The sequence below is a fragment of the Polaribacter sp. IC073 genome, from assembly GCF_007997075.1.
Lineage (GTDB): Bacteria > Bacteroidota > Bacteroidia > Flavobacteriales > Flavobacteriaceae > Polaribacter.
Window position 1 is genome coordinate 1 of the sequence record NZ_VORS01000006.1, and the last position, 115,343, is coordinate 115,343.

Below are 115,343 nucleotides of genomic sequence, written 5' to 3' on the forward strand. Positions count from 1 at the left end.
CATGGTTTCATTCTTTAATTCTTTTTTTAGTGCTTTGAGTTTTTGAGCTTCAAGAGGTATTTCTTTCTTTTTGAAAAATCTCCAGATTTCAACTTGTATTCGCGTTTCCAGCGACCAACCATACTTAGACTTAAGTCATAATCCTCACTCACTTGTTTGGTTTTAACAACGGAATTTAATAGTTCGATTATCATAACTTTAAATTCATTGTCATACTTTTTTGCCATAAGTCAAATATAAAATTTATAACCTCATAAAAACGTCACATCAAAGGTAGACACTCCAATAATATTTTTGTCTCCATTGTTTATTTTTGAAAAGAATGATGATTCGCTATTCTTTCGGCAAACTCCTCTTTCCCTATTTATATATATGTCAAAAAACTTTTTTCTGTTTTATGACCAGATAATTGCATTATTGCTAAACTATCCATTCTATATTTATAAGCATTAGAGCAGAATGATATTCTTCCTGAATGTGAGCTAGTTAAATCACACTTAGGTTTATTATCCTTTTCATTAATTAAATCGATAATCTTTGCTTCCGCTACAATGAGTTTTATATTTAGATTAATGTCTTGCTCGTTTAAAAACTTAGGAGCGTTGCCATCCCTTTTTGATAATATATTTTCTGTGATTGGGTGAATTGGTATAATTACTTCTGTTTTTGTATTAATGTAAAACTTCTGTTATTTTTAAAACCTTAGTATTTCCTTTAACCAACTTCTTCCAATTCGAAATACGCTGTCCAGTGAATGAACCCATTAAAAATAAATCTCTTACTATATCTTTTATAGAATCCAATTCAAGTTCTAAGTTTTCTATTTTTTTTTTAATTCCTCTAGCATAAGATAAACTTGAAAATTTCCTCTCTAATAACCTTAAAATGTTTCTGTCTATGGCCTATGCAATCGGTAACGGCATCTTCAACAGCAGAATTCATAAACATCTTAATATTCTTTAGATGCTTACCAATTGTATTCGGACTCAATTCACAATCCTCCTGTAAATATTCTATAAATCCTCAGTAAAAATCAATATTGATAGAATCGAAAGAAATTTTAAATTTTTTAGCTCTTTCAAAATCTTGAATAAGCGCTATTGTTCGATCACAAGACTGCCAAGTAACCTTTTTAACTTTTTTTTTAGATTTTTCAGTAAGTACATCAATATATTGATAAAAACCTGTGATAACAACTTCTGCTACTCTCCGCTTAAAATAAATATCTAATTTTTCTTTAATGTTCTAATTAGATAATTCGTTAATAAGTTTTAGTTTTAAATACTCATCTTCGGTATAGGATTTAATTTTAGCAAGCTCTAAGTTTAATAAATCCTTGATATCATAAACTTCAATTTTATTTCTACCTTTTTGGATACCTACCAAATAGAGATACATTGAAACAGTTATTAGCAAGAGGCCGATATTTACTTTACAAATATGATAGCTAATGGACTAAAATCAATATCAAAGAGCTAAAATACTTTTTGACAGATATCCTAACTTAGAAAAAGCATACAAACTATGTCAAAACTTATCATGGATTTATAATCAAACAGAAGACAACACTGCTTTAACTAGGCTTGCTAAATGAGATGAAAAAGTGAGACAATAAAAGTTAAACAATTTCAAGAGTATCGCTACAACAATGTCTATTCATTATCAAAATACACTCAACTATTTTGATAATAGAAGCACAAACTCATCAGCAGAATCTTTTAACGCAAAAATTAAAGTGTTTAGAGCACAATTTAGAGGTGTGAAAAATATAGAATTCTTCCTTTCTGGACTAACTAACATTTATGCTTAAAATCTAAATTCCACAACTTTTGGACTTGATCCAGAATCCTTCTTTATCATTTTTTAAAAATGCTATTTAATCCTAAAAAATTATCACTGAATATAAAATGCTATAAACCAAAAAAACACCTCATAAATGAGATGTTTCTTGCGGTCTGGACGGGACTCGAACCCGCGACCCCCTGCGTGACAGGCAGGTATTCTAACCAACTGAACTACCAGACCGTTGCTTTAAGCGACTGCAAATATAACATCTATTTTATTAAAAACATAGCGTTCTTACTCTTTAGATTCTATATTTTTAAGACTCAATACTAAAAGAACACAGCCTTAGCACTTTAACTTTTATTTTTTAGAACTCCAATAAAAAAAAGTTTATAACAAAAAAAAGCACCTCATAAATGAAGTGCTTTCGCGGTCTGGACGGGACTCGAACCCGCGACCCCCTGCGTGACAGGCAGGTATTCTAACCAACTGAACTACCAGACCGTTGCTTTAAGCGGTTGCAAATATAACATCTATTTTTAAATATGCAAACATAAAATGAATAAATTATTTATTTTTTTTTCTACTAATTAAATAGGCCGTTAGAACCTGGGTATATCCTTTATGTATGTCTACTGGAATATAATCGATTTTATACTGTAAACACTTATTTTTCAATTCTTTAAAATAATCACCAACTAATTTTTTGTATTTTTCGCGTACATTTTCTGCATAAATATGAATCTCTTCTCCAGTTTCAACATCCACAAATTTTTTCGGAGAATTGTCGAAATTGAAGTTAAATTCTGTTTTCCCATCGTATGTATGAAACAAAACAACCTCATGTTTGTTAAATTTAAGATGTTTTAGAGCTTCAAAAAGAGAATCATTTTCTTTATTTGGTTGAAACATGTCTGTAAAAACAAAAATTAAAGAGCGTCTGTGTATTTTTTCTGCAATTTCATGTAAATATTTATAAGTCTCTGTTGCTGCTTTCGATTCCGAGACCATTACTTGCTCTAATTGATGCAATAACATCTTTCGATGACGCTCACTTCCTTTCTCTGGCGCATAATATTCATACGTATCAGAATAAATACTTAAACCAACTGCATCTCTCTGTCTTTTTAAAATCTCCATTAGAGAAGCCGCTGCAACAGCAGAAAAACCTACTTTATTTAAGTTGTCTAAAGTCTGTTTTTTTACAACAGGATAATGCATCGAGGCAGAATTATCTATAATGATATGACAGCGCAAATTCGTTTCTTCTTCGTATTTTTTGGTATATAATTTCTCTGTCTTCGCAAACAGTTTCCAATCTATATGCCGTGTACTTTCGCCTTTGTTATACAATTTATGTTCAGAAAACTCTACAGAAAATCCGTGAAACGGACTTTTATGTATTCCTGTGATAAAACCTTCTACTACTTGTTTTGCTAGAATATCGAGGTTTTTAATTTCAGCTGTTTTTACTTCAGATACATTCATGCTATTTTTTAATTTTTTGAGCCCTTGTTAAGTTATCTGTTGTCTGCAATAATTTTTTTAGCAAAATAGGGCTGTAATCTGAATTATCTTCTAAAAACCGATTCAAAATAGCATCTGCTTCTTTTGAAGAATACAACCCAATAGAACTTGCCAACCATCCTTTAGGAAAGAAAATATCACCTGTTACTTGCACTTCTTCCAGCTTTTCTAAAACAGATTCTAAATGTTTTGTTGCTGTTTTTTGTCTTAGCGGATGATGTATGTTACTCAAAGCTGTTTGAACCCAAGATTCTTTCTCTCTGTTTTCTTTCTGTAAAAGTGATGTCATAAAATCATCTCTCACATTTTTAGCATTAGAAAGTGAAGGTAACAACCAATTAAAACGTTCTAATCTATCTTTGTTAGAAATTCTGGTTTGTTGTTCTGCAATGATTTCAACTTCTTTCGGATGCTTAAAAATAACCAATTTCATTGCCAAAGAAGTAAAATCATTTTCATTTAAAAAGAGATTTTTAATTTTCTTCTTTTCTTTCCATATTTCATATAAGTGTTCTTTTCCTTCAGCTGAAATTGCAATTGATTGATACAAACCAAATAATGTCTTTTTAATATTTGTAGGAAATTCATTTTTTAACAAATTAAAAACGTCATTTTCTGTTTTCTTTTGAATGTTATTTTGCTGTGTTTCCGTTAAGAAAGTCCAAAATATATTCTGAATCCTTCCTGATAAATAATTTGTAATCAACTCATTATTTTCAACTAAAATGGCATCCATATACACTTCATATGTTTCTAAAGGCGTTACTTCTCCGTTTAGCATATTTTCATACAAGTTTATAAATTGATATCCTCTAGAAACTTCGTCTTTAATATCTTTATAAGAATTTAATTCTTTTTTATAAATAGGAAAGACGCCATAACCAAATCCGTTTGTGTTGTATAAAACTTGTCCTGATTTAAAATCTTCTGTTGCAGAAGTAATGTCAAAAGATTTTCCCATATTTTTAATGTTGATATTTTTAACATATCCTCTTGCATCCTTTAATTGAATTTTAAAAGACTGCGTCCAAACTTTATCAGCACCGTCTTCTGCATTTTGATGAATGATAAATTTCTTTACATTTCCTTTTTCATTCAACTCAATTTCTTCTGTAAAAACGGGTCTTCCAGATGAATTTACCCAAACATCAGACCAGTTTTTAATATTTCCTTCTGATTTTTTATCCAGAATTGCAACCAATTCATTCCAATCTGCATTGGAGTTTGCATACGTTTTTATGTATTCTTGAATTCCTTGTTGAAAAGCTTCTTCACTTAATAAATATTCTAACTGACGCATCATAATTGGTGCTTTGTTATAAATAATTCGTCCGTATAAAGAACCTGCATTTTTTAGGTTTCCTAAATATTGACGAATGGCATTTGTGCCTTTTGTTCTATCTTCGGAATATGCACTTGGGTAATGCGACATCATAAAGTTTAAGTCGTGGTTTACTTCAGGAAAAACAGGATTCATGATTTTATCTGCCATAAAATTAGCAAATACTTCCTTCATCCAAACATCATTAAACCATTTCATGGTAACCAAGTCGCCAAACCACATGTGCGAAGTTTCGTGAGCAATTAGTTTTGCTCTACTCAATTTTCTACTTTGAGTGGCATTTTTATCTAAAAACAATGAAGATTGTCTGTATTGAATTGCGCCAACGTGTTCCATTCCTCCGTATTGAAAAGGCGGAATTGCAGCGAAGTCCATTTTTTGAAACGGAAATGCTACTTGCGTATATGCTTCTAAAAAGTCTATAGAATTTTGATGAATTTTAAATACTTCATCCACACTTTCTGCAATTTTTTCTTCGTTATTTTCTCTATATAAAAAGCGCATATCAAACGCTCCTGGGTTCTTCGTCTCTTCGGTAAACTTACCTGCAACAAAAGAGAATAAATACGTACTCATTAAATCTGTTTCTTCAAAAGTATGTGCTATAAAACCATCAACTTCTACACTACTTTCTTCAAAAGCACCACACAAAACTTTCCAGTCTTTTGGCGCAGTTATTCTTAATTTATAGTTTGCTTTCATATCTGGTTGATCAAAGCAAGGAAACAACGTACTTGCCCTATCTGGAACTAATAAGGTATATAAAAACTCAGTATTTCTATTGAGCGATTTCTCACCAGCATCAAAAATTATTTCTATAAAATTCTTACCTATATTTAATAATTTTTTATCAATAATTAGATGTTCTTTCTGGTGATTAATTACTGATACTTCTCCATTTACTTTTATTGATTTTAATTTTGAGGGTTCTTCATTAAAGTCTAAAAAAACAGTGTTTTTTAAATCGTTAATCGTAAAACTTAAAACCAATTTAGAAGAAATAACTGTTGTTTTTTCTTTCGGAATTTTAAAGTCTAATTGATAGGCTACATCAGAAATTTGCTGTTTTCTATATTTAGCTAATTCAAAGGAAATTCCTGTTTCTAGCGTCAACTTCTCTTCTTGTTTTTTATCACAAGAGATAAAAAATAATACACCTAAAAAAAATAAAATCTTCATCATTAACTTAAATTTATATTGAGTTTTAATTAAGAAACATCTCGATACAATTTCGATAAAAAACAGAAAATAAATTTCTATCGTTTGACAAAATAATACCTCAAGGTTTCACTAAAAAAAAAGGACTAGTTCTGCTAACAATTGTGCATTCATAGCTTCGCTATTTTAAAAATTGAGTTTTACTAAAATAAAAAAAGGTTCAGCGTTAGCCAAACCTTTTCTATACTATAAAATGTTAATTGTTACTACAATGCAGCATCAATTTTACCTGTATAAGTGTTTTTTGGTGCAACACCTACCTGCTTGTCAATAACTTCTCCGTTTTTAAAGATTAAAACAGTGGGTATATTTCTAACGCCGTATTTAGCTGCAAATTCTTGGTTAGCATCAACGTCTACTTTACCAACAACTGCTTTTCCTTCATACTCAGTATAAATTTCATCAACAATTGGTCCAACCATTCTACAAGGTCCACACCAAGCTGCCCAAAAATCTACTAATACTGGTTTGTCAGATTTTAATACTAATTCTTCAAAGTTTGCGTCTGTAATTTCTAATGCCATTTTTTATATTTTTAAAATTGTTATTTCAGTTTCGAACTACAAAAGTAATCATTTTATTTACTTTCTAGTTTTCAAAAAAATTACTTTTTCTTATTTGTCTATCAATACTACTTATGCTTGCAAGTACAGAATTCATTAAAAAAACGATGAACATCTATTTTTTTTTAATGAATTCTTATTGGAGCTCTTTTATTTTATGAAAAAGGCAGGTTGCTTAAACCTTTAAAATAATTCAGATGCTATTGCTTGCACATTATCACTTTTACCCATAGAATAATAATGTAAAACAGGCACTCCTGCGGCTAATAACTCTTTAGATTGCTGTATCGCAAACTCAACACCAACTTGCCTTACCGCCTTATTATCTTTACAAGCATCTACCGCATCTATTAAATCTTGCGGTAAATCTATTTTAAAAACTTGCGGTAAAACTTGTAAATGCCTTTGAACTGCTAAAGGTTTAATTCCTGGAATTATAGGTACGTTAATTCCTATTTCCTTGGCTGCTTTTACAAACTCAAAGTATTTATTATTATCAAAAAACATCTGTGTAACCACATAATCTGCACCAGCAGCTACTTTTTCTTTTAAACGTCTTAAATCAGAGACCAAAGATGGTGCTTCCATATGTTTTTCTGGATACCCTGCAACACCAATACAAAAATCTGAATGGTGTTCTACCTGCACATCATTATGTAAATATTTTCCACGATTTAAACTTGCAATCTGATCTACCAATTCACTCGCAAAAGCATTTCCTCCTTTTGCTGCATTAAAATAAGGTTCATCTTTCATAGAGTCTCCACGCAAAGCCATCACGTTATCCAATCCTAAATAATGGCAATCTACCAAAACATACTCCGTTTCTTCTTTGGTAAAACCTCCACACAATAAATGCGGAATCGCATCTATCTTATATTTATGCATAATAGACGCACAAATACCCACAGTTCCTGGGCGCATTCTGGTAATCCTTTTATCTAAAAGTCCGTTTCCTTTGTCTAAATAAACATACTCTTCTCTAGAAGTAGTTACGTCTATAAAAGGCGGATTAAATTCCATTAAAGGGTCTATATTATTATATAAATCTTGAATATTTTTTCCTTTTTGAGGCGGTATTACTTCAAAAGAAAATAACGTTTTACCGTTGGCATTGTTTATATGATCTGTAACTTTCATTAGCCTCCCTTTATCCCTTAAAAAAAAGGATATTGTTGCGGGTTATTTTGTGTTATTATTATATTCTATCTTTTTTGGGCGTTACCACAAGGGTCGCGCTTTACACTATATCTTTTTTGAAAAACAAAAAAGGATGCCGTTTCAATCGCTAACGCAAACTTAGATTTCACAGGTTTTTAAAACCTGTGAAATCTAAAAATTATTCTTCTGCTAAAGTTGGGTGCAACCACTTTCTCGCTTTCTCTTTTGTAATTCCTTTTCTGGTGGAATAATCTGTTACTTGATCATCGGTAATTTTACCTAAACCAAAGTATTTTGCTTCTCTGTTTGCAAAATAATAACCAGAAACTGCAGCGGCTGGCCACATTGCTAAGCTTTCAGTTAGTTTTACTCCTATTTGATTTTCTACATCTAACAACTCCCAAATAGTTTCTTTTTCTAAATGATCTGGGCACGCAGGATACCCTGGCGCAGGACGAATACCTTTATAACTTTCTTTAATTAAATCGTCATTTGTTAACCCTTCATCAGCATCATAACCCCAATGATTTGTTCTAATTTGCTTGTGCAAGTACTCTGCCATTGCTTCTGCAAAACGATCTGCAATTGCTTGTGCCATAATTCCGTTGTAATCGTCTTCTTTTTCTCTGTAACTTTCTGCTAATTCTTGTGCGCCATAAATAGCCACACAAAAAGCTCCCATATAATCGGTTCTATTGGTTTCTTTTGGTGCAATAAAATCGGATAAGGCAATATTAGGAATCCCTTCTCGCTTTTTTAATTGCTGACGTAAAGTTCTAAAAACAGCCACTTCTTTTCCTTTTTTCTGAATCGAAATATCATCCTCATTAATGGTATTTGCTTCGAACAACCCGAAAATTGCTTTTGGTTTTAACAACTGTTTTGCAATGATTTCTTTGATCATTTCCTGGGCTTCTTCATACATTATTGTGGCTTGCTCACCAACAACCTCATCAGTTAAAATAGCTGGAAACTTTCCATGCAAATCCCAACTTCTAAAAAACGGACTCCAATCTATAAATGGTAATAATTCTTTTAAACTTAATTGTTCAAAAGTCTGAATTCCCAAAGCTCTTGGCTTCACAATTTCTGAAGTTTTCCAATCAATTTTATATTTACGCTTCCGCGCTTCCTTTATAGAAATGTATGATTTTTCTTTCCCTCGTTTTAAAAACTTGGTTCTAAACTCATCATAATCTTTTTTCATTTTAGCAACATACTCATGAGACGTTCTTTTATTTAACAAATCTCCAACAACAGTTACTGCTCTAGATGCATCATTTACATGCACAACGGCATTTTTATATTGCGTATCTATCTTAACAGCAGTGTGTGCTTTAGAAGTTGTTGCTCCACCAATTAACAATGGTAAAACAAAATTCTGACGTTGCATTTCTTTTGCTAAATACACCATTTCATCTAAAGAAGGTGTAATTAAACCAGACAAACCAATCGCATCTACACGTTCGCTAATAGCCATTTGAATAATTTTTTCTGGCGGAACCATTACTCCTAAATCTACAATTTCGTAGTTATTACACGCCAAAACAACACTTACAATATTTTTACCAATATCATGCACATCCCCTTTTACAGTGGCCATTAATATTTTACCAACAGGTTCTTGTTTATCGCCTTTTTCTGCTTCAATAAACGGATTTAAATAACCTACCGCTTTTTTCATTACACGTGCAGATTTTACTACTTGTGGCAAAAACATTTTTCCTGCTCCAAATAAATCTCCAACCACATTCATACCCATCATTAAATTCCCTTCAATAACATCAATTGGTTTTTCTGCGGCTTGTCTTGCTTGTTCTATATCTTCAATAATAAAAGCATCAATTCCTTTTACCAAAGCGTGCGTAATTCTCTCTTGAATCGGATTTTCTCTCCAAGATAAATCAACTGTTTTTTCGGTTTTAGAACCTTTTACACTATCAGCAAAATCTAATAAACGTTCTGTCGCATCTTCTCTCTTATCAAGAATTACATCTTCTACACGTTCTAATAAATCTTTCGGAATATTATCATACACTTCTAACAACGCAGGGTTTACAATTCCTATATTCATACCTGCTTGAATGGCATGATACAAGAAAACAGAATGCATTGCTTCTCTAACCCCGTCATTACCTCTAAAAGAAAAAGACACGTTACTTACACCTCCACTTACACTTGCATTGGTTAAATTTTGTCTTACCCAGCGTGTCGCTTCAATAAAATCGATGGCATTTCTTCTGTGCTCATCCATCCCAGTAGCCACAGGAAATATGTTTAAATCGAAAATAATGTCTTCAGAAGCAAAACCAACTTTGTTCACTAAAACATCATAAGAACGTTTCGCTATTTCTATTCTACGATCATAATTATCTGCTTGTCCTTCTTCATCAAAAGCCATTACAATTACCGCAGCACCATAACGCTTTATTAGTTTCGCTTCGTTAATAAACTTTTCTTCTCCTTCTTTAAGTGATATTGAATTTACAACACATTTTCCTTGCACTACTTGTAAACCAGCTTCTATAATTTCCCACTTAGAGCTATCAATCATAATTGGGACTCTACAAATATCGGGTTCGGCAGCAATTAAATTTAGAAAACGAACCATTGCTTGTTTTCCATCAATTAAACCGTCATCAAAATTAATATCAATAATTTGCGCACCACCATCTACTTGATGTCTTGCAATATCTAAAGCTTCATCAAATTGCTCATTTTTAATCAATCTTAAAAACTTACGAGAACCCGCAACATTTGTTCGCTCACCAACATTGATAAAGTTGCTGTTTTCATTCAAAATTAGAGGTTCTAATCCTGATAAACGCATGTATTTTGTTTGTTTTATCTTCATCTTCTTTCTTTCCTTCTATTGAGCTTCTAAAATAATTTTAGAATGAACTCTTGGTTTATATTTGGCTGCAATATTTGCAATAACACGAATATGCTCTGGTGATGTTCCACAACATCCTCCAATAATATTAATTAAATCTTTCTTTAAGTATTCTTCAATTTGCTCTCCCATTTCTTCTGCAGTTTCATCATACTCGCCAAAAGCATTTGGCAAACCTGCATTTGGATGCGCAGAAATAGCAAAATCTGTTTTGTTCGCAATCGATTCTAAGTGAGGTTGTAACAAATTGGCTCCTAAAGCACAATTAAATCCTACCGATAATAATGGAATATGAGAAACAGAGATTAAGAAAGCTTCTGCTGTTTGCCCAGATAATGTTCTACCAGATGCATCTGTAATTGTGCCACTTAACATAATCGGGATATCGATATTTCTTTCTTCTTTTACTTCTTCAATAGCAAATAAAGCTGCTTTTGCGTTTAAAGTATCAAATACTGTTTCTACCAATAACAAATCTGCGCCACCATCTAATAATGCTTCTGTTTGTTGCTTGTAAGCAATTCTTAATTCATCGAAAGTAACGGCTCTGTAACCAGGATCATTTACATCTGGCGACATGCTTGCTGTTCTATTGGTTGGCCCAATTGAACCCGCTACAAAACGAGGTTTGTGTGGTTCTCTCGCCGTAAATTCATTTGCTACTTCTTTGGCAATTTTTGCAGATTGATAATTTAGTTCATAGACCAAATTTTCCATTTGATAATCTGCCATTGCTATCGTAGTTCCAGAAAATGTATTGGTTTCTATAATGTCTGCACCAGCCTCAAAGTATTTACCATGAATGGTTTTTATAGCTTCTGGTTGGGTAAGTGATAACAAGTCGTTATTTCCTTGAAGTGGTGACGGATAGTCTTTAAAGCGTTCTCCTCTAAAATCTTCTTCGGTGAATTTATAAGCTTGAAGCATGGTCCCCATGGCACCATCTAAAATTAAAATTCGTTCTTGTAAAGCTTTGTATATATTTGACATTTGTTGATTTTTCTATCAATATGTCATCAGGAAAGGTAATTTTTTCGCTGTTATCTGTCAAGAGATACCGAAATTAATTCAGCATTCACTTGTAGAATGTAGCACCTTTCTCAAAATGAGAGGTTGCCAAGGCTTCAATGGGTCTAATCCCTCTGCCTTTCGTGATAACGTAATCAATAAGTTTATGAACTGAACTGCAAATAAACGGATTATTTATTTATTTGTAGAATTATTATATTGAAACTTGAACACGAGTTTCACTGTTTTACATAAATCTTAGTTTAAGTAACGATTTAGTTTTAATTCACTAATAAAAATCTCACAGATTTTTTAATTCGTTTTAAATTGTGAAATTCGTGTCCTTTTTTTATTCTTTCTCAAAAAGAGATGAAGATAAATATCTATCTCCTCGATCGCAAATAATTGCAACAACAACACCTTTCTCTAATTTCTCTGCTACTTTTATAGCTGTTGCTACAGAACCTCCACTACTCATTCCTGCAAAAATACCTTCTTCGGAAGCCAATCTTTGTGTCATTGCTTTTGATTCTTCTTCACTTACTTCGATTACTTGATCTACTTTTGAGCGGTTAAAAATTGCCGGTAAATATTCTTCTGGCCATTTTCTAATCCCTGGTATTTTTGCACCATCTGTAGGTTGTGCTCCAATAATTTTTATCTCTTTATTTTGTTCTTTCAAAAAATCTGAAACTCCCATAATGGTTCCGGTTGTTCCCATTGCCGCCACAAAATGAGTTACTTCTCCTTCTGTATCCCTCCAAATTTCTGGTCCTGTAGTTTTGTAATGTGCTTTAGAATTATCTGGATTGTCAAACTGATTCAGTCTAAAATATCCTTTTTTATATTTTAATTTTAAAGCATAATCCCTAGAACCTTCAATTCCTAATTCTGACGACGTTAAAATGACCTTTGCGCCATAAGCACGCATAGTTTTCACTCTTTCTATAGTAGAATTTTCTGGCATTACCAACACCATATGTACACCTAAAACTTTCGCCATTAATGCCAAAGCAATTCCGGTATTTCCACTTGTAGCTTCCACTAAAGTATCTCCTTTTTTAATATTCTGTCTTCTTAGAGCTTCAGAAATCATATTGTAAGCAGCTCTATCTTTCACACTTCCACCAGGATTATTTCCTTCTAATTTTAGTAATAAAGTAACTCCTTCTTTTTTAAAGATATGTTGTGCTTCCACCAAAGGTGTATTTCCTACGAAATCGATAATATTTTTTGTCTTCATCTTTAACTTCTTTGAAAAATTTTATTTTCTGATTGTACTGTAACTACAGAGTTTTTTAATGTAGATTCTGTAATACAAACATTTGCGCCAATAACAGAGTTTGCGCCAATAACAACAGCTCCTCCTAAAATAGTAGCGTTTGCATAAATAATAACATTATTCTCTATTGTTGGATGTCTTTTGGTAGATGCCAAACTCTTCTTCACTTGAATTCCGCCTAAAGTTACCCCTTGAAAAATAGTCACATTATTTTTAATAATGGTGGTTTCTCCAATTACAATGCCGGTTGCGTGATCTATAAAAAAAGAATCACCAATTTCTGCTCCTGGATGAATATCTGTTCCTGTTGTGCTATGTGCAAATTCGCTCATCATTCTTGGTAAAACAGGAATTTCTTGTTTTAATAATTGATTGCTTAATCGATATACAGCAATGGCATAAAAACCAGGGTATGCTAAATAAATTTCTCTTAAACTTTTTGCTGCAGGATCACTATTTAAAGCAGCCAAAGCATCTAAATCTAATTTTCTTCTTATTGCTGTGAAAGAACTTTCAAAATTTAACCAAAAACAAGCTTCATTTTCAATTGATAAACGTTCTAAAATTCTAAAAAATTTATTTTTAGTAAGTCCGCCTTTTTCTTGCTGATATTGTTCATCAAACAAACAATTAATCAATTCTTTTGTAAAAACCTCTACAGCATCTCTTAAACACATGCTGTAATTTTTAACTATTATTTTTGGTGCTACTTCTTTCATATTTATGATTCTGGAGCCAATACTACTTCTAAACCATTAATTTCTGGTGTCATTTGTATTTGACATCCTAACCTGCTATTGTCTTCAACATGAAACGCTTCTGCTAACATTGCATCTTCATCATCTGACATTTCTGGTAATGTATGGTCTGATTTTACATAACATTGACAAGAAGCACACATTGCCATTCCGCCACAAATACCAATAGTCCCTTCTTCGGCTAACTCGTAAGAACGAACAACTTCCATTAAGTTCATTGCCATGTCTGTTGGTGCAACCACATCATGTGTTACGCCATTTCTGTCTGTAATTTTTATGTTTATATCTAAACTCATTTTAATTTTTTATCAGAAGTCAAAAGTAAGAAATTTGATTGATTAGACCTCACTGGTTATGAAAACCTGTGAGGTCTATTTCCTTATTATATTGTCTATAAAATTACACAAACCTAACAATTATTAAACGATAAGAATTTAATAGTTTAAAAAATAAGACCTGCGATGTTTTTAAACCATGTAAGAAAACTACTGAATCGCTTTTACTACTGCTTTTGGCGCTTCTTTTCGTGTACCGTCAAAACCATCTACACCGCCAACTGTTGTGTATTTCATTACATATTTTTTATCTGGAAAAATACGTTTGTATGCACTCTGACACATTAAAGTGGCTTCATGAAAACCACAAAGAATTAATTTTAATTTCCCAGGATAGGTATTTACATCACCAATTGCATACACACCCGGAATGTTGGTTTGATAATCTAAAGCATTATTTACTTTAATTGCATTCTTCTCAATTTCTAAACCCCAAGAACCAATTGGGCCTAATTTAGGAGACAAGCCAAATAACGGAATAAAGTGATCTGTATCTACAATAAAAGCATCTTCGTCTTTTTTCTGTACGGCAACTCCAGTAACTTTATTAGTTCCTAAAATTCCTTTTACCTCCGCAGGTGTAATTAATCTAATTTTTCCTAAATTTTTTAATTCTTGTACTTTTTCAACGGAATCTAAGGCTCCTCTAAATTCGTTTCTTCTGTGAATTAAAGTTACTTCTGAAGCTATAGTAGACAAGAAAATTGCCCAATCTAAAGCAGAATCTCCACCTCCAGAAATTACAACTTTTTTATCTCTATAAAATTCTGGTTCTTTTATAATATACTCAACACCTTTATCTTCAAAATCTGCAATGTTAGGAATCAATGGTTTTCTTGGCTCAAAAGAACCTAAACCACCAGCAATTGCAACTATTTTAGCATGATGTTTTGTGCCTTTATTTGTTGTTACTATAAAAGTACCATCTATTTGTTTGTCTATAGTTTCTGCTCTTTCTCCTAAAGTAAAACCAGGTTTAAATTGCTTGGTTTGCTCTATCAATTTATCCGTTAAATCTCCCGCTAAAATTTCTGGATATGCAGGAATATCATAAATTGGTTTCTTCGGGTAAATTTCTGAACACTGTCCACCAGGTTGCGGTAAAGCATCAATTAAATGACATTTTAACTTTAATAAACCTGCTTCAAAAACGGTAAATAAACCTGTGGGTCCTGCTCCAATAATTAGTATGTCTGTTGTAATCATTTTCTTCTGTTTTATCGTACTTTAGACCTCACAGGTTTTAAAAACCTGTGAGGTCTTCTTGGTCTTATCTCTCTACCAAACTCTTTGTAAATTCGTTTAGCTTTTCTACTTTTTCTTCAAAGTTTCCTTTAATTGTTTTTCTGTATGCATTCAAGTTTTTTACCAAATCATCAATATTTTCTGGAAGTACATCTTCAAAAAACTGACGTAACCTTTTGGCTGTTGTTGGCGATTTACCGTTGGTAGAAATGGCTATTTTCACATTTCCTTTGGTCACAATTCCGCCCATATAAAAATCGCAGTATGGCGGATTATCAGCAACATTTACCAAAATATTTCTTTCCTTACAGTCTTTATAAACTTCAATATTTACATTCACTTTATCTGTAGTTGCAATTACAATACTTTTGTTTGATAAGTATCCTTTTTGATACTCATCAATAATCATTTGTACACCAAACTTATTTGCCAACTCTTGCGTTTCTTCTCTAAAAAAAGGAGAAACCATGGTGACTTTAGAATTCGGACTCGATTTTAACAAAAACGACAGTTTTTCTAATGCCACAAATCCGCCACCAACAATTAGCGTTTCTAGTTGTTGTGTTTTTAAAAAGATAGGATATAATTCGTTCTGCTCCATAATTTTATGCAATTAATTCTTTGGAATGTTCTTGTTGAACATTTGCCAAAATTGCTCTATGTTTTACAACTTCTCCTAAAATAATAATCGCAGGGTTGCTTAACTCATTTTCATTTACAATTGCTAGAATTGTATCAACAGTTCCAATTCCTACTTTTTCGTTACTTCTTGTCCCGTTTTGAATGATTGCAACTGGCAACTCATTTTTATTTTCTTGTTGAAATAACTTTACAATTTCTGGCAATTTCCCCATTCCCATTAAAACCACAACAGTTGCATTCGATTTTGCAGCCAATACAACATCATCTGACAATTTATGTTCTTTTGTGGTTCCGGTAATTACCCAAAAACTTTCTGCACTTCCTCGTTTTGTAACAGGGATATTTTGGTATGCAGGAACTGCCAAGGAAGACGAAATTCCTGGAACCATCGCTGTTTCTATTCCAAAACTAGCTGCAAATTCCATTTCTTCTGCACCTCTACCAAAAATAAATGGATCGCCACCTTTTAAACGAACTACGTGTCCATGAGTTTTTGCGCGCTCAACTATCAAATCATTAATTTGCTCTTGTTGATATCTGTAACAGCCTCTACGTTTCCCTACAAAGATGAGTTCTGCATTCGGATTTATATGGTCTAACAATTCTTCGTTTACCAAAGCATCGTATAAAACCACATCCGCAGTTTTTAAAACTTTTATCGCTTTTAAAGTGATTAAATCTACATCTCCTGGGCCTGCGCCAACCACTGTTAATTTCGGGATTTTATACATGACTAACTTCTTGTTTTCTAAAAGCATCAATCTTTTTATAAAATGATCTTGCATCATTTAAATAGCTTTCTGCAAATGCTTTTGTTGGCTTTTCATTTTTAATTCGATAGACAAGATCTTCAAAAGAACCCTCAATTTCAATTTTGTTTGTTGCTACAAAATGCTCTTGAAAATCACTAATAATTACCGCTTGTGTATTCGTTTTAATATCTGCTGCAATTAATAATGCTTTTGCTGTATTTACGATAGCTGTATACGAATAATAAATACTATCTGAATATTGATTCTCTTTAAACGCTTCTTCAGCATTTGTAATTTTCTCTTCACTTTCAAATAAAAGTGTTGCAATTAAATCGATTACAACTCCTGCACATTCTCCTACTCCAATTGCTTTTACATACTTTTCAGAATGTCCCCAATCAACAAAATCGCTTGGTTCTAGATTACTTGTATCAGACAATCCTTTTAATAAATCGTAGAAATAAATTTTCCCTTGTCTGTCGTAATACTCTAAAAATGTTTCTTTTTCTTGTTGATTTTTAGCAATATCATCTAATAAAATACGTAAAGATTCTGGACCTCTTTTACTTGGTATTTTCACTAACTTATCAGAAAAACGACCATTTCCATCACCTAAAATTCCGCCACCAATTAAAACTTGTAATGCTGGTGCTTGTAAATCACCTACTTTTAGAGACATTCCTTGAAAACCAATGTGCGCCATATTATGTTGCCCACAAGCATTCATACAACCACTAATTTTAATAGCAATTTCTTTGTTATTTAAGTACTGCGGATATTCTTCTTCCAATACTTTTTCTAACACCACTGCAATTCCTGTACTACTAGAAATCCCTAAATTACAAGTATCTGTTCCTGGGCAAGCTGTAATATCTGCGGTAGAATTATAACCTGCATTTGCAAAACCTAATTTTTGTAATTCAACATAAAAGAAAGGCAATAACTCTTTTCTAATATGACGAATTAAGATATTCTGACGCAAGGTCAATCTGATTTCATTTGCGGCATATTTCTTTACCAAATCTGCTAACAAACGTGCTTTTGGTGTGTAAAAATCTCCTAAATGGACTTTTATTCCGATTGCAAATAAACCTTCTTGTTTTTGTTTAATAACATTGGTTTCTTTCCATTTTTGATACGCAACTTCTTCTTCTATTTTCACTGAAGGAATTGCTTCTTCTTGAAAAGAAATTGGTTGCTCAAATTCTGTAGTATCTACTTTAAATGTTTTGTTTTCTAACGCATTCACTTCATTTGAAACTAATTCTAAAAAAGCTTCAACTCCTATCTCTTTTACTAAAAATTTTAATCTTGCTTTTGCTCTTTTTGCGCGTTCCCCAAAACGATCAAAAATTCTTAAAACTCCTTCTATTGTTGGTATTAATACATCTTCTTCTAGAAAATCATAAATAACATCTGCATGTCTTGGTTGTGATCCTAAACCACCACCTAATAAAACTTTGAATCCTTTTTTAGCAACTCCGTTTTCAACTTTTATTTTTGCAATAAAACCTAAATCATGAATAAAACTAATAGCCGTATCATCATCTGTACCCGAAAAAGACATCTTAAATTTACGCCCCATTTCTTGACAAATTGGGTTTCTTAAAAAGAATTGAAACGTAGCATCTGCATACGGAGACACATCAAAAGGTTCATCTACATCGATTCCTGCAGTTTCTGAAGCTGTAATATTTCTTACTGCATTTCCACAAGCTTCACGTAAGGTAATATCATCTTTTTCTAATTGCGCCCACAATTCTGGCGTTCTATCTAAACTTACATGGTGTATTTGAATATCTTGTCTGGTAGTAATGTGTAATCTTCCACGAGAATATTCATCTGAAACATCAGCAATTCGATGCAATTGTTCGCTCGTTACTTTTCCGTAAGGTAATTTTATACGAATCATTTGTACACCAAACTGGCGCTGTCCATAAATCCCTCTAGCCAAACGTAAACTTCTAAAACGTTCTTCGTCTATTTTTCCCTCCTTAAAAAGATGAATTTTACGTTCTAATTCTAGAATGTCTTTTGCTACTATCGGATTCTCTATTTCGGTTCTAAAACTTTGCATTATTCTGTTTCTTATAAGCTTGTAAAAGCATTAATTTTTTAATTATGTAAAAACTTTTGTTTCGCTAAAAGTTCTTCTTCAGTCTCTATATGCGCGTCATCTGGGACACAACAATCTACCGGACACACTGCAGCACATTGTGGTTCTTCATGAAAGCCAATACATTCTGTACATTTATCTGGAGCAATAAAATAATACTCATCAGACACAGCTTCTTGAGTTTCTTCTGCATCTACTGTGATTCCATTCAGTAGCTTTATACTTCCTTTTAACGAAGTTCCTTCACCATATTTCCAATCTTCAGCTCCTTCATAAATAGCCGTATTTGGGCATTCTGGTTCACATGCTCCGCAATTGATGCATTCGTCTGTTATTATAATTGCCATACTTTTTTATAATTAGCGAATAAAACCAACACCAACGGTATTGTTTGTTTTCGGATTGATTAAAATAAATGAACCATTCGATTTATTTTCATTGTAGGCATCTACCAATAAAGGTTTGCTTAATTTTAATTGAATATCTCCTATCTGATTCAATTCTAATTCAGACGGATTGTTAATTTTTCCTGAAAAATCTGTTTTTATAATACTCGATAATTGTGTAATTTTTGCCTGCGCATCATTTACACCATGTTTGATATAGTATTTCTGACTAGCTTTTAAAGGCTCCTTGTCCATCCAACAAATGGTTGCATTTAGTTCTTTTGTGATTTTTGGTTCTTCAGAAACTTTTACCAACATATCTCCTCTACTCACATTTACATTGTCTTCTAATATAATGGTAACCGAACTTCCGTTTTTTGCTTTCGCAAACTCTTTATCAAAAAAATGAATGCTTTTTATTGTAGATTTTGTTAAAGAAGGTAAGACGGTTACAGCATCTCCAACTTCAAAATCTCCTCCATAAATTTTACCAGCATATCCTCTAAAATCATGATATTCATCTGTTTTTGGTCTGATAACAGTTTGCACAGGAAAACGAACTTGAGATACTTCGTTGATCGCTGCTGCATCTAGTTTTTCTAAATGATGCAATAATGTTTCGCCTTTATACCAAGGTGTGTTTTCAGATTTTGTGACCACGTTATCTCCTTGTAAAGCAGACATTGGAATAAAGGTTAAATTCTGATTTTTATATTCACTTTTACTCGCTAAATACTCAATTTCTCCTTTGATGCTATTGTATTTTTCTTCGGAAAAATCAACCAAATCCATCTTATTTATTGCAATGACAACATCTTTAATTCGTAGTAAATTATTGATAAAAAAATGACGATACGTTTGTTCTACCACTCCGTTTCTAGCATCAATTAAAACAATGGAAGCTTGTGCCGTAGAAGCGCCCGTAACCATATTTCTTGTATATTCGATATGACCAGGTGTATCTGCAATGATGAAGCTCTTTTTTCTTGTGGAAAAATATATATGAGCAACATCTATGGTAATACCTTGCTCACGTTCTGCAACCAAACCATCTGTTGCCAAAGAAAAATCTAAATAATCGAATCCTCTTTGTTTGCTTTTTTCTTCTATTGCTTCTAGCTTATCATCTGTTAATGATTTGGTGTCATATAAAATACGACCAATTAAGGTACTTTTACCATCATCTACACTTCCTGCTGTTGCTATTTTTAATACGTTCATTTCTTTTATGCTTTGGCGTTTTTTTTTTAAACTATTCGCCTAATTCGTATTCTTTTTTATTGATATTTACAAGCTTTTTAAAACTTGCAAAATGCTTTTTAATAGTTGCGTTAGGGATTGAACGGTTTGTTTGAGCTCTTTTTTCTTTTTTTAGAAAAAAAGCGAGTAGTGAAAGCCCGTTAAAACGCCCAAATAATTTTAAAAATACCCTTGTTGCTTTCTCTTCTCCATGGCTGCTTCCGAACGTTTGTCATCTATTCTTGCACCTCTTTCAGATATTGAAGAGTCTCTAATTTCTTCAACAACTTTTGCAATATCTACGGCGTCAGATAAAACTGCTGCTGTACAACTCATATCGCCAACAGTTCTAAAACGAACCATTCTTTCTACAACTTCTTCTTCTTCATCTCTAAACACAACGGCGTCATCTGCAGACCAAATCATGCGATCTCTTACAAATGTTTTTCTTTTGTGTGCGAAGTAAATAGAAGGAATTTCGATGTCTTCTGCTTTTATATAAGACCAAACGTCTAATTCTGTCCAATTTGAAATTGGAAAAACACGCACATTTTGTCCTAAAGCTATTTTTCCGTTTAACATATCGAACACTTCTGGTCTTTGGTTTTTTTCATCCCATTGTCCAAAATCATCTCTTACAGAGAAAATTCTTTCTTTCGCTCTTGCTTTTTCTTCATCTCTTCTTGCGCCACCAATGCAGGCATCAAAACCAAATTCTTCAATAGCATCTAAAAGCGTTTCTGTTTGCAACATATTTCTACTTGCATATCTACCCGTTTCTTCTTTTACACGGCCACTATCAATATTATCTTGTACATCTCTTACAATTAAATCGACGCCCAATTCTTTCACCAAACGATCTCTAAATGCTATGGTTTCTGGAAAATTATGACCTGTATCTATGTGCATTAATGGAAAAGGGATTTTTGCAGGAAAAAATGCTTTTTGCGCTAAACGAACTAACGTAATACTGTCTTTTCCTCCAGAAAAAAGCAACACAGGTTTTTCAAACTGCGCAACTACTTCTCTAAAAATATAAATTGCTTCACTTTCTAAAGCATCTACTTGTATTGTTCTTTGATTCATAATCATGTCTTTTAGATATGTAAACCACATTCTCTATTACTTTCTACTTTTGTAGGATCGAAATATGTAAACTCGTTTGGTAAATTGTATTGTTCTAAATACGTGTCTAAATCTTCATCTGACCAATGATAAAACGGACTCACTTTTAAAATACCACCTTTACTTTTAGAAACAATATCGATACGATCTCTAAACGCAGTTTGTCCTTTTCTTAAGTTCGTAAACCAAACGTCTGGCTCATGTTCTTTCATTGCCCTTGTGAAAGGTTCTAATTTCACTTGTTCTGTAAATATTTTATGTTTCTTGTCATCCACAGAAGGAACTCCCAAAACAACATTTCTATGTGCAACAGTTTGTTTTGGAACATATAGTTGAATGTTCAGATTCAATTTTTCTATAACCTCTTCGGCATGTTTATAGGTTTGAACAGTGTTATACCCCGTATCACACCAAATAACTTTAATCTCTTTTTGCACTTCTGAAACTGCATTTAAAATAGCCACTTCATAAGGTCTAAAGTTTGTGGTAACAGCTGCTTTGTCTGCGATAGAAATTGCCCAAGAAATTATTTCTTTTGGACTTTTATCTCGTAATTCTTTATTTATTTCTTCTAAATTCATGTGCGCTATTTTCCCCATTTTATTTTGTTCCATATTCTTTCATGAAAGAAATACAACACTAATTTTGTGATAAAATCTATGGATGCAATGGATGTTGCCAATCCTATTTCCCCTGTTAAAACATAAGACACAATTAAAGTATCTAACGTACCAATAAGTCTCCAACTCAAAGCTTTTAAAACACTTCGCAAAGGTTTCTCGGAAGTTTTATCTTCTTCAAAGCCTTTACCTTGTGCTTTTTTACTAAAAATGATTTGGTTTAAAATCATAGTAATTAATTAATTCAAATACCCTATTAATTTAATAGGACAATGCAAACCTACATCAAATTTTAAAAAATAAAAACGAAACAACCTTAATATTTACACAAACCCTATAGATTTAGTAGATTAATAAAAATAAAGCAAAATATTGCGAATGTGAAACCTCTATAAGGTTATCGTTACAGAAAAATAAGAAGTAAAATTAAGTTTGTTGTATTTAATTTAACGATTACAAAGATCTGCTAAAGAAGTATTTCGAAAGATTTCTAGAGTATTATCTCTTACTTTGGTCATTAAACTATGTACAGAGCAAGCATTTTCGTCTGGGCAATCGTCACACTTTTCATAAAAATTTAAGCTTACACAAGGCACCATAGAAATGGGTCCTTCAAGAATTCTCATAACAGTAGTCATAGGTATTTCTGTAGCTTCTTTTAGCAAATAGTAACCGCCACCTTTGCCTTTTTTAGAACCTAAAATTCCGTTTTTACGAAGTGTTAATAAAATACTTTCTAAAAATTTTAAAGAAATATTTTCACTTTTAGAAATTGTTGCGATGGCAACAGGAGACTTCCCTTCTTGTTTTGCAAGAAAAGTAAGTGCCTTAATTCCGTATTTTGTCTTTTTAGAAAGCATCAAACAAAATTACGTAAATAAATGTGATTATAACATTTCTGCTTTGAAATGGTCAGGGCAAACGTATTAAAAAAATAAGACACGAATTACACAAATTTTTGAAAATCTTTAGATTTTTCTGTTTGTGAAATTCGTGTCTAAAAAATGATGAATTTTAATGTGTTTGCTTTGTATTCAAATAGAATTATTTTGCGCGTAATGCCTGTTCTAAATCTGCAATAATATCAATTACATTTTCTAAACCTACAGAAACTCTCACCAAACCTTTGGTAATACCTACTTCTAATCTATCTTCTTCAGACAATCTACCATGCGTTGTAGAGGATGGATGCGTAACAATGGTTCTCGTATCTCCTAAATTTGCAGATAAAGAGCACATTTTAATGCTGTCTAAAAAATTTCTACCAGCTTCAATACCGCCTTTAATTTCAAAAGCAACAACATTACCACCTAAACTCATTTGGTTTTTAGCAATTTCATATTGTGGATGCGATTTTAAAAAAGGATATTTTACCAACTCGACATTCTCTTGTGTTTCTAAAAATTCGGCCACTTTTAATGCATTTTCTGCATGTTTTTCTACTCTAATTGCCAATGTTTCTAGACTTTTTGATAGCACCCAAGCGTTAAAAGGAGACATTGCCGGACCTGTATTTCTAGCGAATAAATAAATTTCACGCATTAATTCTTTATTTCCTACAGTAACTCCGCCTAAAACACGGCCTTGTCCATCAATTAATTTTGTAGCAGAATGAATCACTAAATCTGCACCAAACTTAATAGGTTGTTGCACATACGGAGTCGCAAAACAATTATCAACAATAAATATAAGGTTGTGCTTTTTGGCTATTTTACCAATTACCTCTAAATCTAAAATATCTACTGCAGGATTTGTAGGCGTTTCTATGTATAAAATTTTGGTATTTGGCTGAATTAAACTCTCTACCAAATGAACTTCATTTACTTTAAAATACGAAGTTTTAATATTCCATTTTGGTAAAAATTTAGTAAACATACTATGTGTAGAACCAAAAACAGAGCGACAAGAAACCACATGATCTCCTGCATTTAACAAAGCTGCAAAGGTTGAAAAAATGGCAGACATCCCTGTTGCAAAAGCATACCCAGCCTCTGCACCTTCCATATTTACTATTTTATCTACAAATTCTGTTGTATTAGGGTTTGTAAACCTACTATATAAATTGCGCTCTTTCTCTTCTGCAAAAGAAGCACGCATTTCTTCTGCGTCATCAAAAACAAAACTAGATGTTAAATATAATGGGGTAGAATGTTCTTGAAATTGAGATTTTTCTGTTTGATTTCTTATTGCTTCTGTTTCGAAATGTTTGCTCATATTGTGTTATTTAGAACCAAGACCGCTAACGCTCTTAGAACCAAGAATCAAGACTAAACTTTATCGTTTTTCTCTTGATTCTTGTTTCTTTTCTCTTGTTTCTTTATTCTTTTTTATAAATTGGTTTTATTGACTGAATTACTGCTTACTGAAAACCACTACTATTTGATAATAAGTGAATTAAACAAAACACTTCGTGTTAATTATTATGTTTTGCCAATCTTAAAATATCACCAAAAACTCCTCTGGCTGTTACTTTAGAACCTGCCCCTGCTCCTTGAATTACAATGGGCTGCTCTCCGTAAGATTCTGTATAAATTTCAAAAATTGCATCAGAACCTTTTAAAGATCCTAATGGAGAATTTTTAGAAACGGATACAAGTTTTACATCTAAATTACCGGTATCTTGAGATAAATCTCCACTTAATTCACCTATATAACGCAAAACGTGATTCTCTTTTTGCCCTTCTTTTAATTGTTGATATTCGCCGTTCATCAACTCTAAGTTAGACAGAAAATCATTCGCAGAACCTTCTCTTAAATTTTCTGGAATTAAATTCTGAATATTTACGTCCACAAACTCATTTTCTAATTCTAATTCTCTTGCTAAAATCAATAATTTCCGAGCAACATCATTTCCACCCAAATCTTCTCTTGCATCTGGCTCTGTAAATCCTTTATCGATTGCTTCTTGTAAAACTTCGGAAAAACTCACCTTTTCATTCGAAAAAGTATTGAATAAGTAACTTAAACTTCCAGAGAAAACGCCTCTTATTTTGGTGATATTTTCTCCGGACTCGTGTAATAAACGGATGGTGTCTATTAAAGGCAAACCTGCACCAACATTTGTTTCATACAAATATTGTTTTTTGTAATCTTTTAACTTTGCTCTTAGTTCTTTGTAAAAAGAAAAAGACAAGGTATTGGCTATTTTATTACAAGAAACCAAATCGAAACCAGCTGCTACCAGCGGAATATAATTGGCTACAAAAGGCACACTTGCTGTGTTATCTACCGCAATTAAATTCTCTAAATGATGTGTTTTTGTAAACGCTATAATATCTGCTATCGAAACATTTTCTGCTCCGATTTCTTCTAAGTCTTGTTCCCAGTTTGTAGAAATTCCATTTTTATTTAGCAATATTTTCTTAGAATTAGCTACACAAAAAACATTCAACTGAATTTTTCTTCGTTCTAAAACCGAGGCTGTATTTTCTAAAATCTGATGAATTAAGGTTCCACCAACCAAACCTTTACCAAAGATCGCTATATTTATTTTCTTTGCAATACCAAAAACTTGTCCGTGAATTACATTTACAGCCTTGTGAACTTGCTCTTTCCTAACCACCAAACTCACGTTTTTACCTGTAATTGTATTGTTAAATAAAAGAGGTACAATTTGATTTTTGATTAAGGAATTATAAGCATGATGAAATTCACTTAAATCCTGCCCAATAATAGAAATTACTGCCACATTATCTACAATAGAAATCTGATGTACATCTTGAGAATAGAAATCGCTTTCAAACTCCTTTTCTAATGCTAAAACTGCCTCAGAAGCCCTACTTGAATCAATTATTAAACCAATTCCTCTTTCTGAAGAACCTTGTGAAACAATACTTACACTTATATTTTTATCACTTAATACTCTAAAAATACGTGCATCTACTCCTACTTTACCCAACAAACCTCTTCCTTCAAAATTTAATAAAGAAACATTGTTAATAGTAGAAATCGATTTAATTCCTTTTTCGGAAGATTCCGCAGTAATTAACGTCCCTTTGTCTTCTTTATTAAAGGTGTTTAAAATTCTTAAATTAATGTTCTTTTCTAAAAGAGGAATAATTGTTTTTGCGTGTAAAATAGTGGCACCAAAATTTGCCAACTCATTCGCTTCAGAAAATGATAGTTGTTCAATTTTCTTTGCATCTGCTACCAAATCAGGATTTGCAGTAAAAATTCCGCTAACGTGCGTATAATTTTGCAACTCTTCTGCATCTAAGTAATTGGCTAATAAAGCCGCAGTATAATTGCTTCCGTTTCTACCCAGAGTAGTTGTTTGTCCTTTCTTATTAGAAGAAATAAAACCGGTTACAACATTTATTTTATTCGCATTGTTTTTAAAGTAAGCAATTACATTTTCTGAAGAAACCGCATTAATGGGTTGCGCGTTTCCGAAGTTTTCATCCGTAATTATTAACTGTCTTGCATCTGTAACATTTGCCTCAATTCCGTTTTTTAACAATAAACTAGCCACTAACTTTACAGATAATAATTCTCCTTGTGCTAAAACCTCATCTTTAATTTTAATACTATAATCTCCTAATAAAGAAACCCCTTCAAAAATAGTTTCTAACGTTGAAAATTCTTTAGAAAAATCTACTTCGCTGTTAGGTGCTTGTTGATATTCTTTAAAATCTTCAAACACAGTTTTATATGCCTCTTTAGCAGCCGATTTATCTAAAATAGCTTCTAAATCATCCGTAGTATTTCCTCTTGCAGATGCTACAACCGTTATTTTCTCTCCATTATGATGTTTATTAAGGATAATTTCTACAGCATTTTCAATCCCTTTCCCGTTTGCTAAAGATTTTCCTCCAAATTTTAATACTTTCATTTTTTTAGTTCTATACTCTTTATTAAAAATAGGTGCTATAATTTTTTGAAGCTGCTCATATTCCATTAAAAATGCATCATGACCGTGCACAGAATTTATTTCGTTGTACGTAACATTTTCTTTGGTTAGTGCTAATTTTTTATGCGTCTCCCTGTTTTCTTCCGCAGTAAAAAACAAATCTGAATCCACACCAATAATGTGAATATTCGCTTCAATTTGATCTAGAAGATCTATCTTTTTTTCTTCATTTTTAGTAACATCTATACTTTTAAGTAATTGATTCATCAATTTATAAGAAGATAATTGATAACGTTCTTGCAGCTTTTCACCATGATGCAACAACCAACTTTCTACATTAAAAATAGTAGAATCTTCTTTTTTAGAGCGATGAAATCGTTCTTTAAAAGACGCTGGGGTTCTATAGCACAACATCGCATGCATTCTTGCATCGTGTACAGGGTTGCTAGAATTTACTAAAAATTGTTCTTGAATTTGACAATTTCCAATTAACCAATCGGTAGATTTCCAATCGGTTGCAATGGGTAAAAAATGAGTGGTAATTTTATGATCTAAAACCATCATTTCCCAAGCAATTCCACCACCTAAAGACCCACCAATTAAAGCAAATAATTGTGTTATTTCTAACTGCTGCAATCCTTCTAGAAAAATTCTTGCAATGTCTCTTGCTATGAAATCTTTGTAATTTTCAATTAAAAACCCATCAAAACCATTTCCTGGAATGTTGAAAGATAAAATAGTGTAAACAGTTGTATCTATTGCTTTTCCCTCTCCAACAATATCTCTCCACCAACCATTTTTTCCAGCAACATCACTATTACCGGTTAATGCATGATTGATTAATATGATAGGAGAATTCCCTAATGTTCGACCAAAAACTTGGTAACTTAAATTCAGTTCAGGAACAAAAGCACCCAATTCTGTCGTAAAGTTTTTACTTTTGATATGTTGTAATTGATTTTCCACGTTGATGTTTTTAGACCTCACCGGTTTTTGAAACCTGTGAGGTCTTTTAATAAGTATTTATATTTCTGAAAAAGCAGCTGTTAAATCTGCTTTTAAGTCTTCTAAATCTTCAATACCCACAGACAATCTAATTAAATCTTGAGAAACACCTGCATTTGCTTGTGCTTGCTCATCTAATTGTTGATGTGTGGTACTTGCTGGGTGAATAATTAGCGATTTTGTATCTCCAATATTTGCCAATAAAGAGAACAACTTGGTGTTATCTGCAATTTTTTTAGCAGCTTCAAAACCTCCTTTAACGCCAAAAGTAACCAGACCACTTTGTCCGTTTGGTAAATATTTATCTGCTAAAGCCTTGTATTTATTACCTTCTAAACCAGGATAGTTTACCCATGTAACTTTTTCTTGATTTTCTAACCATTTTGCCAACGCCAATGCATTTGCAGAGTGTTGCTTTATTCTAACAGGTAAAGTTTCTAAACCTTGAATAATATTAAATGCATTTGTTGGACTTAAAGCACCACCAAAATCACGTAATCCTTCTAAAATTAATTTAAACGTATAAGATGCTGCGCCTAAAGTTTCATAATATTTTAAACCATGATATCCTGCAGAAGGCTCTGTGAATTCAGGAAATTTACCGTTTGCCCAATTAAAAGTTCCAGCATCTACAATTGCCCCTCCTAGAGAAGTTCCTTGTCCGCCAATATATTTTGTAAGTGAATGAATTACGATATCTGCACCGTATTTAATAGGATTTAATAAAACAGGAGTTGCCACTGTATTATCAACTATAAAAGGCACTTCTGCTTGTTTTGCGTGTACAGAAATTGCTTCTAAATCTAAAACATCTAATTTCGGATTTCCTAAAGATTCTACAAAAAATGCTCTTGTATTTTCTTGAACAGCTTCTCCAAAACTATCAGGATTCGATGCATCTACAAATGTAGTTGTAATGCCTAATCTTGGTAGCGTAACACTTAATAAATTGTAGGTACCACCATACAAACTGCTCGAAGCAACAATATGATCTCCTGCTTTTAAAAGTGTTAATAAACCCGTAGCAATTGCTGCGGTTCCAGAAGCAAAAACCACGGCTCCAATTCCGCCTTCAACAATGGCCAATCGGTCTTGTAAAATTTGATTTGTTGGGTTGTTTAACCTTGTGTAGATAAACCCTAATTCTTTTAATGAAAAAAGATTTGCTGCATGTTCTGAGTTGTTAAAAACATACGATGTTGTTTGATAAATAGGAACTGCTCTTGTACCTCCGTTTTTAGTTACGTCGTGTCCTGCGTGCAATGCGTTGGTTGCTAATTTTAATGTACTCATTTTTCTATTTTTTTGAGTTAATAAATGATTAAACCAAAAGTCAAATACATCTATTTTGGTTGATGTAGTTATTAGAAAAATGTTATTAAGAAAATAAAATTTACCAGAACTGGAAAATTCTTTTTTGTTATCTATCCAAATAAAAATATCTAGGTAGAATGTAGCACCTTCTCTATTTCTAAAGGGTTGCTAAGGCTTCATCGGGTCTAATCCCTCTGCCTTTCTTGATAACATTTCAATAAGTTATTGAACTTTGTGAATGCAAAGATATGCTTAGAAAAATTTAATATCCAAATAAAAAGTAAACTATTTTTTATTTAATATCAATTTCGCATTTTAAGCAACCTTGTTTTATTTATTCTTTAAAAACATGAATTTTAAGTCTCTAAAAATGATTTATTGATGGCGCTATCATAAATAATTATCGTTAAAAAAGTAGGCATTGTAATTTTATAGTGTACTTTTGTATTCTAATTGAGAGGAAAAATTTGAACTGATTGCAACCTCTTTTGTTGAAATGTTTTAGACACTAAAACAAGTTCTTCAGAATAAAATGCTAAAGCAGTAATGAACTACTTCTTTTAGCGACTGCGCAATCAATTTTTATTTTTATAGCTTTCTGTTTATACAGAAACGTCAATTTTAAGGAAACCTTAATGTTTACATCGAGGAATCATTTTTTTAACACAAAAAGAAGAATATTATGTCATATTTATTTACCTCAGAAAGTGTTTCTGAAGGACACCCAGACAAAATTGCAGATCAAATTTCTGATGCTTTAATTGATAATTTTTTAGCATTTGATAAAAACAGTAGAGTTGCTTGCGAAACATTAGTAACTACAGGTCAGGTTATATTAGCTGGTGAAGTTAAATCTAAAACGTATTTAGACGTTCAGCAAATTGCTAGAGACGTAATTAACAAAATTGGGTATACCAAAAGTGCGTATATGTTTGATGGAAATTCTTGTGGAGTTTTATCTGCAATTCACGAACAATCACCAGATATTAACCGAGGAGTTGATAGAGAAAAACCAGAAGAACAAGGAGCTGGTGACCAAGGAATGATGTTTGGGTATGCAACTGATGAAACAGAAAACTACATGCCTTTGGCTTTAGAATTGTCTCACAGATTGTTAATTGAATTAGCAAATTTAAGAAGAGAAAACAAGGAAATTGATTACCTAAGACCAGATGCAAAATCTCAGGTAACAATAGAGTATTCAGACGATAATGTGCCACAAAGAATTGATGCAATTGTTATTTCTACACAACATGATGATTTTGACGAATCTGATGAGGTGATGTTGGCAAGAATTAAAAAAGATATTGTAGAAATTTTAATTCCTAGAGTGGTTGCAAACTTACCTGCTCAAAACAAAAAATTATTTACAGACAATATTACCTATCACATTAACCCAACAGGAGTTTTTGTAATTGGTGGGCCTCATGGAGATACTGGCTTAACAGGGCGTAAAATTATTGTTGATACCTATGGAGGAAAAGGCGCCCATGGTGGTGGTGCTTTCTCTGGGAAAGACCCTTCTAAAGTAGATAGATCTGGTGCGTATGCAACAAGACATATTGCAAAAAACTTGGTAGCTGCCGGCCTTTGTAAAGAAGTTTTAGTACAGGTTTCGTATGCTATTGGAGTTGCAAAACCAACAAGCATTAATGTGGGAACCTACGGGACTGCAACGGTAGATTTAACCGACGGGGAAATCAGTAAAAAGGTAGAAGCTATTTTTGATATGCGTCCGTATTTTATTGAGCAACGTTTAAAGTTAAGAACACCTATATATTCTGAAACTGCGGCTTATGGTCACATGGGAAGAACTCCAGAAATAAAAACAGTTACCTTTTCGAATCCTATGGGAGAAACCGTTTCTGAAGAAGTAGAAACGTTTACTTGGGAGAAGTTAGATTATGTGGATGCTGTTAAAGAAGCGTTTGGGCTGTAAAAGGTTTTAATTTTAATATATAAGAAAAGGTATCATTGTTTAAGTGATGCCTTTTTTTTGTTTGATGTTTTGTTGGGTTGGAGTTACTGTTAGAGTGGATTTACCACATAGGCACCTAGAAAACACAGGGGTTGTGGGGTTAGAGGAATTTGTTTTGTTCTTTGGGATGGATAGATTGCTTCGTTCCTAGCGATGACGGACTAATTAAGTGTATTTTACTTTCATTTGGCTTGCCATAATAAGTAATTCTCTTTAACAAAAGTTTAAGAGTTCATAAATGGCAGTTTACGTAACTTCGAAAACTATAAATTTAATTAAACTTATCATGACAAAAAAAATACTAACAAGAGTACTACTTGTTGCTTTTGTATTTGGTTTTTCTACTGAGTCTTCTGCTCAGTTCTGGAAGAAAAAGAAAAAAGAAACTCCAAAAACAGCGGAAAAACCAAAACCTAATAAAGACGGAATTCAGCCATACAGTAAGGTTGTAACCGAAGATCACGTAACAGACGAAGGTTTATTTAAAGTTCACACAAAAGAAGATTCTTACTTATTTGAAATACCAGATTCTTTGTTACAAAGAGAAATGTTAATGGTAACAAGAATTGCAAAAACGGCTAGCGGAATTGGCTTTGGTGGTGCAAAAGCAAACACACAAGTATTGCGTTGGGAGAAAAAAAACAAACAAATCTTATTAAGAATTGTTTCTCATAACGTTGTTGCAGATACCATTTTACCAGTGCATGAAGCTGTGGTAAATTCTAACTTAGAGCCTATCTTATTTGCTTTTCCTATAAAAGCATTTAGTAAAGATTCTACGGCAACTGTAATTGATGCTACTTCTTTATTTTCTACAGACGTAAAACCTTTAGGTTTTCCTGATTCTTTTAGAAAAAGATACCAGGCGACAAGAATAGACAAAGACCGTTCTTACATAGATAGAGTAAGTAGTTACCCACAAAATATAGAAGTAAGACATGTAAAAACCTATTTAGCGAATAAAGCACCTTCTAACAGTGCGGTTGGTTCTATTACTTTAGAAATGAGTAATTCTATGGTATTATTACCTAAAGTTCCTATGAAGCGTAGATATTTTGATGAGCGCGTTGGTTGGTTTGCTAGAGGACAAACAGATTATGGTTTAGCAGATCAGAAAAGTAAAACAGTGGCTTACTTAGATAGATATCGTTTAGAGGTTAAAGATGAAGATATCGAAAAATTTAAAAGAGGAGAATTAGTAGAGCCTAAAAAACAAATTGTTTATTATGTAGACAGAGCTACACCTAAAGAATGGGTTCCTTTTATTATACAAGGTGTAAATGACTGGCAAGTTGCTTTTGAAGCTGCTGGTTTTAAAAATGCTATTGTTGGTAAAATGGCACCTACGGAAGCTGAAGACCCTGAATATAGCCCAGAAGATGTGCGTTATTCTGTAATTAGATATTTAGCTTCTCCTATTCCGAATGCAAACGGACCTCACGTTAGTGATCCTAGATCTGGTGAAATTTTAGAGTCTGATATTAACTGGTATCATAATGTAATGACTTTATTGCATAACTGGTTCTTTATTCAGACGGCTGCCATCAACCCAGATGCAAGAGGAAATAATTTTAAAACAGAGACGATGGGAGAGTTGATAAAATTTGTTTCTTCTCACGAATTAGGACACACTTTAGGTTTGCCTCATAATATGGGAAGTTCTACAGCATACCCAGTAGATTCTTTACGCTCTGCTTCATTTACAAAAAAATACGGAACAGCACCTTCTATTATGGATTATGCTCGTTTTAATTATGTTGCACAACCAGAAGATAAAGGCGTAGCATTAATGCCAAATATTGGTATTTATGATAAATATGCAATTTCTTGGGGGTACCGACCTATTTTAGATACAGATGCTAAAGATGAAAAAGCAACGTTAGATTCTTGGATTTTAAAACATGCCGGAGACCCAATGTACCGTTTTGGTCACCAACAAGCTACTGGTGTTGTAGATCCTAGTTCTCAAACAGAAGACTTAGGTGACGATGCTATGAAAGCTTCTATGTACGGAATTAAAAACTTGAAAAGAATTTTACCGAGATTAGAAGAATGGACTTCTGAAAAAGGTGAAAACTACGAAGAATTAGCTACCATGTATGGGCAGTTAATAGGACAATTTAATAGATATATGGGCCACGTAACATCTAATGTTGGTGGAGTTTATGAACACTATAAAACAACAGATCAAGAAGGTGCTGTGTATTCTTATGTAACAAAAGCAAAACAAAAAGAAGCTTTGCAGTTTGTTATTGATGAATTATTTGAGACGCCATCTTGGTTGTTAGACGAAAACATTTTTAGCAAAACTGAATTTTCTGGTTCTATAGAAAGAGTAAGAGGTTTACAAGCAAGAACATTAAACAGTGTTTTAGATGCTGGTAGAATGGCTAGAATGATTGAGAATGAAACTTTAAATGGTGGTGCTGAATCTTATACTTTGGTAAACATGATGAGCGATTTACGCAAAGGTGTTTGGAGTGAAATTTACACAGGTAGTTCTATAGATACGTACAGAAGAAATTTACAAAGAGCACATTTAGACAGGCTAGATTACTTGTTAAATGAAGCAGAAGACCAAAGAGGTCTTAACAGCGGATATGTAAAAAGAAGTGGTATTAATATGAGTCAGTCTGATATAAAATCTGTTGCCAGAGGCGAGTTAAAGCGTTTGCAAAGAGATGCAAAATCTGCTTCTAACAGAGGAAATACGCTAACAAGATATCATTTACAAGATGTTGTTGATAGAATTGATACCATTTTAGATCCTAAATAATATATTTAGTACATTATTTTTAATATTGAAAACCTCATCTTAATTGATGAGGTTTTTTTTTTGTTTTTAAGGACATCTTACTTTAAGGAGAAATAACAAAAGAAGCCATTTTAACTAAAAAAAAAAACCAATTTAAGTAATTGAATCATTAAAAAAAACTAATTTTGTGAGGTCTTATAAAACAATAGGAATTTAAAAGTGAAACAATTTCATCATCCCTTTAAAATTTTATTATTCGTAGTAATTTATTGCTTTGGCATTTTTGCTTCTGTAAAAACATTACCTACTGCAATTGCACAAACTACAGTGCAAAACAAAAAGCAGAAAGAATATACTACAACCGTATCTAACGTTCTTTATACTCATGTTCAAGAATCAGAGAACTTACTTTCTGATTTTACAGCATATGAAACATCTGACTTTAAGACATTCAGTAATAATTTTGAGCCTTTTGTATGCTCAAATGAATTCATTTTTAGAACAAAGTTTAAACAGTATCAGAACTATTTTAAAAACTTATTGATAAGAAATAGGAAAACTGATCTTATTTTTCCTTTCCATAATTTTTGGTAATACTTTGTTGGAACAAACTACCGGCTTTTTGGTAGTTGAAATCAAACTTTTTTACTGCGTTGTGACTTTTCACTTCGCACTCAAACTTCAGTATTAAAAAAATTAAAAATTATAAAAATGGATTTAGCAACAGCTGTAATTGGGCTAATTTGTATTCTTCTTTGCGCATTGCCTTTTGTATTAACAAGTCAGAATAAAGTAAAAAACGAAAAAAAATTATTACTCTCTTTAGAAAACTTAGCAGAAAAAAAACAAAGTGACATCACCCAACACGAAGTTTCTAGCAAGTATGCTATTGGCATAGATGAAACTAAAAATTTCGTTTTCTTTCAATTAAAAAATGAAGAAGGATTTAAGCCTGAATGTATCGACCTTTCTACGATTAAAAAATGTAAAATAGTAAATATTGGTATCTCAAACGCTAATGCAGAACGAGAAATTGAACAATTAAGTTTAGAATTTATTCCTATTGATAAAAACAAAACCAATAGCATCTTAAAATTTTACGATGCTACAATAAGTTTTCAGCTTAATGGTGAATTTGAATCCATCGAAAAATGGAATGAATTGATCAATCATAAACTAAGTAATAAATAACTTTATATACATGCCTAGCAACTCGCTAGGCATTTTTTTACCCCAATTTTCAGCATACTTCAATTCATTCTAAAATAAAATCGACTTTCTTTGTTATAAACACCTGTAATTTATCGTTATATACATAACATGAATAAGATAGATTTTAAACTTAAAGTATTTTCATTGTCCGAACGCTTGTTTCCTTTGGTTGCGCGTATGCTTGGAAACAATGCAAATGCAGAAGATGCTATTCAAGAAATAATGATGAAACTATGGGTTAAACGCAAGAAAATTGCGAAGCATCCTAACATTACAGGTTTTGTTTTCTTAACAGCTAGAAATCACTGTATTGATTTATTAAGGAAAAAAAAGTTGGTGTTAGATGATTCTACCATCCCTCTTAAAATCTTAGCCTCGAGAAATGAGCATATAGAACTCGAGTGGAAAGAACTAAATAGTATTATTGAAGAAATACTTCAAAAATTGCCCAAACAGCAAAAAGAAGTTTTTATAATGAGAGATCTTGACGGTTATGAATTCACCGAAATAGCCTCTACAATGCAACTTAAGGTAGAGAATATTAGAGTTTTATTATCACGCGCAAGAAAACAGGTACGCACCGAATTAGAAAAAACATATAGCTATGAAAAAGGAACTTATTAAAACCTTGCTAGAAAAGTATGAAGCAGGAACTAGTACTTTAGAAGAGGAACAATTTTTATTCGAGAATGCAGACAACTCAGACGCTACATTGCAAACTTGGGCAACTTTTGTGGAACGTAATAAAATAGCAGTTCCAAATAATTTAAACACTACATTATGGGATTCTTTTCAAAAGAAAAAGAATAAAACTCGTAGTATTAAAATAGGAATGATGTCTGCTGCTGCATCGGTTATACTACTCATTTCACTTTTCATTTACAAGCCAGAACAAAAAAACCTTAGTTATCATGAGAAAGAAATCTTATTAAATGAGGCTTTAAACATGATTGCAGACACAACGCCAATACAATCGAAACAACGTATTCTTTATGAAGATGATTTGATCACTATTTATTCTACCAACGATTAACTTACTCCATCAAACATTAAAACTATAATCAATTAAATATTTAAAATTATGAAAAACGCATTCCTTACTACATTCTTATTATTATCAATTTCACTAATGCAAGCACAACAAAACAATAAGAAAAATGGTGAAAATAAGAAACAAGAAAAAATTGTTATAACAGTAAAAGAGAATGGTAAACCCGATGTTTATGTTGATGGGAAGAAATTCGATTTTCCGATAGAAATCATAGATCAAAATAAAATTGAATCTGTATCTGTACTTAAAGATGAACTTGCAATAAAAGAATACAATGCTCCTAATGGTGTCATCTTAATTAAAACGAAGAAGAAAAAAGAGCCGGCTACTTCTAAGATTAGCGGAATTAAAGAGAATCCTATGATTATTATCGATGGAAAAGTGTCTGACAAAAAGGTTTTAGAAAAACTATCTCCACGTAATATCGAAAGTATCAATATTATTAAAGATAAGCAAGCAATGATAAAGTACAACGCTACTAACGGTGTGATCATTGTAACTACTAAAAAGAAGAATTAATCTAATTTCACGAATAATAAAGTGTTCTAAAACTGTAATTTTTATAGTAATTACAGTTGTATTGTTAGATTACAAACTGCACGCTATTTAGATTTATTTGACTCGTATATTTATAAATGCTTTAAAAAGTATCCTATCTTTGCGGCATAATATTTTTTATGAGTAACACATTACTATCTTCTCCCTTACAGGGTTTTACAGATTATAAATTTCGAAATGCATTTAATCATTTCTTTGGCGGAATAGATACTTTTTATTCTCCTTATATCAGATTAAATGGCAAGCTGGTTATTAAGAATTCGTATCAAAAAGACATTTTACTAGAGAATAATACCGAGTTGGAAGTAATTCCACAAATAATTACCAATGATGTAGATGAATTTCTATTTGTATCTAAATATGTACAAGAATTAGGCTACAAAGAATTGAATTGGAATTTAGGTTGCCCGTATCCGATGGTTACAAAACGAGGAATGGGTTCTGGGTTAATTAATGATGCTGAAAAAATAAACAGTATTCTGCATAAAGTGCATAATGAATCTGACATTTTAGTTTCTATGAAAATGAGAATGGGCTATGAAAACCCTGAAGAAATATTAGCTGTTTTACCCATTTTAGACACCTATCCTCTTAAAAATATTGCCATTCATGCAAGAATAGGCAAGCAACTATATAAAGGAGGAACAAATTTAGAAGCGTTTCAGAAATGTTTAGACAATAGCAAACATAAAATGTACTACAATGGTGATATTACTTCTGTTGCTGCATTTAAAAAACTACAAGAACGATTTACTACCATAGATCATTGGATGATTGGACGCGGCTTAATTGCAGATCCTTTTTTACCAAGCATGATTAAGAATGATACCACCGAATATCCTAAAAATAGGTTCGATATCTTTCATGAATTTCACAATCGTATTTATGAAGAATATGATGCAGCACTTTCGGGTCCGACACCAATTAAAATGAAAATGCTTGGTTTTTGGGAGTACTTTTCTCAAAGTTTTGCAAACCCGCAGAAGACGTACAAAAAGATTAAAAAAGCACAAAGTCCTAAGAATTATGCAATTGCTGTAAATGAAATTTTTAAGGAAGCGAAAAATAGATAATTCACTTCCTTTAATAAGTTAAGAATCGTTTCCCTAAACGTTCGAATTAGGATGTTCCTTTTTAAACTCTTCTAAAACTTTTGCAATAGAACCGTTTATTCTTTCAGGATTGATATCATATTTAGGACTTACCCCTTGCTTCTCTGGAAAGTGTTCGATAGTAACTGTAGTAGAAGGAAATGCAAAATCAACACCTAATTCTTTCGCCAACTTCACAATTGCAATGTGTAACCTGTGTTTAGAAGATTGCTCGACTCCCCAAGCCAAACTTTTAAAATAAACATTTACCATCACTAATAAAGCTGAATCACCAAAGCCAGTAAACTCTACATTATAAGAATCTGAACGTGTTTCTGGGTGCTCAATAATTATTTCTCTTACTCCTTTTACAAAAGCCTCAATTAATTCTGGTGGCGTGTCATAACGCAAACCTAAATTTGTATTGTAACGTCTAAATAAACGGAGACCTTTGTTATTAATAACAATTTCCGACAGCCTGCTATTTGGTATTTGGTAGACAGAGGTATCTGCTGCTCTAACCGTTGTAGATCTAAAACCAACTTTTTCTACAGTTCCTGCAAAATCTCCAGCTTCAATCCAATCTTCGATATGAAAAGGTTTGTCTAGAAAAATCATAATCGTTCCTATCAAGTTTTTTACGGTATCTTGAGAAGCCAAAGCAACTGCCAAACCACCAATGGTTGCACCAGCTAAAATAGTGGTCGTATCTACACCAAAAAGTGATATTAACTTTAAAACACCACCAATAATAACCAAACCTGTTAAAAAATTATGCAATATTGGCGATAATTGATCGTCTAGTCTGTTGTGCGTTTTCTCAGTATAAACACTATAAAACTTCATTAAAACATGTATAATGTTCAGAAAAACATAGGTCCAAAAAACTACTGCAGCAATATCTATAAACAAGAAAACCCATGCATTGGTTTCTAAACTAAATTGAAGTGAAGGAAATACTTTGTCTATAAAACCGATCACCAATAATAAACTGATAGGTCTTGCTATTTTTTTTAAGGATTTCTTAAAAGTGATGTCGGTCGTTTTTGTAATTCTTTGTTGAATTATATTTAAGAGGTAAAAAGTTATTCTCTTAAAAAAATAAAACAGCAGTACAGAGCATAGCAAAAATATAAAAACAGAGCATAGCTGCCAATATTCTAATCCTAGTATTTTTTTATGTCTGAATTCTGGTATCATATTTTGTATTTGTTGAATATACCAAGGAAATACAGCACTGTATATGGTGTCTATTTTAGCTACAGTTCCTTTTGAATAATACCATTTATCGCCAATTTTCTCTAAATAAATCTGTGGCATTCTTTCTGGAAAAGGAGTGTATTTTTGATTAGAAGAGGTTCTAAGAGAGTCTTTGTAATTAGGGTTTTTAGGCACAACATCAAAGTCTACAAATAAACCTTTACCATCTAGAATCTTTTTAATTCTGATGGCTTTTTTGATCGCTTCTTTTTCTGGCAACCCTAAAATTGTTTTTGCTGCTTTTTTAGGTTGATAAGAATCTGACTGTAAAAAATGTAAATGTGTATATAAGGTTGCATTAGGATTGCTTAAATCTACTTGTATAGAATCCTTTTGTGCATTTGCTATAAATGATACTAAAAATAATAACCAAAATATGTTACGCATTATAAATATGTTAAATTGACGTTAAACGATGTACAAATTTAAACCTTTTGCTTTTTTTAAAGTCTAAGAAGTATAAAAAAGATTACAATAACTAGTTTTTTTGGTTGATTGATTAGCTTATTGATAATGCTCAGGTTCTTTATTGAATCTGAGTTTTTTTTGCTTAAAACAAAACTTAAAATACTGTTAATTAAATACTTAAAATTAAACCTTTGTAGTATTTAAAAGTCTTAGTACTATAAAAAATAACTTTAAAATTTATAAAAATGAAAAAATTAGCAAGCATTTTAGTATTCGTATTGGTTTTTACTCTTAGTACAGAAGCACAGAAAAAAAGAGATCCTAAAAGGCCCCAACTTACTGTAGCACAATACACAGACTTAACAGTAAAAAAAATGACGCTAGCTTTAGACTTGTCGGAAAGACAACAAAACCAAGTAAAACCTCTTATTGCTCTAAAAATGACAGAAAGAAAAGAGTTTATGGAAAAAAGGAAAGAGGCTAGAAAAGAGAATAAAAAACCGACTTCGGATGCAGTTTTTGCAATGAAAAACAAAATGCTAGACAACCGAATTGCAATGAAAAAGAACATGAAAGAAATCTTAAACAAAGAGCAGTTTGAGAAATTCGAAAAAATGAATAAGAACAGAAAAATGAAGGGTAAAATGATGATGAAAAAGAAGGAGAGAAAAAACAGCGAAGAAAGAAAAAAAAGAGAGGATAAATAGTTTGGTTGATTGATTCGTCTATAAAACCCGGTTTCTTCGTTGAGATCGGGTTTTTCTTCATACACCGAATTGGTGTTCGCGTTAGGGATTGAACGGTTTGTTTGAGCTCTTTTTTGTTTTTTACAAAAAAAGCGAGTAGTGAAAGCCCGACTTTACGCTGAAGAATGAAGTGTAAAGTAACGCCCAAAAGAGCACTCTTTTATTCTTTAAACCAACCTGAATATTTTACGTAATTGTCTGCAATTCTATTGATTTCTCCAGAGATTAATTCTTGTGAAATGTCTTTTACCTTTTTTGCCGGAACGCCTGCATAAATACTACCACTTTCTACGTGCGTATTTTTGGTAATTACTGCGCCAGCTGCAATAATCGAGTTCGATTCTATGATACAATCGTCCATGATAATGCTCCCCATACCTACCAGAACATTGTCTTTAATGGTGCAGCCGTGTACAATTGCATTGTGCCCGATAGACACGTTGTTACCAATAATTGTAGGTGATTTTAAATAGGTTGCATGAATTACAGCGCCATCTTGAATGTTTACTTTATTTCCAATTTTTATGTAGTGTACGTCTCCACGAATTACGGCATTGAACCAAATTGAACATTCTTTACCTAAAGAAACATCGCCAACAATTGTAGCGTTTTCTGCAACATAGCAGTCTTCTGGTATTTGTGGGTGTTTGCCGTTTACTGGTTTTATTATTGCCATATTGCTATTGGTTTCTACTAATTAAGATTGAAAATAAAAGGCACTAAAATAAGGTCTTATCGTTATTGTTTTTTAACCAGTAATTGCTGACCTACAGAAATAATATTGTCATTTAAATTATTTATCGCTTTTAAATTGGTAACAGAAATTTTAAACATTCTAGAGATAGCATATAAGGTATCGCCCTTTTGCACTGCGTAGAAATTCCCTTTTAATTTTTCTATGACCATTGGTTTTTCAAAAGACCTACCGTTGTTTAATTCTTTAATTTGTCTGGAATATTTTCCTTTTTTAATTTTATCGAACTCATACAGTTCATACTCTTTAATGATTCTTAAAAGCTTTGCAGGATATTGTCTATCTGTTGCATACCCAGCTTTTCTTAAACCATAAGCCCATTTTTTGTAGTTTCTAATATTATAGTCAAACAAAAAAGCATAACGTCTTCTTTCTGTTAAAAATAAAGAATGGTCATTGTATGAAGTTTCTGGATAGACATATTTTCTAAAACATTCGCCTTTTTCATCATCATCATGGTAAACACGTTCTCCTGTCCATTGGCTGTGGCATTTGATCCCAAAATGATTGTTAGATTTTAGTGCCAATTCACTTCTTCCTTTACCAGATTCTAAAATTCCTTGTGCTAAAGTAATGCTTGCAGGAATCTTATACTCGTGCATTTCTTTTACTGCAATTGGTGCATATTTTCTAATGTAAGCAAGTGTTTGTTTGTTTAGTCTCGGGTTGCTTTTACTCAGTTTTTTAACCAAATCTACCTCATTTACAGAGGGTAAATCTACGGGTGCTGGTTCTACAATTACAACGCCAGGGTTTTTCTTATTAACTACCTTCTTCTTAGAACCACAACTGTATAAAACTACTAAAAACAAACAACTAAAAACAATTCTTAACTTCATTCTACATTTATAATTTGCTGATTTTTCTTAATTAATTCTTGGTTAAATCCTGCAATTCCTTGAATTCCTCCTGTGTGAATTGCTAAAATTTTAGTTCCTTCTTCAAAGGTATCTTTTTTGATTAAATCTATAATTCCGAAAAGCATTTTACCCGTATAAACAGGATCTAACAAAATACCCGTTTCTACTTTAAAATTATTGATAAAATCAATTAACTCTTCATTAAATTTTGCATAACCGCCAAAATGATATCCTTTTTGTAATTTCCAGGTATCATTTTTAATGGTATATTTTTTTATTTCTTCCGAAAGAAAATTTCCTTTTAGGGCAGGAAAACCTATTACTTTTTGCTTTCTTTTAATTGACTTTATTAACCCTGCAAGCGTTCCTCCTGTTCCTACAGCTGCACAAATATAATTGAAACTAGCGTCTTCCTTTGTTAAAATTTCTTGGCAACCATCTACCGCTAAAAAATTGGTTCCTCCTTCTGGAATTAAATAAAAATCGCCCCATTTGTTTTTCATCTTTTCGATAAAACCAAACGACGTTTTTTGCCTATAGTCTTCTCTAGTAACAAAATGAAACTTCATCCCATGTTCATGAGCTTCTCTTAAAGTTGCATTTTCTTTTAATGTTTCTGTAATATTTTTACCTAATTCCTCGCCTCTAATAACTCCGAAAGTTCTAAGACCCGCTAACTTACCTGCAACTGCGGTTGCTAAAATATGATTGGAATAAGCACCACCAAAAGTAAGAATCGATTTTTTCTTAAGTTTTGTAGCTTCTTGTAAATTATATTTTAATTTTCTGAATTTATTCCCTGATACAAAAGGGTGAATTAAATCTTCTCTTTTTATAAAAAGTGTGATCTTTTTTTCTTCTAATATTGGAAGAAAAACTTGTTGATTTTCAGTTTCTTTTATTAAGTTGAAGTCCATCGTTTATCATTCCTGCGTACACAAGAATTTATAATTTAGTTATTTTATGTTTTTGCTCCCGAAGTTTCGGTACTAGAAATTATAGAAAGTTAAGAAAAATTAGAAACTTCTGCTTCTATTTTTTCCCATTTTTCCATTACCGTATCTAATTTTGCTTTTTTAGCTTTGTATTTTTCAAAGAAATTTGGTCTGCCAGAAACTTCATCGTAATTCTTTGCCAATTCTAAATCTATCTTTTCAATTTCTTTTTCTAAATCTGCTATTTCAGTTTCTACATTAGAAAGCTTATTTTTTAGCTTTTTAAGCTGCTTTTCTTGCTCTCTAGATAATTGTTCTGATTCTTTTTTAGAAGTATCTTTCGCTACTTTTACAACCGTTCTTTTCTCTGCTTCTCTAAGGTTTTCTATCTTGTGCTGCGCTAAGAAATAATCAATATCTCCTAAATATTCTTTAATTTCTTTGTCTTTAAAACCGTAGACGGTAGACGTTAAGCCTTGTAAGAAATCTCTATCGTGAGAAACTACAATTAAAGTTCCGTCAAAGTTATTCAAGGCTTCTTTTAACACCGTTTTAGAAGCAATATCTAAGTGGTTTGTTGGCTCATCCATTATCAACACATTAAAAGGTGATAATAATAATTTACACAAAGCCAACCTATTTCTTTCTCCTCCAGAAAGTACTTTTGCTTTTTTATCTGCCGCATCTCCACCAAACAAGAAAGAACCTAACATATCTCTAACTCTTGCTCTATTTCCATCACTAGCAGCGTCTTCCATGATTTGTAAAACAGTCTTTTCTGGTGGTAAATGTTCTGATTGATTTTGAGCAAAATACCCAACTTCTACATTATGACCGAGCTTTAAATGTCCTTCAAAAGGAATTTCGCCAACCATCATTTTTGCTAACGTTGATTTTCCTTGTCCGTTTTGACCAACAAAAGCAATTTTACTATTTCTTTCAATTAATAAATCTACACCTTCTAAAATTTGTTTATCGCCATAACTTTTAGAAAGATTTTCTGCTTCCACAATAATTTTACCAGGTTCTTTAGAAATGTTAAAACGAACATTCATGGCTTGGTTATCATCTTGGTCTACCTCAATCAACTCAACTTTATCTAGTTGTTTCATTAAAGATTGCGCCATAGAAGCTTTACTTGCTTTTGCCTTAAATTTATTTATTAAGTGTTGTTTTTGTTTTATTTCTTTCTCTTGATTTTTCTGCGCTTGTAATTGCTTTTCTTTTATTTCTCCTCTTAATACTAAGAATTCTGAATACGGTTTTTTATAATCGTAAATCTGTCCTAAAGAAATTTCTATGGTTCTGTTGGTGACATTGTCTAAAAACATTTTATCATGCGAAACCAAAACAATGGCACCAGAATAGCCTTTTAAGAAGTTTTCTAACCAAATAATAGACTCGATATCTAAGTGATTGGTTGGCTCATCTAATAGTAGAATATCGTTGTTTTGAAGCAATAATTTTGCCAACTCAATACGCATTCTCCAACCTCCAGAAAAAGTGTCTGTTAATTTATCAAAATCTTCTCTTTGAAAACCTAAACCTTGTAAAATCTTTTCGGTATCTCCTTGGTAATTATACCCTCCTAAAAGTTCATAACGTTCTGTCTTTTCTGTTAAATCGATAATTAACTGACTGTATTCTTCACTTTCGTAGTCTGTTCTAGTTGCTAATTGTTCATTAATTTCATCTAACTGAAGTTCTATTTCTTTAATTTCTTCGAAAGCTTGGTAGGCTTCTTCCAAAATAGTTCTTCCTTCAACAAAATCGATATCTTGTCTTAAGAAACCCATTTGCACATCTTTATCAAAAGCCATGGTACCACCACTACTTTCAATGTCTCTAGAAAGCACTTTTAATAAAGTAGATTTTCCTGCTCCATTTTTTCCAATCAGTCCAATTCTATCTCCTTTATTCAATTTAAAAGTGATGCCAGAAAACAATTCGGTTCCCATAAAGGAAACCGTTAAATTATGTACGTTTAACATGAAATTATTGTAAATTTGTAAGGCGCAAAGCTACTTAAAAAAATAGAGTTATTATGTTTAAAAAAGGTACAAAAATATACAGTGTTGCAAACGGTAAGTGCCCTCGATGTCACGAAGGTGATTTTTTTAAATATAAATTTACGATCCATCCATCTAAAATTACGCAATTACATGATAATTGCCCAGAGTGTAATTTAAGATATATGATAGAACCTTCTTTCTTTTTTGGTGCTATGTATGTAAATTACGGACTTACAGTTGCTATTTCTATTGCTACTTTCTTAATTGCTACATTGCTTTTCTCACTAACGCTATTGCAATCTTTTGCTGCAATTATTGTTGCTTTACTTGCTTTAACTCCCTTAAACCTGCGTTTATCTAGAATAATCTGGATAAATATGTTTGTTTCATATAGCAAAAACAGTGAAAAACAAAATGAAAAAAAGTAGTTATTATTAAAAGTTGACTTCTTTTAATATATTTCATTTTGGGTATCAATACGAATGGTATTTGCAATTTTAATTTTCACTTTTGCAAAATTCCCTCCAACTATGAAAATATTATACCCAACTATTTTAGCACTATTTTTTTACTTTGCTACTTTTTCACAAAAAAATACAGCAAATTCTCAAGAGCTGTTTGATTCTGCTACAAATGAAGCATTAAAAGCTGGCTCCTTAGAGGGTTTAATTTACAACGTTAGAGATCTAAAAAAGTTAGACAATTTTACGAACAGACGCAAGCAACACCTAGCCTTAACAAATGCATCCGTAAAAAGTAATAACAGTAGAGCGTTTACCGGTAAACGTTTTCACGATACCTCTAATGACTTAAATTATAGAAGAAGCATATTCCCTCAAAGTAAAATCGTTCAAACGGATAAATACATAGCAACCAATCCCTTTTTAATTGGTGGCATTCATCTAAAAAAAGGCAATGCAAATTCGAATTCTAAAGAATACTCCAAATATATTAAAGAATATACGGCAACAATTAGTAGGTATAAAAAGAACCAAAAAGACTCTATAGAAATTGCTGATGCTATTTATTCTAGGGCAAATGTATATTTTAATGACAACCAATACTTAGCTTCTTTTAAAGATTACCAATTGGCAGCAAAATATTATGAGAAGCTTGGAGACAAGGTTTACATGAATTATTCTTTGGCTGGCATTATAAATATTTATGGTATCAATGGTTTTAATGAGAAAACAATTGAAGAAAGAAGAAAACTAATAAAAAGAAAAATTGAAACGAATCTACTAGAAGGCCTCTATATAGATTACTATAATCAATCTTTAAATTACAAGAAACTAGATAGCTTTAAAAAACAAGAAGAATACCTTTTAAAGGCAAATTCGTACATTGAGAACAACAAAGGTAAAAACATCACCGACAGTGATTTCCTAGTTATTAAAAGTGGTTTGGTTCTTTTTTACGCGACAGAAAAAAAAATTGATGAAGCAAAAAAATACTTAAAAGAAGCAACCATTTATTATAATAAAACCGATAAAAACAGTTTTTTTACTGACGATTTTTACAAAGCAAAAGCCACTTATTTATTTGCGTCTTCTAATTATAAGGAAGCTTTAATATTTGCAAAAAAATCATATGCATTATTTAAAGATAATAATAACATGCCTGGTGTTATAGAAAGCAGCAGATTACTTTCTATGATCTACACTAAAATGGGCAATAATAACCTTGCTTTAGATTATTTTAAAAAATATTACACCGTTAAAGATTCTATTTTTAGCATTGCCAAAACAAGCGCACTTATTTATTACCGAGCACTTTATAAATCTGAAGATAAAGAGAAAGAAATTTCTGAACAAAAAGTAGAGATTAAGGAATTAGCGAAAAAATATGAAGCAAAGAAAAGCTTTATTCTTATGGGCGTAATCAGTTTCGTCTTTATTTTTTTAATACTGTTGTTATATATTAATAGAATACAGTTTAAGAAAGAGAGAAAAATGCAAGAAGAATATGCTCAAAAACTACTACTTTCTGAAGAAGAAGAACGCAAACGAATTTCTAAAGATTTACATGATAGTTTAGGACAAAGTTTATTATTGATAAAGCATAAAATTGCTGCAAAAAATGATGATGAGGCTAAGGAATTGGTAAATAGTGCCATTGAAGAAGTAAGAAGTATTTCTCGAGTTTTACATCCTTTTCAATTAGAACATGTAGGTCTTTCTAAAGCCTTACAAAACTTAGTTTTTTTACTTGATGAAAGCTATAAAGACACTTATATTTTTGGTGAAATAGATCATCTAGCGTCTAAGTTATGCCCGCAAACAGAAATAAATGTTTTTAGAATTGTACAAGAGTGCTTGTCTAATGTAATGAAGCATGCAAAAGCAGCTTCTGCTAAAGTAACCTTAATAAATACTAAAGAGAGCATTGTTATAACTGTTGAAGACAATGGTATTGGTTTCAATTTTACTGAAAAATACAATGACCAAGAAAGCCTGGGACTTAAAATTATAAAAGAGAGGGTAAAGTTTATAAAAGGAACTTTAAAAATTAATTCCATAAAAAATAGTGGTACAACAATTACAGTTAAATTTCCAAAAGAGTAAATCACATCAACTTTAATTTTGAAAAGGTTTCTCTGATTTTATTCTACTTAACACCAACATTAGCATACCGGCAAGAACTAAACATTTTTGCAAAAGAATCTTTTAATTACGCTTCTAAAAGGAATCTACATACACTCAAAGAGGTTGGCGTTTGTGCCAGTAAAATAGCAACTGATGTAAAGTCGCTTTTAAAACAAACTTCTTTTTGTTGCAAAAAAACACAATTAAAGTGTCTGAAGTTTTTTTATACCAAAAAATTTCCTTAAAAGTTTTTGCAATTACGGGTATCAATACCCACAATAGATTTTAATAAATTGATTTTCTTTGGGGTCACCTAATTAACAGCTATAATCATGAAAAAAACAATTGATATGATTTTTAAAAAGAAAGAAAAAATTGAAAAAAACTATTCAGAATTAGTAGAAGCCTTTTTGAATCGTTTAAACAATAACGAAGAACCTAAAGATTTTTAAATGGAACTTTAAAAAAAACAGATTATATAATACAAAGCAATTTCCTATAAAATGAGAAAATTAGAAATTTTTATAGCTGATGACCACCCGATACTTTTAAAAGGCTTAGAAGATCTTTTAATTGAAAAAAAAATGAACGTAATAGGAAAGGCCATTAACGGTCAAGATGCCTTAAACTTCATTATAAAAAACGAGCCATACATTGCGATTTTAGATGTAGAGATGCCAAAAAAAAGTGGGATTGAAATAGCACAATATTGCAAGCTAAATAAAATAGCAACCAAGATTATTCTAATTACACTTTACAAAGAAATCGATTTGTATTTAATGGCAAAAAAAATAGGTGTCTTTGGGTATATTTTAAAAGAATTTGCTTTAGAAGAAATAGAAACTTGTATTAAATCTGTAACGAACAACATTCCTTATTTTAGTGAAGAAATAAAAAAACACATTGGTTTTACAGAGGAAACGAATGCTGTATTAAAAGAATTATCTCTTCCAGAAAAAAGGGTTTTAAAATTAATTTCAGAGCATAAAACAAATAAAGAGATTGGCCATTTATTATTTATTTCTCATAGAACTGTAGAAAAATACAGGAGTAAAATTATTTTAAAATTAGATTTATCCCATGTTAGTGGCGCTTTGCTCTCTTGGGTTTTAAAAAACAAACACCTTTTTAATTAATTAAAACAGCAATTACCATCATTATAAAACTATGTCACCAACAAAATTTATTTCAAAAATAATTTCTAATTATAAAAGTAAAAGAGAATATATAAAAGAGAGACGTTATGCAAACAACCCAAGAACGAAGTATTACTACTACATGAGAAAGTGTGATATTATAAGGAAAACGAATCAAAAGGAATTAACAGTACATTAGAATCTTCTAATATCTATTTCAACATCTAGAAGACCCCCATTTTCTAGATAATTAAAGAGGCTTTTAGCAACCGTTGGCCCTATCATTACACCACGCGTTCCTAAGCCATTTAAAACGACCAATTGTTGGTGTTTTGGATGCACACCCACCAAGGGTCTTCTTCCTGCAACAGTTGGTCTTATTCCTGCAGATTGAGCAATAATTGTATACGGAACATCTATTACTTTCTTCAATTTTTCTACCAACTCTTCTTTTCCTTCTTCCGACGGATTGGATGTTTTATCGGTCCAATTAAAGGTTGCGCCAACTTTATAATTGTTGCCTCCCATTGGTAGAATGAAAAGTGTAGATTTTAATAAAAAATCGATATTTAATTCTGGTGAGTGAATGGTTAACAACTCTCCTTTTGCTTCGTTTAATGGCAAGTAATTAAAATACGGATTTTGCTTGATACCAAAACCTTCACAAAAAACCACTTTTGATGCAGTAATATCTTTGTAGGTTGCAAATGCTTCGTCAAGTTTTAATTCATCATATTCAAAATTCTCATAACGAATCAATCCACTATCATTCAAATAACTTCTATAAGATTCTACTAATTTCTTTGTATCAATTCTGCCGGTTTCATTTACATTTCCAAAGTTAAAATCTGCAATAACTCCGTTATAAGTCTTCGTATCTAATTTAGGATCTAAATAGTCTATTAATTTTGGTTTATCTAGCGCTTCAAACCAATTATTCTGATCTTCAATAGACTTAAATGCTTTTTTAATGACTATTTTTTTGTCGATACTAATATTTAATTTCTCTTCGATGCTTTTGTATAATGGGAGCGCAATTTCTAATTGCTCTTTAGCATTCCAAACAGGTGTAAATCTTTTTAAAATTACAGGGTTGTACACACCACCAGCAACTAAAGAAGAGGTTTGAGAATCGTCTTCGAAAACTAAAAATGTTTTGCCCGCATTTAACAATTCTTCTGCAAATGCTAAACCTGCCAACCCTAAACCAACAATAATATAATCTACCTTCATAATTTAAAAAATGACTTTAAAATTCAGTTTTGCCTAAGATCTATAAATAATTCTAGCCCTGATTGAAGCGTTTGTTTGAGCTCTTTTTGAGGCACGAAAAAAAGCGAGTGCGTAAAGCAGGAAACAGCTACAAATAAAAAAACGCTTGCTTTCACAAACGTTTTATTTTTTATTGGTAGTGAATTAATAGTTCCACATATCTATTTCTCTATTTCTAATGTCTTCTTTGATCTTATTTGCTTCTAACATTTGAAACAAAGAATTACCGCGAACATAGTCTTCAATAGCTCTGTTACCATACATATTTTCTTCTCTAACAATTGTAGAACTAAATCTTCTCGCATTTAACAAGTGATCGAAAGAAATTGGTTGTGAAGCATTTTTAGGATTGAAAACCTTAGCATCATGCAGTACTTGTCTTGCAGATGGAAAGAAAATCCAGAATAATTCATACAATTTATCATCCTCTATTTCTTGAACTCCTAAAGTTTGTACATCTTTTCCCATGGGTGCTAAAGCCAATAATCTGTACTTTAATTCTCCTTGACGTTTATCAAAATACCACATTCCTTTAATCATATACCCTGCTACATCTTCTGTTTGAATTCTGTAGGTATCTGTATAACCATTTTCTTCACGAACATTTACCAAACGTTTTTCTATTTCTTCTGGTGTTATTCTTGTAGTAAAAAAAGAATCATCATACGCTTCTTTAATTTTACCTTGCTTTATTCCTTTAATTAAAGTGTGAAACAAAGATCTTCTGTCTGATGATATGCTTGTAGTATCTATAGGAAAATAATAAGGTAAATTTATTTTTTGATTCAAATCTATAAATTCCCAAACTACTTTAGACCACAAAACATCTCTATCGTCTACATAACCATAAGGAATTGGTCCATCATTATCTGCCGCCAATTGCGCTGCACTCTCTACACCTATTTGGTCTACAGTCTTTGCGTTTAATAAGTTCGATTGCGCACTTACCAAACCTGTAGTTAAAATAGCAAAAAATATTATTACACAATTTTTAATCATAACTAAGTTGATTTTCTAGTTTGTTAATTCTATATTAACGGGTAATACTTTCTTTAAGTTAGTACCATTTGCGGTAGCTTTAATACCATAAATATTTATAATATCGCCTCTTCTCGCTTTAGATAATACTTTCTTAGCAGCAGCACTTAACTTATCACCATTTACAATGATGGTTAATTCTCCTGGTACTTTAATTTTAAAACTTTGAACTCTAATTTTTAAATCAAATTCAAAATCTGGCAAACCTGCTGTAATAGGAGCATTTGTTAAACCCGATTTAGGCATTCTAACAGTACCATATTGACCTCTAACAGATCCCATAGCTGCAGGAATATCTTTAACTCTAAACGTACTACTAGAAGTAACTTTTTTACCACTGCTTAAAGTTGCACTCACATTAATTTTAGTTGTTGCACCACCACCTGGGCGTACAATAAATCCAGATCCAGAACGACTTAATTTACCTCCAGAAGCACTTACATTTAAATCACCAGAGCTAACACCCGGTAACGAAACAGATATAGGATTGTCTAAACCTCTATACACTACATTCATTTTATCTGCGGAAACAACAGCACTACTAGGCTCTGCAATTACAGAATAAGAACTTTTAAATGGTACAGGAACTTCTTCTCCATTTTCCATAAAATAAATAGTTCCTTTAATATCTTTATCTCCAACACCTCCTGCATTTAAATCTAAAATTACGCTACCATCTTTAAAGTTTTCATAATTTTTCCCATTCAACTCTACTCTACTAGGTTTTAAATTGGGGTCATATCTTCCTAAAACAATGCTTCCTGTAACTTTATCTCCAGGGTAAAAAGCATTTTTATCTAATTGTACAACGCCATTGTAGTTAGACATAGATACTTCACTTTCTAATTGCCCACCTAATAAATCTGAAATAATATCGCTTTCAGTATTTTTAATATCCGCTTGTATTTGAGTAAAATTAGTTAAGGAAGCTACCATAGGGAAACCTTCGTATCTTGCTTTTAACCATTTTTCAGTTTTATTACCTCCACGATCTACATCCTCTGTATTGAAACGGTCATTTATTGCAGGAATAAATTTGCTATTGGCTCCTAAAACCTGAATCATGTTAGTTCGATACCCATTAATATTATCTAAGAACTCTTGTCCTTCAATAGTATAACCATCTCCTTTAAAGAAATGTGCATCAAGCCAATCCATTTTATCCATTTGCTCATAATCATCTTTATCTTCAATTTCAGCAGTCATTTTTATTTTTAATGCTGCTAAATATTGATAATATTCTGATGAATATTCTTTTATTTTATCTGCCTTTTGTTTCAAAGGCCCAAATTTTGCTGGTTGTTCAGAAGCTTTGGTACTTAAATTTGTGTATGCTAATGCATTTTTCTCTGCTGTAGATAAATTATTATCTACTAATTTTTCATTCGTATAACCAAAAGCTGATAAAACTTCCTTATCCATTTGCATTGCTAACATTGCAATAAAAACAAGATACATTAAGTTAATCATCTTCTGCCTTGCGGACATTTTTCCTCCTGCCATTCTAATTAGTTTTTAAGTTGTTATAAATTTAGTTTTAACTAATTATTATTTACTAGACATTGCAGAAAGCATGTTTCCATAAACGCCATTTAAAGAAGACAAATTATTTGCCAATGCTTTCATTTGTTCATGTAATCTTTCAGTATTTTCTACAACAGACGTATTTAATTCTGCTTGTTTGCTTGTATTTGCTACCTGTACTTTATACAAGTTATTTAAAGACTCCATTTGCAATGCAGCTTTAGACATTTCTTCATTGTATTTATTGGTTGAAGCTACAGAGCCAGATGCTGCAGACAAACCTTCTGCTGCGTTCTGAAAATTCTTCATACTAGAACCTAAACTTGCCATTAAAGTCGCATCTATTTTAGCTTCTTGTAATAAATTGTCTAATTTTTGAGACAACATACCATCTGCTCCTAATTTCGTTTGATCTCTTTCTGAAGACAAACCTCCATCTGCCAATTCAGGATATACTTTTGCCCAATCTAAATCGTCTTCTGGTGCATCAAAGGCCGATATTGCAAATACTAGTGCCTCAACAACCAAACCAATTGTTAACATTACCCCTCCGGTTAGTGGCCCTATAGAAAAATGTTGAATTTTGAATAACGCTCCAATAATTACTACTGCTGCTCCCATTCCGTAAACGAAATTCATTGTTTTCTTGTATGCTCTTGATTGTGCCATAATTATATTTCTTTATTAGGGGTTTTTATTTTTTTGTTCGTTTATTTATTCGCTGTTCCTATGTAATTTTGTACGGTTCTAAAACCAATATAACTTCTTGCAGTATCTGCATATTCATAATCTCTAGAACTTACTTCTAGAAAATATGCAACATCTTTCCAAGAACCTCCACGTACAATTTTTCTTTTATTTTTTCTATCTTCTACATTCGGATTCATTGTAGAAGCCATATAATAAGATGATAGGTTGTAGGCCGTATTTGTCCACTCCGAGACATTACCAGCCATATTATACAAACCGTAATCATTTGCATTAAAAGATTTCGCTTCCATTGTATATAAAGCGCCATCTACAGCGTAATTACCTCTTACTGGTTTAAAGTTTGCTAAGAAACAACCTCTATCACTAGTGGTGCTTCCTGTTCCCCAAGGATAGGTTGCAAATTCTAACCCTCCTCTTGCCGCATATTCCCATTCTGCCTCTGTTGGCAATCTAAAATCTGGTACTTGAGTGGCATTTTTTCTTCCTTTTAAATAATCATTTTTCTTTTTGGTTCTCCAATTACAAAAAGCATTTGCTTGTTCCCAAGTAATGCCTACAACAGGGTAATCTCCATAAGATTGATGGTAAAAGTAATCTTGGTGCATTGGATCATTGTAAGAGTAATTAAAATCTTTAACCCAAGCAGTTGTGTCTGGATAAATGTTTAAAACTTCTATTGCTACAAAATCCTTTCTATTTCCTCCTTTTCTGGCGGCATTATCTCTGTCAAACCAAGAATATCTATATTTTAAAAACTTCGTATTAAACGTTCTTATTCCGTCTACAGCTTCTTCTCTACTAATATAAAGAGAATCCATAACTTCTACATAATCCATATCTGGGTATTCTTCTGTTTTCCAAAACAATTCAGAGCGCCAATTTAATGGCTTTATAGAATCAATTCCGTCTCCTAAACTCCAGTAATTCTCATACATGTATCTTTGGTAAGGAGTTGCATCTGTGGTGTCTACGGTTGCAAAAGCATATTCATGCACTCCTCCAGAAAGCGGTGTTCCATCTGCATTTGGTGTTCCACCCATGGCTGCAAACTCTGCTTGATATCCTAATCTTGTTCTTACAATAGAATCTCTAACCCAATGTACAAATTCTTTATACTCATTGTTGGTTACTTCTGTTTCATCCATATAATAAGGCCTAACAGAAACCGTTTTAGTTGGTGCGTTCATAGTACCAATAATATCCTCATCTTGTTTTCCCATCGTAAAAGAACCACCTGGTATCAATGCCATTCCGTAAGGTTTCTCTGAAAACCATTTCTTTTTGACCTTTACTCCTACCAATTCTCCCCTATCATTAGAGCCACAACTGTAAAATACCGTTATTAAAAGTGCAAATATTGCTGCTTTCTTCATATTTTGATTATATCTTAACTAAAGTTCGTAAACCTATTCTATTTTTTGCTAAAAAACAATACTGAAATTGCATTTTAACGTATTGATTTTCATTTCGCTACAATTACACCATTTTTTTCATTGCTTTATACCACTTTTCTGGTATAATTTGCTTGGTTGCATCTGTATAATCTTTATACGTACATGGTATTAACGCATGTCTTTTGTATTTATTATTTGATAAGATTTTTATTTCAATCCACCACCTTCCAGATTTGTTACTTTTGTAAAAGGTTAAAGGCTCATCATCTTCTAATAATACCGTAAATTTTTGATAATTTTCTTTACCAGAAAACGGATAATCCTTTACTCTAAAGTTAACACCTTCAATAAAGTACCAAATTATTTGCGCTATTAAATGTGCTGTTTGATGATTGTTGTCGTGTTTAGAATTGTATTCATAAATACCAAAAGACGAAACTTTATCACTAATACCTGCATATCTTGAAATGGCACAAATTTCTTCACCATAAAAACCATTTGGCGACGCATTATTATTTGCAGGAGCTTCACTTTGTCTAATCGCACCAATATCTATAGAAACAATATCTGCATTTCTAAATGCAGGCTCTATATTTTCTAACTCTTTTGCTTTTCCTAATCGGTAAGCATCAAAAAATAAATTATCTAATAAACTGATTTCTTCTTGTGAATTAAAATAGGTTTGATACCCAACATTGCAATAATTAAACAAGTTATTTGGTTCTTGCATAATTATTTTACTCAGGTAAGATTGTGAAGTTACATCTTCTTCGAAGTTCCCTAAATCGAAGCGGCTGTCTACTGCTGTAATATTTACAGATTGCTCTAAAGCGTCATAGGCCCTGTAATTAACGTAGGTGATGTCTTGACCGCCACCAATAATTACTGGAATAATGTTTTTCTTTAATAAAGAAGCAGTTATTTCTCTAACCGCAAAGTAAGTATCAGAAACTTGATTCCCTTTTTTAATATTTCCTAAATCTACTATTGTGGTATGCCAGTTCCCAGGAAATAACTCGTATAATTTTTTTCGGATAAAATGCAAATCTTCTCCACAGCCAAAATTATTTTGAGAATTTCGATCTTCTTGCACTCCTAAAATAGCAATCTTTACATTTCCTAACTCCGGAAAACCTTCTTCGGTTGAATGTATTTGAATATTTTGCCCCAAACAAGAAGGAGATTGCAACATCAAGTCTGCAATAACAGCATCTTCTACAGGGCTTAAAAAGTCTTGATTCATCAATTTTTTTTAACAATAAAGTATGCAAGATACTAACTAATTATTTCTTTTTCACCGTTTTCTTAGCTGCTGTTTTCTTAGCTGCTGTTTTCTTTTTAGCAGCAGGCTTCTTTTTAGCCACTTTTTTCTTAGGGGTCTTAGCCTCTATCATTTTTACAGCTTCTTCCTTAGAAAGTTTTTCTATTTCTGTGGTTTTAGGTAATTCAATCTTAATTTTCCCTTTTAACACGTTATAGCGTCCCCAACGTGCTTTTTCTACACGAATAGCAACATCTTCCCAATTATGAATAACTTTATCTATTTCTTTCTGTTTTTTAACTTCAATTAATTCGATAATATCATCTACAGAAAGATTATCAAAATCGTACTTTTTACTAACGTTTATAAATATAGCATTCCATTTTAAAAAAGGTCCAAAACGCCCAACTCCTTTCTGTACAGGCAAATCTTCATAATGATAAATGGGTGCATCTGCTTTTTGCTTTGCAACAATTAATTCTTCTGCTCTTGGCAAATCAACTTCCATTGGGTTTTCTCCTTTGTCTAAAGAGACAAACATGGTTCCGAATTTTATATAAGGGCCAAAACGTCCATTAGAAACAATAACCTCTTCCCCTTCATAAGCACCTAAAACTTTTGGAAGCAAGAACAATTCTAATGCTTCTTCCATTGTTATAGTTCCTAAATTCTGATCTTTATTTAAACTCGCAAATAATTTCTCTTCGTCTTCTGGCGCACCAATTTGTGCAATTGGACCAAATTTACCCAAACGGACTAAAACTGTTTTACCAGATTCTGGATGTTTTCCTAAAATACGTTCGCCACTTTCTCTTTCTGCATTTTCTTTTACATCTTCTACATTCTCATGAAATTTAGTGTAGAAACCTTTAATCATTTCTATCCAATCTTCATCTCCTTCAGAAATATCATCAAAAGAATTTTCTACTCTTGCTGTAAAGCCAAAATCTAAAATATTCGAAAAATTGTTTACCAAGAAATCGTTTACAATATTCCCAATATCTGTGGGTACTAATTTATTTTTATCAGAACCCGTTTTCTCTGTTAAAGCTTCTCCTTTAACAACGCCGTTAGATAAAATTAATTGTTGATATTCTCTTTCTAAACCTTCATTTTGTCCTTTTTCTACATAACCTCTTTTCTGAACCGTAGAAATTGTTGGTGCATACGTAGACGGTCTACCAATACCTAATTCTTCTAATTGTTTTACTAAAGATGCTTCTGTAAAACGGTATGGCGGACTCGTAAAACGTTGTGTTGCATTAATAAAAGTATAGTCTAATTTGTCTTTCACTTTTAAATTTGGCAACATTCCTGCTTGCTCCTCACCTTCATCATCATCGTTTCCTTCTAAATATACTTTTAAGAAACCTTCAAACTTAATCATTTCACCATTCGCAGTAAAAATTTTCGAATTCTCAGAGTTTTCAATCTTCACGTTGGTACGTTCTAATTGCGCATCACTCATTTGAGAAGCCAAAGTTCTTTTCCAAATTAAATCATACAATCTCGTTTGATCGTATTCTGTATCAATAGAGTGCATTTTCATGTTGGTAGGACGAATTGCCTCATGCGCTTCTTGAGCCCCTTTTGCCTTCGTTTTAAAAACACGTTGCTTGCTATATTCTGCTCCGTAATAATTGGTAATTTCTTCTTCAGCGGCATTTCTTGCATCCACAGATAAGTTTAAGCTATCTGTTCTCATGTAGGTAATTAAACCGGCTTCATACAACCGTTGTGCAACCTGCATTGTCTTACCAACTGGGAAACCTAATTTTCTAGACGCTTCTTGTTGTAATGTTGATGTTGTAAATGGTGCTGCTGGAGATTTCTTTGCTGGTTTTTTTGTTAAATCTGCAATTGAAAAAGCTGCATTTGCACAAGAATTTAAGAAATTCTCTGCTGTTTTTTTAGTATCAAAATTCTTTGGAATAGTTGCTTTAAACGTTTTTCCTTCAGTATTAGAAAATTGTGCAACTACTTTATAATGTGTTTCTGCGTTAAAATCTAAAATGCTGCGTTCTCTTTCTACAATTAAACGCACTGCAACAGATTGTACTCTACCCGCAGACAAACCTCCTTTTACTTTTCGCCATAAAACTGGCGACAATTCGTACCCAACAAGTCTGTCTAAAACTCTACGTGCTTGTTGTGCGTTTACCATATTATAGTCAATATCTCTCGGATTTTCGACTGCTTTTAAAATAGCATTTTTTGTAATTTCATGAAAAACAATACGTTTTGTATTTTCATCCTTTAACTCTAATTGCTCTTTTAAATACCATGCAATTGCCTCACCCTCTCGATCCTCATCACTTGCCAACCAAACCATATCGGCTTTTTTTGCTAAGGCTCTTAACTTCTTAACAACTGGTTTTTTATCATCTGAAACTATATATTTAGGACTAAAATCGCCATCCACATCAATTCCTAATTCTTTGGATGGTAAGTCTGCAATATGACCATAACTAGACTCTACTTGAAAATCTTTTCCAAGAAACTTCTCTATGGTTTTTGCTTTTGCTGGTGACTCTACAATTACTAAATTCTTTGCCATGTATCTTTCTTTTTTCGTAATTAGCGCTCCCGAAACTTCGGGACTAAACTGCGCATTCTGGGAATGCAAAAGTATGTAGTTTTTTTTTATTAATTTTTCATAAAAGCTTTTTTACTTCATTTTTAATAGAAAAAGTTATTCTACAGTAATCTTTTGTTTCATTTTTGTTGCTGAATTTCCGCCTACAAAAAGCATAAATTCACCAGTTTCTACTTCCCATTTTCTTTTAGCCGTATAGAATTGAAGTACTTCTTTATCTATAATAAAAGAAACTGTCTTTGTTTCTCCTGCTGCTATCAATAATTTCTGAAAACCTTTCAACTCTTTAACGGGCCTCACAATACTTGCTACTAAATCTCTAATATATAATTGAACAACTTCTTCACCAGCAACAGTTCCTGTATTTTTCACATCCACAGAGAGTGTTATTTTTTCTTCGGATGACATTGTTTCTGTATCAACTTTTAAATTATCATAAGAAAAATTGGTATAACTCAAGCCAAAACCAAAAGGATATAAAGGTGTTTTTTCTGAATCTGTATAACCAGAATACGTTACATGGATGTCATTAGAAGGTCTACCTGTATTTTTCTGATTGTAATACAATGGTTCTTGACCAACATTTCTCGGAAAAGAGACAGGCAATTTCCCCGACGGATTGTAATCACCAAACAACACATCTGCAATTCCGTTTCCAGATTCAGATCCTAATTGCCAGGTCACTAAAATTCCTGGTAAAAGCTCACTTGCTCTAGAAATATCCATCGGTCTTCCGTTAGATAAAACCAAAACAATGTTCTTATTCACTTTATAAACAGCTTCTAACAATTCATTCTGCAAACCTGCAAAACCTATTTTAGTCTGACTTCTTCCTTCTCCAGATTGATACGCATCTTCACCAATTGCTAGAAACACAATTTCTACTTTTAAAGCTGCCTCTACTGCTTTTAAAATGCCAGAGCTGTCCTCTGTGTTTATTTTTAAAGGATATAAAAACTGATTTTCTCCTGGCTTAACCGTTGGCACAGTGAGTTCAACTCCTTTTTCATAATACACTTTTGTGTTTTCACCAACCTTTGCTTTTACACCTTCTAATAAAGAAACTGCCGAATTATACGTTGCTTTTGCGCGCCAATTTCCTAAGGGGGCATCTTTATTATCTGCAAAAGGGCCAATTACCGCAATACTTTTTATGTTTTTAGAAACCGGTAAAATAGCATTCTCATTCTTTACCAATACAATCGATTTTTTAGCAGCTTCTCTTGCAATTGCTAAGTGTTCTTTAGTATAAATATCATTTCTCTCTTTTTCTTCATCACAATATTTATACGGATCATCAAACAAACCTAATTGAAATTTTAATCTTAAAATACGTCTAACAGCATCGTCTAAATACACTAAAGAAATCTTCTTTTCTTCTAACAACTCTTCTAAATGTGCCTCATACGCATACGATTCCATGTCCATATCGCTCCCTGCATTTAAAGCAATTTCTGCGGCATGTTTGGTGTCTTTTGCAAAACCATGTGCTTTCATTTCGCCAATAGAACCCCAATCTGAAACCACAACGCCTTTCCAGTTCCAATCTCCTTTTAAAACATCTCTTTGCAGCACTTTATGTCCTGTTGCAGGAATTCCGTCAATATCATTAAAAGAGTTCATAAAAGTAGCTACACCTGCTTTTGCTGCCGCTTTAAAAGGAGGCAAAATCATGTTATGCAACTCAAATTCACCTACTGTAACGGTATTATATTCTCTACCAGCTTCACCAAACCCGTACCCAGCAAAATGTTTTGCACAGGCAGCAATGGTGTTTTTATCTGCTAAGTCATCTCCTTGAAAACCATGAATTCTAGCCACTCCAATGACCGAATTCAAATAAGGATCTTCTCCTCCACCTTCCATAATTCTTCCCCATCTTGCATCTCTAGAAACATCTACCATTGGCGCAAACGTCCAGTTTAAACCAGAAGCTGCCGATTCTTTTGCTGCAATTGAAGCAGATTTTTCAATCAATTCTAAATCCCAACTTGCACTTTCTCCCAAAGGAATAGGAAACATTGTTTTTAAACCGTGAATTACATCATAGGCAAAAATCATCGGAATTTTAAGTCGAGAATTTTCCATGACTAATTTTTGTGCTTCTCTCACTTCTTTTACAGAAGTAACATTTAGCACAGAACCAACTAGTCCTTTTTTCATTTTATCTACTTTGCTTTTCGCACTTGTGGTAGACGCTGGCCCCGTTAAATCCCAACCTGCAGCATATTGCACCGTTTGCCCGATTTTCTCTTGTAAATTCATCAAACTTAAAACAGAGTCTACTTTTTGTTCTAGCGCTTGATCTAGTGATGTATCTTGCATATTTTTATTGGGTTTACAGCTATAAAAACCAGAGATAAGCGTTAAAATAACTAGAGATAATTTGGTTAATTTCTTCATTTTTACATTGTTTTACTTCCGTTTATTCTCTGAAAAATAAGCTCTTAAAACTTCAGATTAAATTCAAATCTATTAATAATACCGTAAAGTATAATCTACTATTCATAAAAAATATTTGTTTTCTGCCAATTTGTCACTCGTTTTCATTTTTGGTTGTATATTTGCATTTCATTTTTTGAATATGGAACCAATCGTAAAAGTTATTAACGAGAAGATACAAGGGAAAGCTCTTGTTACAGAAAATAAAGCAGAAAACACTAAGAAGCTATTCATAGAAAGCTACGGCTGTCAAATGAATATGAATGACAGTGAAATTGTTGCTTCAATTTTAGACAAAGAAGGCTATAATACCACTCAAATATTAGAAGAAGCAGATTTAGTTTTAGTAAATACTTGTTCTATTAGAGAAAAAGCTGAAACTTCTGTTAGAAAGCGTTTGCAAAAATACAATGCCGTAAAAAAAATAAATCCAAAAATGAAAGTTGGGGTTTTGGGTTGTATGGCAGAACGCTTGAAGGAGAAATTTTTAGAGGAAGAAAAAATTGTTGATTTGGTTGTTGGACCAGATGCATACAAAGATTTACCCAATTTACTAAGCGAAGTTAGTGAAGGTAGGAATGCAGTAAATGTTATCCTGTCTAAAGACGAAACCTATGGAGATATTTCTCCGGTGCGCTTAAATACAAACGGAGTTACAGCATTTGTTTCTATCACAAGAGGTTGTGATAATATGTGTACTTTTTGTGTGGTCCCTTTTACTCGTGGTCGAGAAAGAAGTAGAGACCCTAAGAGTATTTTAGAGGAAGTTGAGTCTATGGTAGCTCAAAACTTTAAAGAAATTACATTGCTTGGGCAAAACGTAGATAGTTTCTTGTGGTTTGGTGGTGGTTTGAAAAAAGATTTCAAAAAAGCGACTGAAATGGCGCAAGCAACTGCCGTAGGTTTTGCAGAATTGTTAGACATGTGTGCTACAAAATTTCCAAAAACCCGTTTTCGCTTTTCAACATCGAATCCGCAAGACATGAGTTTAGATGTTATTCATGTAATGGCAAAACATAGAAATATTTGTAAATATTTACATTTACCTGTTCAAAGTGGAAGTAACGCCATGTTAAAAGCCATGAACAGACAACATACGCGGGAAGAATACATGACGTTAGTAGACAATATCTTCAAAATTATTCCAGAAATGTCTTTATCTCAAGACATGATTGTTGGCTTCTGTGGAGAAACAGAAGAAGACCATAAAGATACTTTAGAATTGATGAAATATGTAAAATACGACTTTGGTTTTATGTTTACGTATTCTGAAAGACCCGGAACTTTGGCAGGTAACAAGATGGAAGATGATGTGCCACAAGCAACCAAAAAAAGAAGGTTACAAGAAATAATAGACCTACAACAAGAACACGCTTTATACAGAACACAGCAACATTTAGGTAAAACGGAAGAATTTTTAATTGAAGGTACTTCTAAGAAAAACCCTGATGAATGGAAAGGTAGAAATACCCAAAATACCGTAGCTGTTTTTGCAAAAGACAACTATAAGTTAGGCGATTTTGTAATGGTAAAAGTAGAAGATTGTACATCTGCAACCCTAAAGGGTACTGTTGTTGGCTATTCTGATAATAACTAAAAATAGAAAATAGAAACAAGAGAGAAGAATACAGATTCTCATCTTTTCTCTTTAATCTTTTTTTTATATTCTGAAAAAAATATGGAAAACTTACAAGCATTAAAACAACGTTTTGGAATTATCGGAAACGATATTCACTTAAACCGTGCCTTAGAAAAAGCCGTTAGAGTTGCGCCTACAGATATTTCTGTTTTAGTTACTGGAGAAAGTGGTGTTGGTAAAGAAAATATTCCAAAAATAATACACTCTTTATCTCATAGAAAACATGCAAAATACATTGCTGTAAACTGTGGTGCAATACCAGAAGGAACTATTGATAGTGAACTATTTGGCCACGAGAAAGGTTCTTTTACAGGAGCAACACAAGACAGAAAAGGATATTTTGAAGTTGCAGATGGTGGTACCATTTTTCTAGATGAAGTTGGTGAATTGCCATTAACAACACAAGTACGTTTGTTGCGTGTTTTAGAAAACGGAGAGTTTATAAAAGTGGGTTCTTCTAAACCCCAGAAAACAGATGTTAGAATTGTCGCTGCAACTAATGTAAATATGCATTCTGCTATTCAGAATGAAAAATTTAGAGAAGATCTTTATTACAGATTAAGTACTGTAGAAATAGATTTACCTGCGTTAAGAGAGCGTAACGAAGACATTCATTTACTGTTTAGAAAGTTTGCTTCAGATTTTGCACAAAAATATAGAATGCCTTCGATTCGATTAGATGAAGATGCGGTTACTGTTTTACTAAATTATCGTTTTCCAGGAAATATTCGTCAATTAAAAAATTTAGCAGAACAAATTTCTGTAATCGAAGAAAGTAGAATGATTACTGCAGCTAAACTTCAACATTATTTACCAAACAACAAGGGAAATTTACCAGCTGTTATTGGTGGTAAAAAAGAGAATGATTTTTCTTCGGAAAGAGATATTATGTATAAGATTTTGTTTGATATGCGAAATGATATCAACGATTTAAAAAAGTTGACACTCGATTTAATGAAAACTGGAGATATTGAAGAAGTTGAAGAACGGAATCATCAATTGATAGAAAAAATTTACGCAGATCAAGAAAGAAAAGAGCATAATATAGAAGTGATGAACATTCCGAAAAGTTCATCCAAAGAAAAAGAGTATGATTTTATCGAGACGATTGAAGAAGACGAGTCTTTATCTTTACAAGACAAAGAAATAGAAATGATCAAAAAATCGCTTGGAAAAAACAACAACAAACGAAAATTAGCAGCAAAAGAATTGGGTATTTCGGAGAGAACGTTGTATCGAAAAATTAAACAATACGACTTGTAACAAATCTGTATACTATTATAATAGTTGCTTTTTTTACTTGTAATAACAATGTCTTCTCGAGGGCCGTTGAGAGGTTTTTAAAATAATTATTAGTTTCAACTGTGACCCACAAAACAAAATCATGAAAAAAATAATTTACATAATACTATTTTCAATTAGCTCATTTCTATTTATTGGCTGCGGAATTTACGGTTTTACAGGAGGTGATGTTGGTGACGCAAAAACAATTCAAATTGATTTCTTTCCAAATCAGGCACAATTAATAGAGCCCGCTCTAAGTCAGCAATTTACTTTAGAATTTCAAGATTTATTTACACGTCAAACAAATTTAACACTAGTTTCTACGAATGGAGATTTGCATTTTAGCGGAGAAATTACAAGTTATAGAGTTGTGCCAATGAGTGCCACCTCTCAGCAAACATCTGCACAAAACAGACTTACAATTACAGTAAATGTTCGGTATATAAACAACACCGATCAAAAGAAAGATTTTGAAAAATCATTTTCTTTTTACTCAGATTACCCTGCAACTTCTCAATTAACAGGTAGCGTTTTAGAAGCAGCATTTGATGAGATTATAGATAGAATTACGCAAGATATATTTAACGCTTCTGTTGGTAAGTGGTAATATTAGTTGAAACATAAAGATTTTGAAAACAAGTACTTTTATACATTTATTAGAAAGAAAAACTGAAATTCAGCACTTAGAAACTGCAGAATTAAAAGCTATTATAGCAGAGTTTCCTTATTTTCAAGCGGCAAGAGTTTTGTATTTAAAAGGTTTGAAAAGTCAAGATAGTTTTAAATACAATAATGAATTAAAAGCAACTGCAGCACACACAAAAGATAGAACTGTTTTATTTACTTATATTACTTCTTTCAAAGCTGATGTTACCATTGAAGAGAATATTCATCAACAGATATTAGAAAAAATTTCTTCTGAAAAGCCAGTAGAAATCCCTTCAATATCAGCAACAGAAATAACTCCTAAAATTGAAGAAACAGCAAAAGCTGAAGAAAGTTTAGAAATAGGAAAACCTTTGTCGTTTTCTTCCTCTGAAAACCATTCTTTTCATCAATGGTTGCAATTGTCTACCAAAGAACCTATTGTTAGAGAAGAGGAGAAACGTGTTAAAAAAATTAAAGAAAAGCCTGAAGGAAAAGAAAATTTAATTGATAAATTTATTCAGAACAATCCTAAAATAACCCCTTTAGAAAAGGGAAAAGAGTTTGCTGTTCCTGTAAGTAAAAATAGGCAAGATGCTGCATTAATGACAGAAACACTTGCCAAAGTTTATCTAGCGCAAAAGAAGTACGAAAATGCAATGCAAGCTTATAGAATTTTAAGTTTGAAATATCCAGAAAAAAGTGGTTTCTTTGCAGACCAAATTAAAAGAATACAAATTTTACAAAAAAATAAATCATGAGTTACACCGCGTTTTTAATTATAATTTTGATTGTAGCCATTGCATTAATCTTAATCGTGATGGTACAAAATCCTAAAGGTGGAGGATTATCTTCTTCTTTTGGAGGTGGTGGAGCACAATCTTTAGGTGGTGTACAAAACACAAACAACTTTTTAGATAGAACAACTTGGACTTTAGCAATTGCTATGTTTGCTTTAATTTTATTATCAAACTTTGCAATTCCTAGAGCAGGAGATACTAATTTTCAGTTAAAGAATACTTTAGACGGTGTAGAAACAACAACTCCTGCAGCACCAACAACAAATACGAACGATAGTTTACAATAAACCGTTGTTTGAAATAACTTAAAATGCCAATGTGGATGACACGTTGGCATTTTTTTTGTGCTAATTTTTACTTCAATATTTATTCCTTGAAATAATGTCAGGTTTAAAAAATTGGCATAATTTCTGACTACTTTTAAAGTGTAAAACTTAATTTAATTAATAATAAAAATATAAAAAATGGGATTAAACATTAAACCTTTAGCAGACAGAGTTCTTGTAGAACCTGCACCTGCAGAAACAAAAACAGCTTCTGGATTAATCATTCCAGACAACGCTAAAGAAAAGCCGCAACAAGGAACCGTTGTTGCTATTGGAAATGGTAAACTTGATGAGCCTTTAACTGTAAAAGTTGGCGACACTGTTTTGTATAGTAAATACGGTGGAACTGATTTAAAGTTAGAAGGAAAAGATTATTTAATGATGCGTGAAAGCGACATTTTAGCGATTATATAGGTATTCAGTTTACAGTTACAGTATTCAGTAGTAACAATAAAACGAATAAACAGTTAAACGAATAAACATTAAAAAAAATGGCAAAAAATATAAAATTTGATATTGAAGCAAGAGACGGACTAAAACGTGGTGTTGATGCTTTGGCAAACGCAGTAAAAGTTACCTTAGGACCAAAAGGAAGAAATGTAATTATTTCTAAATCTTTTGGTGCACCAACAGTAACCAAAGATGGTGTTTCTGTAGCAAAAGAAATTGAACTACAAGATGAGCTTGAGAATATGGGGGCTCAAATGGTAAAAGAAGTTGCTTCTAAAACCAACGATTTAGCTGGTGATGGAACAACCACTGCAACCGTTCTTGCACAAGCAATTGTAAAAGAGGGGTTAAAAAATGTTGCTGCCGGTGCAAATCCTATGGATTTGAAACGCGGAATCGACAAAGCAGTTGCTGCAATTGTTGCAGATCTAGAAAAACAAACTGAAAAAGTTGGTAATTCTTCAGAAAAAATAAAACAAGTTGCTGCAATTTCTGCAAATAATGATAATACAATTGGCGATTTAATTGCTACTGCTTTTACCAAAGTTGGTAAAGAAGGTGTTATTACTGTTGAAGAGGCAAAAGGAATGGAAACGTATGTAGATGTTGTAGAAGGAATGCAATTTGACAGAGGATATTTATCTCCTTATTTTGTTACCGATGCAGATAGAATGATTGCAGATTTAGAGAATCCGTATGTTTTATTATTCGACAAAAAGATTTCTAACTTACAAGAAATTCTTCCAATATTAGAACCTGTTTCTCAATCTGGAAGACCTTTATTAATTATTGCGGAAGATGTAGACGGACAAGCGTTGGCAACTTTAGTAGTTAATAAGTTAAGAGGTGGATTAAAAATTGCTGCTGTAAAAGCTCCAGGTTTTGGAGACAGAAGAAAAGCAATGTTAGAAGACATCGCAATTTTAACTGGTGGAACTGTAATTTCTGAAGAAAGAGGGTTTTCTTTAGAAAATGCAACTTTAGATTTATTAGGTACTGCAGAAACAATTACGGTAGACAAAGACAATACTACAATTGTTAATGGTGCTGGAAATGCAGAAGCTATTAAAACTAGAGTAAATCAGATTAAATCGCAAATTGAAACAACAACTTCAGATTACGATAAAGAAAAATTACAAGAGCGCTTGGCTAAGTTAGCTGGTGGTGTTGCAGTTTTATATGTTGGTGCTGCTTCTGAAGTAGAAATGAAAGAAAAGAAAGACAGAGTTGATGATGCTTTAAATGCTACAAGAGCTGCTGTTGAAGAAGGTATTGTTGCTGGTGGTGGTGTTGCATTAGTGCGTGCCAAAAGAGTTTTAGAAAATATTACAACAGAGAATTTAGATGAAACTACAGGTGTACAAATTATTAACAAAGCTATTGAAGCTCCGTTAAGAATTATTGTTGAGAATGCTGGTGGTGAAGGTTCTGTTGTTTTAAACAAAGTTTTAGAAGGTAAAAAAGACTTTGGTTATGACGCTAAAAATGATGTCTATGTAGATATGTTAGAAGCAGGAATTATAGATCCTAAAAAAGTAACACGTGTTGCATTAGAAAATGCTGCTTCTGTTGCTGGTATGATTCTTACAACAGAATGTGCATTAATAGATATTAAAGAAGATGCTGCTGCAGGCGGAATGCCTCCAATGGGTGGTGGTGGAATGCCAGGAATGATGTAATGGCGAATCGCCATAGATAAGTCATTTTATCTTTTAAAATATATTTCAAATAAAAATCCGTTAGAATTAATTTCTAACGGATTTTTTATGCTCTTTTTTGTCGATAAATAAAATAATTCTCTTTTACCAAAAAGACCTCACAAGTTTTAAAAACCTGTGAGGTCTTGTTTTTATATCAAAAACCTATATATCAAGCACACCTACAAGAGTTTAAAAGTCTCGTAATAGGTTATAAAATTTAAGCTTCTATTTTTTGTAACCAAGTTTTTACAGCAACTTCTGCCTGAATAATTTCTTTTAAATCAGAAATTTTCACACGTTTTTGTTCCATTGTATCTCTGTGACGAATGGTAACTGAAGCATCTTCTAAAGATTCATGATCTACTGTGATACAAAACGGAGTTCCTGCAGCATCTTGTCTTCTATAACGTTTACCAACGGCATCTTTTTCATCATAAAAAACGTTGAAATCCCATTTTAAATCGTCCATAATTTTACGAGCAACTTCTGGCAAACCATCTTTTTTAACTAACGGAAAAATAGCTGCTTTAAAAGGTGCTAAAACTGCTGGTAATTTTAAAACAGTTCTTGTGGTTCCGTTTTCTAGTTCTTCTTCTTGCAAAGAATTAGAAAAAACAGCTAAAAACATTCTATCTAAACCAATAGAAGTTTCTACCACATAAGGTGTGTAGCTTTTATTTTCTTCGTGGTCAAAATATTGTAACTTCTTACCAGAATGTTCTTCGTGTGCTTTTAAATCGAAGTCTGTACGAGAATGAATTCCTTCTAACTCTTTAAATCCGAATGGAAATTTAAACTCAATGTCTGCTGCTGCATCTGCGTAATGCGCTAATTTATCATGGTCATGAAAACGATAGTTTTCTGCGCCCATACCTAAAGATAAATGCCATTTTAAACGCGTTTCTTTCCATTGATCATACCATTCTTTTTGCGTTCCTGGTTTTACAAAAAATTGCATTTCCATTTGTTCAAACTCACGCATTCTAAAAATAAACTGTCTTGCCACAATTTCATTTCTAAATGCTTTACCAGTTTGCGCAATACCGAAAGGAATTTTCATTCTTCCTGTTTTTTGCACGTTTAAGAAATTTACAAAAATTCCTTGCGCCGTTTCCGGACGTAAATATAAATCCATTGCAGTTTCTGCAGAAGCACCTAATTTAGTGCCAAACATCAAATTAAACTGCTTTACATCTGTCCAGTTTCTAGAACCTGTTAAAGGGTCTGCAATTTCCAGCTCTTCAATTAACAATTTCACATCCGTTAAATCTTCATTTTCTAAAGATTTTCCCATTCTTGCAAGAATTGTATTTATTTTTTCTTGGTAGCCAACAACTCTTCCGTTGGTTGCAAGAAATTCTTCTTTATCAAAAGATTCACCAAAACGCTTTGCAGCTTTGGCAACTTCTTTCTCTATTTTACCTTCTATTTTAGCACAATAATCTTCAATTAAAACATCTGCCCTGTAACGTTTTTTAGAATCTTTATTATCAATTAAAGGATCATTAAATGCATCTACATGCCCAGAAGCTTTCCAGGTTGTTGGGTGCATTAAAATTGAAGCGTCTATACCCACAATGTTTTCGTGCATTTGTACCATTGCTTTCCACCAATAATCTCTAATATTTTTCTTTAGCTCAACTCCGTTTTGAGCGTAATCGTATACCGCGCTTAAACCGTCATAAATTTCAGAGGATTGAAATACATAACCGTATTCTTTTGCGTGCGATAATACTTTTTTAAAGTGATCTTCTTGTTTTGCCATAATAACGACAAAGATAAACGTTTACATAAATTTTTCAAGGAAAAAATAGTTTCATTTCACCTCTTTTATTATGGTATTTTAATGCAATAGCTAGCCTTTTTACTTCCATCTTTAAAGTTCATTAAAATAAAGTATCTTTAAAAGGAATTGCTATCCCAAAAAATGAAAATTTTAAAAGACCTCTTCCTGCTTTTTTATCCTGAAATTTGCGCGAATTGCAATGAACAATTATTACAAAATGAAATAGTCATCTGTACATTTTGCAGACATGATTTGCCTTTGACTAATTTTGAAAGTTATAGAGATAATAAAGTTTCAAAGATTTTTTACGGAAGAATAACGATAGAAAAAGCCTATTCCTTATTATTTTTTAGAAAAGAAGGCATCACTAAAAATCTAATTCATGAATTAAAGTATAAAAGAAATGAAGAAATTGGCAGCTTCTTTGGCAATTGGCTAGGAGAAATGCTTGCTAAAAATAAAGAGTTTGCTACTGTTGATTATCTTGTTGCTGTACCAATTCATCCGAAAAAAAAGAAAATTAGAGGATACAATCAAGTTACTAAATTTGGCAAATGTCTAAGCAAACATTTAAAAATTCCTTTTTCTGAAGAAATTCTAATACGAAAATCATCTACAAAAACTCAAACTTTAAAAGCTCGTTTCGAAAGATTTAATGATTTAGAAACAAAATTTTCTTTAACAGATACAACCGTTTTTAAAGATAAACACGTTTTAATTATTGATGATGTAATTACAACCGGCGCAACTTTAGAAGCTTGTGCAATGGAACTTTTAAAAACTTCGGGAATAAAAATAAGTATTTTAACAATGGCATATACAGAATAAATTTTGTGCGTTTAATCTGAAAAATAAATTGTTAATTTGTAGAAAATTTACTGTTTGTGAAATTCCTTTATAAAACGCTTTTTTTACTAGTTTCAATCACATTTATTTCTAGTTGTGCAAAAACCGGAAGGCCAGATGGTGGCCCAAAAGATGAAGATGCTCCTTTATTTGTTGTTTCTAAACCCCCTTACAAAACAACTAATTTTAGCAATAAAGAAGTAGTACTTACATTTAATGAGTTTATAAAATTAAAAGATCTAAACAAGCAATTGGTTGTTTCTCCTCCTTTAAAAAGTCCGTTATTGGTAACACCTCAAGGAACGGCTAGCAAGTTTTTAAAAATAAAAATTCTAGATACATTAGCTTCAAATACCACCTATATTTTCAATTTTGGGAACGCGATTGAAGACAATAATGAAAGCAATAAATTAGAAGGTTTTAAATATGTTTTCTCAACAGGGTCTTATATAGATTCTCTAGAAAATTCTGGATCTGTTAGCGATGCATTCTTCAATAAAAAACCAACAAAAACCAACATTGTTTTATATCGAATAGACAGTACATTTACAGACTCTATTATTTACAACAAAAAACCAAATTACGTTACCACAGCTTTAGATACAACCAAGTTTAACTTTACCAATTTAAAAGAAGGAAAATACCTTTTATTGGCATTAGAAGAAAGTTCTAGCGATTATATATTCAATCCAAAAACTGATAAAATCGGATTTTACGCCGACACAATCACGTTGCCAAAAGACAGCATCTTAACAACGCCAATTAAATTATTTAAAGAAATTCAACCATACCGTTTTAGCAGAGCCAAAGAGATTTCTAAAGGTAAAATTGAATTTGGTTACGATGGCGAAATAAAAGACTTTAAAGTTGAAGTATTATCTAAAGTTCCGGATAATTTTAGAAGCATCTCTAAGTTTGAGAAAGATAAAGACACTTTAAATTATTGGCACACTCCTATTGCTGTAGATTCTTTAAATTTTATTGTTTCAAATGATATCTTTCTAGATACCGTAACTGTAAAATTCAGAAAGAAAGAATTAGATTCTTTAAGACTATCTGCTTCTACAAGCGGAACATTGCATTTAAGAGACACGTTTTTTATTAAAAGTAACAACCCCGTTGTAAAAATAGATACCAGTAAAATAATTTTTATAAATAAGGATACTTTAAGAGTTAAATACTCAAGTTACCTCTCTAAAAAAGAAAATAAAATAGGTTTTCTTTTTGATAAGAATCAGAAAGAAAAATACAATTTAAAAGCATTACCTGGTAGTTTTACAGATATCTATAATCTTAAAAATGATACTTTAAGCTATAATTTTAAAACGATAGAATTAGAAGACTATGGTAGAATTACGCTTAATGTAATAAACACAACTTCTAAAAATTTAATTATCGATTTACTATCAGGCAAAAATGGTAATGAAATTATTGAAAGAAAATACATAAAGGCCTCTGAAACCCTTGTTTTTAATCTATTAGAACCAAAAACATATACAGTAAGGGCTATTATAGATGATAACAATAATAAAAAATGGGACACAGGAAACTACCTTCTTAAAAAACTACCAGAAACAATTATCTATTACAAAGAAGAATTAAAAGTGAGAGCAAATTATTTTTTAGAAGGAAATACTTTTACAATTAAAAGAAATAATTAATTTTGCCCTTCCAAATATTTTAACATATATTTGGTTTTTTACTTTAAGGCCCCTAAATCTTGAAAACCCCTATAACAATTATTTTTGTAATTGTTTTTATACTAGAACTTAAGGCACAACATTACACGCATGATATTGGTGTTCTTGCTGGCTCAACTAGTTTACAAACAGATTACGGCGAAAGAAGCCACTTCGGAAGCGAGCTGAACAACAAAGGCGTGTCTTTTTCTGTAGCTCATTATCTTAGTTTTTACAACAGAACATTGCGTTGGGACCCTAACAATACAATGCACAACCATATAATGGTAAAAACAGAACTTCAATATATTAATAACACAGAATTAAGACATCATGGCACATACGCCACTAGAAGAACTTATTCTGGTGAGCAATTGCGTGCCATGAAAGGGAGTTTAAGCATGATAAACGCTGGTGTGCATCTAGAGTATTTTTTAAGACCCTTAGAAGAATTTGTATACCCATATTCAGACATGTTATTCAACCCATTCTTTACGTTTGGTTTTCAATATTCTTTTTATAAAAACGGACTAGAATCTGAGTTAGGTGATTGGGAACAAAACCCGTCTCTATTGCCAGACAAATATGCTTTAGCCAATTCTTTAGCCATCGGTAAAGGACAATCTTTCGCATTTAATATTGGTTTTGGTACACGTTATAAATTAACAAAAAGAATAGATCTGGTTGGACAACTAAACTATATGTATTTCTTTTCTGATAAAATAGATGGCTTAAAAGCGGAAGTATTTGAGAATAAAAATAATGAATGGGCGCTAAACCTGCAGTTTGGTTTCATATATCACCTCAACTTTAGCTCTCCTTTATTTTATTAAATTCAGTATTACTTCAGGTTAATAAAGAAATTCGTAAGTGTTTTTGGGTATTTTAAAACATACAAGTTTGCTATATCTAACGTCTGTTTTATCATGGTAGCATCTACAAGTACCTTTTGTTTTACAACGGGTGATACCTTCTCTTTTGGCAGCATTTTTTTAAAGGGATTACTCATGGTTATTATAGCGCTTCATAAAGTTTAACAACCTTTTCCTTTGCTCTTTTAACGCGCATTTTAACAGCACTTTCCCCAATATTTAAAACTTCTTTTATTTCTTTAATACTCATGTCATCTTGGTATTTCATTAATAAAATCATTTTATCCGAAGGATCAATTAAGGTCAATGCTTTTGCTAATTTAGCCGATTTTAACTCTAATAAATCTGCATCTTCAACCTCAGCAGTAGCATCATTCTCTTTCATGCAATCTGTTACAATAGTTACTTTCTCTTTCTTTTTGTAACTATTTCGTTGTACATAATTCACACAAAAATTATACGTAAAAGAATACAACCATGTAGAAAATTTAGAAGTGCCTTTAAAAGTTTTTAGTTTTACAAATAATCGTACAAAAACATCGTGCATTAAATCTTCTGCTTCCTCTTTATTTTTAGAGAAACTATAGCACTTTCTATATACAACAGTAGAAAAACGATCGTACAAGGTGGCAAATAATTCTGCACTATTAGTTCTAACTATTTCAAAAACTAAATCTTCATCTGTAATTTTTACGGCTATTGTATTCACTTTGGTTGTATTTATGACACGAAACAAATAAAAACGTCACACTTAGAAAGTATAAAAAGTTAAACCGTATTTTTTCCTCGGTGAATGGTAGAAAATCATCTTTTTTTAAAAAAAAATATTTTTTTTGTAACATTCAGAGACTAGCTTACGTATAAGTAATTGTAACAAGAGTATTAATTCAAAAAAATCGTTACAGAAATTTAGATGAGACAACTAAAAATTACCAAGCAGGTTACAAATAGAGAAACTGCATCGTTAGATAAATATCTACAAGAAATTGGAAAAGTAGACTTAATTACTGCTGATGAAGAGGTAGAATTGGCACAGCTTATTAAAGCTGGTGATCAAAGAGCTTTAGAGAAATTAACGAAGGCCAATTTAAGGTTTGTGGTGTCTGTTGCAAAACAATACCAAAATCAAGGATTAACATTACCCGATTTAATAAACGAAGGAAACTTAGGTTTAATTAAAGCAGCAAAACGTTTTGATGAAACTAGGGGTTTTAAATTTATATCTTATGCTGTTTGGTGGATTCGTCAATCGATCTTACAAGCCTTAGCAGAACAATCTAGAATTGTACGTTTGCCGTTAAATAAAATTGGTTCTATCAATAAAATTAACAAAATGTACGCTTTCTTAGAGCAAGAAAATGAGCGCCCACCAAGTGCAGAAGAAATTGCTAAGAAATTAGACATGACGGTGAATGACGTAAAAGAATCTATGAAGAATTCTGGGCGTCACGTATCTATGGATGCGCCTTTAATTGAAGGTGAAGATTCTAACTTATATGATGTTTTAAACTCTGGAGAATCTCCAAATCCTGACAGAAAATTATTACACGAATCTTTAAGAATCGAAATTAATAGAGCTTTAGAAACACTAACCCCACGTGAGGCAGATGTTGTCAAATTATATTTTGGTTTAGGTGAGCACCAACCAATGACTTTAGAAGAAATTGGTGAAACGTTCGATTTAACTCGTGAGCGTGTTCGTCAAATTAAAGAAAAAGCAATTAGAAGATTAAAACACACTTCTAGATCTAAAATTTTAATGACCTATTTAGGCTAATGGTAGCAGACCATTTTAAGCATTTCACTCATACCAAATAATAACAAATTATAAGTATGACTATTTTATAAAAACTCTCGAATTTATTTTTGGGAGTTTTTTTTATTTGAAGCTATTTCCTGCTTTCACTACTCGCTTTTTTTATCCTAAAAAGGAATAAAAAAGAGCTCAAACAAACCGTTCAATCAGGGCTAAAACTATTGGCCTGTTTAAAGCTTCTTTGCATATTTTAGAAAACTCTATTTAAGAAACAAATAGCATTTGGCAGCAACTTTCCCTTAATTTAAAAATATTAAAACACATAAATCTACGCATCTATATAAAACGGTAAACTAAGACAGAATAAAAAATTACCTTCTCATTCTTTCTTACCATAACGAATTAATTATCTTTGCAAAATAAAATCACAACACAACAACAGACAAATGAGTAATTTAATTGCACCTTCAATTTTAGCAGCAGATTTTGCTAACTTACAAAGAGACATCGAAATGGTAAACAATAGTGAAGCAGATTGGTTTCATATTGATATTATGGATGGCGTTTTTGTACCAAACATTTCTTTTGGAATGCCCGTTTTAAAAGCAATTGCTAAACACGCTACCAAAACAATAGATGTTCATTTAATGATTGTAAACCCAGATCAATACATTCAAACATTTGCAGATTTAGGCGCAAATATTTTAACGGTACATTATGAAGCGTGTACGCATTTGCACAGAACAATTCAGGCAATAAAAGCTGCCGGAATGAAAGCTGGTGTTGCCTTAAACCCACATACGCCAATTGCCGTTTTAGAAGACGTTATTAAAGACTTAGATTTGGTGTGTATTATGAGTGTAAACCCTGGTTTTGGCGGACAGTCATTCATAGAAAACACCTATAGAAAAGTAAGTCAATTAAGACATTTAATCGATTTTACAGCGTCTAATTGTCAAATAGAAATAGATGGTGGTGTTACAGACTTAAATGCAAATGCATTAATTGAAGCTGGTGCAAATGTACTAGTGGCGGGAAGTTATGTTTTTGGTTCTGAAGATCCAACAGCAACAATTGCAGATTTAAAAAATATAATCGAATAATTGTTATACACAGTTGTCGACATAGAAACTACAGGAAATGGATATAAAGGTTCTAAAATAACCGAAATATCCATTTTTGTTTTTGATGGAAAAGTAGTTGTAGATGAGTTTACTTCTTTGGTAAATCCAGAACAAAACATTCCTGCTTTTATTACCAATCTTACAGGCATTACAAATGCCATGGTAAGAACTGCACCTAAATTTTATGAAATAGCAAAAAAGGTAGAAGAAATTACCAAAGACACCATTTTTGTAGCACATAATGTAAACTTCGATTATAATATTATTTACGAAGAATTTAAAAACTTAGGATTCTCTTTTAAGCGAAAAAAACTCTGCACCGTTCGTTTGTCAAGAAAAATAATTCCTGGTTTAAGTTCTTACAGCCTAGGAAATATTTGTACTTCAGAAAATATTCCTATAAACGGAAGACACAGAGCAAAAGGAGATGCAGAAGCAACCACAGAATTATTTAGAAGATTAATAGAAAGAGATGATAATTTCACCATCAATTCATTTTTAAATCCGAAATCTAGACAAGCAACCTTACCTCCTCTTTTAGATAAAAAAGTAGTTGATGGTTTACCAGAAACCTTTGGCGTTTATTATTTTAAGAATTTAGCAAAAGAGGTTATTTATGTTGGTAAGGCAAACAATATAAAGCAACGTGTGATCAGTCATTTTTATGACAAAAAGAAAAAAGAGCAAAATATGTGCATGGAAACTGCAGATATTTCTTTTACAAAAACAGGTAGCGAACTATTAGCGCTTTTGCACGAATCTGCAGAAATAAAGCATATCTATCCGAAATTTAACAGAGCACAACGTAGGGCTGGTGAAGCCATTGGCTTATTTTCTTATGAAGATCAAAAAGGCATTATTCATTTAGCATACAATCGTTTAAAATTAGCGCCAAACCCTATGATGAAATACTACACTGTTTCAGAATGTAGAAATCATTTAGAGGCTTTATGTACAGAATTTGAGTTGTGTCCTAAATATTGTCACTTACAAACCAATGTTTCTAGCTGTTTTCACTATCAACTTAAAGAATGTAAAGGTATTTGTTGCGATAAAGAAACAGTAGCAGCTTATAACAAACGTGTAAAATCAGCGATCAATTCAGTAGGTATTGGGGCTGAAAACTTAGTCATTAAAGAAAAAGGAAGAACTAAAAATGAGGTTGGTTTTGCTTTAATTTTAGACGGAATTTACAAAGGTTTCGGGTATGTAGAAACTCTGCAATCTCAACAACTAGAAAACCCAGAAGATTACCAATTTTTTGTAGCACCTAAAAAAGACAATAGAGATGTTCAGAGAATTATTGCTGCTTATTTAAAGAAAAAAGAGGTTTAAAGACAGCTCCTTACAATGCTCACAAATACAATTGAGATAGCAATCATTAATTTTAAAACCTCCTTTAGTGAAAGTGTAATTAATAACTCTAGGAATAACAGTTCTAAATACCTAATACTTCAGAAATATCTAAAACAGCACAAACAGCTACAGAATCTATAGTTCTAATTAATAAAAATACAGTTACTGTTATTATCTAGTTTTTTTTGTAAGTTACCCCTATTAAATGTGACTTTAAACAAGTATTGGTGTCTTAACTGATACACCATAAAAAATGATTACTTTTGTACTCTTAAAATGTTTCTTATCATGATTAAATATGTAAAAGAAACGAAGATATCTGGGGGGATACTTCGTTTTAATCTGCATACCCAATTAATCCTATTCTTATTTTTAGGGTTGTTCATCTCATTTTCAACTGCTGCACAATCAAGTATAGATTGGTCTACAGCAAGTTGGACGAATGGAAATACAACGGGTACAATACCTTTAACCGTGCCTGCTGGGTACAAGGCAGAATCTGTTACTATTTCTGTAACCCATAATGCCGCAGATGGTGTTCTTTTAAATAGGGTTTTTGATGATGACTCACCTAATATAGATTATGCTACAAATGGTAGTTTTGGGGGAATAGATGACTTTGGTATTAACTTTAACCCTGCTTATTTTAGACAGAATGCAAACTCACCAGTAACTATTAAACTTACATTTAGTTCACCTATTAAAAACCTTGTTTTTAATGTTTCAGATGTAGATTATTCTAACGGTAGAATAGATCGAGTATATGTTACAAGTAATGCAGGAGATCCTGCATCTATAACGAGAGTAAATACATCCAATTCAACCATAGCAACAATTTCAAATAATAATACTATTACATCCTCTGCAGCAAAAGGAGACTCTACAAACGATAACCTTGGTTCTGCTTTGGTTAATTTTGGTTCAAAAGTTATCGAAGAAGTTACAATAACGTATTCAGATTCTGGAGAAACATACCGTGCAAGAGGTATTGGTCTTTTTGGTGCTTTTACTGTTAGTTCTCCTGCAACAATAAATGCAATTACAGATAACGGTGGTGCTATAAATGAGAACATTGGAGGTGTAGCAGTAAAAAATGTACGCTCTAATGATATTTTTAAAAACACTACAGCAACAAACAATAATACAGTTTTAACTTCAGTAAACTCAACACATCCAGGTATTACTTTAGACACTTCTACAGGTGCCGTTAACGTTTCTGCAGCAGTTCCTGCCGGAAATTATACTTTAAAGTATAAGATTTGCGAATCCTCGTTAGTAACAAACTGCAGTACAGCAACCGTAACAATTCCTGTTATAAAAAAATTAGATTCTGATGGTGATGGTGTTCTAGATGCTACAGATTTAGATTCTGATAATGATGGGATTTTAGACCGTGCACCTTGTGGCAACATAGATATTTTTGGTAATTTTGGTACTAACACTAGTCTTAGTGCTTCTAATAATGGAAACAAAACAATTTCTGGAGGAACCGCTAATTTTACTTTCTCTAAAAACGGAACTAGTTTAGAAACTCGAAATTTAAATGCTTCTGGCCAACAAGGTCCCATCTTTTATTTTAATGGCAATAGTGGTGACAATGCTAGTATAAACACTACTTTTTCTCCGAATATACATAGCGTACAATTTAAACTAGCAGATTTTGATGAAGATGAAATTGCTACTGTAACTATTTATGATGAAAATAATGCATTAATAAACCTTACCGGAAAACCTGGTATAACCGTAGGTTCTCAAATAACGCAATCTGGTGCTAACGGACAAATATTTACAACAAATAGTGGTGCAAGTGATACTTCTGGAGATTTTGTTTCTTCAGATGCCGTTGGTTCTGTTCTATTTAACCTAGGAGACCAAGTAGTAAGTAGAGTTTCGGTTAAAATAGAACATACTACGGGTTCCTCTATTCGTTATACAGAAATTAAGTATTGTGTGGGTGCTCTTGTACCTAATGAAGGGCGCTGTACACCTACTCCTATTGCTGGTAATAATGGTTTTTCTGCCTCTCAAATAATAGCAAAAGTAAAAGATCCTGATAAAGCAATTGATGGTATAAGTGGTAATGGTAAGGGAGCGAAATTAGAAGATGATAATGCTACAATGGAGGTAGTACTAAGAAGCGGTTCTGAAGCAGTTGCAGCGGGTACAGTAATCTCTATAGAAGCTAAAACAAAAAAATTAAGTGCAAATAATGTAATGTTTGTTACAGAATCTACAGATGGAACTACATTTGTAAATGAACAGCCATTCACATTTGCCACTAAAGATAAGTATGACACTAAACGTTATACTTTATCTACCAATGCTACACATTTAAGAATAAGATATCAATTAGATGATGATAAATTAGAAATAGACAATGTAAGTTACCCCGATTTTAAAGCTCCTTGTTTTACAAGTAGAGACACAGACAAAGACGGTGTACCAGATTATTTAGATTTAGATTCAGACAATGACGGCATACCAGATGTGATTGAAGCAGGTGGTATTGATAATAATCACGATGGTCTTGCAGATGGTAGTCAAGGTGGTTCTGGCGCAACTATAGGAGTTCCTGCTTCTGCTGGTACTGGTTTAACCCCACCAGACACAGATGGAGACGGTATTTACGACTATTTAGACATCGATTCTGATAATGACGGTATACCAGATAATATAGAAGCACAAACTTCTGCTGGTTATATTGCTCCTAGTGGTGTTGGTACCGCAATGACAGATACTAACAACAACGGTTTAGATGATAATTATGAAGCCAACGGAACTGTAGGTTTTGTTCCTGTAAACACAGATAGCACCAATGATATAATTCCAGATTATTTAGATTTAGATTCAGATAATGACGGAATACCAGATATTAAAGAAAACGGAGACTTTAGTAATATTGCTTCTGGTAAAGATACAGATGGTGATGGTTTAGATGATGCATTTGATGACAATGATGACTCTGCTAACGCAGGTTATACAGTAAATGACGGTGTGGGTCTAGGGAACAAGGTTACAGATGCAGCTTCACTTAAAGCAGCCTTCGGAGACGAGGATAATAATTTTGCTCCAGGTGCTGGTGATGTAGATTACAGAGATTTTAAAGATGTAGATAATGATGGGGTTGCAGACTTTTATGATATAGATGATGATAACGATGGAATACTAGATACTACAGAAAATTTACTTTGTAATGAAACCTTAAATTATGAGTTTTATGATCGTGTCCCAAGCGGAAATACAGTAGACAACATTCCAACAACAGGTGCTGACGGTGTAGGAAATGTATCCAATTTCGAAGTGACATTTTTACAAAATATTGTGACTCCAAAAGATGATGAAACCTATAGTATTAGGTATTTTGGATATATAGATATTGCTGTAACGGATACGTACACTTTTTACTTAAATTCAGACGATGGATCAAAGCTCTTCATCGACGGAAATGAAGTAGTAGATTATGATGGCTTACATGGCGCAGGTGGTTTTGTTTCTGGCACTCCTACTCTGTTAGATTCTGGCTTACATGAAATTGTAGTTTTATTTTTTGAACGCACAGGTGGTCATTCTTTAAATGTTCAATATTCTAACTCTTCTTTTAATCGGCGAGATGTTCCTTTCTCTATTTTATCACCTGTTACTTGTGATAATGACGGTGATGGCATTCCTAATCAATTCGATTTAGATTCAGATAATGACGGTATTCCAGACAACATCGAAGCGCAAGCCACCGTAGGTTATACAGCACCTGCTGGTGTAGATGCAGATTTAGATGGTTTAGATGATGCTTATGACACAACTCCTAACGGTACAGTAGATGGTGCTGGTTCATTAGGTATTATTCCTATTAACACAGATGCAATAGCAGCTGTTGGCTCAGATACAGTGCCAGATTATTTAGATTTAGATGCAGATGCAGATGGTATTTTTGATATTATAGAATCTGGTAGTGGTCTTACAGATACTGCAGGTGGTGCAGACGGTAGAACCGATGGTGATGTTGGGGCAAATGGTTTAGACAATACTTTAGATAATGGAGACAATTACGTAGATGTAAATGGAAGTTTTGACGATACACAAGCAGATAACTTTACAGATAGTGATGGTGATGTATTAACAATTGGTGATGTAGATTACAGAGATGCGACAGATGATGGGATTCCTATGATAACACAAACCTATCAATTAGGTGATGAAAAGTGGATAGAGGTTACAAATATTCATGCCACTAAGAGTATTGCTGCGAACTTGATTAAAGTTCAATTATATGCAACACTAGGTAATAAAACAGGCATTCCTCCTACCACTACTTTTACTTTTAATGACATACTGCCTGCTGGTGAGTCCATTTTATTTAGAAACTCCGCTAATAAAACTGTTACTAATTATGATGCATCTGAAGTTACCAGAGTAATAACAGACGATGCTTTAACAAATTTGGCAGGTGCTAATGATATGATTACTTTATCTTCTAAAAACGATATTTTATCTTATGAATATAGATATGATGTAATTGAGGCTTTTGCAGACAAAACATCGTACGTAAGAATAGATGAAACTTTAGTACCGAGTAAAACCTACACAACTAGTGAATGGATTGTTTTTATAGATGATGCTTTAAACCCTTATTCATATTTAACGGGTACTGCAGAAAGACATCCTCATGCTCCTTTAATTTCAGAAATAGAAGGCTCTAATACAGATGCAAACACATACTTAGGTTTACATAGAGTTGCCAAAACAGAAAGAACAGGTAGTGGCTGGAATAATGGTTATCCTGATAGATCTAGATACGTAGTTATAAGTGAAAACTATGAACATACAGGGGCTAACTTTAGTGCACGTAAATTAGAAGTAAAAGATTCAAATATTTTATCAATAGACAATCAACTATTAGTAGTAACAAACAACATAAATATTGCTACAGATGCAGAAATTCGTATGATTGGTAAAAGCCAGTTAATACAAACACATACAGGACCAGCAGATATTTCTGGAAATGGAAAACTATACATAGAGCAAAAATCTGATTTAGAGAATGTTTATAGATACAACTATATGAGTTCTCCTGTAACAAGTTTAGGCGCAACTACGTACAGTGTAGAAAGTGTATTAAAAGACGGTACCAACCCTGTTAGCCATAATGGTGTTGTTGGCCAAAGTGCAACAGACATTGCAAGAGATATTAATTTTATTGGTGGCTATGACGGTAGTACAGGCACACCAATTAATATTGCAGAGCATTGGATTTATACTTTTGCAAGTGCAATGGGTAATAGAGCTGGTTATATACAAAAGTTTAAAAGTGGTACAATAGCAGCAGCAGATGGTTTTATCTTTAAAGGTCCAGGAGTTACACAAAACTACACATTTGTAGGAAACCCTAACGATGGAAATTACGAAACAGAAATTGGCCCAAATGATTCTTATTTGATTGGAAATCCATTTCCTTCTGCTTTAAACGGAGTGAAATTTCTTAAAGACAATCTTAGTTCTATAGACGGTAGTTTGTATTTCTGGGATCATGTAGGTGAAGAAGATACAGCATCTAACACAAGTGGCCATAATTATAAGGGGTATGTTGGTGGCTATGCTACTTTAAATCTTTCTATGGCTGTATCTGCAACATCTTCAGCTGTTTCTGTTGGAGCTTTTAGCATTACATTAGAGGCTGAAAACACTATAAACACCGGCTCATTAATAACAGACGCGGATAAAAAACTAGTGCGGTTAATTACAGATGGTGCTTTTATAGATTTTAATTCTATTACAAGAGCTACAGACGTTATTTACGTAAATTACAAGTCTGCTTCTGGTAAAACATTAAGACTTATAGTAAATGGCAACTCTGTAGGTTCTTATGATTTACCGGCAAGCGCTAACTATACCCAATTTACTATTAACAAGTGTCTTACGGTAGGCACCACTATTAAATTAGAATCTATAGATACGAATCGTATTGACATAGATAATATTGTAATGAGTGATGATGACGGTGATATTTCTTGTGCCCCTTCTACTGGTACAGATAGTTCAAAATACAAAACCCCAGGAAGTTACATTCCCGTAGGTCAAGGTTTCTTTATTGGTACAAATATTAATGGAGGCCCAATTGTATTTAACAATAGTCAAAGAGAATATAAAACTACTGAAACATCAGAGTCTGTATTCTTTAAATCTACTAAGAAGACCAAAGACGAAGTTCAAAATAAAGACGATGCAAACAGATTGCCTTTACTTAAATTAGGAATGGATTTCATAAGTGATAACGGAACCTCTTTACATCGCCAGATTGGAGTATCTTTTAGCCCTAACAATACTTTTAATTATGAAAAAGGATATGATAGCGAAATATATGATTTAGGTGCAACAGACATGTATTGGAAATTTGCAACCAGTGAGAGCAAGTATACAATTGCTGGTATAGAAGCTTTTTCTGATCAATTAGAAATACCTTTCGAAATTACAATGAACTATACTGGAACCATTATTTTAACAATTGATGATACCAATAAATTAAATAACAACATATACATTAAAGATAAATTACAAAATAAGACATCTCTAATAACCGATAATAAGGTTGCTTTACAATTAAACCAAGGTAAATACTCAGATAGATTTGCAATTGTTTTTAAAGAAGAGAAAGTACTCGCTACAGAAGACTTTAACAACCCTTTAAATACTGAAATTTTAGTATTTTTAGATAAGGATAACAATGAACTCGTTATTGAAAACAAAAATAACTTACATATAGAAAAAGTTGTTTTGTTTAATTTATTAGGTCAAAAAACGAAGAGTTGGAACACTATTGAACCTCAAGTAGAAAATAGGTTAAAGGTTAAAAACTTAGCCAATGCTGTTTATATTGTAAACATAAAAACAACCAAAGGGATCATCAGTAAAAAGGTGTTATATCATAAATAATGAATGCCACCTCTTTATTACTTCAAATTATTGAAGTAATTGTATAAAAAAAGGAAAGTCAAACTTATATAAGTTTGACTTTCCTTTTTTTATGCAGTGACCACGAAGGGATTCGAACCCCCAACCATCAGAGCCGAAATCTGATATTCTATCCAGTTGAACTACGTAGCCATTTAATAACTTCCGCAAAGGTAAGAATCTTTAATTTAACGCATCAAATTCTTCTTCACCAACGTAGAAATAATTTTACCATCTGCTTTTCCTGCCAATTCCACTTGTACCGCTGCCATTACTTTTCCCATATCTTGCATGCCAGATGCCTCTAGCGCACCAATAGTTTTCATTACAACTGCCTCAATTTCTTCTTCGCTTAAAGCTTCTGGTAAAAACTGTTCTAAAACGGCCAATTCAGCCAATTCTGGTGCTGCTAAATCTTCTCTGTCTTGCTTTATAAAAATAGCGGCACTATCTTTTCTTTGCTTCACTTGTTTCTGAATAATTTTTATCTCTTGCTCTTCTGTTAACTCTTTTTGAACACCTGTTGCTGTTTTTGCTAATAAAAAAGCAGACTTAACAGCTCTTAAAGCTTGTAAAGCAATTGTATCTTTTGCTTTCATAGCTTCCTTCATTTTATCCATTACTTGTTTTTGCAAACTCATATATTTATTTTTAATGATTATTTTTTTGATTTTCTTAAATATAAAACATTCTTGTTATAGTCTATAAATGCTTTTCCTTTTCGCAAAATATCTGCACCAATAATACCCGCTACTTCTTTTGCTTTGTGCTGCGTTAATGCAGTATTTACATGTGATAAATCGAAAAGTACCAAATGTAATTTATTGGTTTCCCATTTGCCGATTTTTAAGTTATTATTCTCAGAAAGTTGCGTCTCCATATCTATTGCTCCTGCCCCAGCCGCTTTTGTTTCACTCTCTTTTGCTATCAAATTAAAATGTGCTACTGCATTTAAACCAACACAAGAATTAGAAGCACCAGTGTCTAAAATAAAACGTCCTTTTACCCCATTAATTTTTGCTTTTAACTCTAAATGATTCGTCGCTATTCTCTTTAGCGGAATCTTAATATATTTCTTCTTCTTTAAAATTTTCTCTAAACGTTTCATATAAGCCAATAAGATATCAAAAATACAATTTATAAAATTCAGAAAATACTACCGTTCTAAAATTTCTCATCTTTTATTGCTACAATAGCTATTTTCTGACAATAAGCAGGCTTTAAAAATCAGAATTTGAAAACTAAATCCCTAATAATTAATAAATTCACTTATCTTTACCTAGTTACAATTCTGTAAAACGCCCTTTTCCATTTTTTATACTCCAGCTTATAAAAAGGGTTCTACAACTATTCTCTTGTCACTTTAAAAGACTTGTTTCAAAAATAAAAATTCAAATATTCTAAAGGCATCGAGCTACGGAAATAACAATATAATAGGATACTTAAAACAAGCAATGATCGAATCTAAAACCAATAATTTAATTCAAGAATTAGAGACACGAAACAGCAAGCTTATAAAACAAAATAAAAAACTAAAATTAGCGCTAGAAAAAAGACAGAGCGCAGCAACACGATCGCATCAAATCTTTGAGTCCTCTAAAGAAGGTATTTTAATTCTTGATGCAATTACCGGACAGATTACCGATGCAAACCCTTTTCTTATTGACTTGATTGGCTTTAATTATAATGAGTTGGTAGGCAAAGAACTTTGGGAAATTGGTGTTTTTAAAAATATTGCAGCTTCAAAAGAAACCTTTATAGAACTGCAAAACAAAGAATACATTCGATTTGAAGACATGCCCTTAGAAACAAAAGCAGGAAACTCAATAGATGTTGAGTTTGTGAGTAATGTATATGAGGTAGAGAGCCATAAAGTAATTCTTTGTCACATACGAGATATTTCCGACCGTAAGATCGCGGACAAAGCGTTGCAAGAAAGTGCGCAATTGTATTATGCAATGTTCGAGAAAAACCAAACACCTCAATTGTTAATACATCCTATAAACGGTAGCATTATTGATGTAAATTCGGCTGCAGCACAATTTTATGGGTATTCTACAGAAGAATTTAAATTAATGACCTTGTCTGATATTAGTCTTTTCCCATCAGAACAAATACTAGAAGAGATGAAGAAGTTTACCCTTACAGGTCCTTCTTATTTTCAGTTTATTCATAGACTCGCTTCTGGTAAAACCTGTGATATTGAAATTTATACAAGTCCGCTATCTATTAACGGAGAAGCATTATTAATATCAACAATAAACGACATTTCTAAAAGAAAACTCGAAGAAGAACGATTGTTACAGTTAAACAACCAATTGAAAGAATTAGACGTCTTAAAATCACAATTTATATCTACCGTTTCGCATGAGTTTAGAACACCTTTAGCAGGAATTCTTTCTAGTGTGCAATTATTACAAATTTACAACGACACTTGGAGCAAAGAGAAAAAAGAAAAACTCTTTAAACAAATATTTGATGCTGTACAACACACCAAAGCATTGCTAGATGATGTTTCTCTTATTGATGTAGAACAAACCAGTAAGTCTTTTTTTAGACCAACCAATATTTTACTTCTTCCTCTAATTAATGAAATTATTGAGGAAAACTTAAGTGCGTCAGAAACCAATCAGAAAGTAATTCTCACATCTAAAGTAGCTATAAAAAGTTATTATATGGATGCAATTATGATTCGCCATATCTTAAACAATATCATCTCTAATGCCTTAAAATACAGTAGTAAAAATATTACTATTAATTTAGAAAAAACAAAAAACAAAGAGATAAAATTTATAATAAAAGACCAAGGAATTGGTATCCCTACAGACGAAATAAAGTATTTATTAGAACCTTATTACCGTGCTTCAAATAAAGGAGCAGCACAAGGAACAGGTTTTGGATTGTCTGTTGTTAAAAGATTTGTAGATCTTCATAAAGGCGAACTATTAATTGAATCTGTTGTAGATGAAGGAACTACAGTAACTATTATACTACCTCACTTACAGCAATAAAGTGTTTTACACCATTGAATAGCGCGCACAAAAAAAAGCTCTATTTATTTAAATTAATAATATTATATTAATGATGCTCATCTTTTTAAAATGAAAAAAATTTTAATCATAGAAGACGATACAGTCTTGAGAGAAAATACTGCTGAATTTATTAAGGGGCAAAACTTTGAAGTTTTTGTTGCTGAAGACGGTCTTGTAGGTGTACAACAAACATTAAAACATTTACCAGATCTTATTCTTTGTGACATATCTATGCCCAATATGAATGGGTATGATTTTTATAAAACAATTCAACAAATAAAGACAACTGCTTCAATTCCGTTAGTGTTTTTATCTGCAAGAACAGAAAATGAAGACATTAGATCGGGCATGCAATTGGGTGCAGATGATTATATTACAAAGCCCTTTAGCCTCTATGAATTATTAAAAGTTATTAAAACACGCCTTGCTAAATATGATACCCTTAAACAGATTCATAACGAGAGGTTTCAAACACTTATAGAGCACCCAACATTAGGAATTTATATTTATCAAAAAGGAAAATTACTATTTTATAACACACCATTGGCAAACATTTTTGGCTACGATTACGATGAATTTTCTTCTATAAAAATTGAAAACCTCCTAGATGAAAAATACTGTGATAAAAATAAAATTTTAAACGATTTTAGACAATGTTTTAGGGGATCTAAAAATTCGATATCTCTAAAGTTTCAAGCCATCCATAAGACTTCAAAAACCGTTTTTGTTGAATTATTTGGTTCTGTAATAACCTACAAAGGTCATAAAAGTATTGCGGGTAATGTGATTAAGTTAGACTCTAATAATCATGCTTCTATTATATTTGACGTTACAAAAAACACTTTACCAGAACTTAGCAGCCGAGAACTAGAAGTATTAAAATTAATCTGTAAAGGAAAATCTACTTTAGAGACCTCTAAAATTCTTTATTTAGGGCAACGAACAATTGAAACCTATAGAGCGAAACTACTAGACAAAACAGACAGCAAAAATATTGCAGAACTTATGGTGTATGCCATTCGTAATAAATTAATTATAATAGAGTAATAACTAATTTTATTTTTATTTAAGATCTTTTTTAATTAGAACAAACCTCTAAACATAAGCTACTTCTCATATCTTCTCTTCAATAAGTATTTATAAAAACAAACTACTTATATTGTATAGAATAACATGTATCCGTAAAAATACGGATACATGTTATTTATTTAGCTGTAAAAAAGGTATATATACTGAAGTATTTGATTTTTTTAAAATGGAACTTTGCGCAACAAGTAATTTTCCCCCAAACGAAGTCAATACAGCCTAATTTCAATTTAATTTCAATATTTTTTATTGTAATTACTTTGTTGTTACCTTGTTTATTTAATCAAATAAATAAAATAAAACTGACTCAGTTTCTTTCAGTAAAGAATAAAATACTGTCTATTCTAATTTTTTTAAAATGAGAAAAATTCTTATCGTAGAAGACGACACGGTCTTAAGAGAAAATACTGCTGAATTTATCAAGGGACAAAATTTTGATGTATTTATTGCAGAAGATGGCCTTATAGGCGTAAAACAAACCTTAAAATATTTGCCAGACCTTATTGTTTGTGACATATCCATGCCCAATATGAATGGGTATGATTTTTATAAAACCATTAAACAAATTAAAGCAACTGCAACCATTCCGTTAGTTTTTTTATCGGCAAGAACAGAAAAAGAGGACATTAGAGCAGGAATGCAATTGGGTGCTGATGACTATATCACAAAACCTTTTAGCCTTTATGAATTGCTAAAAGTTATTCACACACGGCTCACTAAATACGACACTCTTAACCAAATTAATGACGAGAAATTTCAAGCACTTATAGACCACCCAACACTAGGAATTTATATCTATCAAAACGGTAAATTACTGTTTTACAACAATGCATTGGCTAATATTTTTGGGTACGATTATGAGGAATTTTCTTCTGTAAATTTCGAAGAACTTCTCAATGAAAAATATTGCGATAAAACAGAAATCTTAAATGCATTAGATCGTTGTTTAAAAGACTCAAAAGCTTCAATATCTCTAAAACTAGAAGCGATACACAAAACACTAAACACCGTTTCTATTGAGTTATTTGGCTCTACAATTACCTATAAAGGGCAGACAAGTCTGGCTGGTAATATTGTTAAGTTAACCTCTAAAAACTCTCCATCAATTATACTTAAAGAGACTATAAACTCTCCTACCAAACTAAGCAATCGAGAATTAGAAGTACTAAAACTTATCTGTAAAGGAAAATCTACTTTAGAAACTTCTAAAATTCTTTTTTTAGGACAACGTACTATCGAAACGTACAGAGCGAAGTTGCTAAATAAAACAGATAGTAAAAATATTGCAGAACTTATGATGTATGCGATTCGCAACAGGTTAATTGTAATAGAGTAATTCGTACAATTTTACACATGATTTGCTTACCTATTATTTTTAAAGCACCCTATATTTTCTTGGTTACTATTTTTTATCAGTACTAAAATAACAGTAAAAACACTTCATAAACCTGATTATAATAGGCGAAAAACGCCCCTTTCACCAAACTACATCCGTATTTATACTTAAAAAAGCTACAATTATCCTTAAATAAATAGTATTTATACTGACTTGTCTAGTGTTTTTAAAACAGAACTTTGCCAAATACAAACCTCTAACACCTATATAAATACCGTATAATGATCTTGAATAACACGCCATTGGCTGCTGTTATTTCTTGCTATGCCGTTTGTTCAATTTAATAATTTATGATGAAAAAATATTTACAATTCTATATACCAACCATCTTTTTTCTACTTGTCTCAGGCATAAGCAGTAGTCAAACATTTGAGTTAGGAGTACTTTCCTCTTTTGAAGGTTATAGTGGTAATGGCGGAGTTACAAATGGTGCCGGCGCTGTTTGGACTGGTGATGTAGGTACAAATTCAGGAATAATAAGAGGAGACTATACCGGTAATTCATACAATGCAGATGCCATAACCAAACAGTCTCGATTCGATTTATTAAGAACGTATATTCACCTAAACGATCTTTTTGTAGACTACCCTGGTACCCATGCCCCTGCTTTTGGTGGTGGCGAAACAATTACCCCAGGAGTTTATTACACAGGTGCTGCAGGATCTGTAGGCGCAAATCTTATTCTCGATGGACAGGGAGATCCTAACGCTTTCTTTGTTCTTAAATTTTTAGGTGCATTTACAGTTGGTGCAAACGCAACGGTTACTTTAATTAATGGAACAAAATCTTGTAATGTTTTTTTTATTGCAGATGGTGCTATTTCTGTTGCGGCTAATGCAAATATAAAAGGAACTTTATTTTCAAAAGTAGGTGCTGTTGGTCTAGGTGCAGGTGCTGTTCTTGAAGGAAGAATGCTAACCATGTCTGGTGCAATAACTACAGGAATTGGTGCCAGTGTTCGTCCGCCACCTTGCAATAGTACTATTCCAATATTTTGCGAATCGGGCTGCACCCCTGCTCCTGCTGTTGATGTTCTGGGAGTTGTTTCAGACTTTGCACTTTACACAAGTTTAGGTGCTGTGGGCAATACAGGAATTTCTGGAGTTAACGGAAAAATTGGTACAAATTCAGGAAGTATAAGTGGTTACACTGCTGGTATTCATATTGGAAAAACCCATATTGCAGATACCAATACAGCGCAAGCAAAAACAGATTTAGACAACGCCTACCTTGCGCTTATGGCTCTGCCCGTTACAGGTATACATGTATCTGCAGCTTTTGGTGCGGGAGAAATTCTTACTCCCGGAGTGTATCATACTTCGGGAGCTGGATCTTTAGGCGGAACAATTACTCTTGATGCCGCAGGAAATTCTGACGCAATATTTGTTTTAAGGTTTGCTGGCGCACTTAATGTCGCAGCACAATCAAAAATAATATTAGCCAATGGAGCAAAACGGTGTAATGTTTTTTGGCTTGGAGGAGCCGGAGTTATTACCGGTGCTGTTAATATAGGAGCTGGATCTGTCTTAAAAGGAAATTTCATTTCACATGGCGGAGCATGCAACTCAGGAGCCGGTGTATTTCTAGCAGGCAGACAACTTTCTACTGGTGGCGCTGTTAACACGAATACAGGCATCATTTACACAGATCCAGAATGTGTTACTTCTACCTCTTTGGCTTTAGACACAGACAATGATGGAATTCCAGATATCTCTGACATAGATGATGATAATGATGGTCTTTTAGATACTGCTGAAACTGCAAATGATACCGACAATGACGGTATTCCTAATTATTTAGATACAGACTCAGATAACGATGGTTGCGCAGATGCAATAGAAGGATCAGGAAGTTTAATTTTAAGTAAATTAAAAAAACTTACTGGAGGTAGTATCGGAGGAAGTACAAAAAACTTAGGTGTGCATTCAGACACAAACGGAAGTCCAATTATAAATAGCCAAAGCAGCTCTGGTTATACACAAAACCAGACTACTGCAGTTACAGATACAAATGAGAACAATGCCTGTACTACAGATTTAAAAATTATTAAAAGAGTAGATAAGGCTATTTTAAAATTAGGTCAAACAGCAGTATTCACCTTAATTTTAAAAAATGAAGGTTTACAACCAGCAACAAATGTTCAGGTAAAACACCTACTTCCTACGAGCTTAACTTATAATGAATCATTATCAATAATACCATCGAATACAACATATAAATCTTTAACAGGTATTTGGAGTTTAGGCTCTGTGGTCATCGCTATAAACGAGACCATAGAATTAAGAATTGCAGCAACATTAAACACTGTTAGTGCAATTATTACAAATAAAACAGAAATATTTTTCAGCAGTGAAACAGATATTAACTCTATTCCGAACAACTCAAATTAACAAAAGCAACTTTTCTGAAATCTGAAGACTATGTATTACTGCCTATTTTAATTATAAATCTTCTAAAAGTCATCCATAAAAACAGATGCTACCCTACTTAAAAATTCAGGTACAACTATAAAACATCCGTATTTATACGTACCAGTTCTCTTCTTGTTTTCTGAATAAAGAGTATATCTACTGACCCATTTAGTATTTTTAAAACGGAACTTTGCTAGCTATTAACTTCCCCGATAACTAAGTCAATACAACATAATTATCATTAATAACAACCCGTTAGATACAATGATTATTTGTTATGCTGTTTGTTTAATTCAATTATTTATTATGAAAATAAAAATATACATTCCTATTCTCACCATAATGCTACTACTTTTTTCAAGTATAAGCATCAGTCAAACACTTGAGTTAGGAACCCTTTCTACTTTTGAAGCTTATACTGGCAAAGGAGCAGTAACAGGCCCGGGAGCTTCAGGACGTGTTACAGGAGATGTTGGTACAAATGATGGAATAATAACCGGTTTTTCAGAACCACCTTCTACTTATAGTGGTACCGAATATAATAATGACCCTACAACTATTCAAGCCAGAATAGATTTACTTAGAATATATATTCACCTGAGCGATGTTTTTGTTACACATCCTACTGGTGGTGTTAATGCTCATGCTCCAGCTTTTGGAGGCGGTGAAACCATTACACCTGGTGTGTACTCTATAGAAGGTGCAGGGTCTGTGGCAGGAACGCTTACTCTTGATGGTGGCGGAAACCCTAACGCCTTTTTTATACTGAAATTTGAAGGCGAATTTACAGCAGGAGCTGCTTCAAATATTGTTTTAAGTAACGGAACACGAGCTGCAAATGTTTATTGGATTGCTGAAGGAGCTATTGAGATTGGTGCAAATAGTGTTATCAAAGGAACTTTATTTTCACACCCTGGGGCAATCACACTTGGTGCAAATTGTAACATAGAAGGAAGGTTATTTTCATCTGAAGGAGCAATCGTAATTGCTGCTAGTAGTGTTGCAGAAATACCAGCTGGCCCTATTACCATTCCAATAAATTGTGAAGGTAATTGTAGCGCTGCTCCTGCTGTTGATGTTTTAGGTAGTATTGCTAAATTTGCTCTTTTTACCAGTGATGGTGCTGTGTCAAATGCAGCGACATCAGGTTTTGTTGGAGATATTGGTTCAAACACAGGTGGCTCTATTACCGGTCTTGGTACTTCACCTCATGTGGGTACTGTTTATATGGCAGATGCAGTTACAGCACAAGCAAAAATAGATTTAGATACTGCTTATGCAGCTCTTATGGCTTTGCCAAATACAGAACTTGGGCATGCACCCGCTTTTGGGCAAGCCCCATCTGTTGGAACTGGCGAGGTAGTTACTGCTGGCGTTTATTATATAGGAGGGGCAGGATCTATATCTGGAACCGTTGTTTTAGATGGTGAAAATGACCCCGATGCCATATTTGTTTTTAAATTTAATGGTGCATTTTCCGTTGCTGCACAATCTAAAGTCATTTTAACTAATGGCGCGAGACGTTGCAATGTTTTTTGGATTTCTGAAGGAGCTGCTTCCATGGGAACTTTTACAGTTATGAAAGGAACTGTTCTTGCACATGCAGGAGCTTGTTCTATGGGTGCAAACGGAAATTTAGAAGGAAGAATGCTTTCTACAGCAGGTGCTGTTACCTTTAGTACAGGTGTAATTTATAATGATACGCTTTGCTTTGGAGATGATACTCCTATTTCTGGAGGAAATCAAACCATTTGTTCAGACGAAACTACAACGCAAACGCTTACAGCTACTGCAACTTCTAATACCACAAATGGAAGCATTATCTGGTATGATGCTGCAACTGCTGGGAACGTAGTTTCGAGTCCTACCCAAGTTGGTATAGGTACTGTAACTTATTATGCAGCATCTTTTAATGGTACATACGCCAGTGAGACAAGAGCTGCTGTTACTTTAACTATAGAAAACTGTCGTATTATAATCGCTGCAATAGACGATCATTTTTCTCCTATTTTAGAAATTGGAGGTAAAACTTCTTCTGTTTTAGTGAATGACACTTTAAACGGATCGCTTCTAGATGTATTAGAGGTTGCCTTAACACCAGGTACCGCACCAATACCAGTATCTGGTAACATTACAATGAATGCAGATGGTACAATTGCAATAGCTGCAGGTACTTCTTCAGGAACCTACACCTACCCCTATACTATTTGTGAAAATGCAGATTTATCAAATTGCAATACCGCAATAGCAACGGTTATCATAGCTGATGGAATTCCGATGATTACCCAAGTATATCAATTTAATGATGAAAAATGGATAGAAATTACAAATGTTCATCCAACTAAAAGTATTGCCCCTAACCTTATAAATATTCAATTATATAAAAATAAAATAGGAGATCAAACGGAAGTAGTACCAGATGTAACTTATTTAATTACAACCCCATTAGCTCCAGGAAAATCTGTCTTAATTAAAAACGCTACAAATGTTATTACTAACTTAGATGCAAATGCTACTGTGGTTACAAATAATACTTTGACAGACTTTACGGGTAATAATCATATCATCACCTTGTCATCAACAAATGGTGCAAACTCTTACGCCTCTAGATATGATGTTGTAGCCTCTTTTACAAATAAAACTTCTTTGGTAAGAATAGATGAAGCATTAATTCCAAATAAAAATTACACCACTAATGAATGGATACAATTTATAGACCCTTCATTAAATGCTTACAGACTTTTAGTTGCTGGTGGTCCAGAAAGACATCCACATGCTCCTTTAACGTCGGAGATTATAAACTCTAATTCAACTGCAAATACATTATTGGGCTTACACAATATAAATACTACAACAAGAACTGGTAATACCTGGTCTAACGGGTTTCCTGATAGATCTAGACATGTAATAATTGACGAAAATTATAATCATACCGGCAGTAAATTAAGTGCTCGAAGATTGGTTGTTGATAACAATAGCAAATTTGCAATTACCGATAACTTATTAGTTGTTACTGATGAAGTAATACTAACCAATACTACGGATGAAATTCGTCTAATAGGTACTTCTCAACTTATTCAGACACATACAGGACCAGCAAAAGTATCTGGTAACGGAAGGCTTTTAGTAGACCAAAATTCTACCGTACCTAGTCGCTACAGATTTAATTACATGAGCTCTCCTGTAAATACTATAGGCGCTAGTACTTTTACATTACAAAGCGTTTTAAAAGACGGTACAACTGCTGTAGATGCAACAAGTAGCATTGGTACTATTGCTAAAGAAATTGCATATATTGGTGGTTATGACGGGGCAACTACAGATCCTATTTCTTTAGCAGACCATTGGGTATATAGTTATGCTCCTAGTGATGATGGGAGATCTAATTGGTTACAAAAAAAGAAGAATGGTAAAATAGACAAAGGAGATGGTTTCACTTTCAAAGGACCAGGAAGACCACAAAATTATACTTTTTCTGGCACACCAAACGATGGTACTTTTAATACAATTACTGCTATAGGTGCAAATGAATCTTATTTAATTGGCAATCCGTTCCCTTCTGCAATGAGCGTTAAAAATTTCATAGAAGACAATGTAGACGCTACAAGTGCAACCTTATATTTCTGGCAACATGTAAGTGAAGAAAATACAACAGGTAATTCTAGTGGTCATAATTTTAATGGATATGTTGGTGGGTACGCTACAAGAAATATAGCGATGGGAGTTACAGCAAATGACCCAGGCCAAAATACACCTGTAAACTTTGTTCTTGAAGCTGAAGACGCTAGTACCGTTGACGGAGCAATCATTCAAGACGATACACAGATTGTTGTTGCTATGAGTGGTACAAATAACGCTATAAAGTTTACTAATATTTCTAGAGGTATAGATACCTTAAGAATACGATATAAATCTTCTTTTAATAAAAGAATAAAGGTTAAAATAAATAGCGGTAATGCTGGTACGTATGTACTTCCTGCGACGAATGGCCGGTATTATGAAGGTAACATTATCTTATGTATAAAAATTGGTAGCGATATTACTTTTACTTCTAACGACACAAATGTTATGTATCTCGATAATGTAAGGTTTAAGGATCACGATGGAGAAATAGGTTGTACCCCTAGTACAGGTGGAGAAACGCATGATGATGCATATATTGCACCCGAGTCATATATAGCAATGGGACAAGGATTCTTTATTCAGGGTGATAATATAGATGGCGGACCAATAGTTTTTAAAAATAGTCAAAGAGAATATAAAGTAGAAGGCAATGGCTCTTCTATATTCCTGAAAAGTGAAAAATCTAAATCTAATACTACATCTGAGTTCAAATTACCACTTATAAAACTAGGAATGAACTTTACAGATAATGAAGGAAGTCAATTACGCCGCCAAATAGGAGCTTCTTTCCATCAAGGTAATTCTTATGCTTTTGACAAAGGGTATGATTCAGAAATGAATGATTTAAATACTACAGATATTTACTGGAAATTTCCTAATAATGAGCTTCCCTACGTTATTGCTGGTGTGCAAGAAATAACAAATAGTTTAGAAGTACCCTTAGAAATTATTATGGCATATAATGGCAGCATTTATATAGTAATCGATGAAATAGAATACATCGATCAAGATATTTTTATAAAGGATAAACTTACAGGTGAAACACAGCAAATAAATACAACTTCTGCCACCTACCAATTAGAAGAAGGCACTTATAAAAATAGGTTTGTTTTGGCTTTTGGTCAAAGTAAAGTATTAGCAAATGAAGATTTAAATCCTTTAGAAACTACCATAAAAATTTACGCTGATACCAAAAACAAAAGTATTGTAATTTCTAAGAATGCAGCACTGCAGATTAAAAATGCAGCACTTTATAATATTCTTGGTAAAAAAATAAATTTTTGGACTATCAAAGAAGAAAAAAATACGTACCAATTCGTACTAAAAGGTAAAATTTCAACAGGTGTTTATGTTGTAAAGCTAAACACCAATGACGGTGTTATTAATAAGAAGATAATTATTGAATAAATAAAATACTTTATATAAAGGCTTACATAGAAATGATTTATTAATTTTTTTAAAACATTTTAATCTTAATTGTAATTTTAGCAATGCACCCCCGCAAAACTAAACTCTTTCATGTGAGCTCTTTTTTTTTATAAAAACGAACAGCGTATCATAGTTACATCTTACACCTAAAAAAAAGGGTATCAATGAACTTTATCTTTTTATCATGGCTTTTATTAACGAAAATTTAAACCTAACTTATTGGGGTTGTGTAGGCTTTAAAACTTGACAAAATGATTAACTACAAGTAATTCCGTTACCTATTCCACCTACCCACCAATTGGGCTCCCAACAGATAATGTCTTCATTGTAACTAATGCTTATAGGTATAAACTATGCTATTATATTTAAAAAAAAGATATGAAAGTTAACCTTTATCTCACCATGAAATAAAGCTATTTTTTATTAAAGATTCTCTTTGCAATGCCTCAGACTATTATGATAACCCTATCTCGCTAAAATTTCTTGTAACTGTTGTTGGTATCGTACATAATCCCTAATGTTATGATGTGTTCCTCCATCAATTTGTATAAAGTTATTTTTTGTTGATGTACTTCGTTCTAGTAAATCTTTAGCGTCTTTAAAAGAAGTTGTTTGATCTTCAGTTCCATGAAAAATAGAGATTGGTGCAGTCACTTTTACAATATCTAAATCAGTTCTAAATTTATATTTCAAAAGAAAAGTTGGTGCTAACTTAGAGTAAAATTGTACTGCTTTCTTAAAATTATAAAAAGGAGCTTCTAAAATTAATTCTTTTGGTACATTTAAAGCTGCGATTCTAGTAGCAAAGGTACTTCCTAAAGAAAATCCATATACTACAATTTTATCTTCCTTAAAATTAGTTTTAATATGGTTGTAACTTAACAAAGCATCTGTGTACATTTTCTCTTCATTAAACCTACCTGTACTTTTACCGTAGTTTCTATAATCAAAAACAAATGCTTCATAATTAGAGTCTAAAAAACAAGAAACCCTGTTGCCCCATTTTTGTAAATTACCACTGTTTCCGTGACAAAATAAGACAATCCCTTGCGGATTTTCTAACTTAAAATGAAGCGCATTTACTTCATTACTTCCATCCGTTTTTATTAAAACTTCTTCAAAAGTATTGGTAAATTCGTATTGATAATTCCTGTCAATTCTCTTACCATTCAAAAAAATAAATTTTTCTTGGAAGAAATAAAGTCCTATAAAGATAAAACCTACCAAGGCAAATAAAAAATAAACTATGTACATCATTTGAAAAATTGAATGACGAAACTAATCATTTTATATATTATTAATAGAAATTCTACTGATTATAATAGCTTATTCCTTTTAATAAATGACTATTTAAATAATGAATAGAAAATAACGGTGCACTAATAAAGAGGTTTAAAAAAATCGAAAATTGCCGTCACAAGAAAAAAGTTGACCTGTTTATTATTGGCACTCTTTTTTATAAAAAAAATAATCGAAATTATAAAAAATTGTCTTTAAATTACCACAAATTAAAAAAGCCTAAAATGAAAAAATTATTATTTGTAGCTGTATGCCTCACAATATCTTTTACTGCTTGTAGAGAAGATAAAAAAGCTAAAAAAAAGACAGACGTAAAAACTGAGAATAATGTGAATATTGAAACCCCTAAAGGTAGTGTGAAAACTGATGGAGATGGGAATATTGATATTAAAATTAAAGATAATGAGTAATCCTTAAAATCAGTTTTCCTATTATTTGAAAGCGCCTTTAAGAGCATAAAAAAAACCGATTCAGAAATGAATCGGTTTTTTTTATAATTTATAATGTAAAGCTTATCCTCCAAAATCATCAAAACGGATATTGTCATCTGAAAGACCAAAATCTTCTCCCATTTTCTGAACAGCATTGTTCATTAAGGGTGGTCCACAGAAATACAATTCTAAATCTTCTGGTGATTCATGGTGATTTAAGTAGTTTTCGATGACACAATTATGTATAAAACCTACAAAACCATCTCCAGCTTCATCATTAATATCTTTTTTCTCTGTCCAATTATCTACCTCTAAAGGATCTGATAATGCGATAAAGAATTTAAAGTTTGGAAAATCTCTTTCTAATGCTCTAAAGTGTTCAATATAAAATAATTCTGCTTTAGAACGTCCACCATACCAATAAGAAACTTTTCTACCAGTTTTTAATGTTCTAAATAAGTGGTATAAGTGAGAACGCATTGGTGCCATACCTGCTCCACCACCAACATATAACATTTCTGATTCAGATTCGTTGATGAAGAATTCTCCATAAGGACCAGAAATTACACATTTATCACCTTTCTTTAAGCTGAAAATGTATGAAGATGCGATACCAGGATTTACATCCATCCATCCACCTTTTGCTCTATCAAAAGGAGGGGTAGCAATACGAACATTTAACATGATTTCTCTTCCTTCTGCAGGATAAGAAGCCATAGAATACGCTCTTTCTATTGTCTCTTTATTTTTCATTACCAATGGTCTTAGTTTAAACTTGTCCCATTCGGCTATAAATTTTTCTGGTGTATCATGCTCTTCTGGATGCGCTGTAATGTCCATATCTGCAAACTTCACTTCACAAGGAGGTATTTCAATTTGAATATATCCACCTGCTTTATATCCCATATCTTCTGGAATTTCAACAACAAATTCTTTAATAAACGAGGCTACGTTGTAATTTCTTACAACAACCGCATCCCATTTCTTAATTCCGAAAACTTCTTCTGGAATAGAAATATTCATGTCTTGCTTTACTTTTACTTGACATGCCAAACGTGCGCCTTCTTTTAGTTCTTTTCTAGAAAAGTGAGGAACTTCTGTTGGCAATGCTTCACCACCACCAGAATTCACGTGGCATTCACATTGTATACAAGTTCCACCACCACCACATGCAGATGGTAAGAAAATTTTATTCCCCCCTAAAGTGGTTAATAAAGACTCTCCTGAGGCTACTTCTATTTCTCTTTCACCATTGATCATAATCTTCACAGGACCAGATGGTGATAGTTTTTGTTTTACAAATAATAATAATGCGACTAATACCAGCGTTAATATTAAAAAAGCTGCTACTGTTGCAATAATGGTTCCTGTTGTACCTGCTGCTAATATCATGCTAATCTTGGTTTATATTTGTGTTTTCGGCTACTTTTTCTTTAGCTTCTATTTTTACTTCCTCTTTCTTAATGGTAGCTTCCACTTTTGGTTTTTCTTCCTTGGTTTCATCTCCACCAGTTAACATACCACCAAAGCTCATAAAACCAATTGCCATTAATCCGGTAATAATAAACGTAATTCCTAAACCTCTTAGTGCAGGCGGAACACTTGAATATCTAATTTTTTCACGAATAGCTGCGATTGCTAAAATTGCTAAAAACCATCCGATTCCAGAACCAACTCCGTAAGTTAAAGCCAACCCTAAAGTAGGAATTTCACGAGATTGCATAAATAAACTTCCCCCTAAAATTGCACAGTTTACTGCAATTAACGGTAAGAAAATACCTAATGAATTGTATAGTGAAGGTGAAAATTTTTCTACAATTATTTCTACCAATTGTACCATGGTTGCAATCGTTGCAATAAACATAATAAATGATAAGAAACTTAAATCGTATTGTGCATATTCTGGACCTAACCAAACCAATGCGCCTTCTTGTAATATGTATTGATCTAATAACCAGTTTAAAGGCACTGTTACAGCCAATACAAAGATTACTGCAGCTCCTAAACCAACAGCTGTAGCTACTTTTTTAGATACGGCAAGGTAAGAACACATTCCTAAGAAGGTTGCAAATACCATGTTATCTATAAATATCGATTTGAAAAATAATTCTATATGTTCCATATTTTTTTCAGTTATCAGTTATCGGTAATCAGTTTCAATGTTTTTTGTTCATTGATAATTGATCACTGATAATTGCTTTTAGTTCTCTTCTATTAATGCTTTGTTCTTACTACGTTGAATCCAGATAATAATACCTACAACAATTAATGCCATAGGCGATAATAACATAAAACCGTTATTTTCGTATCCTATCGCATACAATCCTGTTTTTTCTATTGGATCTCCTAAAACTTTAAATCCTAATAACGTACCAGAACCTAATAATTCTCTAAAAAAACCAACAATTATTAAGATTACACCGTAACCAACTGCATTTCCAATTCCGTCTAAGAAAGATCTCCATGGTTTGTTTGCCAAAGCAAAAGCTTCAAAACGTCCCATAATAATACAGTTCGTAATAATTAATCCCACAAAAACCGATAGCGTTTTACTTAGTTCATAAGCGAATGCTTTGAGTACTAAATCTACTATAATAACTAAAGTTGCAACTACAATTAGTTGTACAATAATTCTAATTTTAGAGGGTATAATGTTTCTCATTAAAGAGATAACTACGTTTCCTAAACCTAATACAAACATTACAGAAATTGCCATTACAATAGAAGCTTTTAATTCTGCTGTAATTGCTAAGGCAGAACAAATACCTAATACCTGAATAGTAATTGGGTTATTATCTGCTAATGGGTCTGTAAGTAATACTGCGTCTTTTTTTGATAAAAGTCCCATAAATTATTTTTTTAAGTTTTTGAAGTAAGGCACATATAGTGCTAAATCTTTCTTTATCATGGCAGAAACTCCATCACCAGTAATTGTTGCACCAGCAATTGCATCTACTTCATAATCTGTTTTATCTTCGTTCTTCGGATCGTTATTTCCTTTGGCAACCGTAATTCCTTGGAACACTCCAGATTCATTTAATAAATGTTCGCCAATAAAGTCATCCATAAAATAACGTTGCTTTATGTTTGCTCCAAGACCAGGTGTTTCTCCTTTGTGATCAAAATAAGCTCCTTGTACAACCATGTTTTCATCCATAGAAACATAGCCCCAAATTGCATCCCAAAGACCTTTGCCATAAATTGGAGCTACATAAAATGTTTTACCATCTTTTTGTCCAACAAATAAAGGCAATTTTCTAACTTTACCCGCTTTTGCGTTTGCTTTTTGTTTTTTAATATCAATTAAATAAGCATCTTCACTTTGGGTAACTTTATCTCCAGCTAAAACTAATTGTTTTGTGATGTATTTTTTAAACTCGTCTCCTGCTACTTTGGTAGATACAAAGTTTGCATTAGAGTTATCATTTTCATTTACACCCATCGCATACAAAATATTTTGCTGCTTTTCTATTCTTTCATTCTCTTTGATTGCAGGCTTTAAAGACGATGCTAAAAAGGCTAACAAAGAACCAACAACTAACACCATAATTACGGCGAAAACCATTGTATATCCATTACTATCTGTTCTCTTACTCATAATTAGGCAGTTTTAACTTTAGTACGTTTTAATCTTCTTTTTACGTTTGCTTGAACCACATAGTGGTCTATTGTTGGCGCGAACACATTCATCAATAAAATTGCTAAAAATACGCCTTCTGGATATGCAGGATTGAATACACGTATCATAATCGATAAAAAACCAATTAAGAACCCGTAAATCCATTTTCCTTTGTTTGTTTGTGAACCAGTAACAGGATCTGTTGCCATAAATACAGCACCAAAAGCCAAACCACCAATTGTTAAGTGTTCCCACCAAGGCGTGTTCATTAAACCATAAAACTTGCTAGAATCTGTAATAATATCTGCGGCAACAACTTGGTTAAAAATTAATCCCATAACTGCTGCTCCTACAAATGCGGATAGAATAATTCTCCAACTTCCAATTTTAGTGAAAATTAAAATTGCAGCTCCTATCAAAATTAAGAACGTAGATGTTTCACCAATAGAACCGGGTATAAAGCCCATGAACTTGTCAAATGTAGAATATACAACTTCCTGATTTTGTGCATAACTCCCTAAAATAGTTTCCCCAGAAATTGCATCCGCAGTTCCTGTTCTATTTACAGCGTCATATACCCAAACCTTATCCCCAGACATCCAAGTAGGATATGCGAAAAACAAGAATGCTCTTATTGTTAAAGCAGGATTTAAGATGTTCATTCCTGTTCCTCCAAATACTTCTTTACCAATTACTACTCCAAATACAACTGCAACTGCTAACATCCACAAAGGCGTATCTACAGGTACAATTAATGGAACTAACATTCCTGTCACCAAGTATCCTTCTTCTACTTCATGCCCTTTTATTACTGCGAAAATAAATTCAACTAAAAGACCAACTCCATAAGAAACAATTACTAATGGTAATACTTTTATAATCCCAATCCAGAAATTATCCATCGTAAAAAAGTTAGCTAAGACATCTGTTCTTAAAGAACTATCTATAGCTGCATAATGCTGGTAACCTGCATTAAACATTCCAAAAAGCAAACAGGGTACTAAAGCCATTATTACAATATTCATTGTACGCTTTAAATCATCTGCTGCTTTTATATGAGTTCCTCCGTGAGTAACTTCATTTGGTAGGTATAAAAAGGTATGGATTGCGTTAAAAGCAGGTGCCATTTTAGTTCCTTTGTATTTCTCCTTTAAATTATGTAAGTTTTGTTTTAAGCTCATAACCTTATCCTAATTCTTCTCTCATTAAATCTAAACCTTCACGAATTATCTTCTGGTGCGGTTGTTTAGATACACAAATAAATTCTGTTAGTGCAAAATCTTCTGGCGCTACTTCGTAACCTCCTAAAGCTTCCATTTCATCTATATCTTTATACATACATGCTTTTAATAATTGCATCGGATAAATATCTAAAGGAAACACCTCTTCATAGGAACCTGTTACTACAAAGGCTCTATGTTCACCATTTGTATTGGTGTTTAAATCGTACTTTTTGTTTGGGGTTAACCAAGAAAAAGTCAATGCTCTAGAAGTAGAAATTTTGTTAAAAATTGGTTTATTCCAACCAAAAAATTCATAATCATCTCCTTCTGGTATTGCTGTTATTTGATTGTCATAATAACCTAAAAACTCATCTGCTTTTACTTCCTTTCCAGAAAGCACGTTTCCGCTGATGATTCTTGTGTTATCGTCTTTCAAATTATTTGCAGTTACCGTTGCTATGGTAGCTCCTGCTATTGCAGTTACATAGTGTGGTTTGCTAAATTGAGATCCTGTTAAAGCAACCGTTCTCGTTAAATTTAGCTTTCCTGTTAAGAGCAACTCACCAATAACCACTAAATCTTGTGGTGTAATTACCCAAACAACTTCACCTTTGTTAATAGGATCTATTTTTGCAATTTGAGTACTTACGTTTCCTGATGGATGTGGCCCTGAAACTTTATGTAATTCGATACCAGTTAACTTTGCCAGTGGAGAATTAGCTTTAGCACCAACTGAAACATGTACTTTGCCTTCAGTTAATTTAGAAACAGCTGTAATTGCTGCCTGTAATGCTACTTCTTTACCCGCTAAAGTATAATCTAGATCTGCTGCTAAAGGTGCACTTGCATAGGCAGACACAAAAATAGCTTTTGGCGCTTGGTTAGGATTTGCAACAACATCAAAAGGACGTTGTTTTACAAATGGCCAGCAACCTGCTTCGAATAAATGATTCTTAACCTCTTCTGCAGACATTGCGCTTGCATCTTTAGTACCAAAATCTTTATAAGTTTGTGTAGCATCTGCAGTAATTTTAACTGCTAAAACTTTTCTTCTTGCGCCACGTATTACCGCTACTACTTTACCAGAAACCGGACTAGGAAATAAAATACGAGCATCACTTTTTGAATAAAAAAGTGCTTCTCCTGCTTTTACCTCTGTACCTTCTTTGGCAATAAGTTTTGGTATTATTCCGTGAAAATCTTCTGGCTTCACTGCATAAACACTACTTTGAGAACTCTTAGTAGTATTTTTTTCGGCAACGCCAACAAGCTTAATATCTAAGCCTTTTTTAATACGAATGTCTTTTGACATAGTAAATTGGAATGTTTAGTTATCTAAAAAAATCATGCAAATTTAAAGATTTTGTTAGTGAGGAGTGATATAAATCGAGGTTAATCTTGGTGTATTTTACTTATTTATATCCATTCTAAATAGATTGATTATAGAAAAGGTTGTCGTAATTTAAATAAAAATAAAACCTCACATCAAAAAAATGAGTTCGTAGCATTTTTTAGCGCAAGAAAACTCAAATTCATTTAAAAAAGGAACAATATTTGCATTCTATTTTGTGAGTTTAAATTTCACTATTTTTGAATTATAATTATCACAAAAATATGCAGCAAAAAATAACGTGGCTTATATTGATTATTTTCACCTCAATAAATGCACAAAACATAGAAACCATTCAACTAAGACCTTTGCAAGAAAATGTTTTCTCTGCGATTGTACCTTTGGGTACCGTTTTAGAATTGTCTTTTGATGATTTAGACGCAGATAGCAAAGATTATAAATACAAAATCGAGCACAAAACTCATGATTGGAAACCGAGTAGATTACTATCAAGTCAGTTTATCAATGGTTTTGACCAAAACACCATCATTAATGTTAGAAATTCATTTAATACATTACAAAATTATACGCATTATTCCGTTAAAATTCCGAATGCAAACACTGTAATTACCAAAAGCGGAAATTATCTTTTATCAGTTTTAAATTCTTATGATGAAGTAATTTTTACCAGAAGATTTGTGTTATACGAAAATACCACAATTGTACCCGTTTCTGTTACTCGAAGTAGAGATACAAAGACTTTAAACACTCAGCAAACCATTCAGTTTTCTATAAATCATAAAGAAATTAGAATAAATAACCCAAGCCAAGAAATAAATGTTGCCATTCTAAAAAACAATAATTGGAACGAGACAATTACCAATTTGCAACCTACTTTTTTCAAACCAAATCAACTTTTATACACTTATACGAACAAAACAAATTTTTGGGGAGGAAACGAGTATCTAAATTTTGATAGTAAAATTATTCGAAACAGAAGTCTAAATATTGTCAAAATCACTAAAGAAGACGTTTACAATCATTACTTATACCCTTTTTCTTATAATAAATACAGAGAATACAAATACAACCCAGATATTAATGGTCAATTTGCAATTAGAACTTTAGAGGGAAATGATAACAATACAGAAGCAGATTATGCGCTAATGCATTTTTCTATGGAAGTAGATGAAATGTTCAAAGAAAAAGAAGTGTACGTTTATGGTGCTTTTAATAATTTTTCTATTTCGGACAAAAACAGGATGTATTACAACCAAAAAAACCAAACCTATACTGCAAGCATCTTATTAAAACAAGGTTTTTACAATTACACTTTTGCCACAATTGGTCGTGATAATTTTGTAAACACAAATGAAATTAATGGTACTTTTTATGAAACTGAAAATGAATATACCGTTATTATCTACTACAAACCTTTTAGTGGTTTATATGATAGGGTTATCGGTGTTGGTAAAGGATATTTTAATCAGAATAACTAATTAGAAAATTGATTTGTAGAAACAAATCAAAAAACCTACATTTACCTAAGCATGATTCAACAAATTACAAAAGGCATAAAAATTTCTGTAGAAACGAGCTATAATGGTACAAGTTATAGAGATGGTAAGTTGTACTATGTTTTTTCGTACACTATTTCAATAGAAAATGTAAGTTTAGAAACTGTAAAATTAACAGATAGATTTTGGTGTATTTACGATTCTTTAAACGGAACCGAAATTGTAAGCGGAGAAGGCGTAGTTGGCCAAACACCTACACTGCTGCCCAACGACAATTACACTTATAGTTCTGGCTGCTTTTTAGAATCTAACATAGGTGCTATGAAAGGTTTTTATACCATGATAAATTTAGAAACTTATGACCAATTTAAAGTCTATATACCCACTTTTCAGCTAACCACACCTGTCTTATTAAACTAGATAAACAAAAAAAGAAAGTCGCTAAAATTAAAGATCCAGAATGTTTAAATTGTGGACATCCATTTAGCGGACAAGAAAAATTTTGTCCAGATTGTGGCCAACAGAACAAAGGAAACAAAGTAACTTTTGGTAATTTTATTTCAGAGCTTTTTAGTGGGTTGTTCAGTTTTGACACAAAATTCTGGCGTACTTTAATTCCGCTTTTAACAAACCCAGGAAAAGTATCCAAAGAATATAGAGAAGGTAAAAGAAGTCGATATTCAAATCCTTTTCGTTTTTACATAACTGCTTCAATTATATTTTTCTTGGTTTTAGGCTTCTCTAAAAACTACAATAAATACCAAAATCTTACAAAAGAAGACATTCAAAAAGAATTGAATACCAAAGACGGACTTCCTAATAATGAGATTGCTCCCGATTCTATAAAAAAGTTGGTTGCAGAAGAGTTAGACAAGTCTACTAATGTTTCACTTCCAGATAAAAAGAAAAAGAAATTTATAGATACTCTTAAAGAAGAAGCCAAAGACACTGCCGAAATAAAAAATAGTAGTGAGCAAACATTCTCTTTTGAAGGTACAAGATTAGGAGCCTTTTTAAAGTATCAAAAAGAACATCCAAAAGCAGCTACAAATGAAGCTTTAGATTCTTTAAAATATCCTAAAAACTTTAAAAATAGATTTTTATACGAACGATCTAAAGTCATGGGACAAATTTTTAATAATGAAGATAACGAAGACAAATTCTTAAGTGAGGTTCTATCATATGGCTCTATTTCCTTATTTATTTTTCTTCCACTATTCACGTTATTTTTAAGACTTTTTTACATTCGAAGAAAATACACGTATGTAGATCATTTAATTTTTGTTTTTCATACCCAAACTGTATTTTTTATGTTGTTGACTATTTTCACAATAGTAGATCTTTTTGTTGCCACAGAAGATTTATGGGTTTTTTCAATTCTTTTTTTAGTCTATTTATTTTTGGCTATGAAGAAATTCTATCAACAAGGAATCCTTAAAACTGCTGTAAAATTTCTACTACTAAATCTTGTTTATGTACTCATGGCAATTGTAGGTGTTTTTTTAGTTACATTTGTTTCCTTCGCACTTTATTAATCAGAAAAAACACTTATAATACACTGTAAACGTTCTGCTTGTGTTTTTTACTGAAGCAACATTTATATCTTTTAGAAATGCTCCTTTCATTTTTAATGAAATTCTACATTTTTCTGATGATACGTTACTATATAGACAACATCCTTTTTAATTAATTATGATATTTTAGCATTTAGAGATATATATTAAGCTTTCTTTAATAAAAGACATTAAAAATCGGTTAAATTTATTGAAACAAAAATTGTAACTTTGAAGCTTAAAATTAGTCGATTAAAATTTAAAAAAGATACAAAATGGCAAGAGGATTTTTTAATGTTCCAAAAGCAGTTAACGAACCAGTAAAAGGGTATGCTCCAGGTTCTCCTGAAAGAGAAGAATTATTAGCTACTTATAAAGAAATGTTCAACCGCAATATTGATGTGCCAATGCATATTAATGGTGAAGAAGTTAGAACAGGAAATACTAAAAATATTACACCTCCTCATGATCATAAGCATGTTGTTGGGCAATATCATACAGCAGATAAATCGCATGTAGACAGTGCAATTTCTACAGCTTTGGCTGCAAGAGAAGCTTGGTCTAGCGTAAGTTGGATGGAACGTGCTTCTATTTTCTTAAAGGCTGCGGAATTATTAGCAGGACCTTATAGAGCAAGAATGAATGCTGCAACAATGATTGCACAATCTAAAAATGTATACCAAGCAGAAATTGATGCTGCTTGTGAAATGATCGATTTCTTTAAATTTAACGTAGAGTACATGACGGATATCTTTAAAGACCAGCCAACCTCTTCAGCAGGAGTATGGAACAGAGTTGAATACAGACCTTTAGAAGGATTTGTATACGCAATTTCTCCTTTCAACTTTACCTCTATCGCAGCAAATTTACCTGCAGCAGCAGCTTTAATGGGTAATGTTGTTGTTTGGAAACCCTCTGACCACCAAGCGTATTCTGCACAAGTAATTGTAGATTTATTTAAAGAAGCTGGTTTGCCAGATGGTGTTATAAATGTAGTTTACGGAGATCCGGTAATGATTTCTGATACTGTTTTAGCATCTCCAGATTTCTCTGGATTACACTTTACAGGTTCTACACATGTTTTTAAAGAATTATGGAAACAAATAGGAAACAACATTCATACGTATAAAACGTATCCAAGAATTGTTGGAGAAACTGGTGGAAAAGATTTTATCTGGGTGCACAATTCATCAAATCCTTTACAAGTTGCTACGGCAATGACAAGAGGAGCATTTGAATACCAAGGACAGAAATGTTCTGCTGCTTCTCGTTCTTACATTCCGGCTTCACTTTGGCCAGAAGTTAAGAAGCATTTAATTGCACAAGCAAGTGAGTTAAAAATGGGGTCTCCAGAAGATACTTCTAACTTTGTAAATGCAGTGATTCACGAAGGTTCTTTTGATAAAATTGCTAACTATATCGATGCTGCTAAAAAAGATGCTGATGCAGAAATTATTATTGGTGGAAATCATGATAAATCTGTTGGGTACTTTATAGAGCCTACTGTTATTGTAAGTACTTCTCCTAAATATGCAACGATGACTACTGAGTTATTCGGACCAGTAATGACGGTTTATGTATACGAAGATGCTGCTTGGGAAGCATGTTTAAAATTAGTTGATGAAACTACAGAATATGGCTTAACAGGAGCTATCTTTTCTAAAGACAGATATATTGTTGAAAAAGCTTCTAAAGCGTTAGAAAATGCTGCAGGAAACTTTTATATTAACGACAAACCTTCGGGAGCAGTTGTTGGACAGCAACCATTTGGAGGAGCAAGAGCTTCTGGAACAAATGACAAAGCGGGTTCTGCACAAAACTTATTACGTTGGACTTCTGTTAGATTGATCAAAGAAACTTTTGTGACACCTACAGATTACAAATATCCTTTCTTAGGATAAACAAAAAATAACCAATTTAAAAAGCCTCATCTATATATAGATGAGGCTTTTTTATTTTAGTAAAACTAGCCGCTAATCTACTGTAAACGTAAACGTTTGTCCTATTGATTTTGCACCAGAATTATCGATTACATTTACCTTCCAAGAATATGTTTTCCCCGACACTACAGAAACGGCATACGTTTTTACCGTAAGTGCATTCTCTACCAAAGTTAAATCGCTATTCTCACCAAAAAACAATTCATAGGTTAACATGTCTGCTCCGTTGATATCTGAAGCTTCCCAGACTAAATTTAAACTCCCAGCAGAAACCATTGCAGTATCTTCTGGTGTTTTTAAATCGGCCATAAAAGGTGCGTAATTTGTAACTCCGTCTCCTTTTGTAAAAAAAGCAAAAACCGCAGATTTACTCGCTTGATTATTGGCTACATCTACTGCATTTACCTGCCAGTAATAAGCTGTAGATTTCTCTAAAGTTACCAATAACTGACTCGAATTAATGGTCTTATTTTCTACAACTTCTGTTAATTGTCTGTCTTTTGCAATGATAATATTATATTCTAAAACATCGTTTTCTGGATCTATTGCATCGCTCCAATTAAAAAGGATTGTATTATCTATACATAAAAGGTCTTTTGTAGGGAATGTTAATTCAACCACACTAGGTATTTTATTTGCCGGCTCTTTTTCAGAACAGCTTACCGCTAAAAAACACATACTATATAAGCTGAAAATAATTATCGCTTTTCTCATTTTTTTAATATTTTAATAGGTTTAGCAGTTATTGGTAATTTTAAAATGTAAATTCCCTTTGCAAAATTTTGAAACGGAATAGACATCGTATTACCGTCTACATTTACCATTTTTTTAAACACCAGTTTTCCATTAATATCAAAAATTACTGTTTCCATTTTACTGTTTTCTGTTCCTAAAGGAAGTAATAATTCGATAGAGTTTACAACAGGGTTTTTTAATAACAAGACGGCATCTATTGTGGTTTTATATACACCTTCACAATCTTTAGCTGTTTTTACTTCTAGCTTCCCTCCTTCTTTCAATTCAATTTCAAAATTATTTTCATTGGAAGTTTGCAGCAACTTATTATTTAAGAACACGCTAAACGGTGCTGTACCTTCATCAATCTGAAAAGAATATTTTTTAGACGTTTTATCTACACTCGCTTTCAAAGAAATGGGTTGAGATGCTACAATTTCAACTTCAAAACAATTCGTTTGATTAGATTCTTTAACCTCTATACAAATCTGGTAATCTCCTGGAGATAGGTCTGACAATAAATAGGAAAAACCTACTAATGATTCATCAATATTTGTTGATGGTCCTGTTATTTTTAATTGATAAGTATATTGTTGTTTCTTAACAGCAATATTAATTCTACCATCATCTTGGTCTACACAGGTTTCTGAGCTGGTTTTTATGGTATAATTATCTGGGGCAACAATCACTAAACCTGGTTCGATATCAAGTTCAAAACACTGAGTGCTATCTATTTCTAAAGCTTTAATACAAATAGTATATTTTCCTGATGCTAAAGCTTTAAGCGAATAAATATTTCTTCCTAAGAAAGAATCGTCAATATTTATTGAAGGACCAACAACTGTTACTTGATAAGAAAATTCATCTTGTTTAATACCTATATTTATTTCTCCATCTTGAGTATTGAGAGTAGTTTCATTAACTACATTGATTGTATAATTATCTGCTTTCAAAGTAGGTTCAACTATTGTTATTGAGTAATCTTCTGTTTCTCCCCACTCTGTTAAATGATCTGCATCACAAGCGCCATCTCCAGAACCATCTGTAGGATCTTCATACTCTATTAAAACTCGCATTCTCGTTTTTCCAAATTTTGCATCTGAAGGCACCTTTATATTAAAGGTTGCTATATCTATATCTTCTAATTTTGACCCCAAATCATATCTTTCTGTGTTTTTATCGAAAACATAATCTTGATTCCAATCTATAAAAACATAGCAATGATCTTGAAATCCGCCAGTATTAAGAGTTACACTAATCTCTCGTGTTTGACCTCTTAAAACACTTGTGTTTATAGTTGTAAAATCCTGATAACCATCAACAGTGTCATTGCCAGAGGTGTTATTTATAGAGTTAAAAGTAACATTTGTAATATGTTCAGACCCACCAGCTTCGTCTGTAAAAGTAGAAGTACAGTATTGTGAGATCTCTGTGGTAAAATTAAAAGAGTTAGAAAAAGAACCTTCGTTGCAATTATTTTTAGCTTTTACTCTCCAATAATACAACGTATTTATATCTAAATTAGTTACTTCATAAGCATTTGTCGTTGGCAAACCAGTAGCAACAATATTTGTAAAAGCGCTATCATTTGCTATTTCAACAATATATGAACTTGCATTTGTATCTTCCTGCCAGGTCAAAACCTCTGTTAAAGAAACATCTGTAGCGCCATTTGAAGGAGCTGTTAAAGTTACAGTTCCTAAATTTGAAGCTGTTATTCCTAATTTCACATCAATATTCTGATTTACACTGGCACTGTTTCCTTGAATGTTTATGTTATAATCTTTTGCCGTTGTTCCGTCTAAATTAGAAATTGTTAGTACAACATTACCATCACTGTTCATCGTTGTTGGACTAAAATTAACTAAAGACCCAACCGGTTGCCCTGTTGCAACAAAAGAAACAGCTTCTGTAAAACCATTGATAAAGTCTAAGTTTAAAGTATAACGAACACTTTGATTTTCCGAATTACAAGCAGACAAATCTCCACTTGTATTTGTTATTATAAAAGAAGGAATTGTAGATTGAATTTCGAAATTTACCCTATTTACATTGTAGAAAATATTATCTGCAGCTACTACCATTATTCTAGCTTGCGCAGTTACATTATTTGGTACTGTTATCGTTTCCGTTCCGTCATTTAACGTATTTGAAATTAATGTTATTGGAAAAGTCAATCCTCCATCTTCAGACAACTTAATCGTTACATTTTGGCAATTTATAGGTGCTATATCTGTAGTTCCTTTATTCCATGTAATGGTTTGCGAACTTCCGGCATCCCAAGTAGTCGTTGTAGTCTGTGATGTAACTGTAAACGCAACTGCATCTTCTACGGTTACAATCATATTATCTCTAGAAGTAGCGCCGCCACTTGTATTATTATCTCTTACTAAAAATGAAAAACTCAAATCTCTAGCAACACTTGGCAATACTTCCCATGTAGAAGAGGTGTTCCCGGAGACTACTGTTGCGAGTTCTGGCATATATCTATTCGAAGAAATGTTTGAAGGCAAAGACCTAAACATTGGGCCTCCCGTACTTGTTGCTACAGGTGGCATTGTTGCAACTTCATTATCTGTTTGCTCCCAATTATAAGTTAGAGAGGAAAGCCCATCTGCATCTGTAGCAGTTCCTTTTAAAATAAAAGGTGTCGATTTTGGGATGCTATAATTGAAACCTGCATCTGCAACAGGAGTGCTATTTCCATTACTTGTTAACGCTGCGCAACTTGCAGATGAAGCAATTATTGCTTGCATTTGAGAAATACTTACGGCATGAAAATAAGCATCACTTTTACCCTGAACATTCGGACTACAAATACCTGCATACCCCATAATTGTTGAAGCACTTCCTGGTTCTACCGAAGTATTATTAGATCTGTTACAATCACTATTTTGAGTATGTGTAGCACCAAATTGATGCCCCATTTCATGTGCAACAAAATCAATATCATAAGGATCTCCAATAGGAGCGCTTCTACCGGTAACTCCTCTTGCTTTTTGGCCCGTAACGCAAACAACTCCTAAACCTGCTAATCCATCTCCATCAAGACTAAAAACGTGGCCAATATCATAATTTGCAGTACCGATTTGTGCGTCTGCAATTGTTTGCACTTCATCAATCATTGCTCCTGGGTCACCGTCTGTAATATTATCGGTTTCTTTATCTAGAAAAATTACGTTGTCATTATCGGCTACTAGCACCATTTTTACTGCTAAATCTTTTTCAAAAAGACCGTTAACTCTTGTCATCGAAGTATTCATTGCAGATAAAACCGCTGTTTTCTTTTCGGTATCACTAGCTGTCGTAGAAATCCCTTGATTTGTTAAATGAAACTGAGCATATTCTCCACTACAAACTAAAGCAAGTCTAAAAGTTCTAAGATTACCATCGTTTACAGTTCTTCTTGCATTGAGATTTGTAAGAGCTGGTTCTTTTGCTGATGCTTCTACTTTACATTTAAAAATAGCATCCTCTTCTTTTAAGTCTGAAGTTTTATATACAATATATTCTCTATTATCTTTAGAATAAGGGTCTATATAGACCGTTTTTCCGTTTGTTGAAAAAATTACTGCATGAAAACCATCTGATCCCATGCTAATTTTAGCATAAGAGGTAGGAGTATCGATACCAACCGCAGTGTATGATTTTATTGATGGAAATTTGTCTGACAGCCCTTTTTCAAAATTTGAAGCCTCTTTTATTTCAAAAGTTTCTAAAACACCCTCAGAATTTGGCAACAGTATGGTTTTGCCTGAAGATTTAGACCTAATATTTACAGTATTTTTAACTTCTTTAAGATCTAACTGATACAACAAATGCTTGGTCGGAAAATTCTTAAAACTTCTAACTTCTTTTTTTTGAGAAGAATAAGTTTCTTTATTGAGTTTTTTCCATAATTCTTGACTATTACTTTTTAAAGAAAAAAGTAGTAAAACAGCCAATACAGAAAGTTGTAATTGCTTTATTTTCATAATAAAAAACGATATAAGGATTCCAAATATAACGAAATATTTATCTTTGTAGTCGATAAGATGAACAGAAACATACTACTTAAAGACTTAAAAGTTAAAGACTACAAGGAAACTTGGGACTATCAAACAGAACTGCTACAGGAAATTGTAGACGTAAAAATTGATAACCGAAGAAATAACCTTGAACAAGAAACTGAAAATCATTTTTTATTTGTAGAACACCCTCATGTGTATACCTTAGGTAAAAGTGGTGATTTAAGTAATTTACTGCTTAATGAAAAACAGCTTGAAGAAAAAGGCGCTACTTTTTATAAAATAAATCGTGGTGGAGACATTACTTATCATGGCCCTGGCCAAATTGTTGGCTATCCTATTTTAGATTTAGAAAATTTCTTTACAGACATTCATAAATACCTTCGTTTATTAGAAGAAGCTATTATTTTAACCATTGCAGAATATGGCTTAAAAGGAGAAAGAAGTGCTGGTGAAACTGGTGTTTGGCTAGATGTTGGAACGCCCTTTGTTCGTAAAATTTGTGCTTTAGGTATTCGTTCTTCTCGTTGGGTGACCATGCATGGTTTTGCTTTAAATGTAAATACCAATTTAGGTTATTTCGATAATATTATTCCTTGCGGAATTCGTGGAAAAGCAGTTGCTTCTATGGAAGCTGAATTGGGCAAAAAACTAGATATAGAAGAAGTAAAAACAAAAGTTTTAGCGCACTTTAAAACGTTGTTTGAGGTAGACGAATTTCTTATCAAATAATTATTTAACACTCTTTTATAAAATAGAA

At 32.5% G+C, this 115,343-nt stretch carries 88 protein-coding genes, 3 tRNA genes, 1 pseudogene and 2 riboswitches; of the genes and pseudogenes, 39 read left to right on the plus strand and 53 right to left on the minus strand.

Annotated features, from left to right (window positions below):
• Positions 1-227 (minus strand): annotated as a pseudogene (locus ES045_RS09745) (transposase); the annotation flags it as partial.
• A 613-nt stretch (positions 228-840) separates the two neighbouring features.
• Positions 841-1,017, minus strand: coding sequence for a phage integrase SAM-like domain-containing protein (locus ES045_RS16865; protein WP_410524642.1), 177 nt, complete (start codon positions 1,015-1,017; stop codon positions 841-843).
• A 631-nt stretch (positions 1,018-1,648) separates the two neighbouring features.
• On the opposite strand from ES045_RS16865, the gene ES045_RS16650 reads away from it, so the two are divergent.
• Entirely contained in the window at positions 1,649-1,810 is a 162-nt protein-coding gene (locus ES045_RS16650; protein ID WP_147115947.1) for a transposase, read from the plus strand.
• A gap of 141 nt (positions 1,811-1,951) precedes the next feature.
• Here ES045_RS16650 and ES045_RS09755 read toward each other — a convergent pair.
• The 24 genes from ES045_RS09755 to ES045_RS09870 form a co-directional block, all read right to left on the minus strand.
• Positions 1,952-2,025, minus strand: a tRNA-Asp gene (locus ES045_RS09755).
• 190 nt (positions 2,026-2,215) lie between these two features.
• Positions 2,216-2,289, minus strand: a tRNA-Asp gene (locus tag ES045_RS09760).
• Between the two features lie 63 nt (positions 2,290-2,352).
• Complete coding sequence (locus ES045_RS09765) at positions 2,353-3,273, minus strand: DUF58 domain-containing protein (protein ID WP_147115949.1); 921 nt, start codon at positions 3,271-3,273, stop codon at positions 2,353-2,355.
• 1 nt (position 3,274) lies between these two features.
• Positions 3,275-5,833 carry a M1 family metallopeptidase gene (locus ES045_RS09770; RefSeq protein WP_189663087.1) on the minus strand — a complete coding sequence of 853 codons (2,559 nt, stop codon included), beginning with the start codon at positions 5,831-5,833 and terminating at the stop codon, positions 3,275-3,277.
• 245 nt (positions 5,834-6,078) lie between these two features.
• Positions 6,079-6,396: a thioredoxin gene (gene trxA, locus ES045_RS09775; protein ID WP_147115952.1), complete on the minus strand. Its 318-nt coding sequence runs from the start codon at positions 6,394-6,396 to the stop codon at positions 6,079-6,081.
• A gap of 222 nt (positions 6,397-6,618) precedes the next feature.
• A complete protein-coding gene (gene metF / locus ES045_RS09780) occupies positions 6,619-7,575 on the minus strand; it encodes a methylenetetrahydrofolate reductase [NAD(P)H] (protein WP_147115954.1) in 957 nt (318 codons plus the stop codon).
• Between the two features lie 199 nt (positions 7,576-7,774).
• Positions 7,775-10,450 carry a methionine synthase gene (gene metH, locus ES045_RS09785; protein ID WP_147115957.1) on the minus strand — a complete coding sequence of 892 codons (2,676 nt, stop codon included), beginning with the start codon at positions 10,448-10,450 and terminating at the stop codon, positions 7,775-7,777.
• Positions 10,451-10,465: 15 nt separating this feature from the next.
• Positions 10,466-11,479 carry a homocysteine S-methyltransferase family protein gene (locus tag ES045_RS09790; protein ID WP_147115959.1) on the minus strand — a complete coding sequence of 338 codons (1,014 nt, stop codon included), beginning with the start codon at positions 11,477-11,479 and terminating at the stop codon, positions 10,466-10,468.
• Positions 11,480-11,526: 47 nt separating this feature from the next.
• Positions 11,527-11,650: riboswitch (SAM riboswitch) on the minus strand.
• A gap of 196 nt (positions 11,651-11,846) precedes the next feature.
• Positions 11,847-12,740, minus strand: coding sequence for a cysteine synthase CysM (gene cysM / locus ES045_RS09795; RefSeq protein ID WP_147115961.1), 894 nt, complete (start codon positions 12,738-12,740; stop codon positions 11,847-11,849).
• A gap of 2 nt (positions 12,741-12,742) precedes the next feature.
• Positions 12,743-13,498 carry a serine O-acetyltransferase EpsC gene (gene epsC / locus ES045_RS09800; protein WP_147115963.1) on the minus strand — a complete coding sequence of 252 codons (756 nt, stop codon included), beginning with the start codon at positions 13,496-13,498 and terminating at the stop codon, positions 12,743-12,745.
• A 2-nt stretch (positions 13,499-13,500) separates the two neighbouring features.
• Positions 13,501-13,833 carry a 2Fe-2S iron-sulfur cluster-binding protein gene (locus ES045_RS09805; RefSeq protein WP_147115965.1) on the minus strand — a complete coding sequence of 111 codons (333 nt, stop codon included), beginning with the start codon at positions 13,831-13,833 and terminating at the stop codon, positions 13,501-13,503.
• 189 nt (positions 13,834-14,022) lie between these two features.
• Positions 14,023-15,078 (minus strand): NAD(P)/FAD-dependent oxidoreductase, encoded by a 1,056-nt coding sequence (locus ES045_RS09810; RefSeq protein WP_147115967.1) that lies wholly within the window; start codon positions 15,076-15,078, stop codon positions 14,023-14,025.
• Between the two features lie 64 nt (positions 15,079-15,142).
• Positions 15,143-15,718, minus strand: coding sequence for a bifunctional precorrin-2 dehydrogenase/sirohydrochlorin ferrochelatase (locus tag ES045_RS09815; RefSeq protein ID WP_147115969.1), 576 nt, complete (start codon positions 15,716-15,718; stop codon positions 15,143-15,145).
• 4 nt (positions 15,719-15,722) lie between these two features.
• The gene (gene cobA / locus ES045_RS09820) at positions 15,723-16,490 is read right to left on the minus strand and encodes a uroporphyrinogen-III C-methyltransferase (RefSeq protein ID WP_189663088.1); all 768 of its coding nucleotides are present in this window, start codon (positions 16,488-16,490) and stop codon (positions 15,723-15,725) included.
• On the minus strand, positions 16,483-18,588 hold the full coding sequence (locus ES045_RS09825; RefSeq protein ID WP_147115971.1) for a HEPN domain-containing protein: 2,106 nt from the start codon (positions 18,586-18,588) through the stop codon (positions 16,483-16,485). The genes cobA and ES045_RS09825 overlap by 8 nt, the downstream gene beginning before the upstream one ends.
• 38 nt (positions 18,589-18,626) lie before the next feature.
• Positions 18,627-18,974: a 4Fe-4S dicluster domain-containing protein gene (locus ES045_RS09830; RefSeq protein WP_147115973.1), complete on the minus strand. Its 348-nt coding sequence runs from the start codon at positions 18,972-18,974 to the stop codon at positions 18,627-18,629.
• Positions 18,975-18,986: 12 nt separating this feature from the next.
• Positions 18,987-20,234, minus strand: coding sequence for a sulfate adenylyltransferase subunit 1 (locus tag ES045_RS09835; RefSeq protein ID WP_147115975.1), 1,248 nt, complete (start codon positions 20,232-20,234; stop codon positions 18,987-18,989).
• A 198-nt stretch (positions 20,235-20,432) separates the two neighbouring features.
• Positions 20,433-21,338 (minus strand): sulfate adenylyltransferase subunit CysD, encoded by a 906-nt coding sequence (gene cysD, locus ES045_RS09840; protein ID WP_189663075.1) that lies wholly within the window; start codon positions 21,336-21,338, stop codon positions 20,433-20,435.
• A gap of 11 nt (positions 21,339-21,349) precedes the next feature.
• Entirely contained in the window at positions 21,350-21,958 is a 609-nt protein-coding gene (locus ES045_RS09845; RefSeq protein WP_147116325.1) for a phosphoadenosine phosphosulfate reductase family protein, read from the minus strand.
• 5 nt (positions 21,959-21,963) lie between these two features.
• The gene (locus ES045_RS09850) at positions 21,964-22,227 is read right to left on the minus strand and encodes a DUF2061 domain-containing protein (RefSeq protein WP_147115979.1); all 264 of its coding nucleotides are present in this window, start codon (positions 22,225-22,227) and stop codon (positions 21,964-21,966) included.
• 216 nt (positions 22,228-22,443) lie between these two features.
• Entirely contained in the window at positions 22,444-22,857 is a 414-nt protein-coding gene (locus ES045_RS09855; RefSeq protein ID WP_147115981.1) for an RrF2 family transcriptional regulator, read from the minus strand.
• A gap of 184 nt (positions 22,858-23,041) precedes the next feature.
• The gene (locus ES045_RS09860) at positions 23,042-24,211 is read right to left on the minus strand and encodes an O-succinylhomoserine sulfhydrylase (protein WP_147115983.1); all 1,170 of its coding nucleotides are present in this window, start codon (positions 24,209-24,211) and stop codon (positions 23,042-23,044) included.
• Between the two features lie 199 nt (positions 24,212-24,410).
• Entirely contained in the window at positions 24,411-27,812 is a 3,402-nt protein-coding gene (gene thrA, locus ES045_RS09865; protein ID WP_147115984.1) for a bifunctional aspartate kinase/homoserine dehydrogenase I, read from the minus strand.
• A gap of 57 nt (positions 27,813-27,869) precedes the next feature.
• Positions 27,870-29,144, minus strand: coding sequence for an O-acetylhomoserine aminocarboxypropyltransferase/cysteine synthase family protein (locus tag ES045_RS09870; RefSeq protein ID WP_147115986.1), 1,275 nt, complete (start codon positions 29,142-29,144; stop codon positions 27,870-27,872).
• Positions 29,145-29,268: 124 nt separating this feature from the next.
• A riboswitch (SAM riboswitch) is annotated at positions 29,269-29,378 on the minus strand.
• A 469-nt stretch (positions 29,379-29,847) separates the two neighbouring features.
• Between ES045_RS09870 and metK the strand changes: the two genes are divergently transcribed.
• The 8 genes from metK (at position 29,848) to ES045_RS09905 (ending at position 37,792) form a co-directional block, all read left to right on the plus strand.
• Positions 29,848-31,104 (plus strand): methionine adenosyltransferase, encoded by a 1,257-nt coding sequence (gene metK, locus ES045_RS09875; RefSeq protein ID WP_147115988.1) that lies wholly within the window; start codon positions 29,848-29,850, stop codon positions 31,102-31,104.
• A 325-nt stretch (positions 31,105-31,429) separates the two neighbouring features.
• On the plus strand, positions 31,430-33,919 hold the full coding sequence (locus ES045_RS09880; protein ID WP_147115990.1) for a zinc-dependent metalloprotease: 2,490 nt from the start codon (positions 31,430-31,432) through the stop codon (positions 33,917-33,919).
• Positions 33,920-34,117: 198 nt separating this feature from the next.
• Positions 34,118-34,492, plus strand: a complete 375-nt coding sequence (locus tag ES045_RS16655) for a hypothetical protein (RefSeq protein ID WP_223267226.1) — start codon at positions 34,118-34,120, stop codon at positions 34,490-34,492.
• A gap of 117 nt (positions 34,493-34,609) precedes the next feature.
• Positions 34,610-35,089, plus strand: coding sequence for a hypothetical protein (locus ES045_RS09885; protein WP_147115992.1), 480 nt, complete (start codon positions 34,610-34,612; stop codon positions 35,087-35,089).
• 129 nt (positions 35,090-35,218) lie between these two features.
• Positions 35,219-35,734: an RNA polymerase sigma factor gene (locus ES045_RS09890; protein ID WP_147115993.1), complete on the plus strand. Its 516-nt coding sequence runs from the start codon at positions 35,219-35,221 to the stop codon at positions 35,732-35,734.
• Positions 35,715-36,143 (plus strand): hypothetical protein, encoded by a 429-nt coding sequence (locus tag ES045_RS09895; RefSeq protein WP_147115995.1) that lies wholly within the window; start codon positions 35,715-35,717, stop codon positions 36,141-36,143. The genes ES045_RS09890 and ES045_RS09895 overlap by 20 nt, the downstream gene beginning before the upstream one ends.
• A gap of 48 nt (positions 36,144-36,191) precedes the next feature.
• Positions 36,192-36,680, plus strand: a complete 489-nt coding sequence (locus ES045_RS09900; RefSeq protein ID WP_147115997.1) for a hypothetical protein — start codon at positions 36,192-36,194, stop codon at positions 36,678-36,680.
• Positions 36,681-36,838: 158 nt separating this feature from the next.
• Positions 36,839-37,792 (plus strand): tRNA dihydrouridine synthase, encoded by a 954-nt coding sequence (locus tag ES045_RS09905; RefSeq protein ID WP_147115998.1) that lies wholly within the window; start codon positions 36,839-36,841, stop codon positions 37,790-37,792.
• 33 nt (positions 37,793-37,825) lie between these two features.
• Here ES045_RS09905 and ES045_RS09910 read toward each other — a convergent pair whose 3' ends face one another.
• On the minus strand, positions 37,826-39,457 hold the full coding sequence (locus tag ES045_RS09910; protein ID WP_147116000.1) for a mechanosensitive ion channel family protein: 1,632 nt from the start codon (positions 39,455-39,457) through the stop codon (positions 37,826-37,828).
• A 266-nt stretch (positions 39,458-39,723) separates the two neighbouring features.
• Between ES045_RS09910 and ES045_RS09915 the strand changes: the two genes are divergently transcribed.
• Positions 39,724-40,185: a hypothetical protein gene (locus tag ES045_RS09915; protein ID WP_147116002.1), complete on the plus strand. Its 462-nt coding sequence runs from the start codon at positions 39,724-39,726 to the stop codon at positions 40,183-40,185.
• Between the two features lie 199 nt (positions 40,186-40,384).
• Here the strand turns inward: ES045_RS09915 and ES045_RS09920 are convergent, their stop codons facing one another.
• From ES045_RS09920 to ES045_RS09935, 4 genes are all read right to left on the minus strand, one after another.
• Positions 40,385-40,900, minus strand: a complete 516-nt coding sequence (locus tag ES045_RS09920) for a gamma carbonic anhydrase family protein (RefSeq protein WP_147116003.1) — start codon at positions 40,898-40,900, stop codon at positions 40,385-40,387.
• A gap of 62 nt (positions 40,901-40,962) precedes the next feature.
• On the minus strand, positions 40,963-41,817 hold the full coding sequence (locus tag ES045_RS09925; protein WP_147116005.1) for a glucosaminidase domain-containing protein: 855 nt from the start codon (positions 41,815-41,817) through the stop codon (positions 40,963-40,965).
• A complete protein-coding gene (locus ES045_RS09930; RefSeq protein ID WP_147116007.1) occupies positions 41,814-42,755 on the minus strand; it encodes a 1-aminocyclopropane-1-carboxylate deaminase/D-cysteine desulfhydrase in 942 nt (313 codons plus the stop codon). Before ES045_RS09930 ends, ES045_RS09925 begins: the two co-directional genes overlap by 4 nt.
• A gap of 89 nt (positions 42,756-42,844) precedes the next feature.
• Positions 42,845-44,764 carry an ABC-F family ATP-binding cassette domain-containing protein gene (locus ES045_RS09935; RefSeq protein ID WP_147116009.1) on the minus strand — a complete coding sequence of 640 codons (1,920 nt, stop codon included), beginning with the start codon at positions 44,762-44,764 and terminating at the stop codon, positions 42,845-42,847.
• 53 nt (positions 44,765-44,817) lie between these two features.
• Between ES045_RS09935 and ES045_RS09940 the strand changes: the two genes are divergently transcribed.
• The 4 genes from ES045_RS09940 (at position 44,818) to ES045_RS16400 (ending at position 48,705) form a co-directional block, all read left to right on the plus strand.
• On the plus strand, positions 44,818-45,213 hold the full coding sequence (locus ES045_RS09940; RefSeq protein ID WP_147116011.1) for a DUF983 domain-containing protein: 396 nt from the start codon (positions 44,818-44,820) through the stop codon (positions 45,211-45,213).
• A 102-nt stretch (positions 45,214-45,315) separates the two neighbouring features.
• Entirely contained in the window at positions 45,316-47,349 is a 2,034-nt protein-coding gene (locus ES045_RS09945; protein ID WP_189663076.1) for a sensor histidine kinase, read from the plus strand.
• A gap of 524 nt (positions 47,350-47,873) precedes the next feature.
• Positions 47,874-48,506, plus strand: a complete 633-nt coding sequence (locus tag ES045_RS09950) for a response regulator transcription factor (RefSeq protein ID WP_147116015.1) — start codon at positions 47,874-47,876, stop codon at positions 48,504-48,506.
• A 31-nt stretch (positions 48,507-48,537) separates the two neighbouring features.
• On the plus strand, positions 48,538-48,705 hold the full coding sequence (locus tag ES045_RS16400; protein ID WP_189663077.1) for a hypothetical protein: 168 nt from the start codon (positions 48,538-48,540) through the stop codon (positions 48,703-48,705).
• Here the strand turns inward: ES045_RS16400 and ES045_RS09955 are convergent.
• The 8 genes from ES045_RS09955 to bglX form a co-directional block, all read right to left on the minus strand.
• Positions 48,702-49,739: an NAD(P)/FAD-dependent oxidoreductase gene (locus ES045_RS09955; RefSeq protein WP_147116017.1), complete on the minus strand. Its 1,038-nt coding sequence runs from the start codon at positions 49,737-49,739 to the stop codon at positions 48,702-48,704. The two genes, ES045_RS16400 and ES045_RS09955, sit on opposite strands and share 4 nt — an antisense overlap.
• Before the next feature lie 183 nt (positions 49,740-49,922).
• Entirely contained in the window at positions 49,923-50,777 is an 855-nt protein-coding gene (gene gldN, locus ES045_RS09960) for a gliding motility protein GldN (RefSeq protein ID WP_147116019.1), read from the minus strand.
• 15 nt (positions 50,778-50,792) lie between these two features.
• Positions 50,793-52,319: a gliding motility protein GldM gene (gene gldM, locus ES045_RS09965; protein WP_147116021.1), complete on the minus strand. Its 1,527-nt coding sequence runs from the start codon at positions 52,317-52,319 to the stop codon at positions 50,793-50,795.
• A gap of 45 nt (positions 52,320-52,364) precedes the next feature.
• The gene (gldL, locus tag ES045_RS09970; protein WP_147116023.1) at positions 52,365-53,009 is read right to left on the minus strand and encodes a gliding motility protein GldL; all 645 of its coding nucleotides are present in this window, start codon (positions 53,007-53,009) and stop codon (positions 52,365-52,367) included.
• A gap of 41 nt (positions 53,010-53,050) precedes the next feature.
• Positions 53,051-54,424, minus strand: coding sequence for a gliding motility lipoprotein GldK (gene gldK / locus ES045_RS09975; protein WP_147116024.1), 1,374 nt, complete (start codon positions 54,422-54,424; stop codon positions 53,051-53,053).
• Positions 54,425-54,527: 103 nt separating this feature from the next.
• Positions 54,528-55,688 (minus strand): formimidoylglutamase, encoded by a 1,161-nt coding sequence (locus tag ES045_RS09980; protein ID WP_147116026.1) that lies wholly within the window; start codon positions 55,686-55,688, stop codon positions 54,528-54,530.
• A 40-nt stretch (positions 55,689-55,728) separates the two neighbouring features.
• Positions 55,729-58,263 carry a type I DNA topoisomerase gene (gene topA / locus ES045_RS09985; protein ID WP_147116029.1) on the minus strand — a complete coding sequence of 845 codons (2,535 nt, stop codon included), beginning with the start codon at positions 58,261-58,263 and terminating at the stop codon, positions 55,729-55,731.
• Positions 58,264-58,398: 135 nt separating this feature from the next.
• Positions 58,399-60,705, minus strand: coding sequence for a beta-glucosidase BglX (gene bglX / locus ES045_RS09990; RefSeq protein WP_147116031.1), 2,307 nt, complete (start codon positions 60,703-60,705; stop codon positions 58,399-58,401).
• Positions 60,706-60,886: 181 nt separating this feature from the next.
• Between bglX and miaB the strand changes: the two genes are divergently transcribed.
• The 7 genes from miaB (at position 60,887) to groL (ending at position 67,567) form a co-directional block, all read left to right on the plus strand.
• Positions 60,887-62,341 (plus strand): tRNA (N6-isopentenyl adenosine(37)-C2)-methylthiotransferase MiaB, encoded by a 1,455-nt coding sequence (gene miaB / locus ES045_RS09995; protein ID WP_147116033.1) that lies wholly within the window; start codon positions 60,887-60,889, stop codon positions 62,339-62,341.
• Positions 62,342-62,422: 81 nt separating this feature from the next.
• Entirely contained in the window at positions 62,423-63,646 is a 1,224-nt protein-coding gene (locus ES045_RS10000) for a sigma 54-interacting transcriptional regulator (protein ID WP_147116035.1), read from the plus strand.
• 121 nt (positions 63,647-63,767) lie between these two features.
• Positions 63,768-64,274, plus strand: a complete 507-nt coding sequence (locus tag ES045_RS10005) for an LptE family protein (RefSeq protein WP_147116037.1) — start codon at positions 63,768-63,770, stop codon at positions 64,272-64,274.
• Positions 64,275-64,296: 22 nt separating this feature from the next.
• Positions 64,297-65,073: a hypothetical protein gene (locus tag ES045_RS10010; protein WP_147116039.1), complete on the plus strand. Its 777-nt coding sequence runs from the start codon at positions 64,297-64,299 to the stop codon at positions 65,071-65,073.
• Complete coding sequence (gene secG, locus ES045_RS10015) at positions 65,070-65,399, plus strand: preprotein translocase subunit SecG (RefSeq protein WP_147116041.1); 330 nt, start codon at positions 65,070-65,072, stop codon at positions 65,397-65,399. Before ES045_RS10010 ends, secG begins: the two co-directional genes overlap by 4 nt.
• Positions 65,400-65,576: 177 nt before the next feature.
• Positions 65,577-65,852 (plus strand): co-chaperone GroES, encoded by a 276-nt coding sequence (gene groES, locus ES045_RS10020; RefSeq protein ID WP_147116043.1) that lies wholly within the window; start codon positions 65,577-65,579, stop codon positions 65,850-65,852.
• A 77-nt stretch (positions 65,853-65,929) separates the two neighbouring features.
• Positions 65,930-67,567, plus strand: a complete 1,638-nt coding sequence (groL, locus tag ES045_RS10025) for a chaperonin GroEL (protein ID WP_147116044.1) — start codon at positions 65,930-65,932, stop codon at positions 67,565-67,567.
• 238 nt (positions 67,568-67,805) lie between these two features.
• Here groL and ES045_RS10030 read toward each other — a convergent pair whose 3' ends face one another.
• Positions 67,806-69,353 (minus strand): glycine--tRNA ligase, encoded by a 1,548-nt coding sequence (locus ES045_RS10030; protein ID WP_147116046.1) that lies wholly within the window; start codon positions 69,351-69,353, stop codon positions 67,806-67,808.
• Positions 69,354-69,515: 162 nt separating this feature from the next.
• Between ES045_RS10030 and ES045_RS10035 the strand changes: the two genes are divergently transcribed.
• From ES045_RS10035 to ES045_RS10045, 3 genes are read left to right on the plus strand one after another with little or no spacing between them, the layout of a single operon-like run.
• Entirely contained in the window at positions 69,516-70,202 is a 687-nt protein-coding gene (locus tag ES045_RS10035; RefSeq protein WP_147116048.1) for a ComF family protein, read from the plus strand.
• 56 nt (positions 70,203-70,258) lie between these two features.
• Entirely contained in the window at positions 70,259-71,881 is a 1,623-nt protein-coding gene (locus ES045_RS10040; RefSeq protein ID WP_147116050.1) for an Ig-like domain-containing protein, read from the plus strand.
• A 59-nt stretch (positions 71,882-71,940) separates the two neighbouring features.
• Positions 71,941-72,732 carry a THC0290_0291 family protein gene (locus ES045_RS10045; RefSeq protein ID WP_147116053.1) on the plus strand — a complete coding sequence of 264 codons (792 nt, stop codon included), beginning with the start codon at positions 71,941-71,943 and terminating at the stop codon, positions 72,730-72,732.
• Between the two features lie 181 nt (positions 72,733-72,913).
• Here the strand turns inward: ES045_RS10045 and ES045_RS10050 are convergent, their stop codons facing one another.
• Positions 72,914-73,480: an RNA polymerase sigma factor gene (locus ES045_RS10050; protein WP_223267227.1), complete on the minus strand. Its 567-nt coding sequence runs from the start codon at positions 73,478-73,480 to the stop codon at positions 72,914-72,916.
• A gap of 204 nt (positions 73,481-73,684) precedes the next feature.
• Between ES045_RS10050 and ES045_RS10055 the strand changes: the two genes are divergently transcribed.
• The 4 genes from ES045_RS10055 to ES045_RS10070 all read left to right on the plus strand — a co-directional run bounded on the left by ES045_RS10055 (position 73,685) and on the right by ES045_RS10070 (position 83,934).
• The gene (locus ES045_RS10055) at positions 73,685-74,548 is read left to right on the plus strand and encodes an RNA polymerase sigma factor RpoD/SigA (RefSeq protein WP_036827110.1); all 864 of its coding nucleotides are present in this window, start codon (positions 73,685-73,687) and stop codon (positions 74,546-74,548) included.
• A gap of 425 nt (positions 74,549-74,973) precedes the next feature.
• Positions 74,974-75,630: a ribulose-phosphate 3-epimerase gene (gene rpe, locus ES045_RS10060; RefSeq protein WP_147116055.1), complete on the plus strand. Its 657-nt coding sequence runs from the start codon at positions 74,974-74,976 to the stop codon at positions 75,628-75,630.
• The gene (locus ES045_RS10065) at positions 75,631-76,986 is read left to right on the plus strand and encodes an exonuclease domain-containing protein (protein WP_147116057.1); all 1,356 of its coding nucleotides are present in this window, start codon (positions 75,631-75,633) and stop codon (positions 76,984-76,986) included.
• A 309-nt stretch (positions 76,987-77,295) separates the two neighbouring features.
• Positions 77,296-83,934, plus strand: a complete 6,639-nt coding sequence (locus ES045_RS10070) for a PA14 domain-containing protein (protein WP_147116059.1) — start codon at positions 77,296-77,298, stop codon at positions 83,932-83,934.
• 97 nt (positions 83,935-84,031) lie between these two features.
• On the opposite strand, the gene ES045_RS10075 is transcribed toward ES045_RS10070, so the two are convergent.
• From ES045_RS10075 to ES045_RS10085, 3 genes are all read right to left on the minus strand, one after another.
• Positions 84,032-84,105, minus strand: a tRNA-Arg gene (locus tag ES045_RS10075).
• A 35-nt stretch (positions 84,106-84,140) separates the two neighbouring features.
• Positions 84,141-84,593, minus strand: coding sequence for a GatB/YqeY domain-containing protein (locus ES045_RS10080; RefSeq protein WP_147116061.1), 453 nt, complete (start codon positions 84,591-84,593; stop codon positions 84,141-84,143).
• 17 nt (positions 84,594-84,610) lie between these two features.
• Positions 84,611-85,060 carry a retropepsin-like aspartic protease gene (locus ES045_RS10085; protein WP_147116063.1) on the minus strand — a complete coding sequence of 150 codons (450 nt, stop codon included), beginning with the start codon at positions 85,058-85,060 and terminating at the stop codon, positions 84,611-84,613.
• Positions 85,061-85,406: 346 nt separating this feature from the next.
• Between ES045_RS10085 and ES045_RS10090 the strand changes: the two genes are divergently transcribed.
• From ES045_RS10090 to ES045_RS10110, 5 genes are all read left to right on the plus strand, one after another.
• Positions 85,407-86,963, plus strand: a complete 1,557-nt coding sequence (locus ES045_RS10090) for a PAS domain-containing sensor histidine kinase (protein ID WP_147116065.1) — start codon at positions 85,407-85,409, stop codon at positions 86,961-86,963.
• A gap of 90 nt (positions 86,964-87,053) precedes the next feature.
• Entirely contained in the window at positions 87,054-88,031 is a 978-nt protein-coding gene (locus tag ES045_RS10095; protein WP_147116067.1) for a response regulator, read from the plus strand.
• Positions 88,032-88,428: 397 nt separating this feature from the next.
• Positions 88,429-89,406, plus strand: coding sequence for a response regulator (locus tag ES045_RS10100; protein ID WP_147116069.1), 978 nt, complete (start codon positions 88,429-88,431; stop codon positions 89,404-89,406).
• 353 nt (positions 89,407-89,759) lie between these two features.
• Complete coding sequence (locus ES045_RS10105) at positions 89,760-91,856, plus strand: ice-binding family protein (RefSeq protein WP_189663078.1); 2,097 nt, start codon at positions 89,760-89,762, stop codon at positions 91,854-91,856.
• 327 nt (positions 91,857-92,183) lie between these two features.
• Positions 92,184-96,908 carry an ice-binding family protein gene (locus tag ES045_RS10110; RefSeq protein WP_147116073.1) on the plus strand — a complete coding sequence of 1,575 codons (4,725 nt, stop codon included), beginning with the start codon at positions 92,184-92,186 and terminating at the stop codon, positions 96,906-96,908.
• 486 nt (positions 96,909-97,394) lie between these two features.
• On the opposite strand, the gene ES045_RS10115 is transcribed toward ES045_RS10110, so the two are convergent.
• A complete protein-coding gene (locus ES045_RS10115; protein WP_223267228.1) occupies positions 97,395-98,102 on the minus strand; it encodes an alpha/beta hydrolase in 708 nt (235 codons plus the stop codon).
• A gap of 350 nt (positions 98,103-98,452) precedes the next feature.
• Here ES045_RS10115 and ES045_RS10120 point away from each other — a divergent pair, with 350 nt between their 5' ends.
• Complete coding sequence (locus tag ES045_RS10120; protein WP_147116075.1) at positions 98,453-98,638, plus strand: hypothetical protein; 186 nt, start codon at positions 98,453-98,455, stop codon at positions 98,636-98,638.
• Positions 98,639-98,740: 102 nt separating this feature from the next.
• Here ES045_RS10120 and nqrF read toward each other — a convergent pair whose 3' ends face one another.
• The 6 genes from nqrF to ES045_RS10150 form a co-directional block, all read right to left on the minus strand.
• On the minus strand, positions 98,741-100,051 hold the full coding sequence (gene nqrF, locus ES045_RS10125; RefSeq protein ID WP_147116077.1) for an NADH:ubiquinone reductase (Na(+)-transporting) subunit F: 1,311 nt from the start codon (positions 100,049-100,051) through the stop codon (positions 98,741-98,743).
• Between the two features lies 1 nt (position 100,052).
• A complete protein-coding gene (gene nqrE / locus ES045_RS10130; RefSeq protein WP_147116079.1) occupies positions 100,053-100,781 on the minus strand; it encodes an NADH:ubiquinone reductase (Na(+)-transporting) subunit E in 729 nt (242 codons plus the stop codon).
• 78 nt (positions 100,782-100,859) lie between these two features.
• The gene (locus ES045_RS10135; protein ID WP_147116081.1) at positions 100,860-101,507 is read right to left on the minus strand and encodes an NADH:ubiquinone reductase (Na(+)-transporting) subunit D; all 648 of its coding nucleotides are present in this window, start codon (positions 101,505-101,507) and stop codon (positions 100,860-100,862) included.
• A gap of 3 nt (positions 101,508-101,510) precedes the next feature.
• Positions 101,511-102,257, minus strand: a complete 747-nt coding sequence (locus ES045_RS10140; protein ID WP_147116083.1) for a Na(+)-translocating NADH-quinone reductase subunit C — start codon at positions 102,255-102,257, stop codon at positions 101,511-101,513.
• 2 nt (positions 102,258-102,259) lie between these two features.
• A complete protein-coding gene (locus tag ES045_RS10145) occupies positions 102,260-103,459 on the minus strand; it encodes an NADH:ubiquinone reductase (Na(+)-transporting) subunit B (protein WP_147116085.1) in 1,200 nt (399 codons plus the stop codon).
• A gap of 4 nt (positions 103,460-103,463) precedes the next feature.
• Positions 103,464-104,813, minus strand: coding sequence for a Na(+)-translocating NADH-quinone reductase subunit A (locus tag ES045_RS10150; protein WP_147116087.1), 1,350 nt, complete (start codon positions 104,811-104,813; stop codon positions 103,464-103,466).
• Positions 104,814-105,115: 302 nt separating this feature from the next.
• Here ES045_RS10150 and ES045_RS10155 point away from each other — a divergent pair, with 302 nt between their 5' ends.
• The 4 genes from ES045_RS10155 (at position 105,116) to pruA (ending at position 109,802) form a co-directional block, all read left to right on the plus strand.
• A complete protein-coding gene (locus tag ES045_RS10155; protein WP_147116089.1) occupies positions 105,116-106,330 on the plus strand; it encodes a type IX secretion system plug protein domain-containing protein in 1,215 nt (404 codons plus the stop codon).
• Positions 106,331-106,381: 51 nt separating this feature from the next.
• Positions 106,382-106,768 carry a Co2+/Mg2+ efflux protein ApaG gene (gene apaG, locus ES045_RS10160; RefSeq protein WP_147116091.1) on the plus strand — a complete coding sequence of 129 codons (387 nt, stop codon included), beginning with the start codon at positions 106,382-106,384 and terminating at the stop codon, positions 106,766-106,768.
• 158 nt (positions 106,769-106,926) lie between these two features.
• The gene (locus ES045_RS10165; protein ID WP_189663079.1) at positions 106,927-107,883 is read left to right on the plus strand and encodes a DUF3667 domain-containing protein; all 957 of its coding nucleotides are present in this window, start codon (positions 106,927-106,929) and stop codon (positions 107,881-107,883) included.
• A gap of 293 nt (positions 107,884-108,176) precedes the next feature.
• Positions 108,177-109,802 (plus strand): L-glutamate gamma-semialdehyde dehydrogenase, encoded by a 1,626-nt coding sequence (gene pruA, locus ES045_RS10170; RefSeq protein ID WP_147116096.1) that lies wholly within the window; start codon positions 108,177-108,179, stop codon positions 109,800-109,802.
• A gap of 72 nt (positions 109,803-109,874) precedes the next feature.
• Here the strand turns inward: pruA and ES045_RS10175 are convergent, their stop codons facing one another.
• Entirely contained in the window at positions 109,875-110,555 is a 681-nt protein-coding gene (locus ES045_RS10175; protein WP_147116099.1) for a hypothetical protein, read from the minus strand.
• On the minus strand, positions 110,552-114,550 hold the full coding sequence (locus tag ES045_RS10180) for a reprolysin-like metallopeptidase (RefSeq protein ID WP_223267229.1): 3,999 nt from the start codon (positions 114,548-114,550) through the stop codon (positions 110,552-110,554). The genes ES045_RS10175 and ES045_RS10180 overlap by 4 nt, the downstream gene beginning before the upstream one ends.
• Before the next feature lie 60 nt (positions 114,551-114,610).
• Here ES045_RS10180 and lipB point away from each other — a divergent pair, with 60 nt between their 5' ends.
• Complete coding sequence (lipB, locus tag ES045_RS10185; RefSeq protein WP_147116102.1) at positions 114,611-115,315, plus strand: lipoyl(octanoyl) transferase LipB; 705 nt, start codon at positions 114,611-114,613, stop codon at positions 115,313-115,315.
• Positions 115,316-115,343: the final 28 nt, after the last annotated feature.

Bases quoted from the DNA above. Each gene is read 5' to 3' on its own strand.
- secG (WP_147116041.1), top strand. From the start codon at position 65,070: ATGAGTTACACCGCGTTTTTAATTATAATTTTGATTGTAGCCATTGCA.
- ES045_RS10135 (WP_147116081.1), bottom strand. From the start codon at position 101,507: ATGGGACTTTTATCAAAAAAAGACGCAGTATTACTTACAGACCCATTA.
- ES045_RS09930 (WP_147116007.1), bottom strand. From the start codon at position 42,755: ATGGACTTCAACTTAATAAAAGAAACTGAAAATCAACAAGTTTTTCTT.
- ES045_RS10035 (WP_147116048.1), top strand. From the start codon at position 69,516: ATGAAAATTTTAAAAGACCTCTTCCTGCTTTTTTATCCTGAAATTTGC.
- topA (WP_147116029.1), bottom strand. From the start codon at position 58,263: ATGGCAAAGAATTTAGTAATTGTAGAGTCACCAGCAAAAGCAAAAACC.
- ES045_RS09845 (WP_147116325.1), bottom strand. From the start codon at position 21,958: ATGAATTTAGAAGAAATAAATAAAGAATTACGAGATAAAAGTCCAAAA.
- ES045_RS09955 (WP_147116017.1), bottom strand. From the start codon at position 49,739: ATGAAGGTAGATTATATTATTGTTGGTTTAGGGTTGGCAGGTTTAGCA.
- ES045_RS10005 (WP_147116037.1), top strand. From the start codon at position 63,768: ATGAAAAAAATAATTTACATAATACTATTTTCAATTAGCTCATTTCTA.
- ES045_RS09870 (WP_147115986.1), bottom strand. From the start codon at position 29,144: ATGAGTACATTAAAATTAGCAACCAACGCATTGCACGCAGGACACGAC.
- ES045_RS16650 (WP_147115947.1), top strand. From the start codon at position 1,649: ATGTCTATTCATTATCAAAATACACTCAACTATTTTGATAATAGAAGC.
- ES045_RS10155 (WP_147116089.1), top strand. From the start codon at position 105,116: ATGCAGCAAAAAATAACGTGGCTTATATTGATTATTTTCACCTCAATA.
- ES045_RS09900 (WP_147115997.1), top strand. From the start codon at position 36,192: ATGAAAAACGCATTCCTTACTACATTCTTATTATTATCAATTTCACTA.
- ES045_RS09920 (WP_147116003.1), bottom strand. From the start codon at position 40,900: ATGGCAATAATAAAACCAGTAAACGGCAAACACCCACAAATACCAGAA.
- epsC (WP_147115963.1), bottom strand. From the start codon at position 13,498: ATGAAAGAAGTAGCACCAAAAATAATAGTTAAAAATTACAGCATGTGT.
- rpe (WP_147116055.1), top strand. From the start codon at position 74,974: ATGAGTAATTTAATTGCACCTTCAATTTTAGCAGCAGATTTTGCTAAC.
- ES045_RS10055 (WP_036827110.1), top strand. From the start codon at position 73,685: ATGAGACAACTAAAAATTACCAAGCAGGTTACAAATAGAGAAACTGCA.
- ES045_RS10000 (WP_147116035.1), top strand. From the start codon at position 62,423: ATGGAAAACTTACAAGCATTAAAACAACGTTTTGGAATTATCGGAAAC.
- ES045_RS09835 (WP_147115975.1), bottom strand. From the start codon at position 20,234: ATGAACGTATTAAAAATAGCAACAGCAGGAAGTGTAGATGATGGTAAA.
- ES045_RS09895 (WP_147115995.1), top strand. From the start codon at position 35,715: ATGAAAAAGGAACTTATTAAAACCTTGCTAGAAAAGTATGAAGCAGGA.
- pruA (WP_147116096.1), top strand. From the start codon at position 108,177: ATGGCAAGAGGATTTTTTAATGTTCCAAAAGCAGTTAACGAACCAGTA.
- ES045_RS09910 (WP_147116000.1), bottom strand. From the start codon at position 39,457: ATGCGTAACATATTTTGGTTATTATTTTTAGTATCATTTATAGCAAAT.
- ES045_RS10145 (WP_147116085.1), bottom strand. From the start codon at position 103,459: ATGAGCTTAAAACAAAACTTACATAATTTAAAGGAGAAATACAAAGGA.
- ES045_RS10175 (WP_147116099.1), bottom strand. From the start codon at position 110,555: ATGAGAAAAGCGATAATTATTTTCAGCTTATATAGTATGTGTTTTTTA.
- ES045_RS09805 (WP_147115965.1), bottom strand. From the start codon at position 13,833: ATGAGTTTAGATATAAACATAAAAATTACAGACAGAAATGGCGTAACA.
- ES045_RS09815 (WP_147115969.1), bottom strand. From the start codon at position 15,718: ATGGAGCAGAACGAATTATATCCTATCTTTTTAAAAACACAACAACTA.
- lipB (WP_147116102.1), top strand. From the start codon at position 114,611: ATGAACAGAAACATACTACTTAAAGACTTAAAAGTTAAAGACTACAAG.
- ES045_RS09945 (WP_189663076.1), top strand. From the start codon at position 45,316: ATGAAAATATTATACCCAACTATTTTAGCACTATTTTTTTACTTTGCT.
- gldM (WP_147116021.1), bottom strand. From the start codon at position 52,319: ATGGCAGGAGGAAAAATGTCCGCAAGGCAGAAGATGATTAACTTAATG.
- nqrE (WP_147116079.1), bottom strand. From the start codon at position 100,781: ATGGAACATATAGAATTATTTTTCAAATCGATATTTATAGATAACATG.
- ES045_RS09825 (WP_147115971.1), bottom strand. From the start codon at position 18,588: ATGCAAAGTTTTAGAACCGAAATAGAGAATCCGATAGTAGCAAAAGAC.
- bglX (WP_147116031.1), bottom strand. From the start codon at position 60,705: ATGAAGAAATTAACCAAATTATCTCTAGTTATTTTAACGCTTATCTCT.
- ES045_RS09880 (WP_147115990.1), top strand. From the start codon at position 31,430: ATGACAAAAAAAATACTAACAAGAGTACTACTTGTTGCTTTTGTATTT.
- gldK (WP_147116024.1), bottom strand. From the start codon at position 54,424: ATGAAGAAAGCAGCAATATTTGCACTTTTAATAACGGTATTTTACAGT.
- gldN (WP_147116019.1), bottom strand. From the start codon at position 50,777: ATGATTAAAAATTGTGTAATAATATTTTTTGCTATTTTAACTACAGGT.
- ES045_RS09905 (WP_147115998.1), top strand. From the start codon at position 36,839: ATGAGTAACACATTACTATCTTCTCCCTTACAGGGTTTTACAGATTAT.
- groES (WP_147116043.1), top strand. From the start codon at position 65,577: ATGGGATTAAACATTAAACCTTTAGCAGACAGAGTTCTTGTAGAACCT.
- ES045_RS10140 (WP_147116083.1), bottom strand. From the start codon at position 102,257: ATGAGTAAGAGAACAGATAGTAATGGATATACAATGGTTTTCGCCGTA.
- ES045_RS09980 (WP_147116026.1), bottom strand. From the start codon at position 55,688: ATGAATCAAGACTTTTTAAGCCCTGTAGAAGATGCTGTTATTGCAGAC.
- ES045_RS09765 (WP_147115949.1), bottom strand. From the start codon at position 3,273: ATGAATGTATCTGAAGTAAAAACAGCTGAAATTAAAAACCTCGATATT.
- ES045_RS09950 (WP_147116015.1), top strand. From the start codon at position 47,874: ATGAGAAAATTAGAAATTTTTATAGCTGATGACCACCCGATACTTTTA.
- ES045_RS16400 (WP_189663077.1), top strand. From the start codon at position 48,538: ATGTCACCAACAAAATTTATTTCAAAAATAATTTCTAATTATAAAAGT.
- ES045_RS10030 (WP_147116046.1), bottom strand. From the start codon at position 69,353: ATGGCAAAACAAGAAGATCACTTTAAAAAAGTATTATCGCACGCAAAA.
- ES045_RS09890 (WP_147115993.1), top strand. From the start codon at position 35,219: ATGAATAAGATAGATTTTAAACTTAAAGTATTTTCATTGTCCGAACGC.
- ES045_RS10180 (WP_223267229.1), bottom strand. From the start codon at position 114,550: ATGAAAATAAAGCAATTACAACTTTCTGTATTGGCTGTTTTACTACTT.
- ES045_RS10120 (WP_147116075.1), top strand. From the start codon at position 98,453: ATGAAAAAATTATTATTTGTAGCTGTATGCCTCACAATATCTTTTACT.
- groL (WP_147116044.1), top strand. From the start codon at position 65,930: ATGGCAAAAAATATAAAATTTGATATTGAAGCAAGAGACGGACTAAAA.
- ES045_RS09830 (WP_147115973.1), bottom strand. From the start codon at position 18,974: ATGGCAATTATAATAACAGACGAATGCATCAATTGCGGAGCATGTGAA.
- ES045_RS10070 (WP_147116059.1), top strand. From the start codon at position 77,296: ATGATTAAATATGTAAAAGAAACGAAGATATCTGGGGGGATACTTCGT.
- ES045_RS10100 (WP_147116069.1), top strand. From the start codon at position 88,429: ATGAGAAAAATTCTTATCGTAGAAGACGACACGGTCTTAAGAGAAAAT.
- ES045_RS10080 (WP_147116061.1), bottom strand. From the start codon at position 84,593: ATGAGTTTGCAAAAACAAGTAATGGATAAAATGAAGGAAGCTATGAAA.
- apaG (WP_147116091.1), top strand. From the start codon at position 106,382: ATGATTCAACAAATTACAAAAGGCATAAAAATTTCTGTAGAAACGAGC.
- ES045_RS10090 (WP_147116065.1), top strand. From the start codon at position 85,407: ATGATCGAATCTAAAACCAATAATTTAATTCAAGAATTAGAGACACGA.
- ES045_RS10110 (WP_147116073.1), top strand. From the start codon at position 92,184: ATGAAAATAAAAATATACATTCCTATTCTCACCATAATGCTACTACTT.
- ES045_RS09885 (WP_147115992.1), top strand. From the start codon at position 34,610: ATGGATTTAGCAACAGCTGTAATTGGGCTAATTTGTATTCTTCTTTGC.
- miaB (WP_147116033.1), top strand. From the start codon at position 60,887: ATGGAACCAATCGTAAAAGTTATTAACGAGAAGATACAAGGGAAAGCT.
- metK (WP_147115988.1), top strand. From the start codon at position 29,848: ATGTCATATTTATTTACCTCAGAAAGTGTTTCTGAAGGACACCCAGAC.
- ES045_RS09940 (WP_147116011.1), top strand. From the start codon at position 44,818: ATGTTTAAAAAAGGTACAAAAATATACAGTGTTGCAAACGGTAAGTGC.
- ES045_RS10095 (WP_147116067.1), top strand. From the start codon at position 87,054: ATGAAAAAAATTTTAATCATAGAAGACGATACAGTCTTGAGAGAAAAT.
- ES045_RS09810 (WP_147115967.1), bottom strand. From the start codon at position 15,078: ATGATTACAACAGACATACTAATTATTGGAGCAGGACCCACAGGTTTA.
- ES045_RS09925 (WP_147116005.1), bottom strand. From the start codon at position 41,817: ATGAAGTTAAGAATTGTTTTTAGTTGTTTGTTTTTAGTAGTTTTATAC.
- cobA (WP_189663088.1), bottom strand. From the start codon at position 16,490: ATGTATAAAATCCCGAAATTAACAGTGGTTGGCGCAGGCCCAGGAGAT.
- metF (WP_147115954.1), bottom strand. From the start codon at position 7,575: ATGAAAGTTACAGATCATATAAACAATGCCAACGGTAAAACGTTATTT.
- ES045_RS10150 (WP_147116087.1), bottom strand. From the start codon at position 104,813: ATGTCAAAAGACATTCGTATTAAAAAAGGCTTAGATATTAAGCTTGTT.
- trxA (WP_147115952.1), bottom strand. From the start codon at position 6,396: ATGGCATTAGAAATTACAGACGCAAACTTTGAAGAATTAGTATTAAAA.
- ES045_RS09790 (WP_147115959.1), bottom strand. From the start codon at position 11,479: ATGTCAAATATATACAAAGCTTTACAAGAACGAATTTTAATTTTAGAT.
- ES045_RS10085 (WP_147116063.1), bottom strand. From the start codon at position 85,060: ATGAAACGTTTAGAGAAAATTTTAAAGAAGAAGAAATATATTAAGATT.
- ES045_RS09770 (WP_189663087.1), bottom strand. From the start codon at position 5,833: ATGAAGATTTTATTTTTTTTAGGTGTATTATTTTTTATCTCTTGTGAT.
- ES045_RS09935 (WP_147116009.1), bottom strand. From the start codon at position 44,764: ATGTTAAACGTACATAATTTAACGGTTTCCTTTATGGGAACCGAATTG.
- cysD (WP_189663075.1), bottom strand. From the start codon at position 21,338: ATGAATCAAAGAACAATACAAGTAGATGCTTTAGAAAGTGAAGCAATT.
- ES045_RS09850 (WP_147115979.1), bottom strand. From the start codon at position 22,227: ATGATTTTAAACCAAATCATTTTTAGTAAAAAAGCACAAGGTAAAGGC.
- ES045_RS09915 (WP_147116002.1), top strand. From the start codon at position 39,724: ATGAAAAAATTAGCAAGCATTTTAGTATTCGTATTGGTTTTTACTCTT.
- ES045_RS09860 (WP_147115983.1), bottom strand. From the start codon at position 24,211: ATGAGCAAACATTTCGAAACAGAAGCAATAAGAAATCAAACAGAAAAA.
- ES045_RS10105 (WP_189663078.1), top strand. From the start codon at position 89,760: ATGAAAAAATATTTACAATTCTATATACCAACCATCTTTTTTCTACTT.
- cysM (WP_147115961.1), bottom strand. From the start codon at position 12,740: ATGAAGACAAAAAATATTATCGATTTCGTAGGAAATACACCTTTGGTG.
- gldL (WP_147116023.1), bottom strand. From the start codon at position 53,009: ATGGCACAATCAAGAGCATACAAGAAAACAATGAATTTCGTTTACGGA.
- metH (WP_147115957.1), bottom strand. From the start codon at position 10,450: ATGAAGATAAAACAAACAAAATACATGCGTTTATCAGGATTAGAACCT.
- nqrF (WP_147116077.1), bottom strand. From the start codon at position 100,051: ATGATATTAGCAGCAGGTACAACAGGAACCATTATTGCAACAGTAGCA.
- ES045_RS09855 (WP_147115981.1), bottom strand. From the start codon at position 22,857: ATGCTTTCTAAAAAGACAAAATACGGAATTAAGGCACTTACTTTTCTT.